This is a genomic window from Amycolatopsis melonis (assembly GCF_040064235.1).
GTDB classification, from domain to species: Bacteria; Actinomycetota; Actinomycetes; order Mycobacteriales; family Pseudonocardiaceae; genus Amycolatopsis; species Amycolatopsis melonis.
The window spans coordinates 54,997-165,721 of record NZ_JBDZYD010000004.1 but is presented as its reverse complement, the minus strand read 5'-3'; the positions used below and the strand labels follow the sequence as shown (position 1 = coordinate 165,721).

108 protein-coding genes (1 of these 108 cut by a window edge) are annotated in these 110,725 nt (G+C 72.4%); 47 read left to right on the top strand and 61 right to left on the bottom strand.

The features are described 5' to 3' along the window. From ABJI51_RS11770 to ABJI51_RS11750, 5 genes are all read right to left on the bottom strand, one after another. A protein-coding gene (locus tag ABJI51_RS11770; RefSeq protein WP_348950071.1) for a xanthine dehydrogenase family protein molybdopterin-binding subunit crosses the window boundary here: on the bottom strand, positions 1 to 1,680 show its 5' portion. 486 nt of this gene lie to the left of the window's left edge; the window shows 1,680 of its 2,166 coding nt (coding positions 1-1,680); the start codon lies at positions 1,678 to 1,680; the stop codon falls past the left edge of the window. Further along, positions 1,677 to 2,675: an FAD binding domain-containing protein gene (locus ABJI51_RS11765; protein ID WP_348950069.1), complete on the bottom strand. Its 999-nt coding sequence runs from the start codon at positions 2,673 to 2,675 to the stop codon at positions 1,677 to 1,679. Before ABJI51_RS11765 ends, ABJI51_RS11770 begins: the two co-directional genes overlap by 4 nt. Continuing rightward, positions 2,675 to 3,145, bottom strand: coding sequence for a (2Fe-2S)-binding protein (locus tag ABJI51_RS11760; RefSeq protein WP_348950067.1), 471 nt, complete (start codon positions 3,143 to 3,145; stop codon positions 2,675 to 2,677). The genes ABJI51_RS11765 and ABJI51_RS11760 overlap by 1 nt, the downstream gene beginning before the upstream one ends. Before the next feature lie 63 nt (positions 3,146 to 3,208). After that, complete coding sequence (locus ABJI51_RS11755; RefSeq protein ID WP_348950065.1) at positions 3,209 to 4,081, bottom strand: helix-turn-helix domain-containing protein; 873 nt, start codon at positions 4,079 to 4,081, stop codon at positions 3,209 to 3,211. A gap of 18 nt (positions 4,082 to 4,099) precedes the next feature. After that, on the bottom strand, positions 4,100 to 4,717 hold the full coding sequence (locus ABJI51_RS11750) for a GTP cyclohydrolase II (protein ID WP_348950063.1): 618 nt from the start codon (positions 4,715 to 4,717) through the stop codon (positions 4,100 to 4,102). Between the two features lie 88 nt (positions 4,718 to 4,805). Here ABJI51_RS11750 and ABJI51_RS11745 point away from each other — a divergent pair, with 88 nt between their 5' ends. The 4 genes from ABJI51_RS11745 (at position 4,806) to ABJI51_RS11730 (ending at position 8,490) form a co-directional block, all read left to right on the top strand. Beyond that, a complete protein-coding gene (locus ABJI51_RS11745; RefSeq protein WP_348950061.1) occupies positions 4,806 to 5,285 on the top strand; it encodes a MarR family winged helix-turn-helix transcriptional regulator in 480 nt (159 codons plus the stop codon). Between the two features lie 67 nt (positions 5,286 to 5,352). Further along, on the top strand, positions 5,353 to 6,579 hold the full coding sequence (locus ABJI51_RS11740; protein WP_348950059.1) for an HNH endonuclease signature motif containing protein: 1,227 nt from the start codon (positions 5,353 to 5,355) through the stop codon (positions 6,577 to 6,579). A gap of 446 nt (positions 6,580 to 7,025) precedes the next feature. Beyond that, on the top strand, positions 7,026 to 7,616 hold the full coding sequence (locus ABJI51_RS11735) for an RNA polymerase sigma factor (RefSeq protein ID WP_348950057.1): 591 nt from the start codon (positions 7,026 to 7,028) through the stop codon (positions 7,614 to 7,616). Continuing rightward, entirely contained in the window at positions 7,609 to 8,490 is an 882-nt protein-coding gene (locus ABJI51_RS11730) for a CU044_5270 family protein (RefSeq protein WP_348950055.1), read from the top strand. The genes ABJI51_RS11735 and ABJI51_RS11730 overlap by 8 nt, the downstream gene beginning before the upstream one ends. A gap of 9 nt (positions 8,491 to 8,499) precedes the next feature. On the opposite strand, the gene ABJI51_RS11725 is transcribed toward ABJI51_RS11730, so the two are convergent. Further along, positions 8,500 to 8,904 (bottom strand): MerR family transcriptional regulator, encoded by a 405-nt coding sequence (locus ABJI51_RS11725; RefSeq protein ID WP_348950053.1) that lies wholly within the window; start codon positions 8,902 to 8,904, stop codon positions 8,500 to 8,502. A 123-nt stretch (positions 8,905 to 9,027) separates the two neighbouring features. On the opposite strand from ABJI51_RS11725, the gene ABJI51_RS11720 reads away from it, so the two are divergent. The 3 genes from ABJI51_RS11720 to ABJI51_RS11710 are packed head-to-tail and all read left to right on the top strand — an operon-like array spanning position 9,028 to position 11,313. Beyond that, positions 9,028 to 9,288 (top strand): hypothetical protein, encoded by a 261-nt coding sequence (locus ABJI51_RS11720; RefSeq protein WP_348950051.1) that lies wholly within the window; start codon positions 9,028 to 9,030, stop codon positions 9,286 to 9,288. A 48-nt stretch (positions 9,289 to 9,336) separates the two neighbouring features. Beyond that, positions 9,337 to 10,350 (top strand): SDR family NAD(P)-dependent oxidoreductase, encoded by a 1,014-nt coding sequence (locus tag ABJI51_RS11715; protein WP_348950050.1) that lies wholly within the window; start codon positions 9,337 to 9,339, stop codon positions 10,348 to 10,350. A 51-nt stretch (positions 10,351 to 10,401) separates the two neighbouring features. Continuing rightward, a complete protein-coding gene (locus ABJI51_RS11710; protein WP_348950048.1) occupies positions 10,402 to 11,313 on the top strand; it encodes a S1 family peptidase in 912 nt (303 codons plus the stop codon). Positions 11,314 to 11,323: 10 nt separating this feature from the next. On the opposite strand, the gene ABJI51_RS11705 is transcribed toward ABJI51_RS11710, so the two are convergent. Beyond that, positions 11,324 to 12,079, bottom strand: coding sequence for a ZIP family metal transporter (locus tag ABJI51_RS11705; RefSeq protein WP_348950046.1), 756 nt, complete (start codon positions 12,077 to 12,079; stop codon positions 11,324 to 11,326). Positions 12,080 to 12,290: 211 nt separating this feature from the next. On the opposite strand from ABJI51_RS11705, the gene ABJI51_RS11700 reads away from it, so the two are divergent. Beyond that, positions 12,291 to 12,722: a hypothetical protein gene (locus tag ABJI51_RS11700; protein ID WP_348950044.1), complete on the top strand. Its 432-nt coding sequence runs from the start codon at positions 12,291 to 12,293 to the stop codon at positions 12,720 to 12,722. Positions 12,723 to 12,773: 51 nt separating this feature from the next. Here ABJI51_RS11700 and ABJI51_RS11695 read toward each other — a convergent pair whose 3' ends face one another. After that, positions 12,774 to 13,595, bottom strand: coding sequence for an NBR1-Ig-like domain-containing protein (locus ABJI51_RS11695; protein ID WP_348950042.1), 822 nt, complete (start codon positions 13,593 to 13,595; stop codon positions 12,774 to 12,776). A gap of 108 nt (positions 13,596 to 13,703) precedes the next feature. Continuing rightward, positions 13,704 to 14,165 carry a hypothetical protein gene (locus ABJI51_RS11690; RefSeq protein WP_348950040.1) on the bottom strand — a complete coding sequence of 154 codons (462 nt, stop codon included), beginning with the start codon at positions 14,163 to 14,165 and terminating at the stop codon, positions 13,704 to 13,706. A 103-nt stretch (positions 14,166 to 14,268) separates the two neighbouring features. On the opposite strand from ABJI51_RS11690, the gene ABJI51_RS11685 reads away from it, so the two are divergent. Beyond that, positions 14,269 to 15,408, top strand: a complete 1,140-nt coding sequence (locus tag ABJI51_RS11685; RefSeq protein ID WP_348950038.1) for a glycosyltransferase — start codon at positions 14,269 to 14,271, stop codon at positions 15,406 to 15,408. Between the two features lie 270 nt (positions 15,409 to 15,678). Here ABJI51_RS11685 and ABJI51_RS11680 read toward each other — a convergent pair whose 3' ends face one another. The 5 genes from ABJI51_RS11680 to ABJI51_RS11660 all read right to left on the bottom strand — a co-directional run bounded on the left by ABJI51_RS11680 (position 15,679) and on the right by ABJI51_RS11660 (position 19,827). Beyond that, complete coding sequence (locus ABJI51_RS11680) at positions 15,679 to 15,819, bottom strand: hypothetical protein (protein WP_348950036.1); 141 nt, start codon at positions 15,817 to 15,819, stop codon at positions 15,679 to 15,681. 68 nt (positions 15,820 to 15,887) lie between these two features. Then, complete coding sequence (locus ABJI51_RS11675) at positions 15,888 to 17,168, bottom strand: GGDEF domain-containing protein (RefSeq protein WP_348950034.1); 1,281 nt, start codon at positions 17,166 to 17,168, stop codon at positions 15,888 to 15,890. A 227-nt stretch (positions 17,169 to 17,395) separates the two neighbouring features. Continuing rightward, entirely contained in the window at positions 17,396 to 18,637 is a 1,242-nt protein-coding gene (locus ABJI51_RS11670) for an MFS transporter (RefSeq protein WP_431605606.1), read from the bottom strand. A gap of 78 nt (positions 18,638 to 18,715) precedes the next feature. Then, positions 18,716 to 18,925 carry a hypothetical protein gene (locus tag ABJI51_RS11665; protein ID WP_348950030.1) on the bottom strand — a complete coding sequence of 70 codons (210 nt, stop codon included), beginning with the start codon at positions 18,923 to 18,925 and terminating at the stop codon, positions 18,716 to 18,718. Positions 18,926 to 19,161: 236 nt separating this feature from the next. Continuing rightward, positions 19,162 to 19,827 carry a TetR/AcrR family transcriptional regulator gene (locus tag ABJI51_RS11660; RefSeq protein WP_348950028.1) on the bottom strand — a complete coding sequence of 222 codons (666 nt, stop codon included), beginning with the start codon at positions 19,825 to 19,827 and terminating at the stop codon, positions 19,162 to 19,164. A 136-nt stretch (positions 19,828 to 19,963) separates the two neighbouring features. Between ABJI51_RS11660 and ABJI51_RS11655 the strand changes: the two genes are divergently transcribed. After that, complete coding sequence (locus ABJI51_RS11655; protein WP_348950026.1) at positions 19,964 to 21,157, top strand: oxygenase MpaB family protein; 1,194 nt, start codon at positions 19,964 to 19,966, stop codon at positions 21,155 to 21,157. A 7-nt stretch (positions 21,158 to 21,164) separates the two neighbouring features. Here ABJI51_RS11655 and ABJI51_RS11650 read toward each other — a convergent pair whose 3' ends face one another. From ABJI51_RS11650 to sfnG, 7 genes are all read right to left on the bottom strand, one after another. Next, positions 21,165 to 21,824 (bottom strand): hypothetical protein, encoded by a 660-nt coding sequence (locus ABJI51_RS11650; protein WP_348950024.1) that lies wholly within the window; start codon positions 21,822 to 21,824, stop codon positions 21,165 to 21,167. Positions 21,825 to 21,976: 152 nt separating this feature from the next. Beyond that, on the bottom strand, positions 21,977 to 23,596 hold the full coding sequence (locus ABJI51_RS11645; RefSeq protein WP_348950022.1) for a hypothetical protein: 1,620 nt from the start codon (positions 23,594 to 23,596) through the stop codon (positions 21,977 to 21,979). Between the two features lie 53 nt (positions 23,597 to 23,649). After that, positions 23,650 to 24,891 (bottom strand): ABC transporter substrate-binding protein, encoded by a 1,242-nt coding sequence (locus ABJI51_RS11640; RefSeq protein WP_348950020.1) that lies wholly within the window; start codon positions 24,889 to 24,891, stop codon positions 23,650 to 23,652. A gap of 41 nt (positions 24,892 to 24,932) precedes the next feature. Then, complete coding sequence (locus ABJI51_RS11635; protein WP_348950018.1) at positions 24,933 to 25,457, bottom strand: RNA polymerase sigma factor; 525 nt, start codon at positions 25,455 to 25,457, stop codon at positions 24,933 to 24,935. A 163-nt stretch (positions 25,458 to 25,620) separates the two neighbouring features. Beyond that, complete coding sequence (locus ABJI51_RS11630; RefSeq protein ID WP_348950017.1) at positions 25,621 to 27,651, bottom strand: NB-ARC domain-containing protein; 2,031 nt, start codon at positions 27,649 to 27,651, stop codon at positions 25,621 to 25,623. A 99-nt stretch (positions 27,652 to 27,750) separates the two neighbouring features. After that, on the bottom strand, positions 27,751 to 28,926 hold the full coding sequence (locus ABJI51_RS11625; protein ID WP_348950015.1) for an acyl-CoA dehydrogenase family protein: 1,176 nt from the start codon (positions 28,924 to 28,926) through the stop codon (positions 27,751 to 27,753). Further along, on the bottom strand, positions 28,923 to 30,065 hold the full coding sequence (gene sfnG / locus ABJI51_RS11620) for a dimethylsulfone monooxygenase SfnG (protein ID WP_348950014.1): 1,143 nt from the start codon (positions 30,063 to 30,065) through the stop codon (positions 28,923 to 28,925). The genes ABJI51_RS11625 and sfnG overlap by 4 nt, the downstream gene beginning before the upstream one ends. A 98-nt stretch (positions 30,066 to 30,163) precedes the next feature. Here sfnG and ABJI51_RS11615 point away from each other — a divergent pair, with 98 nt between their 5' ends. Continuing rightward, positions 30,164 to 30,892 carry an arsenate reductase/protein-tyrosine-phosphatase family protein gene (locus tag ABJI51_RS11615; RefSeq protein ID WP_348950012.1) on the top strand — a complete coding sequence of 243 codons (729 nt, stop codon included), beginning with the start codon at positions 30,164 to 30,166 and terminating at the stop codon, positions 30,890 to 30,892. Beyond that, positions 30,889 to 31,263, top strand: coding sequence for a VOC family protein (locus ABJI51_RS11610; RefSeq protein WP_348950010.1), 375 nt, complete (start codon positions 30,889 to 30,891; stop codon positions 31,261 to 31,263). Before ABJI51_RS11615 ends, ABJI51_RS11610 begins: the two co-directional genes overlap by 4 nt. A 44-nt stretch (positions 31,264 to 31,307) precedes the next feature. Here ABJI51_RS11610 and ABJI51_RS11605 read toward each other — a convergent pair whose 3' ends face one another. From ABJI51_RS11605 to ABJI51_RS11580, 6 genes are all read right to left on the bottom strand, one after another. Beyond that, positions 31,308 to 32,153 carry a carboxymuconolactone decarboxylase family protein gene (locus tag ABJI51_RS11605; protein WP_348950009.1) on the bottom strand — a complete coding sequence of 282 codons (846 nt, stop codon included), beginning with the start codon at positions 32,151 to 32,153 and terminating at the stop codon, positions 31,308 to 31,310. Next, positions 32,153 to 33,382, bottom strand: coding sequence for an RNA polymerase sigma factor (locus ABJI51_RS11600; RefSeq protein ID WP_348950008.1), 1,230 nt, complete (start codon positions 33,380 to 33,382; stop codon positions 32,153 to 32,155). The genes ABJI51_RS11605 and ABJI51_RS11600 overlap by 1 nt, the downstream gene beginning before the upstream one ends. Further along, a complete protein-coding gene (locus tag ABJI51_RS11595; RefSeq protein WP_348950006.1) occupies positions 33,375 to 33,746 on the bottom strand; it encodes a YciI family protein in 372 nt (123 codons plus the stop codon). Before ABJI51_RS11595 ends, ABJI51_RS11600 begins: the two co-directional genes overlap by 8 nt. A 71-nt stretch (positions 33,747 to 33,817) precedes the next feature. Continuing rightward, a complete protein-coding gene (locus ABJI51_RS11590; protein ID WP_348950005.1) occupies positions 33,818 to 34,267 on the bottom strand; it encodes a DUF6098 family protein in 450 nt (149 codons plus the stop codon). 44 nt (positions 34,268 to 34,311) lie between these two features. Beyond that, entirely contained in the window at positions 34,312 to 34,791 is a 480-nt protein-coding gene (locus tag ABJI51_RS11585) for a hypothetical protein (RefSeq protein WP_348950003.1), read from the bottom strand. Beyond that, the gene (locus ABJI51_RS11580; protein WP_348950001.1) at positions 34,788 to 37,175 is read right to left on the bottom strand and encodes a molybdopterin oxidoreductase family protein; all 2,388 of its coding nucleotides are present in this window, start codon (positions 37,173 to 37,175) and stop codon (positions 34,788 to 34,790) included. Before ABJI51_RS11580 ends, ABJI51_RS11585 begins: the two co-directional genes overlap by 4 nt. Positions 37,176 to 37,327: 152 nt before the next feature. Between ABJI51_RS11580 and ABJI51_RS11575 the strand changes: the two genes are divergently transcribed. From ABJI51_RS11575 to ABJI51_RS11560, 4 genes are all read left to right on the top strand, one after another. Further along, positions 37,328 to 37,687 (top strand): DUF6292 family protein, encoded by a 360-nt coding sequence (locus ABJI51_RS11575; RefSeq protein ID WP_348949999.1) that lies wholly within the window; start codon positions 37,328 to 37,330, stop codon positions 37,685 to 37,687. Continuing rightward, the gene (locus ABJI51_RS11570; RefSeq protein WP_348949998.1) at positions 37,684 to 39,474 is read left to right on the top strand and encodes a thiamine pyrophosphate-requiring protein; all 1,791 of its coding nucleotides are present in this window, start codon (positions 37,684 to 37,686) and stop codon (positions 39,472 to 39,474) included. Before ABJI51_RS11575 ends, ABJI51_RS11570 begins: the two co-directional genes overlap by 4 nt. Beyond that, on the top strand, positions 39,471 to 40,475 hold the full coding sequence (locus tag ABJI51_RS11565) for an SDR family oxidoreductase (RefSeq protein ID WP_348949997.1): 1,005 nt from the start codon (positions 39,471 to 39,473) through the stop codon (positions 40,473 to 40,475). The genes ABJI51_RS11570 and ABJI51_RS11565 overlap by 4 nt, the downstream gene beginning before the upstream one ends. Before the next feature lie 84 nt (positions 40,476 to 40,559). After that, positions 40,560 to 41,483, top strand: a complete 924-nt coding sequence (locus ABJI51_RS11560) for an anti-sigma factor RsbA family regulatory protein (protein WP_348949995.1) — start codon at positions 40,560 to 40,562, stop codon at positions 41,481 to 41,483. Between the two features lie 157 nt (positions 41,484 to 41,640). Here ABJI51_RS11560 and ABJI51_RS11555 read toward each other — a convergent pair whose 3' ends face one another. Then, positions 41,641 to 42,093 (bottom strand): phosphatase PAP2 family protein, encoded by a 453-nt coding sequence (locus ABJI51_RS11555; RefSeq protein ID WP_348949994.1) that lies wholly within the window; start codon positions 42,091 to 42,093, stop codon positions 41,641 to 41,643. Between the two features lie 171 nt (positions 42,094 to 42,264). Here ABJI51_RS11555 and ABJI51_RS11550 point away from each other — a divergent pair, with 171 nt between their 5' ends. The 4 genes from ABJI51_RS11550 to ABJI51_RS11535 are packed head-to-tail and all read left to right on the top strand — an operon-like array spanning position 42,265 to position 44,621. Beyond that, a complete protein-coding gene (locus ABJI51_RS11550; RefSeq protein ID WP_348949992.1) occupies positions 42,265 to 42,690 on the top strand; it encodes a hypothetical protein in 426 nt (141 codons plus the stop codon). Next, positions 42,687 to 43,919: an NRAMP family divalent metal transporter gene (locus ABJI51_RS11545; RefSeq protein ID WP_348949990.1), complete on the top strand. Its 1,233-nt coding sequence runs from the start codon at positions 42,687 to 42,689 to the stop codon at positions 43,917 to 43,919. Before ABJI51_RS11550 ends, ABJI51_RS11545 begins: the two co-directional genes overlap by 4 nt. Next, positions 43,916 to 44,308 carry a PRC-barrel domain-containing protein gene (locus tag ABJI51_RS11540; protein WP_348949988.1) on the top strand — a complete coding sequence of 131 codons (393 nt, stop codon included), beginning with the start codon at positions 43,916 to 43,918 and terminating at the stop codon, positions 44,306 to 44,308. The genes ABJI51_RS11545 and ABJI51_RS11540 overlap by 4 nt, the downstream gene beginning before the upstream one ends. Next, positions 44,295 to 44,621, top strand: a complete 327-nt coding sequence (locus ABJI51_RS11535; protein ID WP_348949987.1) for a hypothetical protein — start codon at positions 44,295 to 44,297, stop codon at positions 44,619 to 44,621. The genes ABJI51_RS11540 and ABJI51_RS11535 overlap by 14 nt, the downstream gene beginning before the upstream one ends. Positions 44,622 to 44,626: 5 nt before the next feature. Here ABJI51_RS11535 and ABJI51_RS11530 read toward each other — a convergent pair whose 3' ends face one another. After that, positions 44,627 to 45,058, bottom strand: coding sequence for an STAS domain-containing protein (locus ABJI51_RS11530; RefSeq protein WP_348950828.1), 432 nt, complete (start codon positions 45,056 to 45,058; stop codon positions 44,627 to 44,629). A 217-nt stretch (positions 45,059 to 45,275) separates the two neighbouring features. Continuing rightward, entirely contained in the window at positions 45,276 to 45,998 is a 723-nt protein-coding gene (locus ABJI51_RS11525; protein WP_348949985.1) for a hypothetical protein, read from the bottom strand. Positions 45,999 to 46,247: 249 nt separating this feature from the next. Here ABJI51_RS11525 and ABJI51_RS11520 point away from each other — a divergent pair, with 249 nt between their 5' ends. The 8 genes from ABJI51_RS11520 to ABJI51_RS11485 all read left to right on the top strand — a co-directional run bounded on the left by ABJI51_RS11520 (position 46,248) and on the right by ABJI51_RS11485 (position 55,229). Beyond that, on the top strand, positions 46,248 to 47,726 hold the full coding sequence (locus ABJI51_RS11520) for an aldehyde dehydrogenase family protein (RefSeq protein WP_348949984.1): 1,479 nt from the start codon (positions 46,248 to 46,250) through the stop codon (positions 47,724 to 47,726). Positions 47,727 to 47,745: 19 nt separating this feature from the next. Then, positions 47,746 to 48,849 carry an NAD(P)-dependent alcohol dehydrogenase gene (locus tag ABJI51_RS11515; RefSeq protein ID WP_348949982.1) on the top strand — a complete coding sequence of 368 codons (1,104 nt, stop codon included), beginning with the start codon at positions 47,746 to 47,748 and terminating at the stop codon, positions 48,847 to 48,849. Positions 48,850 to 48,860: 11 nt separating this feature from the next. Further along, on the top strand, positions 48,861 to 50,387 hold the full coding sequence (locus ABJI51_RS11510; protein WP_348949980.1) for an acyl-CoA synthetase: 1,527 nt from the start codon (positions 48,861 to 48,863) through the stop codon (positions 50,385 to 50,387). Beyond that, on the top strand, positions 50,384 to 51,160 hold the full coding sequence (locus ABJI51_RS11505) for a crotonase/enoyl-CoA hydratase family protein (protein ID WP_348949978.1): 777 nt from the start codon (positions 50,384 to 50,386) through the stop codon (positions 51,158 to 51,160). Before ABJI51_RS11510 ends, ABJI51_RS11505 begins: the two co-directional genes overlap by 4 nt. Further along, positions 51,157 to 53,088, top strand: coding sequence for an acetoacetate--CoA ligase (locus tag ABJI51_RS11500; RefSeq protein ID WP_348949977.1), 1,932 nt, complete (start codon positions 51,157 to 51,159; stop codon positions 53,086 to 53,088). Before ABJI51_RS11505 ends, ABJI51_RS11500 begins: the two co-directional genes overlap by 4 nt. Further along, the gene (locus ABJI51_RS11495) at positions 53,085 to 54,071 is read left to right on the top strand and encodes a 3-hydroxyacyl-CoA dehydrogenase NAD-binding domain-containing protein (RefSeq protein WP_348949975.1); all 987 of its coding nucleotides are present in this window, start codon (positions 53,085 to 53,087) and stop codon (positions 54,069 to 54,071) included. Before ABJI51_RS11500 ends, ABJI51_RS11495 begins: the two co-directional genes overlap by 4 nt. Positions 54,072 to 54,085: 14 nt before the next feature. Beyond that, on the top strand, positions 54,086 to 54,952 hold the full coding sequence (gene couO / locus ABJI51_RS11490) for a 4-hydroxyphenyl-beta-ketoacyl-CoA hydrolase (RefSeq protein WP_348949974.1): 867 nt from the start codon (positions 54,086 to 54,088) through the stop codon (positions 54,950 to 54,952). A 64-nt stretch (positions 54,953 to 55,016) separates the two neighbouring features. Then, positions 55,017 to 55,229: a DUF2188 domain-containing protein gene (locus ABJI51_RS11485; protein ID WP_348949972.1), complete on the top strand. Its 213-nt coding sequence runs from the start codon at positions 55,017 to 55,019 to the stop codon at positions 55,227 to 55,229. A 170-nt stretch (positions 55,230 to 55,399) separates the two neighbouring features. Here ABJI51_RS11485 and ABJI51_RS11480 read toward each other — a convergent pair whose 3' ends face one another. The 3 genes from ABJI51_RS11480 to ABJI51_RS11470 all read right to left on the bottom strand — a co-directional run bounded on the left by ABJI51_RS11480 (position 55,400) and on the right by ABJI51_RS11470 (position 57,034). Then, the gene (locus ABJI51_RS11480; protein WP_348949970.1) at positions 55,400 to 56,146 is read right to left on the bottom strand and encodes an ATP-binding protein; all 747 of its coding nucleotides are present in this window, start codon (positions 56,144 to 56,146) and stop codon (positions 55,400 to 55,402) included. A gap of 85 nt (positions 56,147 to 56,231) precedes the next feature. After that, entirely contained in the window at positions 56,232 to 56,390 is a 159-nt protein-coding gene (locus tag ABJI51_RS11475; protein ID WP_348949968.1) for a hypothetical protein, read from the bottom strand. Beyond that, the gene (locus ABJI51_RS11470; protein WP_348949967.1) at positions 56,387 to 57,034 is read right to left on the bottom strand and encodes a hypothetical protein; all 648 of its coding nucleotides are present in this window, start codon (positions 57,032 to 57,034) and stop codon (positions 56,387 to 56,389) included. The genes ABJI51_RS11475 and ABJI51_RS11470 overlap by 4 nt, the downstream gene beginning before the upstream one ends. Here ABJI51_RS11470 and ABJI51_RS11465 point away from each other — a divergent pair. Continuing rightward, positions 56,995 to 57,765, top strand: a complete 771-nt coding sequence (locus tag ABJI51_RS11465) for an HAD family hydrolase (RefSeq protein ID WP_348949965.1) — start codon at positions 56,995 to 56,997, stop codon at positions 57,763 to 57,765. The two genes, ABJI51_RS11470 and ABJI51_RS11465, sit on opposite strands and share 40 nt — an antisense overlap. Here the strand turns inward: ABJI51_RS11465 and ABJI51_RS11460 are convergent. Both ABJI51_RS11460 and ABJI51_RS11455 read right to left on the bottom strand, forming a co-directional pair. Beyond that, positions 57,758 to 58,375, bottom strand: coding sequence for a class I SAM-dependent methyltransferase (locus tag ABJI51_RS11460; RefSeq protein ID WP_348949963.1), 618 nt, complete (start codon positions 58,373 to 58,375; stop codon positions 57,758 to 57,760). The genes ABJI51_RS11465 and ABJI51_RS11460 overlap by 8 nt on opposite strands. Positions 58,376 to 58,399: 24 nt before the next feature. Further along, positions 58,400 to 58,876: a carboxymuconolactone decarboxylase family protein gene (locus ABJI51_RS11455; RefSeq protein ID WP_348949961.1), complete on the bottom strand. Its 477-nt coding sequence runs from the start codon at positions 58,874 to 58,876 to the stop codon at positions 58,400 to 58,402. A gap of 168 nt (positions 58,877 to 59,044) precedes the next feature. On the opposite strand from ABJI51_RS11455, the gene ABJI51_RS11450 reads away from it, so the two are divergent. Continuing rightward, the gene (locus tag ABJI51_RS11450) at positions 59,045 to 59,923 is read left to right on the top strand and encodes an RNA polymerase sigma-70 factor (protein ID WP_348949959.1); all 879 of its coding nucleotides are present in this window, start codon (positions 59,045 to 59,047) and stop codon (positions 59,921 to 59,923) included. Positions 59,924 to 59,944: 21 nt separating this feature from the next. Here the strand turns inward: ABJI51_RS11450 and ABJI51_RS11445 are convergent, their stop codons facing one another. Then, positions 59,945 to 60,649: an alpha/beta fold hydrolase gene (locus ABJI51_RS11445; protein WP_348949957.1), complete on the bottom strand. Its 705-nt coding sequence runs from the start codon at positions 60,647 to 60,649 to the stop codon at positions 59,945 to 59,947. A gap of 121 nt (positions 60,650 to 60,770) precedes the next feature. Between ABJI51_RS11445 and ABJI51_RS11440 the strand changes: the two genes are divergently transcribed. From ABJI51_RS11440 to ABJI51_RS11420, 5 genes are all read left to right on the top strand, one after another. Next, the gene (locus ABJI51_RS11440) at positions 60,771 to 61,328 is read left to right on the top strand and encodes a TetR/AcrR family transcriptional regulator (protein WP_348949956.1); all 558 of its coding nucleotides are present in this window, start codon (positions 60,771 to 60,773) and stop codon (positions 61,326 to 61,328) included. A gap of 74 nt (positions 61,329 to 61,402) precedes the next feature. Further along, positions 61,403 to 63,352 carry a DNA ligase D gene (gene ligD / locus ABJI51_RS11435; RefSeq protein ID WP_348949954.1) on the top strand — a complete coding sequence of 650 codons (1,950 nt, stop codon included), beginning with the start codon at positions 61,403 to 61,405 and terminating at the stop codon, positions 63,350 to 63,352. Between the two features lie 141 nt (positions 63,353 to 63,493). Further along, a complete protein-coding gene (locus tag ABJI51_RS11430) occupies positions 63,494 to 64,831 on the top strand; it encodes an extracellular solute-binding protein (RefSeq protein ID WP_348949952.1) in 1,338 nt (445 codons plus the stop codon). Continuing rightward, positions 64,828 to 65,733: a carbohydrate ABC transporter permease gene (locus ABJI51_RS11425; RefSeq protein WP_348949951.1), complete on the top strand. Its 906-nt coding sequence runs from the start codon at positions 64,828 to 64,830 to the stop codon at positions 65,731 to 65,733. The genes ABJI51_RS11430 and ABJI51_RS11425 overlap by 4 nt, the downstream gene beginning before the upstream one ends. Further along, a complete protein-coding gene (locus ABJI51_RS11420) occupies positions 65,730 to 66,560 on the top strand; it encodes a carbohydrate ABC transporter permease (RefSeq protein WP_348949949.1) in 831 nt (276 codons plus the stop codon). Before ABJI51_RS11425 ends, ABJI51_RS11420 begins: the two co-directional genes overlap by 4 nt. On the opposite strand, the gene ABJI51_RS11415 is transcribed toward ABJI51_RS11420, so the two are convergent. Then, on the bottom strand, positions 66,529 to 67,410 hold the full coding sequence (locus ABJI51_RS11415) for a LysR family transcriptional regulator (protein ID WP_348949947.1): 882 nt from the start codon (positions 67,408 to 67,410) through the stop codon (positions 66,529 to 66,531). The genes ABJI51_RS11420 and ABJI51_RS11415 overlap by 32 nt on opposite strands. A gap of 77 nt (positions 67,411 to 67,487) precedes the next feature. Here ABJI51_RS11415 and ABJI51_RS11410 point away from each other — a divergent pair, with 77 nt between their 5' ends. Further along, the gene (locus ABJI51_RS11410) at positions 67,488 to 67,886 is read left to right on the top strand and encodes a hypothetical protein (protein WP_348949946.1); all 399 of its coding nucleotides are present in this window, start codon (positions 67,488 to 67,490) and stop codon (positions 67,884 to 67,886) included. After that, positions 67,879 to 69,426 carry a multicopper oxidase family protein gene (locus tag ABJI51_RS11405; RefSeq protein WP_348949944.1) on the top strand — a complete coding sequence of 516 codons (1,548 nt, stop codon included), beginning with the start codon at positions 67,879 to 67,881 and terminating at the stop codon, positions 69,424 to 69,426. Before ABJI51_RS11410 ends, ABJI51_RS11405 begins: the two co-directional genes overlap by 8 nt. A gap of 9 nt (positions 69,427 to 69,435) precedes the next feature. Here the strand turns inward: ABJI51_RS11405 and ABJI51_RS11400 are convergent, their stop codons facing one another. The 12 genes from ABJI51_RS11400 to ABJI51_RS11345 all read right to left on the bottom strand — a co-directional run bounded on the left by ABJI51_RS11400 (position 69,436) and on the right by ABJI51_RS11345 (position 84,109). Next, positions 69,436 to 69,894 (bottom strand): hypothetical protein, encoded by a 459-nt coding sequence (locus tag ABJI51_RS11400; RefSeq protein WP_348949942.1) that lies wholly within the window; start codon positions 69,892 to 69,894, stop codon positions 69,436 to 69,438. A gap of 141 nt (positions 69,895 to 70,035) precedes the next feature. Continuing rightward, the gene (locus ABJI51_RS11395; protein WP_348949940.1) at positions 70,036 to 70,437 is read right to left on the bottom strand and encodes a hypothetical protein; all 402 of its coding nucleotides are present in this window, start codon (positions 70,435 to 70,437) and stop codon (positions 70,036 to 70,038) included. Continuing rightward, positions 70,434 to 70,976: a hypothetical protein gene (locus tag ABJI51_RS11390; RefSeq protein WP_348949938.1), complete on the bottom strand. Its 543-nt coding sequence runs from the start codon at positions 70,974 to 70,976 to the stop codon at positions 70,434 to 70,436. Before ABJI51_RS11390 ends, ABJI51_RS11395 begins: the two co-directional genes overlap by 4 nt. A 23-nt stretch (positions 70,977 to 70,999) precedes the next feature. Next, positions 71,000 to 77,602, bottom strand: a complete 6,603-nt coding sequence (locus tag ABJI51_RS11385; RefSeq protein WP_348949937.1) for an RHS repeat-associated core domain-containing protein — start codon at positions 77,600 to 77,602, stop codon at positions 71,000 to 71,002. A gap of 417 nt (positions 77,603 to 78,019) precedes the next feature. After that, positions 78,020 to 79,021 (bottom strand): proline racemase family protein, encoded by a 1,002-nt coding sequence (locus tag ABJI51_RS11380; protein ID WP_348949935.1) that lies wholly within the window; start codon positions 79,019 to 79,021, stop codon positions 78,020 to 78,022. Then, on the bottom strand, positions 79,022 to 79,933 hold the full coding sequence (locus tag ABJI51_RS11375) for a dihydrodipicolinate synthase family protein (protein WP_348949933.1): 912 nt from the start codon (positions 79,931 to 79,933) through the stop codon (positions 79,022 to 79,024). A 4-nt stretch (positions 79,934 to 79,937) separates the two neighbouring features. Continuing rightward, complete coding sequence (locus ABJI51_RS11370; RefSeq protein ID WP_348949931.1) at positions 79,938 to 81,227, bottom strand: FAD/NAD(P)-dependent oxidoreductase; 1,290 nt, start codon at positions 81,225 to 81,227, stop codon at positions 79,938 to 79,940. Then, positions 81,224 to 81,415, bottom strand: a complete 192-nt coding sequence (locus tag ABJI51_RS11365; protein WP_348949929.1) for a hypothetical protein — start codon at positions 81,413 to 81,415, stop codon at positions 81,224 to 81,226. Before ABJI51_RS11365 ends, ABJI51_RS11370 begins: the two co-directional genes overlap by 4 nt. Further along, on the bottom strand, positions 81,412 to 81,702 hold the full coding sequence (locus tag ABJI51_RS11360; RefSeq protein ID WP_348949927.1) for a (2Fe-2S)-binding protein: 291 nt from the start codon (positions 81,700 to 81,702) through the stop codon (positions 81,412 to 81,414). Before ABJI51_RS11360 ends, ABJI51_RS11365 begins: the two co-directional genes overlap by 4 nt. Next, the gene (locus ABJI51_RS11355; RefSeq protein ID WP_348949925.1) at positions 81,699 to 82,865 is read right to left on the bottom strand and encodes an NAD(P)/FAD-dependent oxidoreductase; all 1,167 of its coding nucleotides are present in this window, start codon (positions 82,863 to 82,865) and stop codon (positions 81,699 to 81,701) included. The genes ABJI51_RS11360 and ABJI51_RS11355 overlap by 4 nt, the downstream gene beginning before the upstream one ends. A gap of 42 nt (positions 82,866 to 82,907) precedes the next feature. Further along, positions 82,908 to 83,477 (bottom strand): helix-turn-helix domain-containing protein, encoded by a 570-nt coding sequence (locus ABJI51_RS11350; protein WP_348949924.1) that lies wholly within the window; start codon positions 83,475 to 83,477, stop codon positions 82,908 to 82,910. Positions 83,478 to 83,569: 92 nt separating this feature from the next. Next, positions 83,570 to 84,109, bottom strand: coding sequence for a MarR family winged helix-turn-helix transcriptional regulator (locus ABJI51_RS11345; RefSeq protein WP_348949922.1), 540 nt, complete (start codon positions 84,107 to 84,109; stop codon positions 83,570 to 83,572). Positions 84,110 to 84,165: 56 nt separating this feature from the next. Between ABJI51_RS11345 and ABJI51_RS11340 the strand changes: the two genes are divergently transcribed. From ABJI51_RS11340 to ABJI51_RS11330, 3 genes are read left to right on the top strand one after another with little or no spacing between them, the layout of a single operon-like run. Continuing rightward, on the top strand, positions 84,166 to 84,888 hold the full coding sequence (locus ABJI51_RS11340) for an SDR family NAD(P)-dependent oxidoreductase (protein ID WP_348949920.1): 723 nt from the start codon (positions 84,166 to 84,168) through the stop codon (positions 84,886 to 84,888). Between the two features lie 30 nt (positions 84,889 to 84,918). Beyond that, positions 84,919 to 85,899 (top strand): methyltransferase, encoded by a 981-nt coding sequence (locus tag ABJI51_RS11335; protein ID WP_348949918.1) that lies wholly within the window; start codon positions 84,919 to 84,921, stop codon positions 85,897 to 85,899. A gap of 34 nt (positions 85,900 to 85,933) precedes the next feature. Continuing rightward, positions 85,934 to 86,818, top strand: a complete 885-nt coding sequence (locus ABJI51_RS11330) for a DUF2268 domain-containing putative Zn-dependent protease (RefSeq protein ID WP_348949916.1) — start codon at positions 85,934 to 85,936, stop codon at positions 86,816 to 86,818. 143 nt (positions 86,819 to 86,961) lie between these two features. Here ABJI51_RS11330 and ABJI51_RS11325 read toward each other — a convergent pair whose 3' ends face one another. Both ABJI51_RS11325 and ABJI51_RS11320 read right to left on the bottom strand, forming a co-directional pair. Beyond that, positions 86,962 to 87,258 carry a DUF1540 domain-containing protein gene (locus ABJI51_RS11325; RefSeq protein WP_348949914.1) on the bottom strand — a complete coding sequence of 99 codons (297 nt, stop codon included), beginning with the start codon at positions 87,256 to 87,258 and terminating at the stop codon, positions 86,962 to 86,964. Between the two features lie 140 nt (positions 87,259 to 87,398). Further along, positions 87,399 to 89,417: a phosphocholine-specific phospholipase C gene (locus ABJI51_RS11320; RefSeq protein WP_348949912.1), complete on the bottom strand. Its 2,019-nt coding sequence runs from the start codon at positions 89,415 to 89,417 to the stop codon at positions 87,399 to 87,401. A gap of 165 nt (positions 89,418 to 89,582) precedes the next feature. Here ABJI51_RS11320 and ABJI51_RS11315 point away from each other — a divergent pair, with 165 nt between their 5' ends. Both ABJI51_RS11315 and ABJI51_RS11310 read left to right on the top strand, forming a co-directional pair. Beyond that, positions 89,583 to 90,125: a MarR family winged helix-turn-helix transcriptional regulator gene (locus tag ABJI51_RS11315; RefSeq protein WP_348949911.1), complete on the top strand. Its 543-nt coding sequence runs from the start codon at positions 89,583 to 89,585 to the stop codon at positions 90,123 to 90,125. Next, positions 90,122 to 90,514 carry a nuclear transport factor 2-like protein gene (locus ABJI51_RS11310; protein WP_348949909.1) on the top strand — a complete coding sequence of 131 codons (393 nt, stop codon included), beginning with the start codon at positions 90,122 to 90,124 and terminating at the stop codon, positions 90,512 to 90,514. Before ABJI51_RS11315 ends, ABJI51_RS11310 begins: the two co-directional genes overlap by 4 nt. 252 nt (positions 90,515 to 90,766) lie before the next feature. Here ABJI51_RS11310 and ABJI51_RS11305 read toward each other — a convergent pair whose 3' ends face one another. Further along, complete coding sequence (locus ABJI51_RS11305) at positions 90,767 to 91,981, bottom strand: MFS transporter (RefSeq protein WP_348949908.1); 1,215 nt, start codon at positions 91,979 to 91,981, stop codon at positions 90,767 to 90,769. A gap of 110 nt (positions 91,982 to 92,091) precedes the next feature. On the opposite strand from ABJI51_RS11305, the gene ABJI51_RS11300 reads away from it, so the two are divergent. After that, the gene (locus tag ABJI51_RS11300; RefSeq protein WP_348949906.1) at positions 92,092 to 92,808 is read left to right on the top strand and encodes an ArsR/SmtB family transcription factor; all 717 of its coding nucleotides are present in this window, start codon (positions 92,092 to 92,094) and stop codon (positions 92,806 to 92,808) included. Here the strand turns inward: ABJI51_RS11300 and ABJI51_RS11295 are convergent. Continuing rightward, positions 92,795 to 93,724 carry an alpha/beta hydrolase gene (locus ABJI51_RS11295; protein ID WP_348949904.1) on the bottom strand — a complete coding sequence of 310 codons (930 nt, stop codon included), beginning with the start codon at positions 93,722 to 93,724 and terminating at the stop codon, positions 92,795 to 92,797. The two genes, ABJI51_RS11300 and ABJI51_RS11295, sit on opposite strands and share 14 nt — an antisense overlap. A 104-nt stretch (positions 93,725 to 93,828) precedes the next feature. On the opposite strand from ABJI51_RS11295, the gene ABJI51_RS11290 reads away from it, so the two are divergent. Next, positions 93,829 to 94,671 carry a helix-turn-helix domain-containing protein gene (locus ABJI51_RS11290; protein ID WP_348949902.1) on the top strand — a complete coding sequence of 281 codons (843 nt, stop codon included), beginning with the start codon at positions 93,829 to 93,831 and terminating at the stop codon, positions 94,669 to 94,671. A gap of 9 nt (positions 94,672 to 94,680) precedes the next feature. Here ABJI51_RS11290 and ABJI51_RS11285 read toward each other — a convergent pair whose 3' ends face one another. The 3 genes from ABJI51_RS11285 to ABJI51_RS11275 are packed head-to-tail and all read right to left on the bottom strand — an operon-like array spanning position 94,681 to position 98,065. Then, positions 94,681 to 95,421 (bottom strand): succinate dehydrogenase/fumarate reductase iron-sulfur subunit, encoded by a 741-nt coding sequence (locus ABJI51_RS11285; RefSeq protein ID WP_348949901.1) that lies wholly within the window; start codon positions 95,419 to 95,421, stop codon positions 94,681 to 94,683. Further along, the gene (locus tag ABJI51_RS11280) at positions 95,418 to 97,340 is read right to left on the bottom strand and encodes a fumarate reductase/succinate dehydrogenase flavoprotein subunit (RefSeq protein ID WP_348949899.1); all 1,923 of its coding nucleotides are present in this window, start codon (positions 97,338 to 97,340) and stop codon (positions 95,418 to 95,420) included. The genes ABJI51_RS11285 and ABJI51_RS11280 overlap by 4 nt, the downstream gene beginning before the upstream one ends. Beyond that, a complete protein-coding gene (locus ABJI51_RS11275; RefSeq protein WP_431605596.1) occupies positions 97,340 to 98,065 on the bottom strand; it encodes a succinate dehydrogenase cytochrome b subunit in 726 nt (241 codons plus the stop codon). Before ABJI51_RS11275 ends, ABJI51_RS11280 begins: the two co-directional genes overlap by 1 nt. 45 nt (positions 98,066 to 98,110) lie before the next feature. Here ABJI51_RS11275 and ABJI51_RS11270 point away from each other — a divergent pair, with 45 nt between their 5' ends. After that, a complete protein-coding gene (locus tag ABJI51_RS11270) occupies positions 98,111 to 99,031 on the top strand; it encodes a LysR family transcriptional regulator (protein WP_348949896.1) in 921 nt (306 codons plus the stop codon). 39 nt (positions 99,032 to 99,070) lie between these two features. Here ABJI51_RS11270 and ABJI51_RS11265 read toward each other — a convergent pair whose 3' ends face one another. Both ABJI51_RS11265 and ABJI51_RS11260 read right to left on the bottom strand, forming a co-directional pair. Further along, positions 99,071 to 100,627 carry an alpha-L-arabinofuranosidase B gene (locus ABJI51_RS11265; protein WP_348949895.1) on the bottom strand — a complete coding sequence of 519 codons (1,557 nt, stop codon included), beginning with the start codon at positions 100,625 to 100,627 and terminating at the stop codon, positions 99,071 to 99,073. 52 nt (positions 100,628 to 100,679) lie between these two features. Then, a complete protein-coding gene (locus ABJI51_RS11260; RefSeq protein WP_348949894.1) occupies positions 100,680 to 102,221 on the bottom strand; it encodes an alpha-L-arabinofuranosidase B in 1,542 nt (513 codons plus the stop codon). A 347-nt stretch (positions 102,222 to 102,568) separates the two neighbouring features. On the opposite strand from ABJI51_RS11260, the gene ABJI51_RS11255 reads away from it, so the two are divergent. Beyond that, positions 102,569 to 105,205, top strand: coding sequence for a DUF3376 domain-containing protein (locus ABJI51_RS11255; protein ID WP_348949892.1), 2,637 nt, complete (start codon positions 102,569 to 102,571; stop codon positions 105,203 to 105,205). A gap of 74 nt (positions 105,206 to 105,279) precedes the next feature. Here ABJI51_RS11255 and ABJI51_RS11250 read toward each other — a convergent pair whose 3' ends face one another. The 3 genes from ABJI51_RS11250 to ABJI51_RS11240 form a co-directional block, all read right to left on the bottom strand. Beyond that, complete coding sequence (locus ABJI51_RS11250; protein ID WP_348949890.1) at positions 105,280 to 106,947, bottom strand: FAD-binding dehydrogenase; 1,668 nt, start codon at positions 106,945 to 106,947, stop codon at positions 105,280 to 105,282. After that, complete coding sequence (locus ABJI51_RS11245; protein ID WP_348949888.1) at positions 106,947 to 107,582, bottom strand: TetR/AcrR family transcriptional regulator; 636 nt, start codon at positions 107,580 to 107,582, stop codon at positions 106,947 to 106,949. The genes ABJI51_RS11250 and ABJI51_RS11245 overlap by 1 nt, the downstream gene beginning before the upstream one ends. Before the next feature lie 73 nt (positions 107,583 to 107,655). Beyond that, positions 107,656 to 108,831, bottom strand: a complete 1,176-nt coding sequence (locus ABJI51_RS11240; protein ID WP_348949886.1) for a hypothetical protein — start codon at positions 108,829 to 108,831, stop codon at positions 107,656 to 107,658. A gap of 188 nt (positions 108,832 to 109,019) precedes the next feature. On the opposite strand from ABJI51_RS11240, the gene ABJI51_RS11235 reads away from it, so the two are divergent. Then, a complete protein-coding gene (locus ABJI51_RS11235; RefSeq protein WP_348949885.1) occupies positions 109,020 to 110,435 on the top strand; it encodes an SDR family oxidoreductase in 1,416 nt (471 codons plus the stop codon). Positions 110,436 to 110,725: the final 290 nt, after the last annotated feature.

Here is a 110,725-nt window from a genome sequence, read left to right as displayed (position 1 = left end):
CCCGGCCGCCTCGGGCGGCTGCCCCGGCCCGGTCGTCGTCACCTCGACCTCGACCGGATGCCCGAGCCGCGCGACGGCCGCGGCGACGTCGACCGCGCCGGTGGCCGCGGCGTCGAGGTGCTTGCGCAGCTCCCGCAGTCCCGCGTGGACGGCGGGCAGGGCGGTCGCGGTCCCCCACGAACCCGCCGTCAGGTGCTGCGGCGCGAACCGGGTGTCGCCGACGCGCACCTGCACGTCCCGGACGTCGAGCCCCAGGTCGCCGGCGACGAGCAGGGCGATCGACGAGCGGATGCCCTGACCCATCTCGTGGCCGTCGACGCCGACCGTCACGCGGCCGTCCGCGCTCGCGGTCAGGTGCGCGACGGCGGGTGCGGCGTGCCCCGGGTAGGCGCCGACGGCGACACCCCAGCCGATCCGCGAGCCGTCCGGCGCCCGCATCGATCCCGGCCGCGGGTCGCGGCTCGCCCAGCCGAACTTTTCCGCGCCGCGGCGGAGGCATTCGGCGAGGTAGCGGGTGGAGAACGGCCGTCCGCTCACCGGGTCGGTCCGCGTGTCGTTGGCCAGCCGCAGCGCGACCGGGTCCTGCCCGGTGACGCAGGCCAGCTCGTCGACCGCCGACTCGAACGCGAACATCGCCGAACTCTCGAACGGCGCCCGCATGTACCCGGGAGTCTGCACGTCGGTCTGCACCAGCCGGTGGCGGCCGCGGAACGCCGGGAAGCCGTAGAGCCGCGAGGTGACTTCGGTGTGCATGGCCGGGAAGAGGTCGTGGCGGGAGGTCTGCTGGTCGACCTCGTGCACGGCGGCGAGGATCCGGCCGGAGGCGTCCGCGCCCAGGCGCACGCGGTGGCGCGTGGCCGGGCGGAAGCTGCCGTTGTGGAACGTCTGCGGGCGCGAGAGCACCAGCTTGACCGGGCGGCCCAGCCGTTTCGCCACCAGCGCCAGCGGCGCCAGGTGCGGCTGCAGCGAGTTCTTCTGCCCGAAACCACCGCCGACGTACGGCGAGCGGACCTCGATGCGCGCCGGGTCGAGGCCGAGCTGCTGGGCGAGCCCGTGCCGGACCGCGGCGGCGTTCTGGGTGCCTTCGTGCACGACGAGCGTGCCGTCGCGCCACTCGACGACGGCGCCGTTGAGTTCCATCGGGACGGCGTGCTGGGCCGCGTGCTCGTAGCTGCCTTCGACCCGGACCGGGCTCGCGGCCACCGCCGCGTCGGCGTCGCCGACTTTGATGTCGGCGAGGAACGGCAGCGGGATCGCCTCCTCCTGCACCAGCGTGGTCGCGCCGTCGGCGGCGAGGCGCACGGCCGCCGGCTCGGGTTCGTACCCGGCGGTGACCAGCGACGCCGCCTCGGCCGCGGCGACCGGCGTCTCCGCCACGACCAGCGCGATCGGCTGGCCGCGGTAGGCGACGTGGTCGTCGAGCAGCGGCTGCAGGCTCTGGAAGGAGAACCCGCCGCCCATGATGAAGCCGGGTCCGCGCAGCTCCCCGGCGTCGAACCGGGTCACCACGAGCAGCACGCCGGGCACGGCTTCCGCCGCTGAAGTGTCCACATGCGACACGCGGCCGCGGCCGATCCGGGCCGGGACGAGTGCCGCGTGGGCGAGCCCGTCCGGGACGCGGTCGGTGCCGTAGGCGGCCCGGCCGGTGACTTTCTCGTGAGCGTCGACGCGGTATGTCATCGGGTGGCCCTCTCCCCGGAAAGGCGCACGGCGTCGGCGACCGTGCGGATGCCCAGCTCGACCCGGAATCCGTTGGTGGTGCCGCGCCGCGCGCCGTCGAAGGCGATTTCCCCGGCGTGGCGGGCATTCTCGGTGGTCAGGGGCGCGCCGCGCAGCGCGCGTTCGGCGTCCACCGCCCGCCACGGCCGGGTGGCGACCCCGCCGAGCGCGATCCGGCAGTCGCCGATGACACCGTCGGCCACGGTCAGCGCGACCGCGGCCGACGCGAGCGCGAAGGCGTAGGACTCGCGGTCACGGATCTTGAGGTAGACCGAGCCGCGGCCCGCGGGTGTCACCGGGACGCGGATGCGCAGGATCAGCTCGCCGGCGTCCAGGGTGTGCTCGCGGGACGGGTCGTCCCCCGGCTCGACGTGCAGCTGCGCGAGCGGCACGGTGCGTTCGCCGCGCGGGCCGGCGACGTCGACGACGGCGTCGAAGGCCAGCAGCGCGACCGCCCAGTCACCCGGATAGGTCGCGATGCAGGCGTCGCTGGTCCCGAGCAGCGCGTGCGTGCGGTCGTGGCCGCCGCGCGCCGCGCAGCCGCTGCCGGGTTCGCGCTTGTTGCACGGGAACTCCGGGCCGCCGCGGAAGTAGCTGCACCGCGTGCGCTGCAACAGGTTGCCGCCGACGGTCGCCATGTTCCGCAGCTGCTGCGACGCGGCCAGCGACAGCGATTCCGCCAGCGCGGGACAGCCCTCGCGGACGGCCGGGTGCTCGGCGACGTCGGCCATCCGCGCCCCGGCGCCGAAGACGAGTTCGCGCTCCCCCGCTTCGATCCCGGCCAGCTCGGGCAGCCGGTGCACGTCGACTACGGCGGGCGGGGTCTCGATGCCGAGCTTCATCAGGTCGCAGAGCGTGGTGCCGCCGGCGAGCACCTTGGTGCCGGGCACGGCGTTCCGCAGGGCTTCGACGGCCGAATCGACGCTGTCGGGCGCGTAATAGGCGAAGGGACGCATCAGGCCTCCCCGGCGGCTTGGCGGACGGCGGCGACGATGCCGGCGTAGGCGCCGCAGCGGCAGAGGTTGCCGCTGAGGTACTCGCGGATCTGGTCGTCGTCGGCCGTGTGGCCTTCGGCGATGCAGGCCAGGCCGGACATGATCTGGCCGGGCGTGCAGTAGCCGCACTGGAGGGCGTCGTGGTCGACGAAAGCCTGCTGCAGCGGGTGCAGGCCGCCGTCGGGCCCGGCGACGCCTTCGATGGTGGTGACGTCCTGCCCGGCGGCCTGGACGGCCGGGGTCAGGCACGACACGACGCGCCGCCCGCCGAGGTGGACCGTGCAGGCCCCGCAGTGGCCCTGGTCGCAGCCCTTCTTCGTACCGGTCAGGCCGAGCCGTTCGCGGAGCACGTCGAGCAGCGACTCCCGCGGGTCCAGCCGCAGCCGCACGGCTTCGCCGTTGACGGTCGTTTCGATTTCCGGAGTGGACACGCCCGCGACGCTAACCGCGCGCGACGCGGCAGCGCTTTCCCGTGATTGCTGCGGGACGGCCGTTTATTGCGCTCGGACCGCGGCCCGGTACGCGGAAGGCGACTGCCCGATCTGGGCACGGAAGGCCGACGCGAACCGCGAGGGCGTCGCGAATCCGCACACCTGCGCGATTTCCGTCACCGACAGGTCGCCGCGTTCGAGGTGGCGGCAGGCCCGCTCGACCCGGACCCGGGTGAGGTAGCGGTACGGCGTCTGCCCGGTCGCGGCCTTGAACACGCGCAGGAAGTGGAACGGGCTCAGGTCCGCCGCGGCGGCCATGTCCGCCAGGGTCAGCGGGAGGTGGTGGTTGTCCCGGATGAACCGGACGGCCCGGCGCGTCCGCAGCTCCTCGCGGCCCAGCTCGCGGGGCTGGGGCGCCGCCGCGTGCCGGGTCAGCAGGTGCACGGCCAGGAACGCCGCCGCCGACTCCGCGTACAGCTCGTCCGCCCCGGCCAGCGCCGCCGCGCCGAGGGCTTCGGCCACCGACGCGAGCACCGGGTCCTCGACGGCCAGTGCGTCCGGACGCCCGAGCCGCGTCGCGTCCTTGCCCCACAGCTCCAGCGCGGTGCGGTCGACCAGGGCGCCCGGCAGGTGGACATGCGTCGTCAGCGTGCGGGCGGGGCCGTGCCAGCGGATGCGGGTGGCGTGGCCGGGCGCGGTCAGGCCGATCGAGCCGGGGCCGTAGCCCGCCCGCCGCCAGCGGGCGCCCTGTCGCGACTCGATCGTCTTGGTCCCCGCGCTGACCAGCACGAGAACCTGCTCGTCGGCGGGCGGCAGGTCGACCTCGGCCTGCTCGGCGTTGTCCAGGACTCGCACGAGCAGCGCGGACCAGCCGTTGTCGCGGCGGCTGCACAGCCGCACCCGCGACCCGGCCGCCGGAACGAACGCCTCGGACACACCTCGACCCTAACCGGCTCAGCCCGCCAGCTCGGGCAGGGCCAGGGTGTGGCTGGTGTGCCGGACCTTGGCGTGCAGGTACCGGAGGTTGTCCGGGGTGGCGTGGACGCCGGTGGGCACGGTCGCGGCCACGCCGATGCCCCGCTCCCGCAGCTGCCGGACCTTGTCCGGGTTGTTGGTGAGCAGGTCGACCTCGGCAATGCCCAGCGCGGCGAGCATCTGGGCGGCGGCGGTGTAGTCGCGGGCGTCCTCGGGCAGGCCCAGCGCCGTGTTCGCCTGGTAGGTGTCGAGCCCGGCGTCCTGCAGGGCGTAGGCGTCCAGCTTGGCGTACAGGCCGATGCCCCGGCCCTCCTGACGCAGGTAGAGCAGGACGCCACCGGCGTCGTCGATGCGCTCGACGGCCTCGCGCAGCTGCGGCCCGCAGTCGCACCGCGCGGAGCCGAAGACGTCACCCGTGAGGCACTCGGAGTGCATGCGCACCAGCGGCCTGGCCGCGTCCCCGAAGACGAGAGCGAGGTGCTCGGCGCCGTCGGCCAGGCCGTCGAAGGTGACGACCTCGGCGGTGGCCGAGAAGCCGTCGGCGAAGTGCAGCGGAACCCGCACCCGGGTGCGGACGGTGGCAGCGGCGGGGATCATGGCGACTCCAGGCGTCTCGTTCAAATTTGAACTGTGATGCCGACCGTACTCCTTGAGTTCGAATTTGAACAAGAGGTACCGTTGTGACATGGGTCGTACGCGCTGGCTGAACGCCGAGGAGAAGCGGGCCTGGAACGCGTTCATCGGCACCTACGAGCTGCTCAACCGGCGGCTCGACCAGCAGCTGAAGCAGGATTCGGGGATATCCCACCTGCAGTACGTGATCCTGGCCCGGCTCTCCGCGGCCCCGGACCACGAGCTGCGGATGACGGAGCTGGCCTGCGCGGTGTCGAACTCGAAGAGCGGGCTGACCTACCAGATCGGCCAGCTGGAACGCGCAGGCCTGGTCCGGCGGCGCGCGTGCGAGAGCGACCCGCGCGCGGTCTACGCGGTGCTCACCGACGAGGGGATGGCCCTGCTGGAGCAAGCCGCGCCGGGCCATGTCGCGCTCGTGCGTGAGCTGCTGATCGACGTGCTCACCCCGGATCAGCTGACCGCACTGGCCGACGGACTCGGCGAAGTCAACCGGCGCATGCTCACCGACCGGGATCCTGGATGCAGCGACTGAATTTGTCCATTGTGGACTACCTGATCGTGTGATGATGTTCGAACGCGTGTTCGGCTAACGTGGGGGCATGGCCGACACCGGGCAGACCTCAGCAGCGTGGCAGCTCTCCGACGAGCAGCTCGCCACAGCACTGTGCGCTGCCGAGAAATCTCTCCGGGCCGCGTACGCCCGGCACCTGGACCTGGTGGCCGAGGCCGAGCGGCGTGGCCTGGGGCGTGCTTCCGGGTGCCGGGACACCGCAGGGTTCCTGGTCAGTGCTTCGCGTCTGTCCTGGGATGACGCCCGGACCCGGGTCGTGCTGGCCACCACCGAATTCACCGGAGTACGCGCCGCCCTGGCCGCTGGGGACATCAGCCCCGATCACGCGCTGGAGATCGTGAAGGTTCTGCGGCAGGCTCCCGCCACGCTTGAGGTGGGGCGGCTGGCCTCGGATGAGGTGACGTTGCTGGAGCTGGCGCGGCAGGCAATCCCGTCGACTGTGCGGAAAGCCGGGCAGCGTCTGCTGGCCTACTGGGACCTCGAAGGGAAAGAACCCGCGGCTCGGGAGCAGGAGCTGGCCCGGCCACGGCGGGAGTTCCGGTATTGCTGGACCCGCGACGGACGGATGAAGTTCTCCGGCGAGTTCGACGCCGAAACCGGCCACCTGGCCGAGGACTTGTTCGTGCCGTTGGCCAAACCGGATCCGGCGGATGAGCACGGCAACCCCGACCCCCGCACTCTGTCCCAGCGGCAGGGTGATGCGGTGGCGGCGATCTTCGACCTCGCCGCCCGTGCGGATGGGCTGCCGGTCAAGGCCGGGGAACGCGCCGTCGCCACCGTCACCATCGCCTACAAAGACCTCCTGCGCGACTCCGGGCTGGCCACCCTCGACGACGGCCGGGCTGTGCCGGTCTCGCAGCTACGCAGGTGGCTGTGCGATGCCAAGATCTACCCCGCCGTCCTCGGCGGCGAAGGCCAGGTCCTGGACCTCGGCAGATCTGCCCGCACCGCCACCCCGGCCCAGCGACGAGCCCTGGCGATCCGGGACCGGGGCTGCACCCGGCCGGGCTGCCCGCGCGGCCCGAAATGGACCACACCGCATCACGTGATCTTCTGGGCCACCCAAGGCGGCAAAACCAACATCAACGACCTCGCCCTCGTCTGCGAACGCTGCCACCAACTCATCCACCACGGCGGCTGGGACATCCAAATCCACCACGGCACCGTCTACTGGATACCCCCGGCCTGGGTCGACCCACAACGAAGACCCATCCGCAACACCGCCCACGACCCACCCCAACACCAAGCAGCCTGACCGGCCGGGACGGCCGAGACACCAACCGGTGCCTCGGCCACCCCGCCATGCCGCCTGCCCGGCAGCGCAGCCAACGGCCTGCCCACGCCGGCCGCCCGGCAGCGCAGCCCACGGTCTGCCCACGCCGGCCGCCAAGGCCACCCCGCAGCCGGCACCGGCATCCGCGCCCTTTCGATAACCGCGGCACAACTCCGGCTCCCAGGCAAACACGCACACCGCCGAACGACGTGGCCCGGACCCGAAGCCCGTGATCCGCCACCCAGCCGAGCTGGACTCCGCACCGGGCGCCACCCCCGACCGGGACACCGGAGGCCGTCATGGGCGCGGTCGCCGCGAGCCCCGGCCACCTCCTCCAGGGGCGTGACGCGCGTCACCCCGGAATTCCGGAACCCGGGGACCGCCGCCCGGCAAGAGCAGATGACACTGGCCGGAGCGAAAGGCGGGCGATGACCCCGGAAGACAAAGATGCCGACGACGACGCGAGCGTGATCGCGCGGTCGCGGCACGAGCCCAGCCTGTTCTCGGTGATCTTCGACCGGCATGCGCGGCACATTCACCGGTACCTGGTGCGGCGGCTCGGCCCGGCCGCCGCCGACGACGTGCTCGCCGACACCTTCCTGATCGCCTTCGACAAGCGGGGAAAGTTCGACACCGAGCGGCCGGATGCGCGGCCGTGGCTCTACGGCATCGCCACGAACCTCGTCTCGCGGCAGCGGCGGACCGAACTGCGGGAACTGAAACTGCGGCTGGCGCTCGGGCCGCCCGCCGCCGAAGCCGGGCATGCCGACCGGGTTGCCGACCAGGTCAGCGCGCAGGCCCTCGGCGGACGGCTCGACCAGGCGATCGCCGCGCTGCGGCCGCGGGAACGGGACGTCCTGCTGCTCGTCGCTGCCGAAGGGCTCGGCTACCAGGAGGTCGCCGAAGCGCTCGCGATTCCCGTCGGCACCGTCAAGTCCCGGCTCAACCGCGCCCGTGGCCACGTCCGCGCCGCTCTCGGCCCCCTCGACCTCGTGAAGGAGACCTCCGGTCATGGATGAACTGGACCTGATCCGCGAACGCGCGGAAACCGTCGGCTTCGCGTCGGCCGACGACCTCGCCCCCGCCCGCGAGCGGCTGCTGGCCGCGGCCCGCGGCGGACGGCCCCGCCGGACACGGCGCTGGTTCTGGGCCGCCGGCGCCACGACGATCGGGCTGGCCGCGGCGATCACCGCCGTGGTGGCCCTCGCCCCGGCCGACCGCATCGGGGTCGGGCCCGCCGTCGCGCACGCCGATCCGGTCAAGGTGCTGACCGCGGCGGCGAACGCGGCGCTCAAGGCACCGGCCAAGCCCCCGCGGCCCGACCAGTTCCTCTACGTGAAGACCGAGTACCGGGCCCACCACACCCGCGAGGTGTGGTTCTCGGTCGACGGCACCCGCGACGGCCTGATCGGCGACACGAAGATCCCCGGCTGCCGCGACGGCAAGGCCCCCATCTACGGCGCCAACGACCCGAGCAAGGAAGGAACACTCGAAGACTGCCAGCCGTCCCCGGCCTACCGGACAGACCTGCCGACGACCGCCGACGCGATGCTCGCCTACCTCTACAGCAGGCCCGGCGCGCAGCGGGACAACGTCAACGCCATGGGCAAGGACGTGCTCAGCCTGGCCGACGAGCAGTTCCTCCCGCCGGCGGCGTACGCGGCACTGTTCGCGGCCGCCGCGAAGGTGCCCGGCCTGACCGCCCTCGACCACGTCACCGACGGTGCGGGCCGCCCGGGTGTCGGGATCACGTGGCCGGTCGGGCCCGGCGCGTCCCCGAAGGCGAAGCCGGTCGTGCTGGTCTTCGACGCGACCACCTACCAGTTCCTCGGCACCGACGACAGCGCGGTGACCGTGAAGACGTTCGTGGACCGCGCGGGACAGCGTCCCTGACGGCCCGGGTCAGGTCGCGGCCGGGTGGCTCCACAGCCCGGCCGCGCTCCCCCGCGCCACGTGCTCGCTGTAGACGTCCACCTTGTTCGTGATCACGGCGAGGCATTCGGTCAGCTCGGCGATCCGCGCGACCACGCGTTCCTGGTGCTCCCGCAGCAGTTCCAGCCGTTCCGCCTCGGTGCCGGGGCCCTGGCGCACCAGGTCGGCGAACTTCCGGATCTCGGCCAGCGGCATGCCGGACGCGCGGAACTTCGTGCAGTAGTGCAGCCACTCGACGTCCCACTCGGTGTAGACGCGGCGCCCGCCCGCGTCCCGGCGGACCGGGCCCGCCATCAGTCCTTCCCGTTCGTACAGCCGCAAGGCGTGCACGCTCATCCCGGTGCGTTCGGCCACCTGCCCGATTCCCAGCTCCACAGGCCCCGATGCTAATCCCCGTGGCGGCCCGACCGGTTTCACTCCGGCCCGAAACGGATCGACACCGGCCCGCGCCTGCCCCGATTCTTGACGCCGACCGACCCCGACGAGAGGCCGACAGCAATGCACAAGACGGCAGTGAAGAAGACGGCACTGAAGAAACTGGGCGCGAGAGTCCTGATCGGCGGGCTGGTGGCGATCGCCGCCCTGCTCTCCACCGGGACCGCGGCCCAGGCGTCCTACTGGGATTTTGTCGAATGGCGCGGCAAGCTGTCGCAGTGCGACGCGGACGGGCAACTGGAGGTGCGCCAAAACGGCGCACTCGGGTACTACTGCGCCGAGGCGACCGACTTCGGCTGGGACCTGTACGTCCAGCGTCCCTGAGCGGCCGCTGTTGACCTAGACCGCGGTCAAGCTCCTAGCTTCGCCGTCATGAACACGCACCAGCACAAGATCGGCTCCGGTTTCGGCCACCGCACCACCGCCGCGGAAGTCCTGCACGGCATCGACCTCACCGGCCGGACCGCCCTCGTCACCGGCGGCTATTCGGGGCTGGGCGCCGAAACCACCCGGGCCCTCGCCGCCGCCGGGGCGCACGTGATCGTCCCGGCGCGGCGACCCGCCGAGGCCCGCGCCGCGCTCGCTGCCGAGGTCGCAGCTGCTCAGGCCGCCACTGCCGGAGCCACTGCCGAGGGCGCCACCGCCGCGGGCACTGCCGAGGTCGCCGCACTGGATCTCGGGGATCTCGGCAGCGTCCGACACTTCGCCGAGGACTTCCTCGCCTCGGGCCGCGGGCTCGACATCGTCATCGGCAACGCCGGGATCATGGCCTGCCCGGAAACCCGCGTCGGCGCCGGGTGGGAAGCTCACTTCGCGGTCAACCACCTCGGCCACCATGCCCTGGTCAACCTGCTGTGGCCGGCGATCAACCCCGGCGCGCGCGTCGTCATGGTGTCCTCGGCGGGGCACCAGCTCTCCGGGATGCGCTGGGACGACGTCCAGTTCGAGCGCGGCTACGACCGCTGGCTGGCCTACGCCCAGGCCAAGACCGCCAACGCCCTGTTCGCCGTCCACCTCGACGTGCTCGGCCGGGACCGCGGCGTCCGCGCGTTCTCGGTGCACCCCGGCGCCATCCTCACGCCGCTGCTGCGGCACCTCACCCGCGCGGAAATGGTCGAACGCGGCTGGGTCGACGAGGACGGCAGGCTCGCCGACCCCGAGTTCAAGACGCCGGAACAGGGCGCGGCGACGCAGGTCTGGGCGGCGACCTCCCCGCAGCTGGCCGGGCTGGGCGGGCTGTACTGCGAGGACTGCGACGTCGCCGAGCCGACGGACCGGTCCGACATGGTCGCCGGTGTCCGCGAGCATGCCGTCGACCCCGGCGAAGCCGAGCGGCTTTGGGCGCTTTCGGCCGAGCTGACCGGTGTGAACGCGTTCCGGATGTGAGAAAGAGCCGGACTCGCAACCTTTCCGGGCTCTCGTCCGTGCTTCAAGGGTGTGAGGACTTCTTCGGAACGACGACGGCGCTTCCGCGCGCGGGCGATGGCGGTCGCGGTGCTGGCGGGGGCCGGTGTCGCGTTCGCCCACACCGCCACGGGGCCGGCGACCGCGGGCCCGGGACCGGTGCTGGCCGCGGGGCCGGGCGGGCACAGCCTGCCCGACCCCGCGGCCCCGGCGGGCACGGCCACGAACCCAGCCACGAACCCGGCCGAGAACCCGACCGAGAACCCGGCCAAGAACACAGCGCCGAACCCGATCCTGCCGTTCAACGCGAAGCTCGTCTCCGACGACATCCCGGTCCCCGGCGGCGGGGTGCGCAGCGGCGCCTGCAGCGGGTCGCTGATCGCGCCGCGGTGGGTGATCACCGCCGGGCACTGCTTCCACGACGTCAACGAGGTCCGGGTCGGCGGGCGGCCGCAGTACACGATGACGGTGACCGTCGGCAAGCTCAAGGACAGCGATCCCGGCGGGCACACGGCCGAGGTCGTCGACGTCCGGCAGTCCCCGGTCAACGACCTGGCGCTGGCCGAGCTCAGCACGCCGGTCGAGGACGTCGTCCCGGTGCGGCTGCCCGGCACGCGGCCCACGGTCGGCGAGCAGCTGCAGTTCGCCGGCTGGGGGTCGCACTCGGCGACCGTGCTCGGGCCGTCCGACCACCTCAAGCGCGGGCGGTTCCGGGTCTCGGCCGTCGACGCCACCACGCTGGAGGCCCTGCCCGTCGGCACCCGCACAGTCGAGAACGGGCCGTGCCCGGAGGACTCCGGCGGCCCGTTCTTCGTCTCCGACGACGACCACACCGGGACACTGGTGGCGATCGTCAACACCGGACCGCCGTGCCCAGGGCCGGGCGCCGAGACGATCGCGCGGGTGGACGTCGTGGCAGGCTGGATCCGCGAGCAGATCGGCTGAGCCGCGGCGCTCAGCCGCCGGCGTGCCCGATGACGAACGCCGTCAGGAAGCCGAGTGTGGCGAGCAGGCCGGTGTAGAGCTCCGTGCGCTCGAACGCCTCCGGGATCATCGTGTCGGCGATCATCGCCAGGATCGCTCCCGCGGCCACCGCCGTGATCGCGGCGACCGTCGCGGGGGACGCCGTCCGCAGCAGGAGGTTGCCGAGCAGGGCCGCCAGCCCGCTGGCCAGCGCGATGCCGCCCCACACGCCGAAGACGTACCCGGCGCTGCGCCCGGCCGTCTTCATGCCCGCCGCGCTGGACAGTCCTTCCGGGACGTTCGAGATGAACACCGCCGCCAGCACCGTGATCCCGATCCCGCCGCCGCCGAGCAGGGACACGCCGAGCACGACCGACTCCGGGATCCCGTCGAGCAGCGCGCCGACGGCGATGGCGGCCCCGCTGCCCGCGGTGTCCTGTTCGGACGGCTGGTGGCCGCCGGAGCGCTTGCGGTGCCGGGCGCCGCGCCGGGCCAGGAGCACGTTGATCGCGACGTAGACGACGGCGCCGCCGAGGAAGCCGCCCGCGGTCGGCCCGAGCCCGCCCGCGTGCTGGGCCTCGTCGACCAGGTCGAAGGCCAGCGCGGAGATGAGGACACCCGCCCCGAAGGCCATGATCCCCGCGACGGCCCGCCGTGGCACGCGCACCCACCACGCGACCGCGGCGCCGAGGACCAGCGCCACCCCGCCGAGGAGTCCCCACAGTCCCGCCTCCGCCCATTGCGGCACGCACAGCCCCTTCCGCCGACGTCGTGACCGTCCGGGAACGGACTACCCGGATGCGCCGCCGGGCACACAAAAGCGAGCACAAAAGATTGTCCTGATGTGCACGGACATTCCCCGGACATTGCTCTTCTTGTCCCGGTCCGCACAGCGCTGCGAGGGTCGTCCGGGTACCGGCACGAGACCGCCGGTCGTCGAGAAAGGATCGGACATTCCCATGCGCACCAAGACCAGGAAGCCCGCCCGCGCCGCCGCCGTCGTCGGGACGGCCGTCGCACTCGCCGGCCTGTCGGCGGGCCTGACGGCCGCCCCGGCCCAGGCCGGCACCCTTTCCCTGTGCTCGGGCACGGCCTCCGGCGCGCTGGCCAAGTTCGGGCCGGTGTCCAAGCAGTGCTCCTACACCAGCCCGGCCAGCGGCTGGCGTGGCAAGCTGCGGGTCGAGTGGAACACCCAGTCGGGCACCAACCAGGCCGCGTGCGTGGAGGCCCGGATGGGCAAGGCGGTCCACCCGGACCCGTGGCAGGGCATCGGCTGCGGCAAGGCAGGCGTCGGGCTGGTCAAGTGGCCTGCCAACACGCTGTCGAACCTCGAGGTCCGGGTGAAGGGCAGCGGGACGAGCCTGATCGTCAACGTCGACTACTACATCTGAGCACTTATCTGAGCACCGAGCCCGGTCCCGTGAGACCTCGCGGGGCCGGGCTCAGCCCGCGTGCACCAGGAAGTAGATGCCGTTGGACTGCGGCAGGTAGAGCCGCCCGCCCGAGTCGACCATCTTCCAGTACACCTGGCACGGCCCGGGCGTGCCGCGCGCCTGGACCGGCACGCTGACGGTCACCTCGGCGCCGGGCTCGGTGTCCGGCAGCGGCACGCGTGCGTCGGTGTGGCAGACGTCCAGGCCGTCGAGCGGGGGCAGGCGCTGGAGGAACCGGCCGTGCCACGGGACCGTGCCGGCGTTGCGCAGCCGCCAGGTCTTGACGAACCGCTCGTTCAGCGCGACGCGGCTGCCGTCCGGGTAGGTGACGTCGGCGACCAGGCTGGAGGCGTCGCCCTCGATGGGCAGCGACGGTTCGCCGCCGCGGGTCCGCGGCGCGCTGACGGCGACGACGACGGCCGCGGCCACCACCACGACGACGAGCACGGCGACCAGTACCCAGCCGTGGCGGCCCGGCCGCGGCCCGCTTTCCGGTTCCGCGGGGCCGTCCTGGCGTGCGGCGCTCCAGCGGGCGCGCCATTCGAGCCGGGTCTGTTCCTCGTCGCGGCCGAGCACGGTGACGGCGAGCGGCCGCACGAACTCCCAGGTGGTTTCCCAGCTGGGCAGCTGCAGCCCGCGCGCGGCGGCCGCCAGCGCCGATTTCGACGCCACCGCCCCGAATTCGCTGCGCATCCGGTCGTAGGACGGGTCGCCCGCCTCCTCCTTGAGCGCCAGCAGCGCGTGCGCGAACCCCGCGACCGGCCCGGCATCCGGATCGGGACGGCACGCCCGGCGTCCCCGCTTGCGGCCGTCCACCTGCTCGATCGTCATGCACCGCCTTTCCCCCGACACACCCCCGGTCGCGACGGTAACGCAGCCGCGCCGCGCCCGCCGACGGCGGCCGGTGAAGATCACTCCGAGGTGGACGCCGGGGCTGGCTCAGGCGGATTCCGGGTACATGTAGTGATCGACGGCACCCCGGTCGAACAGGCGCCACTGCTCGACCGGGCCACCGCAGGCCGGAAGCACCTCGATCACGAGGGCGCCGGTGAGCAGCAGGGTCAGCGTGCCCGCCCGGCCCAGCTCCGCCGACTCGACGACGTGCTCGGCGGCGGCGAACCGTTCGGTGAACCGGCGGGCGTGCTTGTCGAACATCGTCGTGTTCGTCCGCCAGGCTTCGCCCGCGTCGGCGTCCGCACGGCCCGGGTAGGCCATGTCGACCGTGCCGAACAGGACGCGATCATCGAGGCTGACGCGGAACGGGCATTGGGCGTGCAGGCGTGTTTCGACCGCGCCGCGGGCGAATCCCGCCTCGGCGATGTCCAGTGTCCGGCCGAAGCCGGTGGCCCGGGTCCCGACCAGGGCAGCCACTCCGGCGCGCAGTTTTTCGATCGTCGACATCGGACACATCCTCGCAGCCAGCTTCGCCAAAGGGCAGCGAATTCCGCCCCACCGGCCCGCGCCGCCCCCGCTAGCCTGGACCGGAAACGATCGAGGGGGCGCGATGCGGGTGCTGCTGACGGGACTGCCGATCCGGTCCCACCTGCTGCCCGCGCTGGTGCCGCTGGCGCGGGCCGCGCAGGCCGCGGGGCACGAGGTCGCGATCGCCACCGGCGGCGCGGTCGCCGAGGACGTCGAACGCCTCGGGGTGCCGGTCGTCGTCCTGCCGGACGTGCTGACCCCCGGAGAACTCGGGCGGCGGCCGGAGCTGGTGGACCCGGAGCTGCCCGCGAAACTCCGGCGCTGGCGGCCGGAGCTGACCGGGCCGCTGGCGCTGCCGCTGTTCAACGACACGATGACCGCGGAGTTCGCCGCGAACGTCGTCGCCGCCGGGTGGCGCCCGGACGTGATCGTGCGGGAGACCAACGAGTACGGCGGGCTCCTGGCCGCCGAGGTGCTCGGCGTGCCGTCCGCGGTCGTGGACGTCGCCCCGCTGATCAGCAGGCTCGTGCCGGATCTGGCCGCACGGCTGGACGTCCTGCGCGGCGGCCTCGGGCTGCCGCCGTCCGGCGCGGCCGCCGACCGGCTGACCGCGGGCCTGCTCCCGCAGGCGTGGTACCCGCCGGAGCAGCGCACCCCGGGTCACCGCTACCACCGCGTGCCCGAACCGGCCGTGCCACCGGCCGGAGACGGGCCGGCGGTGTTCGCGGCCTTCGGCTCGAACGTCCAGGCGCTGCTGCCCGCGGAGTCCGCGCTGATGACGATCGTGGTGGAGGCGCTGGGGGCACTGGACGTCCCGGCCGTGGTCGCGCTGGGCAGTGAAGCGGCGGTGACGTCGTGGACGGGTCCGCGTCCGGCGAACGTCGAGCTGGCGGGATTCGTGCCGCAACGCGCGGTGCTCGCCAGCTGCCGCGTTTTCCTGACGCACGCCGGGTTCGCCAGTGTGCGCGAGGCGCTGACGGCCGGGGTGCCGATGGTGGCGCTGCCGCTGTTCGCCGACCAGCCGGCGAACGCCGCCCGCGTCGCGGAACTGGGCCTCGGTCTCCAGGTCGACCCGGCGGGCCTCACCCCGCAGACGCTGGCCGCAGCGGTCTCGCGCGTGCTGGCCGAGCCCGCTTTCCGGTCCGCCGCCGGGGAATTCCGGCGGCGCATCGCCGAGCTGCCGCCGCTCACGGACTTCGTCGCCGCACTGTCACCCGGGTGAGTGTGGCGGGCGTCACGGAATGCCTGTCGATCTTCGGCGCTACAGAGGGTTGGAACCCGAACGTCGGCAAAGGAGAAACCATGCCCGCCACGGAAGAAACCGCCACCGTCCCCGAGCTGGACGACTTCGACTTCCCGCTCACCGACGGTGCCGCCTGCCGCATCGACGACCCGGACTGCGAAGCCTGCCAGTGACGGCCTCGGCGCCGGCCGGAGCACCCGGCCGGCGCCGGCGGAGTTCCGGCTGGACGTGCCGGCTAGACGTGCCGGTTTAGATGTGCACTGCCAGCCACAGCGCCATCCAGCCGACGCACGCCAGTGCGCCGCCGACGCCGAACGCCAGCAGCACGCGGCGCAGCGCCGCGACGACTCCGGCCCGGCCCGTCATCTCGGTGATTCCCGCTTCAGCCATGGGCAGCAGATGCCCCGGCGCGGGCGCGGCAAACATCCGGTCCGCCGATTCGCCTGGCCGGGTGACGGTCACAACGCGGCCAGCGCCACCCGGTCGCGTCCGGCTTTCTTGCCCGCGTACAGCGCGTTGTCCGCCGCGCGGATGACCCCGTCGAGGCCCGCTTCGGGTACTTCGGGATCGAGGGCCGCGCCGATGGTCGCCGACAGCGTCACCGGCTCCCCGGAAGGCGTGGTGATCCGCAGCGAGCGGATGCGGAGCCGGATCCGCTCGGCGATCGCCCGTACCTCGGCCTCGTCGACGTCGGGCAGCAGGACGGCGAACTCCTCGCCGCCGTAGCGGCCGACCGTGTCCCCGCGCCGGACGGCCTTGGTGAGCGCGGTCGCCACCTCGGCGAGGACGTCGTCGCCGACCGGGTGGCCGTGGGTGTCGTTGATGCGCTTGAACCAGTCGAGGTCGATCATCAGCACGCCGATCCGGCCGCGGGCCGCGCGGGCGCGCTCGAGGGCGTGCTCGGCCTGCTCCTGCCAGGCGATCGCGTTGAGCAGCCCGGTGCGCGGATCGGTGCGCGCGGCGAGCTTGAACTGGTCGAGCTGGACGCACTGGTGCAGCGCGTAGGTCGGGACGATCATCAGCAGCGCGGCGGGCGGCCACCACAGCAGTGCGAGCGCCACGAACACGCCGAGCGCCAGCTGGCTGAGCTCCAGCAGGTTGTCCGAGGCGGTGCCGAGGAGCCGTCGCGGGTTCCCGGCGGGCACGGTCCAGGCGATCACCGTGCCGACGAGCGCGGTGTTGACGCCCCACTGCACGGCCCCCGCGGCGAGCACCGCGGCCAGGTCGGCCCAGCCGGGCCGGAAGCCGTCCCCGAGCCGGGCCAGGTGCTCGTGGGTGCCGCTCAGCCGCAGGACAGCGGACGCGGCGGTGGCGGCCAGTGCCAGGGTGGCGGCGGTGAACACCGTCCGGTGCGGCGGGCGGACCGCGTCGAACCGGTTGACCAGCACCCAGCGGTGGCCGTAGATGACCGCCACCAGCGCCAGTTCCAGCAGCAGCGGCAGCACGACCGCCCCGGCGAAGATCCAGACGCTGCAGAGGTCGACGTACGGCGAGCCCGAGCGGTCGCGGCGGCGTCGCTCGATCAGGTGCGAAGCGTGCAGGTGCAGCAGCGCCGCGGCGGCGAGCCAGCCCGCCGACGCCCATTCCGGCGGCGTGGGCGTCTCCCCCGCCGCCAGCACGAGCACGCCGAAGGCCAGCAGGTCGGCCCCCAGCACCAGCAACCGCACGCGGGCAGGCAGCGACCACAGCTTCCACCGCGGCGATGCCCGGTCCCCGGCGGTGACCCCGTCTCCCCTCATCGCAGCGCCTCCCCACGCGCCCGTGATCACCTGATTGCCCACAGTAGTCTGGCTGGGGCAGGATGTCAGCCGATTCCGGCAAGCACGACCCGACTGGGTGCGGTGGCCTGCCGCACCGGCCCACGGCACAGAAAGGCGAGCCCATGCGCAACAAGAGCTGGTGACCCGCGAAGGATCTCCCCACGCACCGGGAAGGAGCACGCGATGAGCGACAAGGGCTGGTGACCTCAGGCTTCGGCCGGCAACGCGGCCGAAACCGCGTCCGGACGGCGACGCGCCCAGGCCGCGGCCGCGGCGAGTGCGACCAGCGCTCCCGCGGTCCCGGCCGCGGCGATCGCCGTCGCCGGGCCGGCCAGCTGTGCCAGAAGCCCGCCGAGCACGATTCCCAGCCCCTGCCCGGCGACCATCCCGGTGCGCGCGAACCCCAGCGTCCGGCCCCGCACCTGCGGCGGGGACAGCTGGACGAACGTCGCGCCCGCGGTGACCTGGTAGGCCGAGCACATCCCGGAGACGAACAGCAGCGCCAGGGCCGCGCCCAGGCCGGGCTGGGCCCAGTAGGCCATCAGCGGCGCCGACGTCCCGACGGCGAGCACGCCGAGGGCCCGCACCCGCGCGGGCCGGGCGATCCGCCGCAGCAGCAGCGCCCCGGCGACCGCACCGGCCGGTTCGGCGGCGAGCAGCACGCCGACCCAGCCGCCGTCCGCGCCGACCTGCCGGGCGAACGGCACGGCCAGCCCCTCGGGCACGACGGTGAACAACGCCAGCCAGCCGAGCCACACCAGCGTCGTCAGCCGCCGGTCCCGGCGCACGGCCACCGCACCCGCGGCCACCTGGTGCCACGAGCGGCGCCACCAGGTCGCGCCGCCGACCACGCCGTCCGCCACGCCGTCCGACGGCGGCGGGTGGACGCCGAGGCCGGTGCGCAGCAGCACGGCGGAGACGGCGAAGGTGGCGGCGTCGATGGCGAGCGCGGCGTGCGCGCCGACGCCGGTGACCACGAACGCGGCGGCCGCGAAGCCCAGCACCAGGCACAGCTGCGTCGTCACCTGCTGCACCGCCTGGCCCGCCTCGTACCGGCCGCCCAGCAGTTCCGGCAGCACGGCGCCCTGCGCCGCGGAGAACGGCGCCTCGGCCAGCTGCACCAGCACCAGCAGGGCGGCCATCAGCGGCAGCGGCACGGCGGGCACGGCCATCACGGCGACCAGCAGCGCCCGGACGACGTCGCAGGCGACCAGCACGCGCCGGCGCGGAAACCGGTCGGCCAGCCAGGAAAGCAGCGCGCCCGACACGAGCGCGGGCAGCATCGACAGCGCGTAGGTCGCCGCGCTCAGCCCCGCCGAGCCGGTGCGCTCGAAGACGAGGATCGCCAGCGCGACCCGCGCCAGCTGGTCCCCGGCCACCGACAGCAGGCCCGCCAGCCACACGACCCGGAACCCGCGCACGGCGAACGCCGACCACGTCCCCTGCATCCCCCACCCCTCCAGGCCGTCACGGAGCGCGCCGTTCAAGGTGCTCAGCGTAGCGCCTGGGGCAACCGGCAGCGGTGATCAGGGCGCTTCCGGGCGGCGGCGAACCGGGAGCCGGGGTGTCACGACCGCGACGGCCAGCAGGAACAGCCCGATCGGCAGCCCGTACCGGTGCGGGGCGAGGATCCACACGACCGCCGCCACGGCCACCAGCACGAGGCCGGTGACCCAGGGCCACCACGGGCGTCCGGATGATCTCTGCGCGGCGACGGGGTCCTCGGTGTCGGGCATGGCTCAGCCTCCAGGGAACCGGGCCACCGCCGGGTGCGGCGGTGCAGCGGAGCGCCCGAGACGGATCATCCGGTGCGACCCCCCTCGTGCACGGGGCGGCACCGGACGGCACCTCCCCGTGATCGACGGTACGAGCAGCAGGCCGGTCCGGGCTGCGTCCATTCGGGTGGCGGTTCCCGCGGCGGGCGACCGCGCGCACCGATGCGTCCACAGTGGACTCAGGGGACTCGGCGGACTCAGCGGCCCGGCGGTTCCAGCATCGGCACGAGGAACTTGCGGGCCAGGTCCCGCACCTGGTCCTCGTCGTCGAGGTCGACGACGAAGCTCGGAGTGACCAAAAAGGACGCCGACACCCTGGCCATCAGCTCGGCCACCAGCTCCACGTCCACCGCGGCGGAGACGGTGCCCGCCGCCTGCTCGCGGCGCAGCTGTCCCGCGACGAACCGCTGCACCGCGGCCAGCGTCCGGCCGCCGTCGCTGACCATCGACGGGACCAGCACCTCCGGTTCGATCGCCATCAGCCCGCCGATCAGGCGGTTGTGCCGGATCGCGCGCAACGCGCTGACGAAACCCAGCACAACCCGGTCGGCGGCGGTGGCCGCCTGCCCGATGTCGGCGCGGAACCGGGCGAAGTACCGGCGGAACTCGCGCCGCACCACGTGTTCGACCAGGGCGTCCTTCGTCGCGAACCGGCGGTAGACGGTGATCCGGGAAACACCGGCGCGCCGGGCGACGTCCTCCATCGTCGAGCGGCGGATGCCCATCAGGCAGAACTGCTCGTAGGCGCCGTCGAGGACGCGGCCGGTCAGCTCGTCGTGGTCGTCGGCGCCGTCGACGGCTTCGGCGAGTGCGCGTTCCAGCAGGGAATCCGGCGTCATCGCGCCGAATCGTACAGGTTCCACCGGCTGCCCCTCCTTGAACCGATACAGCGCCGCGGGCCTCTGGCCAGGCGGCCCGGCCTGTGCTCCCCTGGATGAGATACGCAATTACGCCACGCGTATCACCGTATCATCGGAGACTCGAAGAGGAGCCCGGCGCATGAACGGATTCAGCAGGCGGAAGATGTTGATCGCGGGCGGCGGCGCCCTCGGCGCGCTGGCCTGGACGTGGTCGCCGAGCGGCTCGGTCGCGCGGGCGGGGACGGGCACCGATCCCCGCTGGGTGTGGGACGCCGAAGCCGATCCGCTCGTCGCCGCCCTCCTCGACCGCGGCGACGTGCCCCGCGTCAACGAGCTGCTGCGGACCTGGACCCGCAACGACCAGCCGCTGCCGGCGGGGCTGCCGGACGACCTGCACGCGTTCATCGAACGGGCGCGACGGCTGCCCGCCTGGGCCGATCCCGCGAAGCTCGAGCGGGCGGCGGCGTTCACCCAGGTCAAGGGCCCGTACCTGCTGCTGGGCTACGGGCTGGGCAGCGGCATGATGAGCACGGCCATCCCCGGCGAGGCCCGCGCGGTCTACTACTCCAAGGGCGGCGCGGACATCAGGGACCGCATCGCGAAGACGACCAAGCTCGGCATCGACCTGCACGAGCTCAACGCCTTCCACCCCGACGGCCACATCATCGTGACGGCGGTCAAGACGCGGCTGGTGCACGCCGCGGTCCGGCACCTGCTGCCGCAGTCACCGGGCTGGGCGCGCACCGGCGGCGGGCGGATCCCGATCAGCCAGCACGAAATCCTCGTCACCTGGCACAGCCTGCCGACGTTCGTCATGCGCAGGCTGGCCGAGTGGCGGGTCCCGGTCAGCGCCGCCGAATCCGCCGCGTTCCTGCACCTGTGGCAGGTGAACGCGCACCTGCTCGGCGTCCCGGACGAGTACATCCCGGCCACGTGGGAGGCGGCGCAGGCGCAGTCCCGGCAGATCCTCGACCCGGTCATGGGACCGACGCCCGAGGGCGTCTCCCTGGCCGACACCCTGCTGACGATGGCGAGCCAGGCCGCGGGCCCGGGTCAGCCGATCGCCCGCGACCTGCTCAACGCGCTCACCCGGTACGTCGCGGGCGACCGGGTCGCCGACTGGGTGCAGGTCCCCCGCGAGCCGGTCTGGGACCCGCTGATCCGCACCGGTTTCCCGCAGTTCGTGGCGCTGCGCGAAAAGCTGGTCCCGCTGCCGCTGCTCCCGCCGATCGCCTGGACGCTCGACGAGGTCGTCCGGCGGCTCATGATGTTCTACCTGTCCGAGGGGAAACCGGTGGACATCGTGATCCCGGAGACGAACCGTCCCGGGTGAGCGCGGGTCAGTACGGCTGCTGACCGGGCGCGGCGCGGCCGCACCAGAGCGCGGTCGGCTTCACGATCGCCAGCGTCAGCGTCGCCCCGGCCGGGATCAGCACCAGCAGCAGGCCGAGGAACGCCCCGCCGACCCGCATCCCGCCGACGCCGAAGTAGCCCACGCCCACCGCACTCAGCACCACCGACACGACCGACAGCAGGATCGCCAGCGAGCTGCCGACGATCGTGAGGATCCGGCCGACGGGCTTGCGCACGAACAGCAGGATGCCGCCGGGGAGCAGGGTTCCGGTCAGCACCAGGTTCTGGATGCTGAGGAGGATGAAGAGCCCGGGCGTGTAGCCGCTGGCGATCCCGACGACGCCGCCGACCAGCCCGATGAGGTAGAGCAGCCCGCCGAGCACCGCGAGCACGCCGGCGATGATCGCCGTGACCCCGCTCGGCTTCGGCGGCTGCATCCCGTACCCGCCCGGATACGGCGGCTGGGCGGGATACGGCTGGCCCGGGTACGGCTGGCCGGGATAGGGCTGGGCCGGGTAGGGCTGCTGGGCGGGGAAGCCGCCCGACGGCGCGGGCTGCTGAGCCGGGAAACCACCCGAGGGCGCGGGGTAGGGCTGCTGGCCGGGATAGGGCTGTCCCGGCGGCCCGGGCTGCTGCGGATACGTCATGACGTCCTCGGTCTCACCTCGACCGCCCCCACGGTTCGCCACCTCGCCTGCGGCAGCTACGGCCTGCTCGAAGTGTCTCACGGGCGGCCCGCGCGGCCGCCGCCGACACTACTGCCGCCGGCTCGCCTGCGAACGCCGCAGCGCCCGCGGCGTCACCGGTCCGGGGTGCCCGCCGCGGACCCGCGGACGCTGCGCACGATGTCGCGCCACACCGAGCAGGGCCGCCAGGGCGCCTGGATCTTCTCCAGCGACCGGCGCCGCCGCTCCTCGACCGCCAGCAGCCGGACACGGACGTCGGGGCAGATGCGCTCCAGGACCGCCACGTCCCTGGCCCGGATGCCCGCCGAGCGCGGATCCAGCGTGAGGAGGAACCACCTGCTGCAGTCCGCGGCACGGGACAGCCCAGCCTCGTCGAAGATCTTCAGTGCCTTCTCGACGCTCTTGCCCGCACGGGCCGGGCAGGTCCGCCGGTGGATCCAGGCGAACACCATGTGCGCGCGCCCGACGAGGCTGGCCGACGTCGCCGTGTGGTTCACCGTGGCGGTCAGTGCCCGCACCGCCCGGTCGACCAGCTGCTCGGCCCGGGCGAAGTCGCCTGCCCGCACGCTGATCTCGGCCCGCAGGAGGATCAGCTCCGGGTGCTCGGTCATCCGCTGCGCGAGGTGCCCGGCCGCCCGCTCGGCCAGCGCGTGCGCCCGGTTCAGCGACCGCCGCCCGCCGAGCAGCAGGTACCGGGTGAACCAGACGTGGGCGTACACGTGCTCGCACACCCCGATCTCGCGGGTGCGGTCGCCGACCTCCTCCAGCAGCTTGACGGCCTCCCCGGCCTCGGCGAGCGCGGTGCGCAGGTGGTCGGTGCGCGCCCGGCCGGTGGTGTCCTCGGCGAGCCCGCGGTGCACGTGGGCGAGGCAGGCGAGCCCGAGCGCGGCGATCGTCGGCTCCCCCAGTTGCCTGGCCAGCTCGACGCCCTCGGTCACGACGGCCTCGGCGAGCCGGAACTCGCGCCGCCGCCGCAGGAGCCAGCCCAGCCCGCCGATCAGGACCAGTGCCTTGGCCCGCCGGTCGCCGCCGGGTCCTGCCCGGGTGTTCAGCCCGGCCAGGACCCGGTAGGTCACCTCCTCCAGCAGCTGCGCGCCACCGCCGCCGGCCGCGGCGTCCTCGACCACCGGCAGGGCGGCGACGATGTGCTCGTGGTCGACCACGCCGCGTTCGACCAGCCGCAGCCATTCGCGCATCAGCTCCGGCACGGCGTCGGCGCCGGCGGACGCCGAGCGCAGGTCCCGCAGCACGTCGTCCGGGTCCCGCCCGGGCGCCGGAGCTTCGCAGGCCCCGAGCCGGCGCAGCCGGACGGCGATCTCCTCCGCGCCCTCGCCGGTGTCCGGGTCGTACCGGCTGATCGTCATGCTGCGCAGCAGTTCGGGCGCGTCCTCGGCCGCGAAGCCCGGCGCGGCGACCGGGACGATCGGGCAGTTCGTGGCCTCGCACTGGTTGTAGAACTTCTCGATCACCAGGTGGCTCTCGAACTGCACGCCCCGGCGGCCACCGGCAGGCGACTTCACCCCGAAGTTCCGGGCGTAGTCCGGCGAAAGGACGCAGACGACCAGGTTGTCCCGGATGCTCGCGATCATCCAGGCCGGCTGGGACGAGACGTTCTCGACCTTCAGATCCCCGTCCCAGAGCACCACCAGCCCGCGCGCCCGCAGGACCGCCACCAGGGATCCCGCGAGGCGTTTGCCTTCCTCGTCGTGCGCGTAGGTGACCACGACCGCCATGTCGAGACCTCCGGAGACCGGGCTTGCTGGGAGAGAGATCCGGTGTGCTCCCTTCAGCCGCCGGGCGGTGCCAGCAGCATGTCGCGGACATCCAGGCGCTCCTTGACGAATCCGAGGTCCTTCATGGTGTCGGCGACCTTCTGCATGCCGTCGACGTCGATCACCGGCGGGTAGGTCGCGATGCGCACGTCGTCGACGTCCCCCGGCGCGACGCCGAGGCTTTCGACCAGGACGGAGTTGAGCACCGCACGGTTCTGGACGTCGGCGACCCCGCGGGCGAGCGCCCGCTGGAACGCGGCGATGACGGTGGGCTCCCGCCCGGTCTCCTCGGCGGTCGAGAACCAGCCGGACAGGGGCAGGTGCGCGTTGCGGCCCACCGTCACGTCGAAGATCGGAACGGCACCGGCCTTTTCCGCCTTGGTGACGAACGGCTCGGCAAGCACCGCCCCGTCGATCTCGCCCCGCATCAGCGCGCCGATCATGGCGTCCATCGACATCGGGACCCAGCGGATCGTCGCCGGGTCCACGTGGTAGCCGCGGAGCGCTTCGGTCGTGCCGATGTCGGAGATCGACCCGGTGGAAACGACGCCGATCCGCTTGCCCGCGATCTGGTTGCCCTCGGTGAACCCCCCGCCGGGCGCGCCCATCATCATCAGGTGGCCGTTGCGCGCCACGTAGGCCGCCGCGACGATCTTGACCTGCGCGATTCCCCTCGCCTGTGCGGTGAACGCGCCGGGGTAGCTCGTGAAGGCGATGTCCAGCCGCCCGCTCGCGAGCTGGGCGATGGCGTCCGGGCCGCCGCGGAACTTCTCGATCTCCAGGTGGATCTTTTCCTCGGCGAAGTAACCCCGTTGCAGGGCGCGGTAGAGCGGGGCGGTGTCGACGACGTCGAGCAGGCCGATCCTGACCGTGACGAACGGCGGGTCGGCCACCGGGACGGAGTCGCGGCCCCGCTGGAAGAAGTAGAGACAGCCGGCGACCAGGATCGCGACGGCCGCGACGGCGGCGGCGACGGCAGGCCAGTGGCGGCGGGTCCGGAAGACCCCGCCGCCCGCCTGATCGGGCGGGCGGTCGCGGTCGTGGCCCAGCTCGCGCGCCTCGACGACCGACGCGAAGGTGTCGGCAGGCAGCTCGTCCCCGAACAGGCGGGCCAGAAACCTCTCCTGCCGCCCGGGATCGTTCCGGCGCAACGAAGATTCGTACATCGCATGGCGGAGGTCGGCGAGGCGAGCTTCGAGATCGTTGTGGTCGATCCTCTCCTCGCCTGCATCGGACGGTTCTCGTCGATTACGCATCGCAGACACACTCCAGTCTGGTTTCCACTGCTGTCGAAGATCTACGCCGAACCCGGCAACCGGTCGATGTCCAGCAGGCGTCTCAGCTCCTCGAGTGCCACCGCGAGCCGGCGGGCGACCTTTCCCCGGCTGATGCCGAGAATGCCGACCGTTTCGGCTTCGGACAGGTCGTCGAGGTACCGCAGCTCCACCACTTCGCGCAGGTCCGGGGCCAGCCGCATGATCGCGGCGAACAGGTCGAGCCTGCCGCACCGGTCCTCGGCGAGATCGAAGTTCGCGGCGATTTCGTCGACCTCGCTCGTGGGCACGGCGTGTTTCTTCCGGAACTCGTCGCAGATCATGTTGCGGGCGATCCGGATGGCCAGCCCGATGTGCGACGACACCGGTCCCCCTTTCACCAGCCTGCGCCACAATCGGTGGAAGACCTCGTCGATGATTTCCTCGCAGTCCAGCCCGCGCCCCTGCGCCAGCACGTACCGGCGCACCCGCGCCCGCAAATCCGGGTAGACCTCCTCGATCTGCTTTTTGAGGTCGGCGAATTCCTTGGAATGCCGGTCGATGCTCACTCGGGATCGCCCTTCGGTGTGCTGTCGGGTTTTCACCGGCGGGTTGCGCGCGCAGCCACAACGGGGTAGCCGGACGAGATACCCCCGAGGCACGCCGCCGCGCCCGATGTCACCCGAAAGGGCTAGTATTTGTCCAGGAATTGTCAGCCGGCCGGTATTCCGGTCACCGGCCGAGAGACGTTTCCGGCCGCGTCACCACCGCCACCAGCTCCGCCCGGACCCGCTCGTGATCGTCCAGCCGGTGCTGCCCCGAGTACAACCGGCAGCAGGCCCGCAACGCCTCGGCCGCCTGCCCGGCCCGCCCCGCCGCGCGGTGCACCTGGGCCAGGCGCTCGGTGACTTCGGCTTCGAAGAACGCGTTCTGCTGTTCCTGGCTCAGTTCCAGGGCTTTTCCGTAGCAGCGTCCGGCTTCGCCGAGGTCGCCGGTGCGCAGCGCGACGAAGCCGAGGACGTCCCAGGTGACCGCCGCGCCGCTGGGATTCCGCTGCTCCTCGTGCAGTGCCAGTGCCTGCCGGGCAGTGCGGGCCGCGCGCTCGAAGTCGCCGAGTTCGGCGCACTGGCGGGCGGCCGAAGCCAGCGCGTGCGCCCGCCCGACGCTGTTGCCCGCCCGCTCGTACAGCCCGGCCGCCTCCTCCGCCGCCGCCAGTGCCGCCCGGTGGTCGCCCAGCAGGCCCAGCACCCTGGCCAGGTCGTGCCGGGTGTGCGCGCTTTCGCCGGGGTCCGTCCCGGCGGCCGCCAGTGCTTCCCGCAGGCACGCCGCCGCGCGGGCCGGCTCCCCCGCCCGGGTCAGCGCCCGGCCCAGCTGCCGCAGGGACAGCAGCCGCGCGGTGTCCGTGCCCAGCCGGCGCGCCGCACGGGCCCCCAGCTCGGCGGTCCGCAGATTGTCGAGCACGCGCCCGGTGCGGTACTGGTAGGTGTCCAGCGCCCGGCACAGCAGCCACGCCGTCCGCGGCCGGTCCTGGTAGGCGGCCACGCTCTGCACGATCGTCAGCTGGCGGTGTTCTTCGGCGAACCACCGCAGTGCCTCGTCCTCGTCGGCGAACCGCAGCCGCGCGGGTGTCTCGGCGTCCACCGGGCTCCGGTGGGGATACAGCCGCCGGTCCGCTTCGAGGGCCGCGGTGGCGTAGAAGTCGGCCAGCCGCGCGGTCGCGTCGTCCGCTTCGACGATCGCCCCCACCTCGAAGGCCAGCTTCCGCGCGTAGAGCCGCACCAGATCGTGGAACCGGTAGCGGCGCGGCCGGAACTGCGTCACCAGGTTCTTCAGCGCGAGTGTGCGCAGCAGCCCGGCGGCGGTCTCCCGCGGGACGTCGAGCAGGCACGCCGCGGCGGCGACGCCCAGCTCGTCCACGGGCGCGGCACCGAGCAGCCGGAACGCCCTCGCCTCGTCCTCGCCGAGCGCCCGGTACGACCAGGACAGGACGGCCTGCAGGCTGGCCGAGCCGTCACCGGCGTCGAAGGCCGCCAGCCCGCCGTCGCCCATCTCGCGGGCGAGCAGGGCGATCGGCACTTCGGGTTCGGCGGCCACCCGGGCCGCGAGCAGCGCGAGGGCCAGCGGCAGCCCGCCGCAGAGCTCGGCCAGCGCATTCACCGCCGAGGGATCGGCGGCGCTCACGTCCGGCCCGGCCAGCCGGGCGAACAGCTCGCGCGACCGGTCCGGCGGCAGCACGTCCAGCCGGACCGCGACCGCCCCGTACCGCCGGAGCCCGGGCAGCGCCGTCCGGCTGGTCACGAGCACCCGGCAGGACGGCGAGCCGGGCAGCAGCTGCTCCACCTGGGCCAGCTCCGCGGCGTTGTCGAGCACGATCAGCAGACGGCGGCCGGCGAGCACACTGCGGTAGAGCGCGGCGGCGGCCGCTTCGGCCGCGGGCACCGCCTGCTGCGGAACACCCAGCGCGCCCAGGAAGCCCTGCAGGATCGACAGCGGGCTGGCGACCACCCCCGCCCTGCCGAACCCGCCGAGGTCGGCGTACAGCTGGCCGTCGGGGAAGCGGGCGGCGTTGCGGTGGGCCCAGTGCAGCGCCAGCGCCGACTTGCCGATCCCGCCCGGCCCTTCGACGACCGCGACCGGAGCGGCCGCCAGCGCGTCCTGCAGCGCGGCGGACTCGGCGTCCCGCCCGATCAGCCAGGCGGGTGCCGCGGGCAGCTGACGCGGCAGCACCCGGTCCGCCGCCGCACCTGGCTCGTCCGTGCGCATGGATCCCCTCCCCGTGAGGCACCACGTCCCATGGTGGCGCGGTCACGGAGGCGGACACAGCGGCTGGTCAGGTGGTTCGGGGCTGCGGTCGCCTGCCGATCACGTGTACCAGGTCGGGGCCGGGTACTCGCCGAGGAGTGCGTACGCACCCACCTCGCGGCGCTTGTACGGCAGCGGGTCGTGCAGCGAGTGCGTCCGCAGGTTGCGCCAGAAGCGGTCGAGGCCGTACTTCGCCGCCGTCGCCCTGGCACCGGTCAGCTCGAAGATCTTCGTCGCGATCTCCAGGCCCGTGTCGACCGTGCGCTGCTTGGCCGCGGCGATCAGCACCGCCACCTCGCCCCGGGCTTCGGGGGTCAGCTCCTCGCGCGGGGCGTGCAGCAGGCGGGAGATCGCCGCCCCCGCCCGGTCGGTCAGTGCCTCCACCGCCCACAGCTTCGCCTGCAGGTCGCCGTAGCCGTCGAGGATGTACCACTCCTCCGCGGCGGTCTCCTTGTCGTCACCGCCGTAGGGCCACGCGCGGGTCCGGTCCTTGGTGTACGCCAAGGCCGTTTCCAGCGCACCCTGGGCGATGCCGAGGTAGAAGTTGGTGAACACGAGCTGGATCGCCGGCACGTTGAGCGTGTTGTACACCAGCGGCCGGAACTTCCGGTCGACGTAGCCTGCCGCCGACGCCCACGGCACGCGCACGTTCTCGATCGTCACGCTGCCGGATTCGGTGAGCCGCTGGCCGATGTTGTCCCAGTCGTCGTGGAAGGTGATCCCCTCCTGCTTCGACGGCACGATCGCGAAGATGTGGTCCTCGGTGCCCGCCAGTACGCCTTCCAGCACCGTCAGGTCGGACACCTTGCTGCCGGTCGAGAACGACTTGTGTCCGTTGTAGACGAGCGTGTCGCCGTCTTCGGTGATGGTCAGGTCGGAGTCGCGGGGGTTCACCGCGCCGCCGAAGAACAGGTTGTCCTTTGTGGCCAGTTCCTCGACGGCGGCGATCTGCTCGTCCGTCGCCACCAGCCGGGCCGCCCATGCCCACAGGTAGTGGTAACCCAGCAGCTGCCCGATCGAGCCGTCGGCCTTGGCGATCTCACGGATCACCCGGTACGCGGTCTCCCAGGTCTGCCCGCCACCGCCGTGCTCCGGCGGGCCGAGCAGGGTGACCAGCCCGGTGTCCTTGAGCAGCTGCACTTCCTGGTACGGGGTTTCGCCGCGGCGGTCGCGCTCGACGGCGTCCACGGCCAGCTTGGCGGCGACCTCGCGGGCGCGCTCGATCCAGTCGGTCATGCTCGGCTCCCCACCGGCTCGGGCGTCGCGGCGCTGCGGTCGATGTCCTTTTCCAGTTCCCTGACGATCGGCAGCACATGCTTGCCGAAGTACTCGATCTCCTCCCGGAAGTGCAGGAAGCCGAGCAGCAGCAGGCTCGCGCCCCGCCGCTTGTACTCGATCGCGCGCTGCGCGATCTGCTCGGGCGTGCCGATCAGCTGGGTGCGGAAGCCGTCGTTGTACTGCACGAGGTCGGCGAACTCCGAGTCCGACCACATGCCCTTCTTGTCCGCCGTGGAGTTGCCTGCCTGCTGCACGGCCGAGCGGAACCCTTCGACCGCCTCGACGTTGGCCTTCGCGACGATCTCCCGCAGCACCTCGCGGGCTTCCGCCTCGCTTTCGCGGGCGATCACGAAGCCGTTGAGGCCGAACCGGACGGCGTGGCCGTTCTCGGCGGCGTAGCCGCGCACTTCGGCCACCTGCTCGCTGAAGCCGTCGTAATCCTTGCCGTTGCTGAAATACCAGTCCGAGACCCGGCCCGCCAGTTTGCGGGCCGCCGTGGAGTTGCCGCCCTGGAAGATCTCGGGATGCGGACGGTCTTGACCGGAAACCGGTTTGGGCTTGATGTCGAAATCGTGGATGCGGTAGAAGTCGCCGGAGAATTCGGCGTGGTCGTCGGTCCACAGTGCCTTGAGCACCCGGATGAACTCCTCGGAACGGCGGTAGCGCTCGTCGTGTTCGAGCCAGGGCTCGCCGAGCCCGGTGAACTCGTCCTTGAACCAGCCGCTGACCACGTTCACCGCCGCGCGGCCGCCGGACAGGACGTCGGCACTGGCAATGAACTTGGCGAGCACACCGGGATGCCACAGTCCGGGGTGGATGGCCGCGATCACCTTCAGCCGCTGCGTCGCCAGCAGCAGCGCGAGGCTGAACCCGGTCGATTCGTGCTGGTATGCAGCGCCGTAGCTGGCGGTGTAGCGCACCTGCGTCAGCGCGTATTCGAACCCGTTGTTCTCGGCGGCGACCGCGAGATCCCGGTTGTATTCGTACCCCCAGTCGGTGCGTTGCTCGATATCACTGGTGACGAGCCCGCCACTGACGTTCGGTACCCAATAGGCGAATTTCAGCGGTTCATGGAGAGTGGATTCCGCGAAGGTCATGAGCGCAGCGTGGGCCACCGCGTCCCCCGGCGGCAACGGCATCCACGTCATGGGAAACAGGCCTGTTCCATCAAACGGGTTTGAGGTATTATCCGGTGATGGGAACCGAGCCGCCCGCGTTCGTCCGGCTGGCCGCGCACCCGCTGCGGTGGGCGCTGCTGACCGCGCTCGCCCGCGGCGACCTGCGGGTCCGGGAGCTGGCCGAGCACGTCGGCGAGCCGCAGAACCTGGTCTCCTACCACCTGCGGCTGCTGCGGGACGGCGGGCTGGTCACGGCCGGGCGCAGCAGCTTCGACGGCCGGGACAGCTACTACCACCTCGATCTCGGCCGCTGTTCGGCCGAGCTGGCCGGGACCGGCGCGGCACTGCACCCCGCGTTGCGTGCCGAACCCGCGCCGCCGCCCGGGCGGGTCGCGGTGCTGTTCCTCTGCACCGGCAACAGCGCCCGTTCCCCGATCGCCGAGGCCCTGCTGCGCCACCGAGCCGCGACGGCGACGGTGGCCAGCGCGGGCAGTCACCCCAAGCCCGCCCTGCACCCCGGAGCGGTCCGCGTGCTGCGCGAGGAGTTCGGCCTCGACATCGGCGGGCAGCGGCCGCAGCACCTGGATGCCGTCGCCCGCCGCCGGTTCGACCACGTGATCACCCTGTGCGACAAGGTCCGCGAAGTCTGCCCCGGTTTCCCCCACCGCCGCCACTGGAGCATCCCCGACCCGGCGACGGACGCCGATCCCGCCGCATTCTCCCGGACGGCGGCCGAGATCGACACGCGCATCCGGCACCTGCTGCCGGAACTCGGTGCAGCACAAGAGAAGGAGGTCCGGCCGTGACCGAAGAGCACGCCAGTGTCCGGTACATCGTGGACGACGTCCCTGCGGCCGTCGAGTTCTACACCACCCACCTCGGCTTCACGGTCCGGATGACGGCGGGCACAGCATTCGCCGACGTCGTCCGCGGACCGCTGAGGCTGTTGCTGTCCGGTCCGGCCAGCTCCGGCGCCCGGGCAACCCCCGCGGACGCGGCGGCGCCCGGACGCAACCGCATCCATCTGGTGGTGACCGACCTCGACGCGGAGATCGCCCGGTTGACGGGGGCGGGCGTGCGGTTCCGCGGGGAGGTGGTCGCGGGGCCGGGTGGACGGCAGATCCTCCTGGCGGATCCCGCGGGGAATCTGGTTGAGCTGTTTCAGCCTGGAGGCTGACGGTCGGCAACGAATGCGCGCCGAGCTGCCCCTTGGCCGCCGCCTCACTCCTCCCGCAGTGCCGCACGTCCGGCGTCGAAGGCCGCCAGGGCCGCCCCGACCGCGGCGGCCACCGTGATCTCGAAGATCTCGTCCTCCGTGCAGCCCGCGGCGGTCAGGCGCCGGACGTCGTCGGTCGTGATCCGCTGCGAAGCATCCCGGACCAAGGCCGCATACTCGCGCCACGGCTCCGCCAATCCCTCGCCGGTCGCCGCCGAGCGGCGCAGCGCGGGGCTCGTGTGCGCCGGCTGGTTGAAGACGCTTGTCCTCAGATCCCCTCGGTTCTCGCCGAGCAGGAATCCCGGGAATCGGTAGCCGGAACGGTGCAAAGCCCGGGTTCCCGTCTTCAGCTGGCCGTCGAGCAGCTCGAAGCCGAACGCATTGGCCAGCCGGTTGACGATGTTCCACACCAGGTTGACGTGCAGTGCCTCCGCCACCGCCGCCGACGGTACCGCCCGCACCCGTGCCGGGTCCGGGTCGGCCGAACGTGACACCTGCTCCAGGAACCCTTGCACCGCCAGGAGTTCCGGGCGGGCACTGGCCGGGTGGTCCGGATCGATCTCGCCGTGGGCGGCGATCCGCGTCAGCTCCGCGTGCGTGTCCACACAGAACGGGCACTCGTGCACGCGGGCCGTGCTCATCGCGAGGTACTCGCGCTCGCCCGGCGTCCAGTACGAGTCGCCGCGCATCGCGGGCGCGGCCAGCTCCAGCAGCGGCCGGGTCAGGAACTCCGGGCGGTACAACAGCATCTTGACGATGTCCGGGCTCGGGACGCGGGACACCGCACTCGTCACCGCCAGGAACAGCCGGGCGCGGCGGCGGTGGCCTGCGTCCAGGATGGACAGTCGCATCAGGACTCCAGTTCGGTCAGGCGGGCGGTGAGGAAACGACGGTCGGCTGGTGCCTCGACCAGGTCGAGGGCCCGCCGGTAGGCGCGCGCCGCCTCGGCGGGGCGGCCGAGGCGGCGCAGCAGGTCGGCGCGGGCCGCGTGCGCGAGGTGGTAGCGGTCGAGCCCGTCGATCTCCTCGACCAGCGCGAGCCCGGCTTCCGGCCCTTCGGTCATCGCGACGGCGACGGCGTGGTTGAGCGCGACCACCGGCGACGGCGCGATCGTCCGCAGCTGCGCGTAGAGACCGGCGATGCGCGTCCAGTCGGTCTCGGCGGCCGTGCTGGCCTGGGCGTGCTGGGCCGCGATCGCCGCCTGCAGCTGGTACGGGCCGACCGTCCCGCGGCGCAGCGCCCGCGCCAGCACCCCGAGGCCCTCCTCGATCTCCGCCCGGTCCCAGCGGCCGCGGTCCTGGTCTTCGAGCAGGACGACGTCGCCCTCGGCGGTGAACCGCGCGGCCGAGCGCGAGTCCTGCAGCAGCAGGAGCGCGACCAGGCCGAGCGCCTCCGGCTCGTCCGGCATCAGCGTGGCGAGCAGCTTCGCCAGCCGGATCGCTTCACGCCGCAGCTGCGCCGGCTCGTCGCGGCCGGACGGCGACGCGTAGCCCTTGGTGAACACGAGGTACACCACGGCGAGGACGCCGGCGAGCCGGTCGGGCAGCAGGTGGTCCGGCGGCACCTTCAGGCCGATGCCCGCGTCGCGGATCTTGCGCTTGGCCCGCACCAGCCGCTGCGCCAGCGCCGGCTCGGCGACCAGGAACAGGCGGGCGATCTGCGCTGCGGTCAGGCCGGCCACCGCCTGCAGCGTCAGCGCCACCCGCGCGTCTTCGGCCAGCGCGGGATGGCAGCAGGTGAAGAGCAGGCTCAGCCGCTCGTCGCCCACCTCGGCGAGCCGGTCGTCCGGCGGCATCGGCGTCACCCCGCTCTCACCCGCCGCGAGCCGGGCGAGCTTGGCCTGGCCAACCCGGGCGCGGCGGATCCGGTCGACGGCGCTGTTGCGCGCCGCGGTCAGCAACCAGGCCGCGGGATCGTCCGGGACCGCCGGGCCCCACGACCGCAGGGCGTGCGCGACCGCGTCCTGCAGGGCGTCCTCGGCCAGCTCGAAGTCGCCGAGCACCCGCACGAGCGCGGCCAGCAGCCGGGCCCGCTCGCCGCGGTAGACGCGCTCGACGGCCGCGGCCGCCGGATCAGCCACCGGCGGGCCGGTGGTCGAGCCCGCGGACCCCGGCGACCGGGCGCACCTCGATCGTGCCCTGCGCCGCCATCGGGCACAGCGCGGCCAGCTCGAGTGCTTCGTCGAGGTCCCGGCAGTCCAGGACGTATGCCCCGCCGAGGTGCTCGTGGGTCTCGGTGAACGGGCCGTCGGTGACGATGGCCCGGCCGTCGCGCACCGACACGGTGGTCGCGGTGTGCTCGCCCTCCAGCGGGTGCCCGGCGACGAACACCCCGCGCCGCCGGCACTCGTCGGCGAAGGCGTTCACCGCGGCCAGCGCCTCTTCGAAGCCGGGATCGCCCGGTTCCGGCCGTTCGCAGTTGTAGATCAGCAGCATGTACTGCACGTGTCCTCCCACATCCGTCACCGAGAAGACGAACGGGACGACCGTAACTCGACAGCCGTGACGGCGGTCACTCAGCGCGTCGCGCGGCGGTCCATCGGGCCCCACTCGCGGGAGCCCTGCTCGTCGACCAGCCGGCGGGCCTCCTGGAGCACCTCGTCCGCGACCCACGCGAGCGGCTCCGCGTCCACCACCAGGGGCTCGTTGTCCGGGCCGCGGGCGATCTCGCGGCCACGCAGCACCCACGGCCGCACGCCCGGGCCGCGCAGGTCGCGCAGGTGCTCGTAGTCGTACAGGCGGCGGGCCAGCCACAGCCGCACCGAGCGGTCCTCCCACCACGGCTCGCGGCGCAGCGAGTTCGCCGACAGCCCGGGCAGCGTGATGCCCGTCAGGCCGTCGCGGCTGGACTCCTCGTCGCCGAGGTCGGTGTCCGGGCCGCGGGACCAGCGGACGTACAGGTCGCCGTCGTCCTCGGCCTCGAAGAGGCGGGTCAGCTCGGCGAGGTCCTTCACCGTCGGCAGCATGATCAGCCGGTACCCCGGGCCCGGCGGGCTAAACGGCGGTGCGGCTAGCTGGTCAGGATCTGGGGCGAGAGCACCTTCAGCGTCGCGTTGGTCCACTTGAGCTGCCGCAGCGTCTGCGGGTGGCAGCGGCTTGCCAGCTCCAGCAGCTTCGTGTCCTTCGCCGCCTGCGCGCCCTGGGCGAGCAGCTCCCAGTCCAGGGAGACGCCCGCCGCGCGGCGGTGGAGGCGGCGGAGGTCGGCCAGCAGGAGCAGGCCCGGCTCCGGGCGGCGGCCGCTCAGCTCCGCCAGTGCCGTGCGCAGCGGGACCAGCGGGCCCGGGCCGGGGACGTCCTCGCCGAGGTCCAGGTCGTGGTCGCGGCCCGCGCGGGCCAGCTCGCGCAGGTGTGCCGCCGACCAGCCTGCCAGGTCGCGGGCCACGTGGTGGACCTCGTGCTCGGCCTGGTGGCGGTCGGACGTCTTCAGCAGGTCCTTCGCCAGTGCCGTCTCCGCCCGGTGCAGTTCCCGCAGGACGAGGCCGAGTTTCATCGGACGACCTCCTCGTCGACGGCCGCGGGCACCGGCCCGGCCGGGCGCATCGCCACCGCGCCGACGCGCCGCAGGGCGGCCGCCGCCGTCTTGAACAGCGGCTGCTTGGACACCGGGTCCCAGTCGGTGAACGTCAGCTCGTTGGCGGCGCGGTCGCCGTCCTTGCCCGCCGGGTGCTCGACGTCCCAGTAGCCGTAGTGGAACGGCAGGAACAGCACGCCGTCGCGGATGCCGCCGACGCGGACCCGGGCGCGGACGCTGCCCCGCGGGGTCGAGACCTCGGCCAGGTCGCCTTCGGCGAGCCCGGCGGCGGCCGCGTCCGCTTCGGACACCTCCAGCCACACCTCGGGTGCGGCCGCCCGCAGCTGCGGGACCCGGCCGGTCTTCGTGCGGGTGTGAAAGTGGGCGAGCGTGCGGCCGGTGATCAGGTGGTACGGGTGCTCTTCGTCCGGTTTCTCGTGCGCCTCGACGTACCCGGCCGCCTTGAGCATGGCCTTGCCGTCCGGGTTGAGTGCCCGGTACTCGACCGGTTCCATCGGCGCCCCGGTGACCAGGTCGCGGCCGTAGCTTTCGCAGTAATCGGGGTCGGCGAAGAACTTCCCGTCGGCATAGAGCCGCTCTGTCCCTTCCGGACTGTCCTCTGTGCACGGCCACTGGATGCCGCCGGTCTCGCGCAGCTTGGCGTAGCTCAGTCCACTGTAGTCGCACGGGCGGCCCCGCGACGCGTCTTTCCAGGCGTCGAACGCGGTTTCGGCGTCGTGCCACTGCGGGAACGGCTCGCCGTCGTTGCCGCGGAAGTCCATCCGGCGGGCGTAGTCGAGGAAGATGTCCAGGTCGGCACGAGCGTGCCCGGGTGGCTCGACCGCCTTCTCCGACAGGTGCACCGTGCGGTCGGCGTTGGTGAACGTGCCGGTCTTCTCGCCCCACATCGCCGCGGGCAGCACGACGTCGGCGAACTCCGCGGTCTCGGTGCGGAAGACGTCCTGCACGACCAGGAACAGCCGCGAGGAGTCCAAAATGGACCGGATGCGGTGGAGCTCGGGCAGGGACACCGCCGGGTTGGTGGCCGACACCCACAGGAACCGCAGGGTGCCCGTCTCGGCGTAGCGCAGCATCTGCATCAGGTGCGTCGGCGGCCCGTAGTGCGGGATCTTCGCGACGTCGACGTTCCACAGCCTCGCCAGCTCGGCCACGTGGGCGTCGTTGGCCCAGTTGCGGAACCCGGTGAGGTCGCCGTCGGCACCGCATTCGCGCGTGTTCTCGGCGGTGGGCTGGCCGTTCATCTGCAGGACACCGGCGCCGGGCTTGCCGAGCATGCCGCGCAGCAGCACGAGGTTGTTGACGCCCACGGCGGCCGCGGTGGCCTGGTGCGACTGGTAGAAGCCCTGCAGGACCGTGCACAGCAGCCGCTCGGCGGTGCCGAGCAGCCGGGCGGCTTCGCGGATCTCGCCGGGGTCCAGCCCGCAGATCCCGGCGACGCGCTCGGGCGGGTAGGCCGCGACCGTCTCGGCGAGGTCGTCGTAGCCGACCGTGCAGCGCTCGACGTAGCCGCGGTCGACCCAGCCGTGCTCGATGATTTCGTGCAGCAGGCCGTTCATCAGGGCCAGGTTGGTCCCGGGCAGCGGCGCGAGGTGCAGCGTCGCCGCCCGGGCGACCGGGGTGTCGCGCGGGTCGACGCACAGCAGCGCCGGCGGGCGGGGGCCGGCGAGCCGGTCGAGCATGCGCGACCAGAGCACGGCCTGCGTTTCGGCCGCGTTGTGCCCGAAGAGGGCGATGACGTCGGCGTGGTCGACGTCGGTGTAGGAGGCGGGCTGGCCGTCGCAGCCGAAGGACTCCTTCAGCGCGGCCGCCGCGGTCGCCGTGCAGAGCCGGGTGTTGCCGTCGAGGTGGTTGGTGCCGATGCCGCCGCGCGCGATCGCGGCGAGGGTGTAGTACTCCTCGGCGAACAGCTGCCCGCTGGTGTAGAAGCCGAGCGCGCCGGGTCCCTGCTCGGCGAGCAGGTCCTTGCTGCGGCGGACGACCAGGTCCAGCGCCTCGTCCCAGCTCGCTTCGGTGAGTTCGCCGTCGCGGCGCACCAGCGGCGTGGTCAGCCGGTCCGGCGAGGCGTTGGCCTGCCAGCCGAACAGGTCCTTCGGGTCGAGCCGCCCGTGGTTGACGCGGTCGCCTGCCCGGCCGCGGACGCCGGCGATGCGGCCGTCCTTGACCGCGATGTCGAGCCCGTCGCCGTTGGAGTGCAGGACGGCGGCGCTGGGGACCCAGCGGTCGACGTCGGCGGGACGCAGGCCGTCGGCGAGGTGGGTGTCCACCCGGGCGGGCCATGGCTCGCCGGGTCCGTAGGGCGTCCTGGTGCCCCAGGGGTCGGTGATCCCGTCGCGTTGCGTCACCGCCGGACCTCCTCGCATGACTCGGCGGCGCGCGGGTACCCGCCGCCGCGGGCGGCAAACCCGTCCGTCCGGCAGGCATGGGCACCGCCGAAAGCGGGTACTGCGCCTGGAGTGGGTGCCAGAGGCGACCCCGGAAGGAGGCCTGCGCGCCGGTGAAACCGGATCCCGGGCACGCCGATGCGGCGGCGCTGCGCGACTACGTCGAAGCCGTCGCGGAGCTGCTGCGTGTCGAGCCGGCGGCGTCGTGGAGCGAGTACGGCAGCCCGTCGACCGCCTACGTCGCGCTGGCCGACCGGTCGGCGCGCCACCCCGGGCGGCTGCTGATGCTGCAGTGGTCGGACCGCACCGGGTGGAGCCTGGCGCTGGAACCGGCCGGGGCGGAGGAGCCGGTGGTCCTCCTGCAGTGGCCGGCACCGGCCCGGCCGCGGCCCGCGGTGGTGGCCCGGCGGGTCCGTGACGCGCTCACCGAACTGGCACAGCCCCTCGAAGACGGCAAGGGAGTTCTTTCATGACCCAGACTGTCGGTGACTACCTGCTGCAGCGGTTGCGTGAGTGGGGGGTGGAGCAGGTCTTCGCCTATCCCGGCGACGGGATCAACGGCATCGTCGCCGCGTTCGGCAAAGCCGACAACCAGCCCCGGTTCGTGCAGACCCGCCACGAGGAAATGGCCGCCTTCGCCGCCGTCGGCTACGCCAAGTTCACCGGCACCCCCGGCGTCTGTATGGCCACCTCCGGCCCCGGTGCCATCCACCTGCTCAACGGCCTCTACGACGCCAAGCTCGACCACGTCCCCGTCGTGGCCATCGTCGGCCAGACCGCCCGCACCGCCGTCGGCGGCAGCTACCAGCAGGAAGTCGACCTGCACAGCCTCTTCAAGGACGTCGCGAGCGAATACCTGGTCGAGGTCACCGTCGCCGAACAGCTGCCCAACGCCCTCGACCGCGCCCTGCGCACCGCCCAGGCCTCCCGCTGCCCGACCGCGCTGATCATCCCCGCGGACCTGCAGGAGGAGGAGTACTCGCCGCCGCAGCACGCGTTCAAGCACGTCCCCTCCAGCCTGCCCCACACCGCCTGGCCTCACCCCGTCCCGGCCGAGGCGGATCTCGACGCCGCCGCCGAGATCCTCAACACCGGCGAAAAGGTCGCCATCCTCGCCGGGCAGGGCGCCCGCGGCGCGGCCGAGGAACTCCGGCAGGTCGCCGAGGTCACCGGCGCCGGGATCGCGAAGGCCCTGCTGGGCAAGGACGTCCTGCCTGATGACCTGCCGTATGTCACCGGCGCTATCGGGCTTCTGGGCACCCGGCCGAGCTACGAACTCATGCGTGACTGCGACACCCTGCTCATCGTCGGCTCCAACTTCCCGTATTCGCAGTTCCTGCCGGACTTCGGGCAGGCGCGGGCGGTGCAGATCGATCTGGACGGCCGGTTCATCGGCATGCGTTACCCCACCGAGGTCAACCTCGTCGGCGACGCCGCCGCGACCCTGCGTGCCCTGATCCCCAAGCTCACGCCGAAGTCCGACCGGTCGTGGCGGGAGACGATCGAGAAGAACGTCACCGCCTGGTGGGATACTGTCGACCGCGAAGCCGCCCTCGACGCCGACCCGGTCAACCCCATGGCCGTCGTCTCCGAGCTGTCGCGGCAGATTCCGGACAACGCGATCGTCACCGCCGACTCCGGGTCGTCGACGAACTGGTACGCCCGCAACCTCCGCATCCGCGGCCAGATCCGCGGGTCCCTGTCCGGGACGCTCGCCACGATGGGACCGGGAGTGCCGTATGCGCTGGGGGCGAAGTTCGCCCACCCCGACCGGCCCGTCATCGCCCTCGTCGGCGACGGCGCCATGCAGATGAACGGGCTGGCCGAACTGATCACCCTCGCCCGCTACCAGCACCTGTGGACCGATCCCCGCTGCGTGATCTGCGTCTTCCACAACAACGACCTCAACCAGGTCACCTGGGAACTGCGCGCCATGGGCGGCGCCCCGAAGTTCGAGGAATCCCAGACTCTCCCGGACGTCGACTACGCCGGATTCGCGCTGTCGCTGGGGCTGACCGCGGTCACTGTGGACAAACCGGACCAGCTGGCTTCGGCCTGGGACACCGTGCTCACCGCTCAGAAACCCGCGGTGCTGGACGTCCGCTGTGACCCGGAGGTGCCGCCGATTCCACCGCACGCCACCTTCGAACAGGTCAAGTCCGCCGCCCAGGCCGTCCTCAAGGGCGACCCCAACGCCCTCCACCTCGTCACCCAGGGCGTCAAGACCAAGATCCAGGAATTCCTTCCGGGGCAACGATGACCGAGGTCGTGGTGGTCACCGGGGCCAGTGGCGGGATCGGGCGCGCCGTCGCGCGGGCCTTCGGTGCCCGGCAGGCGCGGGTCGCCCTGCTGGCGCGCGGGGAAGAAGGCCTGCGGTCCGCCGCCGGGGAGATCACCCGGGACGGCGGGACCGCGCTCGCGATTCCCACCGACGTCGCCGACTTCGCTCAGGTCGACGCGGCGGCCGAGCGGGCCGAGAAGGAACTCGGCCCGCTCGACGTGTGGGTGAACGTCGCGTTCACGTCGGTGTTCGCGCCGTTCGACGAGATCGAACCCGACGAGTACCGGCGCGTCACCGAGGTCAGCTACCTCGGGTACGTGCACGGCACGATGGCCGCCCTGCGGCGGATGAAACCCCGCGACCGCGGCACGATCGTGCAAGTCGGGTCGGCGCTCGCCTACCGCGGGATTCCGCTGCAGAGCGCGTACTGCGGCGCGAAGCACGCGATCCAGGGCTTCAACGAGGCGCTGCGGTGTGAGCTGCTGCACGACGGCAGCCACGTGCGGACCACGATGGTGCAGATGCCGGCGGTCAACACGCCGCAGTTCTCCTGGGTCCGGTCCAAGCTGCCGCGGCACGCGCAGCCGGTGCCGCCGATCTACCAGCCGGAGGTCGCCGCGCGCGCCGTGCTGCACGCCGCCGCCCACCCGCGCCGCCGCGAGTACTGGGTCGGCGGCAGCACCGTCGGCACGCTGGTCGCGAACGCCGTCGCGCCGGGACTCCTCGACCGCTACCTGGCCCGCACCGGCTACCGGTCCCAGCAGACCGGGTCGGCCGACCCGGCAGGCCGTCCGGAGAACCTGTGGGCCCCGGCCGACCGCGCCCGCGACTACGGCGCGCACGGCGAGTTCGACGGCCAGGCGACCCCGCGCAGCGTCCAGCTGTGGGCGAGCCGGCACCACGGGCTGCTGGCCGCGGGCGGCGGCGCCCTCGCCGCGGCGGCCGTGGCGGCCTGGCGCCGGATCCGGTCCGGTGCCTGACACACGGGCAGTCACCGGGGGGCACCCCATCCGGGGAGCCTCTTCCCGCATACTGGTGACGAGCCGGGTTGAAGGAGGAGCGGAGTGAGCACGACCGCGGACGACCCCTTCGTGCACCCCGCCTTGTTCTACCGCGGGGACGCGGAGTACCTGGCGGGCACCGTGCCGTTCGTCTGGGGCGGGCTCGCCGCGGACGAGCCGGTCGCGGTCGCGGTGCCCGGCGACAACCTCACCCTGCTGCGCCGCGAGCTCGGCGACGACGCCGGCCGGGTGCACCTGCTGGACATGACCGAGGCAGGCCGCAACCCGGGCCGGATCATCCCCGGGGTGCTGCGCGCGTTCGCCGACAGCCACCCGGACCGGCCGGTGCGGATCATCGGCGAGCCGATCTGGGCGGCGCGCTCCGCCGTCGAGTACCCGGCCTGCGTCCAGCACGAGGCCCTGATCAACCACGCGTTCACCGGCCGGGACGTCACGATCCTGTGCCCCTACGACGTCGACGCCCTCGCCGCGGAGATCGTCGCCGACGCCGAGGCCACCCACCCCGTCCTCATCGACGGCGCCGGCCGCCGCGCCAGCACCGCCTACGCCCCGGACAAGGTGATCGCCCGGTACAACGAGCCGCTGCCCGAGCTGCCGGGCGCGTTCGAGCTGAAGGACACGACGGACCTCGCGGCGGCCCGTGCGCTGGCCCACGTCCGGGCGGCGGCCACCGGCCTGTCCCCCGACCGGGTCGCCGACGTCGAGGTGGTCGTCACCGAGCTGCTGTCCAACAGCGTCGAGCACGGCAGCGGCACCGGCACCGTCCGCCTGTGGACCGGCGACGGCGAGTTCGCCTGCGAGGTCCACGACCGCGGCCGCCTCACCGACCCCCTCGCCGGCCGCCGCCCGGCCGGGCCGTACCAGACCCGCGGCCGCGGGCTCCTGCTCGTCAACCACCTCGCCGACCTGGTCCGCCTGCACACCGGCGACCACGGCACGACTTTCAGGGCTTACTTCCGCACCTGAGCGGGCGGGACATGCGCAGGGGCAGCTTCACGGCCTGAGCACACCCGCCGGGCACGGCAGCTTCACGACCCGCTTCCGCGCCTGAGCGGGCGGGGCATGCGCAGCGTGAGCTTCACGACTTGGTTCCGTTCCGTGCCTGGACGCACCCGCCGCACCCTCACGACCTGCTCCCGCGCCTGAACCGCCGGTGCACCCAGCCGCCCGTCACGGCACCGATAGCCACGCCGCCGTACACGTCCGTCGGCCAGTGTGCCCGGGTTCGCAGCCTGCTGTAACAGACCGCCGCCGCCAGTGGGGCGCACACCGTTGCCGTTTCCGGGGCCGTGAGCGCGGCCGCGACCGTGAACGCCGCCGCCGTCGTCGCGTGGGTGGACGGGAATGCCGGCGACTTCGGCTGGTCGAGCAGGGCACGGCGGGCCGGGAGCCGGTCGGCCGGGGGACGGCGGCGGCGGACCACCGCCTTGAGCACGTGCCCGAATGCCATTCCGGCCGCGCCCGCCGCGAGGCCGTGGCCCGCGGCGCGGCGGCGGTCACCCGGGCGGCGGGCCAGCCAGGCCGCCACGAAGAGCCAGAGCAGCCCGCCGCGCGCCGCGGCGCTCAGCGCCGTCACCGGCCAGGCCGGCCGTGTGACGGGAAGGTCGTTTTCGTCCGGTCCGTCTTCTTCACGGTGGGGCATGGCCACCAATTGCCCTGGCCCAGGCCGGTTCAATCACCCGATCCTGTCCATCGTGGAGGATCGCCGCGACGTTTACCCGCCCGCCGAACGGGTATCCCCGCTTTCGTGAACGTCCCGCGGCGAACCCGGTTCCGTGCAGCGGCCGCGCTGGCCGCGGTGGCGGCCCTCACCGCGGGCTGCGGTGCCGACCCGCAGGCCGACGTCGTGCACGCCGGCCGCGAGATCCGCGGCCAGCTGGAGCTGCTGCGGCTGGTGATCACCGCCGACCGGGACTCCGTCCCACCGGTGCCCAGCCTGTCGATCACCGTCCGCGACGCCGCCGACGAACTCGGCTCCGCCGGCCAGGACGTCGGCGACCTGACCGACGACCGGGCCCGCGCGGCACTCGCCTCGATCACCGACCGCGGGGTCGCGCTCGCCCACCGGCTCGACGCCGGGCTCGGCGACGGCACCGACGCGGGTCTCGACGAGATCGACGCCCAGCTGCAGGGCCTGATCGGCGAACTCGCCCGCTGGGGCGTGACGCGATGAGCAAGCGGCTGCTGGCAGTGACCCTCGGTGTCCTCACCGCTGTCGGCGGTTTCGTCGACATCGGCGACCTCGTCGAAAGCGGCGTCGTCGGCGCCCGCTACGGGATGGCCCTGGTCTGGGTGACCCTGCTCGGCGTCCTCGGGATCTGTGTCTACGCCGACATGTCCGGCCGCGTCGTCGCGGTGTCCGGGCGTCCTGTGTTCGACCTCATCCGCGAGCGCCTCGGCCCGCGCATGGCGCTGCTCAACCTCGCCGGGTCGTTCCTCATCACGCTGCTGACCGTCAGCGCGGAGATCGGCGGCGTCGCGCTCACGATCGAACTCGCCTCGGGCGTCGACCGGCTGATCTGGGTGCTGCCGATCGGCGTGCTCGTCTGGCTGGTGATCTGGCGGGTCGGCTTCGAGCGGATGGAGACCGGCTTCGGCCTCGGCGGCCTCGCGATCGGGGTGTTCGCCGTCGCGATCTTCTTCCTGCACCCCGACTGGTCCTCCCTCGGCGCGCAGATCGCCGGGTTCGGCCCGCCGCCCGACCAGGCACTGCCGACCTACGCCTACCACGCAGTCGCGCTGTTCGCGTCGGCGATGACGCCGTACGAGGTGTTCTTCTTCTCCTCCGGCGGTGTCGAAGAAGGCTGGAAGGTGAAGGACCTGCCGGTGCAGCGCGCCAACGTGCTGCTCGGCTTCCCCCTCGGCGGGCTGCTCGCCATCGCCGTGATGGCCTGCGCCGCGACGGTGCTGTTCCCGGCCGGTGTCGACGTCGGCCAGCTCAGCCAGATCGTGCTGCCGGTGACGCTCGCGCTGGGCACCGCCGGGCTGGTGATCGTGCTGATCGGGATCTTCGCCGCCACCTTCGGCGCGGCGCTGGAAACCGGGCTGTCGTCGGGATACATGCTGGCGCAGTACTTCGGCTGGGACTGGGGCAAGCGCCGCGCGCCGCGCAACGCCGCCCGGTTCCACGTCTCCGTCGCCGCCGGCCTGCTGGTCGCGGTGCTGGTGGTGCAGACCGGGATCGACCCGGTCGGCCTCACCGAGATCTCGCTGATCTTCTCCGCGGTGGCGCTGCCGCTGACCTACCTGCCCGTGCTCATCGTCGCCAACGACCGCGAGTACCTCGGCAAGCACGCCAACGGGCACTTCAGCAACATCGTCGGGTTCGCCATGCTCGTCGTCATCGCCGTCGCGGCGCTGGTGGCGATCCCCCTGATGATCTTCACCGGAGCGGGCCAATGAACCCCTGGACCGACCGCGGCCTCGTCGACCTGGCCGACGCACTCCTCGACCGGCAGATCACCGGCGAGGACGGCACCGTCGTCGGCAAGGTCGACGACCTCGAGCTGCGTGCCGAGGACAACGGCACCCACGTCGTCGACGCGCTGCTCGTCGGCCCCGAAGCCCTCGCCGACCGGCTCGACGGCGTCACCGGCAAGCTGCTGCGCCGGATCGGCCGCGGCTTCCGCACCCAGGCGCCGCAACGGATCCCGATGAACGCGATCCGCGACGTCGAGCCGACCGTCGTCGTCACGACCGCCGTCGCGCAGGCCACCACCAGCCCGTCGGAGGACTGGCTGCGGCGCAAGGTCGTCGACCGCATCCCGGGAGCGGGCCGTGCGAGCCAGTGAGCTGCTGGGCCGTCCGGTCCGCGACGCGGCGGGCCGGTCCGTCGGCGCGGTCCGCGAGATCCGCGCCGAGGCGGTCCCGCGCGGCGACGGGCTGCCGGACCTGGTGGTGCGGGGGCTGATCGTGAGCCGCACCCGCGTCCGGCTCTTCGGCTACCAGCGTCACGACCAGCGCGGGCCGGCGCCGCTCGTGGCGCTCATCCGGTGGCTGCACCGCCACACCCGCTACGTCGAGTGGGCGGACGTCGACCTGTCCGGCCCCGTGGTCCGCCTCCGGCGGCCGTTCGCGGAACTGACGCCGATCACCGGCGGCTGAGAGGATCAGCCGCGGCCCGGGATCTCCGTGCCCCGCTCCCAGCCGGACGGCAGCCTGCTGACGTTCAGCGCATGGTCGAGCCCGCTGGCGGACAGGGCCCGGCGCACGACGCGGTTGTCGCCGGTGACGATCCGCAGGGTGGCGTTCTCCCGCGCGGTCCGCGCCTGGATGCCACCGAGGGCGGCCAGCCCGGCGGAGTCGAGGAAGTCGACCTCGGACAGGTCGAGCACGAGCACCGGGAACCGCCGGTGCGCCCAGGTGCTCAGCACGGAGCGCAGCTGCGGAACGCTGTCCTCGTCGAGGGCACCGCGGATCCGCACCATGACGGCGCCGAAGTACGGCCGGATCACCTGGATGTCGAACGCACTGCTGCCGGGCACAGTGTGCTGCGACGGCGACACGGGGATGGCCGTCGCGGGGGGCTGGACGACTAACATCGTTGGCACGCCTTCATTCGGAGACGACGTGACGAGCGGGCCTCGGCGGTCCGCTCGAACGGGGAGGGCGAAGTCGGAGGGGACGGCTGATGCTGCTGGAACCGCACTTCGCAGCGTAGCCCTTGATCCAAACGGCGCAACCCCGCCAACGGCCGAACCCGGCGCCGCCGCACGCGGTGCGGTGGTCACGAATTCAAACCACCCATCCGGGTGAGGCTCAGGATTTCTTGCGTTTCTGCGGTGTCTTGAACCCGCGCAGCGCGCCGGCCAGCTTGCTGCCCCACTTCACCGCGGCCAGTACCGCCCCGGCGGCCGCGCCGGCGACCAGGGTGATGGCCGGCCAGTTGTCCTTCCACCAGTGTTCGACCTGTTTCGGCGTGGACGCGTGGACGTCCACCTGCGTGACGAACGTGCTCGTGTCCAGCGAGCCGACCGCCAGGAGGCGGCCCGCCGGGCCGGTGACGACGGCGGGCTCCAGTTCCAGCTGCAGCTGGTGGTTTCCGGGCTCCCGCGCGGTCACCCGCCACGACCAGTTGGCGACACCGACCGGGTTGAACTGCCGCGCGGTCCATTCTGCGGGCTCGACGGTGACCGCGTCGTCACCGACGACCCGGGCACTCAGTACGCACTGCACGGCGATCTGCGTGCCCGTCGGGCTTGGCCCGGGGACGACCTTGGCCGGCGGCAGCGGAACGTCGCGGATGTCGACCGCGGCGACGTACACCGCGGAGACGCCCAGCTCGAGCGGCAGGGTCTCCGGGTAGTCGATCTGGCCGAGCCGCCAGGGAGCATCGCCGGGCGGACCGTGCACGCAGTCGTCGATGAACCGGGCGATCGCCGACGTGGCGGGCTCGGGACTGACCGGCGGGGTCGGCCGGGTCTGCGGCATCGGCGGCGAGACGGTGCGGATCGTGGGAATCGGCGCGGTTTCCGAAGTCACGCACCGGTCAGGAGGGCAGTTCCGGGCAGGAGGTGAACAGGCGAAAGTCAGCATGCCGAGAGCAGCGACCACGAGCAGCAGCCCGCCGGGCGGTCGTCCGTCCACGTTCGGCATCATCCGCGCTCCCCTCCCTCACTGAAGGGACGGAATGCCCGAACTGCCTGTTACACGGCACTGCCCCTTGACAGCGGCGGCCGCTCAGGGTTCCTTATATCAGGAACCCTGACATCAGCTCGTCGAGGAGCCGCGATGACCGCAGTCGAAGAACGGCCGGCGATCCGGCCTGATGTGCCGCCCGGGCAGCTGTTCATCGGTGGGCGGCGGCAGGAGGCCGCCGACCGCTTCGACGCCGTCGATCCCGCCACCGGGCGGGTCCTCACTACGCTGGCCCGTGGTTCGGCCGCCGATGTGGATGCCGCCGTCGGGGCCGCGCGGGCGGCCTTCGAGGGCTGGGCCGCGACCTCCGGGCGGGAGCGGGCGCGGATCCTGCACCGCGTCGCCGATCTCGTGCGGGGGCACGCCGACGACCTCGTCGCCGTCGAAAGCGCCGATGTCGGCAAGCCCGTCTCGCTGTGCCGGACGGTCGATGTCGAAACCGTCGCCGAGCAGTACGAGTACTACTCCGCGCTCGCACAGGGCGTCGACGGTGCGACGCGGCAGATCCCGATCGCCTCCCACGCCTACACCCGCCGCGAGCCGCTCGGGGTCGTCGCCGCCGTCACGCCGTTCAACTTCCCGCTCGTGCTCTCCAGCTCGAAGATCGCGCCCGCGCTGGCCGCCGGGAACACCGTCGTGCACAAGCCCGCCGAGGACGCCTCGCTCAGCGCGCTGCTGATGGCCGAGATCCTCACCGAGGCCGGAGTGCCCGGCGGGGTGGTCAACGTCGTCACCGGGTTCGGGACCGAGATCGGCGACGCATTGGTCACCCACCCCGGCGTCGACAAGGTCGCCTTCACCGGCTCCACCGCCGTCGGCAGGCACGTCGCGCGCGTGGCCGGGGAGCGGCTCAAGCCGGTCACCCTCGAACTCGGCGGGAACGCCGCGCATCTCGTCTTCGACGACGCCGACGTCGAGCAGGCCGTCCACGCCGCGATCAAGGCGTTCGTCTTCAACACCGGCCAGTTCTGCATGGGCGGGCCGCGGCTGCTGGTCGCCGACGCGCTCCACGACACCATCCTGGACGCGCTCGCCGAAGCCGTCCCGCAGGTGCCGGTCGGCGATCCGTTCGATCCCGCGACCGTCGTCGGCCCGATGGCGGGCGAGCGGCACCGGGCGAAGGTGGAGCAGTACCTCGAGCAGGCGCGTGCCGACGGCGGCCGGATCGTCGCCGGGGGCGGGCGGCCCACGTTCGACGGCGATCTCGCGGGTGGCTTCTTCGTCCAGCCCACGGTGATCGCCGACCTGCCGTCCGGCTCGCGCGTGATCGGCGAGGAGATCTTCGGGCCCGTGCTGACCGTCCAGCGCTTCACCACCGAGGACGAAGCCGTCGCCCTGGCCAACAGCACGCCCTACGGCCTCGCCGCCGGGCTGCAGACCACCAACCTCGCCCGCGCGCACCGCGTCGCCGCGCGGCTGCAGGCCGGGATCGTCTGGGTCAACGACTGGGCGATGCTCGACCCCGCCATCCCCTTCGGCGGCGTCAAGGACTCCGGCTTCGGCCGCGAGTACGGCCCCGAATCGCTCGACGCCTACACGAAGACCAAGTCCGTCGTCGTCTCCCTCGCCTGACCCCGCCAGGAGAATCCCCATGCCCACCACCACCGCCGCCGTCGTGGAAGCCGCCGGTGCCGGGTTCACCCTCGGCGAAGTCGCGCTCGACGACCTGCGGGACGGCGAAGTCCGCGTCCGGATCGCCGCCACCGGCATCTGCCACACCGACCTCGGCGTCGCCGCCGGCGCCCTGCCGTTCCCGCTGCCGGGCGTGCTCGGCCACGAAGGCGCCGGGATCGTCGAGGAGGTCGGTGCCGCGGTCACCCGCGTCGCGCCCGGCGACCGCGTGCTGCTCAGCTACACCTCCTGCGGCGGCTGCGCGAACTGCCGCGACGGCCACCCCGCCTACTGCGCGACCTGGCTGCCCGCCAACCTGCTCGGCGGCAGGCGCCCGGACGGCACGTCCCCGATCTCCCGCGACGGCACCCCGCTCGGCGGGCACTTCTTCGGCCAGTCCAGCTTCGCCGGGCACGCGATCGCCGACGAACGCAGTGTCGTCAAGCTCGCCGCCGACGCGCCGCTGGACCTGCTCGCGCCGCTCGGCTGCGGCGTCATGACCGGCGCCGGTGCCGTGTGGAACGCCCTCGCCCCGCGGCCGGGCGCCACGCTGCTGGTCACCGGCGCGGGCGCGGTCGGGCTGTCCGCGGTCATGGCCGCCCGCCTGACGCCCGCGACGCGGATCGTCGCCGTCGACCGCGTCGCCGCGCGGCTCGGCCTCGCCCGGGAACTCGGCGCCACCGACACGATCGACACGACGACCCAGGATCTCGCCGGGACGATCGGCGAACTCACCGGCGGCCGGGGCGTCGACGGTGTCGTCGAGACCACCGGCAACGCCGAGGTCCTGCGGACGGCGATCGGCACGCTGGCCGCGCGCGGCACCGCGGTCGTCGTCGGCGCGCCGCCGTTCGGCACCGAGGTGCCCGTGGACGTCAACTTCCTGCTGCCCGGACGGCACGTCACCGGTCTCACCATGGGTGACGCGGAAATCCAGGCGCTGGTGCCGACGCTGGCCGGGCTCGTCGCCTCGGGCCGGTTCCCGCTGGCGAAACTGGTGACACACTACGAGTCCGGGCAGATCCAGCAGGCGGTCGACGACATGCTCGCCGGCCGGACGATCAAGCCGGTGCTGCGCTGGTGAAGGAGGCAACCGTGCCGCTCCCCGACTTCGGACTCGGCAGCTGGCCCGCGCGGCGGGCGCGGATCTCCCCGGACCGCACCGCGCTGGTCGAGCACGACCGCAGCCTCACCTACGCCGCGCTCGCCGCGCGGGTCGAGCGCCTCGCGGGCGCGCTGACCCGGCTCGGCGTGCGGCCGGGTGATCGGGTCGCCTACCTGGGCGTCAACGCCATCTCCGTGTTCGAGACGCTCTTCGCCACCGCCCGCTGCGGGGCGATCTTCGTGCCGCTCAACTACCGGCTCTCGGGCACGGAAATCCGGTACATGCTCGACGACAGCGGTGCCTCGGTCCTCGTGCACAGCCCGGACACCGAGGCCCTGGTGGCGGACCCGCTGCCCGAAAGCGTCCGGCACGTGCTTCGCACCGACGGCGCCTTCGAGACGGAGATCGCCGAAGCCGGGCCGTCGCCGGAAACCGAGGTGCGGCTGGAGGATCCGTGCCTGCTGCTCTACACCTCCGGCACCACCGGACGGCCGAAGGCGGCCGTGCTCACCCACGGCAACCTCACCTGGAACACCGTCAACCAGCTGGCGCACCTCGACGTCCTGGGCACCGACAAGGCGCTGTGCATCGCGCCGCTGTTCCACTGCGTCGGGCTCGGCCAGATCACGCTGCCGACGCTGTTCAAGGGCGGCAGCGTCGAGCCGGTGGCGAAGTTCGATCCGGGCACCATCCTCGCCCGGATCGGCGAAGCCGGGATCACCAGCTTCTCGGCCGTCCCGACGATGCTGGAAATGATGTGCCGCCACGAGTCCTGGGACCGCACCGACCTCAGCTCGCTGACGTGCGTGCTCTACGGCGGGTCGCCGGTGGCCGAGCGCGTCGCCCGCGCGTGGCTCGACCGCGGCGTGCAGCTGCTGCAGGGCTACGGCATGACCGAGGCCTCCCCGGGCGTGTCGATGGCGACTCACGAAGGCACGCCTGCCCACCCGGTGGCCGCCGGGGTGCCGCACTTCTTCACCGACGTCGCCGCCCTCGGCCCGGACCTGACACCGCAACCGCTCGGCGGCACGCCCGCCGAGCTGCTGGTGCGCGGGCCGAACGTCTTCGGCGGCTACTGGAACCGGCAGGCGGAGTCGGCGGCGAGTTTCGTCGACGGCGGCTGGTTCCGCACCGGCGACGTCGTGCGCGTCGACGAGGACGGCTGGGCGCACGTCGTCGACCGGGTCAAGGACATGATCATCTCCGGCGGGGAGAACGTCTACCCTGCCGAGATCGAGGCCGTCGCCGCCCGGCTCGACGAGGTCGACGCCTGTGCCGTGGTGGGCGTGCCCGACGAACGCTGGGGCGAGGTCGGCGCCGCGTTCGTCGTCCCGCGGCCCGGCGCGCGGCTGGACGCGGCCGCGTTCCGCGCGCACCTGGAGCAGCACCTGGCCCGCTACAAGATCCCGAAACACGTGCAGTTCACCGAGGCGCTGCCGCGCAACGCCACGGGCAAGATCCGGCGCGTCGAACTGCGCGCCCTGGCCGCCGAAACCTTCTCGAACGGACCCGCATGACCACCGCTTTCCTCCCCCATTCGCTGCGTCTGGAGCTGCAGGGCGACATCGCCGTGCTGCGGCTTTCGCGCCCGGAGAAGCGCAACGCGCTCGACGACGCCACCGTCCTCGGCCTCGAAGCGTTCTTCGGCTCGCCGCCGCCGGGGGTCAAGGCCGTCGTGCTCGCCGCGGACGGCGACCACTTCTCCGCCGGGCTCGACCTCAACGAGCTGACCGACCGCGACGCCTTCGAGGGCCTGGAGCACTCGATGATGTGGCACCGGGCGTTCGAGCGGATCGAACGCGGGAAGGTGCCGGTGGTCGCCGTGCTCAAGGGCGCGGTCGTCGGCGGCGGCCTGGAACTGGCGGCCGCCGCGCACATCCGCGTCGCCGAGTCCTCGGCGTTCTACGCCCTGCCGGAGGGCCAGCGCGGCCTGTTCGTCGGCGGTGGCGCGTCGGTGCGGGTGCCGCGGCTGATCGGCGCGCACCGGATGGCCGACATGATGCTCACCGGCCGAGTCCTCGACGCCGACGAGGGCCACGCGTTCGGGTTGTCGCACTACCGCGTCGAGAACGGCCTGGAGCACGCGCTCGGCCTGGCCCGCAAGATCGCGTCGAACTCGCCGGTCACCAACTTCGCCGTGCTGCAGGCGCTGCCGCGGATCGCCGAGGCCAACCCGGCCGAGGGCTACCTGCTGGAGGCGCTGATGGCCGCGGTCGCCGGCGGCAGCGCGGAGGCGAAGGAGCGGATGCAGGCGTTCCTGGAGAAGCGCGCGGGAAAGGTGGGCCGATGATCCTCTGGCCGGTCGCGCCCGACGCCCGCGAGACCACCGAGATCGGCCGGTACCTGGACTGGCTGGCCGCGCGCGGGCACGCCTTCGACGGCTATGCGGCGCTGCACCACTGGTCGGTGACCGACCTCGACGGCTTCTGGGCGTCGATCAAGGACTTCTTCGGCGTCCGCTTCCACACCCCGGCCACCGCGGTCGTGCCCGACCGGTCGATGCCCGGCACCCAGTGGTTTCCCGGCGCCACGCTCAACTACGCCGAGCACGCCCTCGGTGCCGGGCGCGACGACGACGTCGCCGTCATCGCCTACTCGCAGACCCGGGAGCGCACCGAGCTGACCTGGGCGCGGCTGCGCGACCAAGTCGCGCGGGCCCGCGCGGGACTGGCCCGGCTCGGTGTCGGGCGCGGCGACCGTGTGGTGGCCTACCTGCCGAACATCCCCGAGGCCGTGGTCGCCTACCTCGCGGCCGCGAGCCTCGGCGCGATCTGGGCGTCGTGCGCGCCCGAGTTCGGCGCCCGCTCGGTCGTCGACCGGTTCGGCCAGGTCGAGCCGCGCGTGCTGCTGACCGTCGCCGGGTACCGCTACGGCGCCAAGGACGTCGACCGCCGCGCCGAGGTCGCCGCGATCCGCGCGGGCCTGCCGACCGTCGAGCACGTCGTTCACGTTCCCTACGGCGGCCACGACCTGCCGCACACGCTCGCCTGGGACGACCTCCTCGCCGAGAGTGCACCGGGGTTCGAGCCGGTGCCCTTCGCGCATCCGCTGTGCGTGCTGTTCTCCTCCGGCACCACGGGCAAGCCGAAGGCGATCGTGCACGGCCACGGCGGCATCCTGCTGGAGCACCTCAAGAACCACGGCCTCAGCTGGGACCTGCGTGCCGGCGACCGGATCCTGTGGTTCTCCACCACCGCCTGGATGATGTGGAACGCGCTGGTGTCGGGGCTGCTGACCGGGGCGTCGATCGTGCTGGTCGACGGCAATCCGCTGCACCCGGACCTGGCGTGGCAGTGGCGCCTGGCCGCCGAGACCCGCGCGACGCTGATGGGCGCGAGCCCGGGTTTCCTGATGGCGTGCCGGAAGGCGGGGCTCGACCCGGCCGCCGAGCACGACCTGTCCGCGCTGCGCCAGCTCGGCGCCGCGGGCAGCCCGCTGCCCGCCGAGGGCTTCCACTGGGTGCGGGAGCGCTTTCCCGGCGTGCTGCTCAACGTCGGCAGCGGCGGCACCGACGTCTGCAGCGGGATCGTCCAGGGCAGCCCGCTGCAGCCGGTCCGCGCGGGCGAGATCTCCGGGCCCTGCCTCGGCGTGGACGCCAAGGCGTTCGACGAGCACGGCCGCGAGGTCGTCGGGGAACTGGGCGAGCTGGTGATCACCGCCCCGATGCCGTCGATGCCGGTCGGGTTCTGGGGCGACGAGGACGGGACGCGCTACCGCGAGACGTACTTCTCGACCTATCCCGGGGTGTGGCGGCACGGCGACTGGATCCGGTTCTCGCCCGACGGCAGCTGCGTCATCGCCGGGCGGTCGGACGCCACCCTCAACCGCGGTGGCGTGCGGCTGGGCACCGCCGAGTTCTACGCCGTGGTCGAGGAACTGCCGGAGATCGAGGACTCCCTCGTCGTGCACCTGGAGGACCCTGCGGGCGGCAACGGCGACCTGCGGCTGTTCGTGGTGCTGCGCGAAGGTGTCCAGCTCGACGACGCGCTGCGCGGCCGGATCGCTTCGGTGCTGCGCGGCGCGCTGTCGCCGCGGCACGTGCCGGACGTGATCACCGCCGTGCCGTCGATTCCCCGCAACCGCACCGGGAAGAAACTGGAGCTGCCGGTGAAGAAGCTGCTGCGCGGCGCCCGGCCGGACGACGTCGCCGCGCGCGACGTGCTGGCCGATCCGGCGTCGCTGGACCCGTTCGTCGCGCTCGCCGGGCGGACGGCATGACCGTCCGGATCACCTCGGCACCCGCGGCCCGCACGGCCGGGCCCGCCCGGATCACCACCGTCGCGGTCGTCGGCACCGGCGTCATCGGCGCGGGCTGGACGGCGTTGTTCCTCGCGCGCGGCCTCGACGTCGTCGCCACCGATCCCGCGCCCGGCGCCGAGGACCGGCTGCGCGCCGGCGTCGCCGCGCACTGGCCTGCGCTCGTCCGGCTCGGCCTCGCCGAAGGGGCTTCGCAGGACCGGCTGAGCTTCACCGCCGACGCCGGCGCGGCCGTGGCGGCGGCGGATTTCGTGCAGGAGAACGGGCCCGAGCGCGAAGACGTCAAGCACCGGCTGTTCGGGCTGCTCGACGAGGCCACCCGGCCCGAGGTGATCCTGGCCAGCAGTTCCTCCGGGCTGCTGCCGAGCGACATCGCCCGCGGCTGCCCGAAGCACCCCGAGCGCGTGGTGGTCGGGCACCCGTTCAACCCGCCGCACGTGATCCCGCTGGTGGAAGTCGTGCCGGGCCGGGAGACCTCGCCCGAGGTGGTCGACCGGGCAGTGGCGTTCTACACCGCCGTCGGCAAGCGGCCGATCCGGCTGCGCCACGAGGTGCCCGGCCACGTGGCGAACCGGCTGCAGGCGGCGCTGTGGCAGGAGGCGTACTCGCTCGTCGAACGCGGCATCGCCACGGTCGCCGACATCGACGCGGCGATCGCCAACGGGCCCGGCCTGCGCTGGGCCGTGCTCGGCCCGTTCGCCAACCAGCACCTCTCCGGCGGCGAAGGCGGGCTGGCGCACGTCCTGCGCCACCTCGGCCCGCCCACCGAGGCCTGGTGGCGCGACCTGCGCCGCGTCCACCTGACGCCGCACCTGGCCGAAACCCTCGTCGCCGGCGTCGACGCGGAGCTGGCCGGGACCGACCCGGCCAAGCTGGCCGCCGCGCGCGACGCCGTCCTCGACCGCCTGCTGGCCGCCAAGGCCGCCCAGCCCGACCTGCCCTGAGCACTGGAGTTTTCGTGGATCTCTCGTCACTGACCGCCATCGACGTCCACACCCACGTCGAACAGGACGGCCACGGCTGTTTCGCGCTCGACCAGGAACTGCTGGACGCGTCCGCGAAGTACTTCCGGGCCGGCCAGGACCGCACGCCGACGGTGACCGCGATCGCCGAGCACTACCGGGCCCGGAACATGGCCGCGGTCGTCTTCACCGTCGAGGCGCCTGCCGCGACCGGGCACCCGGCGCTGTCCAGCGAGGAGATCGCCGACGCGGCCGCGGAGCACGCGGACGTGCTGATCCCGTTCGGCTCGGTCGACCCGCACGCGGGCAAGGCCGCGGTGCTGCGCGCGCGGCGGCTGGTGACCGAGCACGGCGTGCGCGGCTTCAAGTTCCACCCGAGCCTGCAGGCGTTCGAGCCCAACGACGTCCGGTACTACCCGCTGTATGAGGCGATTGCCGAGCTGGGCGTGCCGGCGCTGTTCCACACCGGGCAGACCGGGATCGGCGCGGGCCTGCCCGGCGGGCACGGCATCAAGCTGCGGTACTCGAACCCGATGCTGCTCGACGACGTCGCCGCCGACTTCCCGGACCTGACGGTGATCCTGGCGCACCCGTCGGTGCCGTGGCAGGACGAGGCGATCTCGGTGGCCACGCACAAGGCGAACGTGTACATCGACCTGTCCGGCTGGTCGCCGAAGTACTTCCCGCCGCAGCTGGTCCGGGCGGCGAACACGCTGCTGAAGCGGAAAGTGCTGTTCGGCTCGGACTTCCCGGTGCTCACCCCGGACCGCTGGCTCGCCGACTTCGCCGAGCTGGACATCAAGGACGAGGTGCGCCCGCTGATCCTCAAGGACAACGCCGTCCGGGTACTCGGGCTGGCCTGACGTTTGTCCGGTCCGTCCCCGGGCATCCGCAGCCTTCGAGGACTCACGATCGGAGGGCCGTGTCGTGGCCGAGGGTGACGTGCACACCTATTTCGAGGACGGCTTGTGGAAGAACCGCGTCGAAGGCGGCAGCCGGGCGTCCAACACCTCCCCCCGCCGCGTGGACGCGGTGCTGGCCGGGCGGCAGATCGCGAAGAAACGCCACGGCGGCCACGTCGTCCACACCCCGGAGGGTGACATCGAGACCGAGCGGGACTACCGCCGCCCGGCGCGCTGAGGCCGCCGGGTGGGCCGAGCCTCTTCAGGGTGCCTTGGTGGGCTGAAAGGGACGTTCGTCTCATCCGGGGCAGCGAAAGGGCCTTTCCTTGCATCAGACGCCACGAATGGCCCTTTCAGCACACGCGATCGGGGCGCCCGGAAGTCCACCGAGTCCACTGTGGACCCGTCTCACCGGCGGCGGGACCGGCTCAGCACCGCCCAGACGGTCTTGCCGCCGGAGCGGGACCGGCTGCTCCCCCAGCGCTTCGCGACCTTGGTGACCATCCGCAGGCCGAGTCCCGCGTCGACCGGGTCGAGCCCTTCGCGCAGCACGGCCGAGCGCGGGCAGGCGTCGGCGACCTCGACCGTCAGCTTGCCGCCGCGGAGCTCCAGCCGCAGCCGGGGCGCCGAATCCGTGTGCCGCAACGCGTTTTCGACGAATTCGGTCGCGACCAGCTCGGCGTCCTCGGTCAGCTCGGGCACCATCCACTCGGCGCACATGCCGCGGACGAACCCGCGGGCCCGCGCCGAGGTGAGCGGCGACCGGTCGAGCACGCGCGACACGCGCTGCCGGGCCGGGCGGGCCAGCGCGGCTTCGGCCGTGTCGGGATCGGGGAACACCGGGACGCGGCGGTCCACCGCCTCCGCCGTCAGCACCGCCCGCTGCTCCGGACGCCCGGTCACCAGCGCGAACGGGATCGCCGGCCACTCGCCGACCCGCAGCGCGACCAGCGCGAACACCTTGGCCAGCGCGCGGTCGCGCAGTTCGAGGCGTTCGATGTCGACCAGCACACCGTCCTCGGAGTCGGCCGCGAACTCGAGCAGCCGGTCGCGCAGGTGCGGGTACGTCGTCCGGTCGAGCACGCCGACCACCGCCGCCCTCGCCGGCGCGCCGGGCCGCGGTACCAGGAGCACCGCATTGTGCCGGGCCAGCATCTCCGACCACCTCCTGGACTTCGATCACCGGTCGGATAGCCGGTCCCGAACCCGTCAAACACGGAGGTTTCCCCCGGACGGCGCCTCAGGCGGTCGGCATGCCGCCGCTGTCGGCGCCCTCCTCGTCGCTGTCGTCCGCGCGCGGTTCCTGGTCGTGGAAGGTCGGCTCGGTGTGCTCACCGCCGACGTCGGCGTCCTCCTGCTCGCTCGCCGCGGTCACCGGGTCGATTTCGGGCGTGCTCATCGCTTCCTCCGTTCGGGCGAAATCCGGGCGGACCGGCTGCCCGCGTAAGCCCGCTCCCGCAGGCCCGCCAGCCAGCCGGGGGCGAACTCCAGTCCGTCCGGGTGGTTCAGCATGGGATCGAACGACGGCGGGTCGCCGCCGATCTCCGTCAGCGTCAGGTCCGCGCTGTCGCACCACCGGCCGTCTTCGCGGCCGGTGCGCAGCACGAACCGCAGCGGGACACCCACCGCGTCGAGCGACGCCGGTGTCCGCGGTCCCGAAGCCCACGCCCCCAGCCAGACCAGCCGTCCGGCACGGCGGTAGGGCACGAGACTGCTGTACGCGCCGCTCGTCCACGACGCTGACGGCCGCGGCAGCATCCGGCCGAGGTGGCCGCTGCCCGCCGTCGTCAGCGTGAGGTCCCACGGCCCGCCGTCGCGGCCCGCGCCGGGGATCCGCACCGCCAGCCCGAGCGCGTCCGGCAGCCGCCCGGGTGTCCCGGCGCCCTTCGACAGCCGCGCGACGACGGAGACCGCCTCCGGCGGCCACGGCAGGTCGTCCGCGACGGCCCGGAGTTCGCCGCGCAGCACGACTCCGCCGGGGTGGAATGCCTTGGCGTGCCGCAATGCCGCCAGCCCGCGGAAACCCGCCGAGACCAGGCTCATGTGTACTTCCCTTCCGCCGGGGGTATTCCGGCGGTACCCGTCCGCAGCCCGGAGAAACCGAGGAGCCCGTCATCGCCACCGCGGTCCTGTTCGACGTCGACGGCACGCTCGTCGACTCCAACTACCTCCACGTCCACGCCTGGCGCCGGGCGTTCCACGAGCTGGGCCGGGACGTCGACTCCTGGCGCGTGCACCGGGCCATCGGGAAGGGGTCCGGCAAGCTGCTGGCCACCCTGCTCGGCGACGACGACGCCGAGCGCGTCGGCGACCGGGCCAAGGACCTGCACAGCCGCTTCTACCTGGAGGACGCCAAGCTGCTGCGGCCGTTCGACCGGGCCCCCGACCTGGTGCGCGAGCTGGCCGGGCGCGGCGTGCGTGTCGTGCTGGCGACCTCGGCCGGGCCGGACGAGCTGGACGTGCTGCGCAAGGTCCTCGACGTCGACGACGTCGTCGCGGGCATCGTGTCCGGCAAGGACGTCGAGGCCACGAAACCCGACCCGGAGCCGGTGTTCGCCGCGCTCGAGAAGGCGGGCACGGACCCGGAGGAGACGGTCTTCGTCGGCGACGCGGTCTGGGACGTCCACGCCGCCACGAAGGCCGGGGTGCGCACGGTCTCGGTGCTCTCCGGCGGGATCAGCGCTGGGGAACTGCGCGACGCGGGCGCCGTCGCGATCTACGACGACGCCGCGGCCCTGCTGGCCGGGCTGGACGGCAGCGTCCTGCTCAGCTGAGCTTGCGCGCGACCAGCCGTTCGACGACGCCGAGCTTGAACCGCTCGCGCCGCTCCACGCGCAGGCCGCGGGCCTCGACCAGCTTCAGCGGGCGGCGCCGGAAGTGCTCGCCGGCCAGCGGCACGCTGGCCAGTTCCAGCAGCCACTGCGCGCACCGCACCGGCCACGCCGACGACGCGACGTGGTCGACCAGGATCAGCCGCCCGCCGGGACGCAGCACCCGCACCATCTCCCCCACCGCCACCGCGGGATCCGGGATGGCACACAGGCCGAAGGTGCACACGACCGTGTCGAAGACGGCATCGGCGAACGGCAGCTCGTGCGCGCTGCCGCGGCACAGCGTCACCGGATGGCCGAGCCGCCGGGCCCGGTCGCGGGCGACGGCGAGCATCCCTTCGCTGAGGTCGAGGCCGGTGAGCGTCACCGCCGCGGGATACCACGGGAGGTTCAGCCCGGTCCCGGCCGCGACCTCCAGGACCTCGCCCGCCGCCTGCCCGCACGCCCACTCGCGCGAGTCGCCGAACAGGCGGCGGTCCCAGAAGCCCATCTCCGCGTCGTAGCCGGGGGACTTGCGGTCCCAGTACCGGCGCCACCGCTGCGCCTTCGTCATGTCCCCCAGCGAACCACGGACCGCTCAGCTCGCATACGTCCCGGCCTCGTACGCACCGCCCTTCTGGTGGACGATCACCGCGAGCCGGTTGGCCGAGTTCATCTGCGCGACCAGGGCGACGAGTGCGGCGGTCTGGTCGCCGTCGTAGTGCTTGCGGACCCGGGCCCAGGTGTCGTCGGAGACGCCGGGACGGCCGTCGGCGATCCGGGTGCCCTCCTCGGCCAGCGCCAGCGCCGCCTGCTCGGCCTCGGTGAACACCGTGGCCTCGCGCCACGCGGCGACCAGGTTGATGCGGACCGCCGGCTCGCCCGCGGCGGCCAGTTCCTTCGTGTGGACGTCGACACACCAGCCACAGCCGTTGATCTGGCTGACACGCAGCGAGACCTGTTCCCGGACGACCTTCGGCAGCGGCGACTGGACGATCGCCAGGCTCGCGGTGCCGAACCGCTTCGCGAACCGGGCGCCGATCTCGTTGTCGGTCAGGGTGAAACGGGGTTCCATGATCGGTTCCTCACTCGTGGTGTGCTCACTGACGACCACGAGATGCCGGGCGCCCCGCCGCCCGTGACACCGCCGGGCCGTGACGGCCGTCACCCCGCCGGCGGTGTCACGCGGCGGCCGTTTCCGGCATCTGGAGGGAAACTCCGCGCGACCCGGATTGGGACCACCATGGCCGACCCCGCCACCGAGGCGTTCCTCGCCCATCGCCCGCTGCTGTTCACCGTCGCCTACCAGCTGCTCGGCTCGGCCACCGACGCCGAGGACGTCCTGCAGGAGACGTGGCTGCGCTGGGCGGGCGTGGACCTGGCCGCCGTGCGGGACCAGCGCGCGTACCTGGTCCGGGTCACCACCAGCCAGGCCCTGATGCGGCTGCGGGCACTGGGCAGGCGCAAGGAGTCCTACGTCGGCCCGTGGCTGCCCGAGCCGCTGCTGACCACGCCCGACGTCGCCGAGGACGTCGAGCTGGCCGACAGCGTGTCGATGGCGATGCTGCTGGTGCTGGAAACGCTCACCCCGGCCGAGCGGGCGGTGTTCGTGCTGCGCGAGGTGTTCGACCTCGGCTACGGCGAGATCGCCGAGGCCGTCGGGAAGACCCCGCCCGCGGTCCGCCAGCTCGCCCACCGGGCCCGGTCCCACGTCGCGGCGCGCCGCCCGCGCGGGACGGCTTCGCCGTCGGCGGCCCGGGACGCCCTGGAGGCGTTCCGGCACGCCGTCGAGACCGGCGACCTGCAGGCACTCCTGGACGTCCTGGCCCCGGACGTCGTGTTCCTGGGCGACGGCGGCGGCGTCGTGCAGGCCCTGCCGCAGCCGGTCACCGGGGCGGCCGAGGTGGCGCACGTGCTGACCGCGGGCCTGGCCACGCTCGCCACCGGGTCGCTGCACGTGGCCGACGTGAACGGCCACCCGGCGCTGCTCTTCCGGCGTGACGGCGAGATCGACACGGTGCTGGCGGTCCGGCTCGACGACGGGCTCGTCACCGGCCTGTACGCCGTGCGCAATCCCGAGAAGCTGTCGCGGCTGGAGCGGGAGACGACGCTGCGGCGGTGAACGCCGTCTCCCCGCGGCGCGTCACTCGGTGGCGGCCGCCGCGGCGATGATCACCTCGGCCACGACCTCCGGCTGGGACACCGCTACCGCGTGCGAGGCGTCGATCCGCCGGACCGTCGACTTCGCGCGCTCGGCCATGAACTCCTGCGCCGCGGCCGGGATCGCGTTGTCCTGCGTGGCGACCAGCGTCCACGAGGGCAGCTTCGCCCACGCCGGGGTGCCTTCGAACGGCGCGGCCAGCGCCTGCTGCGCGACCGGCCGCTGGGTGACGGCCATGACCGCGGCGGTGGCGGCGGGCACGTCGGCGGCGAAGACCTCGGCGAAGTCGGCCGGCTTGATCGACAGCTCCGGCTCGCCGTCGTGCTCCAGGACGTTCGTGGTGTCCGGGCCGAGCTTCGCGCCCGGGTAGCGGCCGGACAGCTCGAACACGCTCTCCCCCGCTTCGGGCTGGAAGGCGGCGATGTAGACCAGGGCGCGGACGTTCGGCGTCTCGGTGGCGGCCCGGGTGATCAGGGCGCCGCCGTAAGAGTGGCCGGCCAGCACGACCGGGCCGGGGACGGCGTTGACGACGTCCGCGACGTAGGCCGCGTCGGACTCGACACCGCGCAGCGGGTTCGCCACCGCGACGACCGGATAGCCGTCCTGCTGCAGCTTCGTCACGACGCCGGTCCAGCTCGACGAGTCGGCGAATGCGCCGTGGACCAGGACGACGGTGGGCTTGCTCATGCTGGGCTCCTCAGGGAGAACGATCGGTCTTTCTGCCGACTACTCTGGACCTCCGGGCAGCCGTTGGCAATGTGACGAAGCCGATCTGGCAGAACGATCGGTCTTTCTCTAAGCTGGCGGGATGAGGACTGCCGAGATGCACCCGAAGGACCGGCTGCTCGCGACCGCTTCCCGGCTCTTCTACGCCGAAGGCATCCACGCGGTGGGGGTGGAACGCCTGGTCTCCGAGGCGGCCGTGACCCGCGCGACCTTCTACCGCCACTACCCCACCAAGGACGACCTGGTCGCGGCCTACCTGGCCGAGACGAGCCGCCTGATCCGCGCGGCCGTCGACGCGGCGCGGGCGGGCAAGCCCCCGCGGGAAGCGCTGATCGCGACCCTGGGCGTCGTCGGCGACGCGACCTGCGGCGAGGACTTCCGGGGCTGCCAGTTCCTCAACGCGGCCGCGGAGTTCCCGGACCCGCGGCACCCGGTCCGGAAGGTGATCGACGACCACCGCGAGTGGTTCTTCGGCGTGCTGCGCGAGCAGGCGGCCGCCCTCGGCCACCCGGATCCGGACCACGCGGCCCGCGTCCTGGTCCTGCTGCGCGACGGCGCCCTGCACGGCGGCGAACTCGACGACGCCGAGACGGTACGCGCGACGCTGCGCCAAGCCGTCGAAGATCTGCTGCCGTCCTGACTTTCACCTGCGCAAACCCGGCGAAACTAGGCCGTTCGGGTTACCTTGGGCACGGAAGGTCACGGAGGTCCGGCATGGCAGCACACGACGCGTCGCGCGTCCCGGCCTGGGTGGCGCCGATGCTCGCCAAGCCCGACGGCGGGCGGCTGCGCACCGGCCCGGAGTGGGCCTACGAGTACAAGCTCGACGGCTACCGCGCGGCCATGCGGATCGCCCCGGACGGCACCACGGTGCTCACCAGCCGCAACAACATCGATTTCACCGACGAGTTCGCCCAGCTGGCGGGCGTGCTCGCCCCCGCGCTCGACGGGCGGGCCGCCTACCTGGACGGCGAGGTCGTCGTCTACGGCGAGGACGGCCGGATCGACTTCGAGCTGATGCAGGAACGGCGGGGCCGCTACGTCCGGCACCAGAGCGGGCCGAAAGGGCTGGAGTTCAAGGACGTCCCGGTCCGGTTCCTCGCGTTCGACCTGCTGCAGCTGGGCGAGCGCAACCTGATGGGCGCGCCGTACGACGAGCGCCGCCGGCTGCTGGCCGAGCTGCCGATGCCCGATCCGTACCGGATTTCCGTGGTGCGCGCGGTGACGTTCGACGAGCTGGCCGCCGACCGCCGCACGCCCGGCGACTTCCTCGCCCACGCCGCGTCCTCGGGGTACGAGGGGGTCGTCGCGAAACTGCGTTCGTCGGCCTACGTGCCGGGCCAGCGGCCGGACTCGTGGCTGAAGCACCCGCTGGTCCGGACGCAGGAGGTGATCGTCTGCGGCTGGCGGCCCGGCCAGCGCAGCTTCACGGGCACCCTCGGCGGGCTGCTGCTCGGCGCGCACGACCCGGCGACCGGCGACCTGGTGTACATCGGCGACGTCGGCACCGGCTTCAGCCAGGCAATGCGGGCCGACCTGCAGCAGCAGCTGGAAGCGCTGGAGCGCCGCACGCACCCGTTCGCGGCGACGCCGCCGCGGGAGGACATCGTCCGCGCCCGCTGGGTCGAGCCGCGCCTCGTCGGCGAGATCGTCTACCGCCAGTTCACCCGCGCGGGCCGCGTCCGCCACACCGCCTGGCGCGGCCTGCGGCACGACAAGGCACCCGGCGAGGTCGTCGCGCCGCGCGCGGTGCCCCACGAGCCCGCACCCGCTGTGGAGCCGCCGGGCCAGCGGATCACCGTCCAGGCGGGCAACCGGCGGCTCACGCTGTCCAATTTGGACAAGGTGCTCTACCCGGCCGACGGCTTCACCAAGGGCGAGGTGATCAACTACTATTCGCGCATCGCGGCGGTCCTGCTGCCGCACCTGGCGGACCGGCCGATCACGTTCATCCGCTACCCCGACGGCGTCAACGGGGAGAAGTGGTTCGAGAAGAACGTCCCGAAGGGCGCCCCGTCCTGGCTGCGCACGGTCCGCGTGGCCGCGGTCGACCACCCGCTCCTGGACGACCTCCCGGGCCTGGTGTGGGCGGCCAACATGGCGGCACTGGAGCTGCACGTTCCACAGTGGACGGTGAAGGCGGGCGAGCAGCAACCCCCGGACCGCCTGGTGTTCGACCTGGACCCGGGCCCGGGCACGACGATCGTCGACTGCTGCCGCGTGGCCGAGCGCCTGCACGAGGTCCTGACCGCCGACGGGCTCACGCCGTACGCGAAGACGTCCGGTTCCAAGGGAATGCAGCTGTACTGCGCGATCAGTACGGAGGACCCGGCGGCACCATCGGCGTACGCGAAGCGCCTGGCCCAGCGCTTGGCGCGGGAGACACCGGACTCGGTGACGGCGGTGATGGCGAAGGCCCAGCGCACGGGCCGGGTGTTCATCGACTGGAGCCAGAACAATCCATCGAAGACCACGGTGGCCCCGTATTCCCTGCGGGGCCGCGACCACCCGACGGTGTCGGCCCCGGTGACGTGGGAGGAGGTCCGGGGGTGCCGCCGGGTGAGTGAGCTGACGTTCACCGCGGAGGACGTCCTGGACCGCGTGGAGGACCGGGGAGATCTGCTGGCGGGGATGGACGCGGACCGGGCGCCGCTGCCGAAGTAACCCTGGTATCGCACGCCGCCGAACCAGCGGATCATCGGCCGGGGTGGTCTCCCGCAAGTTGTCGTGAGCGGCCCGGCCCTGGTTTGGACCTCCGCCCAGCGGGTACCCGACGCAGCTCTGCTGCGGGGAAAGGGGTGGGCGATGGTGCGGAAACTGCTGGCCGGTGCGGGTGCGGTGCTGCTGCTCGCGGGGTGCGGCGGGGTGGGTTCCTCCGGCGACGACGGCGGCGACGCGGCGACGCTGACCGTCATGGGTTTCGGCCTCGGCGACGAGATCGCCACCACCCGGGCCGACCTGGCCGGGAAGGCGGTCGCGCCCGCCACGGTGAAGATTCCCGGTGGCGCCTTCGACGCCCAGCAGTTCCTCGCCGCCGTCGCCTCGCACACGCCACCGGATCTGGTCTACCTCGACCGGCAGCTCCTCGGCACCTACGCCGCCCGCGGCACCCTCGAACCCCTCACCGACTGTATTGCCAAGCAGCACGTCGACCTCGCGCAGTACCGGCCCGCCGCGCTGAAGGAAGTGACTCTCGACGGCAAGGTGTACGGCCTGCCCGAGTCCTACGACAACCGCATCCTGCTGATCAACGACGCCGCCGTCGAAGCGGGCGGGCTGCGGCCGGCGGACGTCTCGACGACCGACCGGGCGAAGCTCGCCGCCACCGCACGGACGCTGACCACGCGCACCGCGGCCGGGCTCTCGCGGATCGGTTTCGACCCGAAGATCCCGGAGTTCCTGCCGCTGTGGGCGAAGGCGAGCGGCGTGCAGATGCTCAGCGAGGACGGCCGCACCGCGCATCTGGACGACCCGCGCCTGGCCGACGTCCTCGCCTACACCAAGTCGCTGATCGACGCGCAGGGCGGCTGGGGCGCGGTGAAGGCGTTCCGCGACTCGTTCGACTTCTTCGGCGCCAAGAACCCCTTCAAGCAGAACCAGCTCGCCGCCACGCTGATGGACGACTGGTACCTCAACGTCCTGGCCAACTACTCGCCGGACGTGCGGCTGTCCTCGGCGCCGTTCACCGACCCGGCGGGCAGCCCGGTCGACTGGGTCACCGGCAGCGCCTGGGTGATCCCGGCCGGCAGCACCCACAAGGACCAGGCGTGCACCTGGATCAAGACGATGACCGAGGCGCCGTCGTGGATCGCCGCCGCGAAGGCACGCGCCGAGAAGCGCAAGGCCACCGGCAAGGCGTTCACCGGCGTCTACACCGGCAACCGCGTCGCCGACCAGGAAATCTTCGGCACCCTCGTGCAGCTGAAGGACCGGCCCGCGTTCGACGCCGCCGTGCAGACCGTGTTGCGTGCGCAGGACAACGCCTTCACCATGCCCGCGTCCCCGGCCGGATCCGAGTTCAAGACGGCCTGGCAGAACGCCGTCAACCGGGTCCTCTCGGGTGAGCAGCAGCCCGCCGAGGCGCTGCGCCAGGCCCAGCAGGAAGCCCAGCGGGCCCTGGACGCCGCGGCGGCGCACCGGTGAACCGGCGGCGCCGCGAAGCACTGGCCGCGTATGCGTTCCTGTCGCCGTGGATGATCGGTTTCCTGGTCTTCATGGCGATCCCGATGATCGCCAGTCTCGTCCTGTCCTTCACCGACTACGACGCGCTGCGCTCCCCCACCGCGGTCGGCTGGGCGAACTACCGGCAGCTGCTCGAGGACCCGGCGGTGGGCAAGAGCATGGTCAACACCCTGGTGTACGCGCTGATGTCGGTGCCCGCCACGATGGCCGTCTCGCTGGCGCTCGCGTCGCTGCTCAGCCGGGCCGGGCGCCGGTCCGCCGGCTTCTTCCGCACGGTGTTCTACCTGCCCGAGATCACCCCGAAGGTCGCCGTCGGCGTGCTGTTCCTGATCCTGTTCAACGGCCAGGCGGGCCTGGTCAACGCCGCGCTCGGGCTGGTCGGCATCGACGGTCCACAGTGGAGTACCGACCCGGTGTGGGTCAAACCCGGGCTGGTGCTCATGCACCTGTGGTCGGTCGGCAGCACGGTGGTGATCTACCTGGCCGCACTGCGCGGCGTGCCCACCGAGCTGTACGAGGCCGCCGAGCTCGACGGCGCGTCGGCGTGGCAGCGGTTCCGGCGGATCACCGTCCCGATGATCAGCGGCGCGCTGTTCTTCACCCTGATCGTGCAGACGATCGCCGCGCTGCAGTCGTTCGACGAGGCCTACACCGCCTTCTACGGCTCCGCGGCGTCGGCGACCTACAGCAGCGACGCGGCGTTGTTCTACCTGATCTACCTGTTCCAGCAGGCGTTCGAGTTCCTGCACCTCGGCTACGCCTCGGCGATGGCGTGGCTGCTGTTCCTGGTGATCCTGGCGATCACGCTGGTGCAGGTGCGGCTGAGCCGCCGGTTCGTCTACTACGAAGGCGGCACGCGATGACGGCCCGGCGCGTGCTCCGGTGGACCGGCCTGGCCGTGGCGACCGTGGTGTTCCTCTACCCGTTCGCCTGGCTGCTGAGCGCGTCGCTGAAACCGCGGGCGCAGGTCTTCGACAACGTCCTGATCCCGCGGGACTTCGCGTGGGGCAACTACGTCGAGATCTGGCAGGCGGCGCCGGTCGGGGCCTGGTTCCTCAACAGCGTCGTGGTGTCGCTGGCCGCGGCCGCCGCGGTGACGCTGACCAGCTCGCTGGTCGCGTTCGGCTTCGCCTACTTCCGCTTCCCCGGCCGCAACGCGCTGTTCGGCCTGGTGCTGGCCACGATGATGCTGCCCGGCGCGGTGACGATGATCCCGGTCTACCTGATCTGGAACAGCGTCGGCCTCGCGCACACGCAGGTGCCGCTGTGGGCGGGCAACCTCTTCGGCAGCGCGTTCTACATCTTCCTGCTGCGCCAGTTCTTCCTCGGCCTGCCGCGCGAGGTCTTCGAGGCCGCGCGCGTCGACGGCGCGAACCACTGGACGCTGTTCTGGCGGATCGCGGTGCCGCTGTGCCGCCCGGCGCTGATCGTCAGTTTCGTGTTCGAGCTCAAGGCCAGCTGGTCGGATCTGCTCAAGCCGCTGATCTACCTGCGCGACCGCGCGTTGTTCACGCTGCCGCGCGGGCTCAAGGCGCTGTCGGACCAGTTCGGCCAGGCGGGTGAGCAGCGCTGGGAGATCGTGCTGGCCGGCAGCGTGATCACGACCGTGCCGCTGCTGGTCGTGTTCTTCCTGGCACAGCGGCACTTCCTGGCGGGCATCACGACCGAGGGCCCCAAGTCCACTCCGTGAGCGTGGTGCGCATCAGCCGCGCCGCGGCCGAAAGCCGGCTGCTGGGATTCCAGAACAGGGTGATCGTGCGGCGGCAGTCGGGGCTGTCGACGGGCAGCCAGACGACCGGCACCTGCGCGGACACGTCGTGGGCCATCGCCGGGTTGAGGCCGATCCCCAAGCCCGCGCTGATGAGTTCCTGGATGGCGCCGGGTTCGTCGCCTTCGAAGACGATTTTCGGGGTGAGGTCGCGCGCGGCGAAGAGCCGGTCGAGCAGCCGCCGGTGCCAGTGTCCCGGCCGGGCGGTGACGAACGGCTCGTCGGCGAGGTCCTCGATGCGGACCGACGCGCGCCCGGCGAGCCGGTGCCCGAGCGGCGTGGCCACCAGCACGGGCTCGTCGAGCAGCTCCACCCCGGCCAGCCCGTCGGCCGCGATGACCTGCGACGCCACGCACAGGTCGATCTCCTGGTGGCGCAGCGCCCGCGCCATCGCGTCGGCGGGCAGCTGGTGCAGCTCGATCTCGACGGCCGGGTGGGCGCGCTTGAACGCCGCGAGCGGGCGGGTCAGGGTGAGGAACGTTTCCGACGCCAGGCGCACGGTGCCGAACCCCTCGCCGGTGGACTCGGTGACCGCGCGCCGCCCCGCGTCCAGCTCGCCGAGCGCGCGCTCGACGTAGCCGCGGAAGAGCTTTCCGGCGTCGTTGAGCCGCAGTCGGCCCGCCCGGTCGAACAACGGCGTGCCCAGCTCGGCCTCCAGCCGGGCGATGGTGCGGCTGAGCGACGGCTGGGCGACGCGCAGCTCCTCGGCCGCCCGGCTCAGGTGCTCCAGCCGGGCCACCACGAGGAACTGCCGCAGCATGCCCAGGTCCACGTCATGCCTCCCGCGTCATAACGGCATAGCAATACTGATCTTGGACAGGATAGCGGACCGGTCATAGCTTTCGAGGCGTGGAAAGCACAGCGAAAACGACGCCCGCCGGCTGGGTGCTGCGGGCCGTGACCGGCGCGCACGTCGTGGCGATCGCCGGCCAGCCGGTGTTCGCCGGCGTGTACCTCAGCGGCGACTACGACGCGCTGCGCCTGCACGCGACCGGCGCCGACGTCGTGACGTCGATCGCGTACGTGCAGGTCGTCGTCGCGATCGTCGTCTGGGCCCGGCTCAAGCGGGCGTGGCCGTTCCTGGCGGCCACGGCGATCGCGGCGGCCGAGACGGTTCAGTACTTCGCCGGGCTGGACGGCGCGCTGTGGCTGCACCTCCCGCTGGGCGTGCTGACCATCGCGGGACTGGTCGTGCTGGCCATCGCCGTGTGGCGGCGGCCCCTGGCGCGGGAGGCGGCCGGTGCGTGAGCTGACCCGGCGCCAGGTCCTCGGCCTCGGCGGGGCGTTCGGCCTGCTGGCCGCGACCGGCCTGGCCACCGCGGCGACGCTGGGGCGGCGTCCACCGGTCACCGGCGCAGAACTGCGCAGCGCGGTGCCGCTGCCGCCCGCGTTCGAGGTGCCGCTGCCGCTGCCCGCCGTGCTGAAGCCGGTCGCGCCCGGCCGGTACGAAATCACCCAGCGCGTCGCGGACGTCGAGATCCTGCCGGGCGTCCGGACTCCGATGTGGACTTATGGCGGCACGTTCCCCGGCCCGACGATCGAGTCGCGCCGCGGGCAGGCGATCACCGTGACCCACCGCAACGAGCTGCCGGTCCCGACCGTGGTGCACCTGCACGGCGGGCGCACGCCGGCGGAGTCCGACGGCTACCCGACCGACCTGGTACTGCCCGCGGGCTGGTCCGGCGGCCACGGCCACGCGATGCCCGACCCGCGTGCCGTGCAGAGCCGTGTCACCCGCACGTACACGTTCCCGCTGGACCAGCGGCCGGCCATGCTCTGGTACCACGACCACCGCATGGACTTCACCGCACCGGCGATCTGGCGCGGCCTCGCCGGGCTGCACTTCGTGCGCGACGACGCCGAGGAAGCGCTCGGCCTGCCGTCGGGACCGCGGGAGCTGCCGCTGATGATCACCGACCGGGCGTTCGCCGCCGACGGCAGCCTCGACTATCCGTCGCTCGACGCGACGCTGCGGGAACGGCCGGGGGTAAGGGAAAGCTTCCTCGGCGGGGTGCTGGGCGACGTCATTCTCGTCAACGGCGCACCGTGGCCGATCCACGAGGCCGACGCGGCCCGCTACCGGCTGCGGATCCTCAACGGCTCCAACGCCCGCCACTACGAGCTGGAGGCCGTGACCGACGACGGACGCCGGCTACCACTCGTCCAGGTCGGCGCGGACCAGGGCCTGCTCGCGGCGCCGGTCACGCACGCGTCGCTGCCGATCGGCCCGGCGGAGCGCTACGACGTGGTCGTGGACTTCGCGAGCGTCCCGGTCGGCGGCCGCGTCCGGCTGCTCAACCGGCTGGGCACGGGACGCACGGCGGAGGTGATGGCATTCCGGATCGCCCGTCCGGCCCGCGACGACAGCCGCGTCCCGGCGGTGCTGTCGCAGGACCTGCCGTCGTGGGACAGCCCGGCCCGGGTCCGCGAGTTCTCCTTCCGCGCCGGGCCGATGCCCGGCGGCCACGGCTGGCTCATCGACGGGCGCCCGTTCGACCCGTCCCGCACCGACGTCACGGTCGGCCTCGGCGACGTCGAGGTGTGGCGGCTGGTCGCGGACGTCCACCATCCGATCCACCTGCACCTTGCCGGGTTCCGCGTACTGTCCCGCGGCGGCCGCCCGCCGCTGCCGCACGACGCGGGGTTGAAGGACACGGTTTCCCTGCGCCCGGGCGAGGCGGCGGAGATCATCACCCGGTTCGACGGCTACCGCGGCCGGTACCTGTTTCACTGCCACAACGCCGAGCACGAGGACATGGGCATGATGGCCAACCTGGAGGTGCGCTGAGCCGAACCGTCAATCCCGGCCGGCGGCTTCCGGGTACACGAAGTGCTCCGCCCCTTCCTCGACGGCGAACAACCGCCAGCTCTCGACCTTGGGCCCCGAGCTCATCGGAATGACTTCGACCCGGATCGAGTCCGAGCCGTCGGCCTCCTCGGCGACCAGCAGTCCGCCGGGGCCGAGGTCGGCGGAGGTAACCCGGAAATCGCCCTCCGCGAAACTGGACGTGAGCGATTTCGCCCGGACGTCATACATCGTGGTGAAGTTCTCGAACGCCTCGTTGCTGTCCGCACCGCGCACTTTCGCGTGATGCATGTCGTACGAACCGATGAGAATCACGTCTCCGTGCATGACACGGACCGGGCAGGACGCGTGGATCGCGTACTCGACGCCGTCGTCACGCCGGAACACGACGACCACCATGTCGACAATCCGCCTGATCTCCACCAGGCGCATCCCGGCCAGCGATTCCATCCGAATCCCCTGTCAATCGCGACCCGCGGCTTCCGGATACACGAAGTGCTCCGTCAACAACCCCGCAGGGCCCAGCCTCGCACCGGTCACCCGGACACTGCGCGTGGACCGTCCACTCGGCACCGTCGGCAGCCATCGAGGTCATGCGAACCCCAGGCACCAGCGGTCCGGCCGCCGCTTCGGGGAACCGGGACGGCGGGAGAACGCCGTGCGGCAGCCCGCGACGAGCACCGCACCCGGATCCACCCGGAACTCGCGGCTGAACTCGGCGTCGGCGCCGGACCCGCTGACGACGAAACTGAGCCGGTGCACGCCCGGTGTGAGGTCGACCCACTTCCGTCCCTGCCGCAAACCGGGACCCGCGGCGAACAACGTCCGTCCGTTCTCCCGGACGAACACCAGCCGCCAGTTCCACGGCGACGGCGTACTCCCACCCGGGATGAGCGCGTAAGCCAGCAATCCGGTCCGCCCGTCCCGCCGGACCCGCTTCAACATCCGCCGCGCGAACCGGGGCAGTTCCCGGACGTCGGCCGCGTCGCTCACCGGGTCAGTGCCTCACGCAGATCCGCGGGATGCCGGATCCAGAGGTCCACCGCCGTGCCGTCGGGGTGGGTGAGCGTCAGGCATCCCTGGCTGCCCGGACCCCACAGCGGCACCACCTCCGCAGCCCACGTCCGGTCGAACACGACCGAGCCCACGCCACGCCGGCGGTCGCCTTCCCTCGGCTCCCACCGCAGTTCCCCGTCCTGCAAGGACAATCTCCCGAGCAACTCGCCGACCTCGTCCGTCCGCCGGGCGTGGCGTCCCCGCACCCCCAGCAGCTGGGCCGCCGCCACGGGAAGCTGGGCGGGCCACGACGGCGGGGCACCCGCCGCACGCCGGCGTCGCTCCGCCCGGCCGTCGCGCCACACGACGAGCGAGAAGACGCCGTACACCAGCGCTAGCAACCCGAGCAGGGTGATCACCGCGGCCACCCAGCCCGTCTTGAGCCCGAGCAGGGCCGACAACCCGGCCAGGTAACCGATGCCGAGCAGTGTGCGGGTGCGCCTCCGGCGTTCCCGGTCCCGGCCGTGTCCGGTCATGCGTGTGTCCGATCGTGGGGGCATCAGCAGACGGTCGCCCGTCCGCCATACGGAGAATACGTGCGCGGCGCGGGAGCCGCGGTTCCGCCGCCGCCACCACCGCCGCCTCCGGCGTTCTCGTTCAGCCCCCACACCGTTCCGGCGATGCCCGAGGTCAGCGAGTTCAGGTTGGCGTACATGCCCCACGAGCCGGGCGCGAAGCCCCAGTCGGCCCAGGTGCCGACCGCGCCGAGCCCGGTCGACAGGATGCCGAGGCCGCAGCCGATGCTGATCAGGTCCTGCGCGCAGGTGACGGCGGTGCTCACGGCGCCGAGCGCGGTGGCCGTGACGTCGGCGACGACACCGACCGTCACCGCGCCGCCGATCAGGACGTCGCCGACGCCGAACGTCGCCAGGCCGAGGCCGACCGCACCCACCGCGAGACCGGCATAACCCGCGTAGGTGCCGATGGTGCTCCACGTGTCCTTGGACCAGCTGAACGGGTTCCACCAGCTCACCCCGGTGAGGTCGGTCAGGTTGAGCGGATTGTCCGAAGTGTACGCATACGGCGCGTGCGTCTGGTCGACCTTCGGGTCCACGGTGAGGAACAGCGCCGTGACCGGGTCGTAGTAGCGCGCACGCAGGTACAGCAACCCGGACTCGGCATCCGAGAACTGCCCGGTGAACTGCAGCGGGGTCGCCGCGGTTCCGGAGTGAGCCGCCACCCCGTAAGGCGTGTAGGTGTAGGTGCCCGCGACCGCACCCGAGCCGTCGAGCAGGCACCGGGTCGATCCGACCTGATCATGCACGAACCAGGTGGCGCCGGCCGCCCCGATCTGCTCGATCGGCATGCCGTCCGGGCCGTACAGGTAGGCGTTCGTGCCGTCGGTGAGGATGTTCGGTGTCCGCTCCGCGTCCCAGACGAACGTCGCAGTGGTGCCGCCGACGGTCTTGGCGACGCGCAGGCCGTCCCCGTCGTACGAGTACGTCGCGGAGGCGGCACCGGTGAACGCCGTCAGCCGTTCCGCCTGGTCGTAGGCGAAGGTCGTCGAGCCCGCGGTCTTCCGTCCCCCTTGACTGTCCGATGTGTACGCCGTCGCGCCGCTGGGCACCGTGCCGCAGGCCGGGTTCGCGACCGAGCCCGCCGGCAGCGTCCAGCAGAGCCTGCCTGCCGGGTCGAACGCCTGCGTGGCCGCGCCGACCTTGGTCGGGTTGTCCGCCGCGTCGACCCCGTAGGTGGTCGATCCTTCGGCGGTCAGCTGGTTCTTCGCGTTGTAGCCGTACGTCTGCGACGAGGCCGGAGTCCGGCTCGAAGCCAGCTGGCCCACCGGATCGCGGCCGAAGGTCATCGAGAACACCGTCGTGGTGCCGGTGACGGCCACAGTGGACGCGAGCCGGGCGGCGTCGTCGTAGCCGTTGGTGACGGTGGTTCCGTTCGGGTAGGCCGTGGTCTTGACCGCGCTGTCGTTGTCGTAGCCGAACGTGGTCTTGGCGGCGTTCCAGTCCGTCACCGTCTTGAGCCGACCGGCGTCGTCGAACGTCCGGAGCACGGCGGTGCTCCGGCCCGGATACGTGATGGACGTCTGGTTGCCGTCGTCGTCGTAGCCGTACCCGACCGCCGCGCCGGATCCCTGCGTCTGGGCGACGACTTCGCCGAACGTGTCGTACGTCCAGGTCGAGGTACCGGTGCCGTCGGTCATCGTGGTCTTCCGGCCCATCGGGTCGTAGCCGAAGGTCGCCCCCGGCGTCGAACCGTCCGAATAGGACACGGATCTGGTCCGCCCTGCCGCGTCGTAGCCGAAGCTGGTGGTCCCGCCCGCGGGGTCGGTCGTGGTGAGGACGCGTCCGGCCGCGTCGAGGTGCGACGTCGTGGTGCGGTTGTCCGGATCGGTGCGCGAGTTCCGCCGTCCCTGGCCGTCGTAGCCATAGGTGGTCTTGGCGTTCAGGCCGTCGACGGTGTCGGCGACGGTGCCGTCGGCGTTGTAGTCGGTCACCTGCGTGGAGCCGTCCGCGTTGGTGGTCTTCACGAGCCGGTCGGCCGCGTCGTAGGACCACGTGGTGGTGTGGTTGTTCGCGTCGGTGACCGACTTCTTGTTCGCGTCGGCGTCGTAAGCCGTCGTGGTCACGTGCCCGAGCGGGTCCGTCGTCGACGTGACGTTCCCGTGTGCGTCGTGCCCATACGTCGTGCAGCCCTTGGCCGGCGGCACGCAACCCGGAGCCACGCCCGCAGCGGTCCCGTTACCGTCCACTTGGGACGTCAGGACACCGGTGGCAGTGTCGTAACCGTACTGGGTCTTGTCCCCGGCACCGTCGGTCTCGGCCACCTTGTCGCCGAGGGCGTCGAACGCCGTCGTGGCGGTCTTCCCGTCCGGGTCGGTCGCCCGGGTCCGATCGCCGGGGTGAGCCGCGTCGTCGTAGAAGTACTTCGCCGACCGGACCGGGGCCGGGCCGAAGTTCCCGGTGGTCGACTCGACGACGTTGTTCGCCTTGGTCCGGGTCGTGGTGGTGAGGTCGTGGACACCCGCGGCGCCCGCCGGGATCTGGCCTGCCTGGTCGTACTGGTTCACGGTCGCGACGCCGCCGGGATCGACGGTTTCCAGGAGGTTCCCCGCGTCGTCGTAGGTGTAGTCGGTGGTGAAGCCGAGCGCGTCGGACTCCGAGGTCTTGTTCCCGTGGTCGTCGTAGGTGTACGTCGTCAGGTCGCCGTCGGCGTCGGTCTTCGTGCTCACCCCGAGCGTCACCGGGTCGTAGGTGTAGGCCGTCGTCCCGGCGTCCGGCGTGCCGTAGCCCTTGGTTTCCGAGATCAGCAGCCCGTTCTGGTACGAGTCGAGGGTCCGGTGCCCGGCCGGGTCGGTCACCAGCGTCTGGCCGGCGGCCAGGCCGCCGTCCGGGCCGTAGGTGAACGTCGTCGTGTGGCCGTCGGGGCCGGTCTGCGTCTTCACTCGCTCGGCGCTGTCGTAGGTCATCGACGTCACCGCGGTCGCGGGCCCGGCGAAGTTGGCAGGAGACCGCATCGACGTCATCAGGTGGTTGCCGTCGTAGGTGTACTGCGTGTGGTCGTCGTCCTTCGGCGCGGGCGTCCGGGTGGTGCCCACGCCGTAGACGTCGGTGAGGTTGCCGGCGGCGTCGTAGGCATAGCCGACCTTGCGGCCGGCGGAGTCGGCCAGCCCGGTGATGTGGTTGCCGGTCCAGGTCACCGTGTAACTGCGGTTGCCGGGGTCGGTGATCGTCGCGAGGTGGCCGCTGCCGTCGTAGGTGAGCGTGGTCGCGTACGACGGGGACGCCTTGCTCCCGGCGAGGTCCGTCTCGGCCGTCAGGTGGCCACTCGCGACGTCGAACGTGAAGACCTGGCTACCCCGTCGCGTGTAGACATACGTGGAGCCGGACTTCACCAGTGCCGCATCGTATCTCGGCGCCGAGACCGCGTACGTGCCGTTCGTGTCGACGAAGGTCACCGCGGAGCCGTCTTCCTGCTTGACCGTGACGTTCCCGGTGGCGCCGTCCGTCGCGGCCGCGAGGTTGTAGGAGTGGGTCCAGCCCCAGCCGAAGGGCCCGTCGGCGGCCAGCGCCTTGTTGGGGCCGTTGGGGTCGGCCACGCTCTCGGCGTAGCTGCGGGCGAAGTTCAGGGGCATGCCGCGGCCGGGAGTGCTCAGGTCGGTGAAGTCGTCACCGAAGTAGCCGGTCGCCGTGTCGACCGGGTCGCCGGCGGTCCGCCTGCCACAGCCGCACTGCACCCACGACGGGTTGGAGCCCTTCGGTTCGTCCTGTACCGCCGGCGGGCCGCCGATCGGCTGGCCCGGGGTACCGCCCATGGGGACGAACGCGACCGCGTCGAAGGCGATGTCGAAGTCGGAGTAGCCGTAGCCGCCCTGGTCCACCGAGCTGCCGTTGTTGGTCAGGGTGACGTTGCCGCCGTTCTGCATGGCGAACGTGCCGATCGTGACCCACTGCTCGGAGTTCCAGGCCTGGTTGACGCGGATCTTCCACGGCGACACCCCGCCGCCGGGATTGATGGTGTAGACCACGTTCGTGGCCTGGGCGCCGAGGCCGGGCAGGTGCAGCTTGACCTTGTAGTACTGCAGGGACGGCAGGTTCGGCGTCCACACGCCCGTGTTGATCAGGGCCGGGTTGGAGCCGTCCTCGGTGTGGGTGAACAGGACGCGGCCGCCGAGGCCGGTGCCGAGCTGGTGGGTGTCGATCGCGCCGATCGGGTCGCCCGCGGAGTTCGCGCCGTAGGTGTAGGTGAACGTGCCGTTGCTCGACCAGTTCGCGCTGCCGCAGCCCTGCAGGTTCAGGCGGTTCGGCTCGTCGTCGACGATGATCGAGCCGCTCGGCACCTTCGACGTGTCCTGGCTGCACGTCGGCGGGTTCTGCGACGGGTTGGCCGGTTCCGCACCGCCGGTGACCGCGTACGGGCTGGTCGCGCATGTCGTGGCACACGACGGGATCCACGTCACCGGGTCGTGCCACCAGCACTGGAAGTCGTCGAGCATGCAGTGGCTCGCGCCCGGGTTGGACTGGTTGGTGTTGTTCGGGTCGCACTGGTTGGCGGACAGGGAGCACATCGCGGTGAACGGCGCGGGCTGCACCCAGCGCTGGCCACCGTTGTAGGTCGGCTTCGCGTACGCCTGGCTGCCGTAGCGGATCAGCGGGCTCGCCGTCCAGCCGAGCACGCGTTCCTGGTACGGCCAGCTCGCCGGGTGCGCCGCGTCGGCGTAGGTGTCCTGCAGGTACGGGTCGCGGTTGGGCGGGTAGTCCAGGTTGGCCGGGTTGTTGGTCCAGCCGAGGCCCCACGTGCCGTGCGGGCCGGTGCAGGACGGGCCGGGCGTGCAGCCGGTGGTGTTGCCGTTGGCCGCGTTCGGCTGGATGCCGGAGTTGTACGCCCACGCCGCGAAGTACCAGTTCTCCAGGTACCGCGGGTCGCCGTTGTTGGCGATGATGCCGTCGCCGTAGAGCTGGTTCCAGGTCGTCTCCAGGATCTGCAGGCCGGCGGCGATGTTCTCCTGGTAGTCGACCGCGACCTTCCACTGGCCGTGCGCGGACAGCGAGCCGTCGCCGATGTGCATGCCGTCGGTGACCTGGCTGATGCCGTACCCGCAGTCGGCGGCGGCGTAGTTGATCGAGACGATGTCGCCGCCCGCGCCGTAGTAGCTGGCGATGAGCGGGTCGCCCGCGGTGCCCGCGGGTGCGTGCCAGGACGCCTGCGACCAGTTCGACTCCTGGGCCATGATGCCCTCGAAGATCGACCGCGGCACCGTGTTCGTCCCGCCTGCCGGGTGCGACAGCGGGATCAGCGGGAAGTCGCTGTTCGGCGCGTACGCCGCCAGGCCAAGGTTCGCGAACCCGGCCGGGCGGGTGTACGCGCTGCCGGTCAGCAGGCCCTGCTCGGCCAGCTGCACGGCCCAGTTGACCTGGGCGGGATTCGGCTGCATCACCTGCCGGTTCGCGGTCAACGGCGGCACCGCGCACTTCGGCGTCTGCGTCGCGTCGGCCGTGTTCGGCGCGGCCTGTGCCGTGGCGGCGGCGTCGGCCTTGGGGCTCAGCCGGTTCTGCCGCGGCGGCGCGGGCGCGGCCTTCGGCGCCGCCGAGTACGCCGGCACCGCCGTCACGACATGCGCGGCGCCGGTCGGGGCGGCGGAGGCGAAGACCTTGCCCGTCTTCGTCGCCAGCACCGCGGGCGCGGGCTTCTGCGCGTCGGCGTCCGGGCCGACCAGCGCGTCACCGTCCAAAGAGGACGCTTCGGCGCCGTGCGCGAGGCCGCCGTCGCCGACGCTGCGGACGTTCGCGGCGGCGAGGACGTCCGCGCCGGCCGGGTTCGCGCCGGACAGCACGGCGTGCCCGCCGCGGCCCTGGAACAGCTGCACGCGGGTGAGAGCGCCGCTGCCGAGGGTGGTGACCACCCCGGCGTGCTCGTGGGCCGCGGTCGCGACCTTGCTCCCGGGCGCGGCGTGCAGGAAGCTGACACCGCCGTCGGCCGAGGCCCGCACGTCGTAGACCGACCCGGGCAGCGACGCGATCACGACCGGCTTTCCCATGGCGGGCACGGAAACCAGCCGGTTGCCCGCGACCGCGACGATCCCCGACCGCGTGGGCACGGCCGACGTGAGCTGTCCCGGCGCGGTGACCGAACCGGCGATCTTCCCCACGGCCAGGTCGGCGGTCAGCAGCCGCGTCGACTGGCCGTCGGCGACGGTGAACACCGCGTCGGCACCGGCCCCGCAGCCGGGCGAGTAGTACTTCAGGCCGACGCCGCCGGCGAGCGCGTGCACCGCGCCGGAGGCCAGGTCGACGGAGTAGGCGAACGCGCCATGGTCGCGTGCGGCCTGGATGTTGACGGCCGAGGCGGGCAGGATCGCGACCGCGGCGTACTTCCCGTCCCCGGAGACGCACTGGTAGCCGGTCCACGAGCCGTCGTCGAATCCGGCCGGGTGCAGCACCGCGATCTCGTGCCAGGCGAACCCGCCGTTCTCCCGGCCGAGTTCGACGTGGTAGCCCTGGGCGTCGCCGAAGCCGTCGACCGCGACGTCGGCGGACTTCGCCGCCTCCGGCCCGAAGTCGGCGGGCACCGGCGCGGCGGCGGGCCGCGGCGGCGCCGGCGGGCGCGGTGCGGCCTGGGCCACGGCCGTCCCGCCGGCGATGAGCGCCACGATCGTGAAGAAAACCGTCAGGAGCCGTGCCGGAAAAGCGACGGAAAGACGTCTGCGCGCGCGAGCGGACACACCGGACATGGCCAACCTTCCCCCAGGAAGCCGCAAAACCGGCTTCGCGTCAGCCACCCGGTGTTTCCGGGGCCGCAGAGGAAATCTAATGCCCGGCCGTCCGGCACCCATCACCCGTTGGAGTGATCTTGTCCCAAGTCTCCGCAATCGAATTCAGCGGCTCATTACCAGCGCTTTTCTTTTCGGGAGCGGATCACCGGCCGACGCGTGCTGAAGGGCACCTTCCTTACGTCACATGCGCTGAAAGGGACTTTCGTCTCATCCGGTGCAGCGAAAGGGACTTTCCTCGCATCAGACGCGAGGAAAGTCCCTTTCAACTCACCTGCGTCCTGTTCCGCATCCGGATCAAAGGACAAAACCGGCCGGAAACGGATCGGTGGGGTCGAGCAGGTAGGTCGCCGTGCCGGTGATCCACGCCCGGCCGGAGAACTCCGGGATCACCGCGGGCACCCCGCCGACCGTCGTCTCGGCCACCAGCTCGCCGGTGAACGTCGTGCCGATGAACGAGCTGTTCTCGAACGGCGTGTGCAGCGGCAGCTCGCCGCGCGCGTGCAGCTGGGCCATGCGGGCGGACGTGCCGGTGCCGCACGGCGACCGGTCGAACCAGCCAGGGTGGATGGCCATCGCGTTCCGCGACGCCCGCGCGTCCGAGCCCGGGGCGAGGAACTGGACGTGCTTGCAGCCGCCGATCAGCGGGTCGGCCGGGTGCTTCGGCGGCCGCTGCTCGTTGATCGCGCCCATGATCGCCAGCCCCGCGGCCAGTATCCGGTCCTTTTCGGACCGTTCGAACGGGATGTCCACTTCGGACAGGTCGAGGATGGCGTAGAAGTTGCCGCCGTAGGCCAGGTCGTAGCGAACCTCGCCGAGGCCGGGCACGTCCACCACCGCGTCGCGCTCGGCGAGGAACGAGGCCACGTTGCGCAGCTTGACGCGTTCGGCGCGGCCGTCGCGGACGGTCACCTCCGCGTGCACCAGCCCGGCCGGGGTGTCCAGGCGCACCACCGTGACTGGCTCGGTCACCTCGACCATGCCGGTCTCCACCAGCACCGTGGCGACCCCGATGGTGCCGTGGCCGCACATCGGCAGGCAGCCGGACACCTCGATGTAGACCACGCCCCAGTCGGCGTCGTCCCGGCACGGCGGCTGCAGGATCGCCCCGCTCATCGCGGAGTGACCGCGTGGCTCGTTCATCAGGAACTGCCGGAGGTGGTCCAGGTGCGCCATGAAGTGACGGCGGCGCTCGGCCATCGTGGCGCCGGGGATCGGGCCGACGCCGCCGGTCACCACCCGGGTCGGCATGCCCTCGGTGTGCGAGTCGACCGCGGTGATCGCGCGGGAGGAACGCATCTACGCCACCCCCAGCGCCGCGAGCGCGCGGCCCATGTCCGCGCGGACCTGCTCGCGCTGGGCGTCCGAGAGCGGGCCCCGCGGCGGACGGCACGGCCCGCCGTGGCGGCCCACCATGTCCATGCCGAGCTTGATGGCCTGGACGAACTCGGTGCGCGAGTCCCACCGGAACGCGGCGACCAGCGGTTCGTACAGTGCCTTGGCCTCGTCGAGCTTGCCGGTGGTGGCCAGTTCGTACAGCCGCGCCGACTCGGCGGGGAACACGTTGGGGAACCCGGCGAACCAGCCGGTGGCGCCCATCAGCAGGCTTTCCAGGACGACGTCGTCGGCGCCGCTGATCACGGCCAGTTCCGGGGCCCGCTCGCGGATCTCCAGGACGCGCCGGACGTCCCCGGAGAACTCCTTGACGGCCACGACGTTGCCGATCTGCGCGATCTCGGCCAGCAGGTCCGGGGTGAGGTCGACCTTGGTGTCGTAGGGGTTGTTGTAGACCATGACCGGCAGCCCGGCCGAGGCGACGGCCTCGAAGTGCGCGAGGACTTCGCCGCGGTTGGCGCGGTAGAGGGTCGGCGGCAGGCACAGGACCCCGTGCGCGCCGTCTTCGGCGGCGGCTTCGGCCCACTGCCGGGCCTGGTGCGCGCCGGGGGCGTGCACGCCGGCGACGACGATCCCGTCGTCACCGACGGCTTCGACGGCGGTGCGCACGACGCGGCGCCGTTCCTCGTCGGTGAGCGAGGAGTACTCGCCGAGGGAGCCGTTCGGGCCGACGCCGCGGCAGCCGTTGTCGACGAGCCACCGGCAGTGCTCGGCATAGGAGTCGTAGTCGACGGCCAGCCCGGCGGGCGCGGAATCGTCGGCCCGGTAGGGCAGCGCGGCGGCGACGACCACGCCGCCGAGGTCGCGGGTGCTCATGGGTTCAGGTCTCCTTCGGCTCGGCAAGCTCGCCCAGGCGGATCGGCTGGGCGATCGGACGATGGTGCCGCTCGGCGCCGCCGCACAGCTCGGCCACGGCGGGGCCGCACATCCGTCCCTGGCACGGCCCGAGCCCGGCGCGGGTCGCGAGCTTGAGCGCGTGCGGGCCCGGCGTGACCGGAGCACCGGCCGCGCGGGTGAGGTCGCCGTACGTCGTTTCCTCGCAGCGGCAGACGATCGTGTCCTCGCGCAGCCAGCCGCGCCACGCCGGGCCGATCGGGTGGGCGGCGGCCAGCCTGCGGGCGAACTCCCGGGCCCGGTCACGCTCGCGCAGCAGCCTCCGACCCGGCACTCCCCCGGCCGCGGCACAGCCGGCGACGGCCCCTTCCGCGGCCGCGGCGGCCGCGCCGCCGATGCCGGTGATCTCCCCGGCCGCGAACACCCCGGCGGCACTCGTGCGCTGGTCGTCGTCGACCCGCACGAACCCGCCGTCGAGAGCGCAGCCGGCCGCGACGGCGAGTTCCGGCTGGGGCACGAACCCGTGCCCGACGCAGACGGCGTCGACCTCGACGGTCCGTTCGGTGCCGGGCACCACCGACCAGTCGGCGCGCACCCGCGCGGTCACGACCTCGCGGACCCGGTCGTCCCCGCGGGCTTCGACGACCACGCAGCCCATGCGGTACGGCACCCGGTGCCGAGCGAGCGTGGCGGCGTACCGGGCCAGTTCGGCCAGTTTCCCGGCCGCGACCGGCCCGGACCATCCTTTGCGGACTGTCGCGAAAGGATTGGCCTCCAGGACGGCGGCCACCTCGGCGCCGACCGCGAGCAGCGATGTGGCAACCGGCAGCAGGAACGGCCCGGCCCCGGCGACGAGCACCCGCCGTCCGATCGCCACCCGCTCCCCCTTGGCCAGCGCCTGCGCGGCACCGGCGGTGCAGACGCCGGGCAGCTGCCAGCCGGGGAAGGGCAGGGTCCGGTCGTGCGCGCCGGTGGCCAGGATGAGTGCGTCCGGTTCGAGGGTGTGCCGCTGCCTTCGCGTGCCGTCGGCGGGGCCGCGCAGGACGTGGACCCGCGGCCCGGGTTCGACGGCCCAGACGGCGCTTTCCGGCCACCACGTGCAGCGGCCCAGGATCCGCTCGAAGGCGGGCCGCCGGACGCCGTGCTCCGCCCGGTGGTACTGCCCGCCGGGGGCATCGGCCTGGTCGAGGATGGTGACGTCGGCCCCGGCGCGCAGCGCGTGCTCGGCCGCCGCCAGCCCGGCGGGCCCGGCCCCGACCACCACGACGTGCGTCATACGCCCTCCCCGGCGCGCACCACCACGACGTGCGTCACGCGCCCCGCCCGCCGGTCGAAGACACGCACGCCCACCCGGGCACGCAGCGCTTGCCCGGCCGCCGCCAGCCCGGCAGGCCCGGCGCGCAATGCGTGCTCGGCCGCCGCCAGCCCCGCAGGCCCGGCACCCACCACCACAACTCCCATCACGCGCCCTCCCGCCGCGACTGGGTGCGGATCTCGTCGCCGTCGGTGGCGCGGCGGCGGCAGGCTCGGATGTCCGGGATGCCGTTGACCGTCAGCAGGCAGTCGAAGCACGCGCCGATTCCGCAGAACACCCCGCGCGGTGCGCCGGACCGGGTCGTGCGCCACGACATGCGCCCGGCCGCCAGCAGCACTCCCGCCACCGTCTGGCCCGCGATGCCGCGCACCGGCTCGCCGTCGACCGTGATCTCGATCGGCCGGTCCTGTCCGCCGTCCCGCCGGAAGCCGCTCATGCCAGCACCGCCGGACGGTCCACAGTGAACTCCGCCACCGGCATCGACAACGCCACGCCGGTCAGCATTTCGCGCAGCAGCCGGGCCGTTCCCACGCTCAGGCCGATGCCCGCGCCCTCGTGGCCGGTCGCGTGCCACAGGTTCGCCAGCCGCGGGTCCTCGCCGAGCACCGGGCGGTGATCGTCCACATAGGGCCGGAAGCCGCCGTACGCGCGCATGATCGTCGCGTCCGCCAGCGCCGGGAACAACCTCAGCGCCTTGGCCGCGATCGCGCCCAGGACGTCCGGCCGGATCGTGTCGTCGAACCCGACACGGCGGCGGGACGAGCCGATCAGGACCGTGCCGCCCCACGTCGACTCGACCACCGCCGACGTCTGCAGCTCGCCGCTGGCGGTCTCGACCGCTCCGACGTAGTCGGCGTCGTACACCTTGTGCCGCACCACGCCGGGCATCGACGTGGTCACCAGCACCTCGCCGCGCCGCGGCCGGACCGCGACCGGCGCGCCCAGGCGGGCCGACACGGGACCCGCCCACGGGCCTGCCGCGTTCACGACGACGTCCGCCTCGATCACCTCGCCCGGGGTGCGGACGCCGGTGATCCGGCCGCCGCGCACGACCGCGCCGGTCGCCTCCGTGTCCGTCCGCAGCCGGGCGCCTGCGGCGAGCGCCGCGCCCAGCAGGGCCAGCGCCGCACCGGCCGGCTGGACCTGCGCGTCCTCGGGGTAGCGGACGGCCGCGGTCACCTCGCGGGTGAGCCCCGGTTCGGCCGCCGCGACCTCGGCCGCGGTGAGCCGCTCGGTCCGCACCCCGGCCGCGGCCTGGGCGGCGGCGAACGCGGTCAGCGCGCGGGCCCCGGCTTCGGTCGTCGCGACGACGATGCCGCCCTTGGGGTCGAACTCCGTGGCGGCCGCCGCCCGCGGGTCGGTGACGGCGATTTCGGCGAGGATCTGCGGCCACAGCCGGGCGGACAGCTGCGCGAGCGCGAGTTCGGCGCCCGGGCCCTTGTCCGAGACGAGGACGTTGCCTTCGCCGTGCGACGTCGTGCCGCCCGCGGGACGGCCGCGGTCGAGGACCAGGACGTCGAAGCCGGACGACGCGAGTTCGCGCGCGCACGCCGCGCCGACGATCCCGGCGCCGATCACCACCACCCGCGTTCGGTCCATCAAACCTCCTGCGTTCGGTATAGCGAACGACAGAACCGAGTGTCAATCCGCCGGAACGGGGTGGGGGCGGCCGTCGAGCCGCTCGTCGGCGCGGTACTGCAGCAGCAGGACGGAGTGCACGGGCGCGGTGAGCGCGGTGTAGCTGTGGGGCTCGCGGGCGTCGAAGGCCACGTAGTCGCCGGGGCCGAGGTCGACGACCTGCCCGGCGACCTCCACGCGCAGCCGCCCGGTCTGCACGACGGTGTGCTCGACGCCGACGTGGCCCTGCGAACGCTGCGGCGCGTCGCCGCGGACGACCTGGTCGTAGACCTCGAAAACGCTGTTGTCGGCTTCGATCCGCCGCAGTGGCCGCAGGTCGACACCCTCCCCGCGGAGGACCTCGACCTCCGCGGCCCGCACGACGGTCAGCCCGCCGCGCGGCCGGTGGTCCAGCAGGTCGGAGATGGCCACTTCGAGGGCGCGCGACAGGCTGAAGACGGTCTCGATGGTCGGGTTGCCCGCCCCGGCCTCCAGCTGCGAGAGGGTCGCCTTGCCGATCCCGGACCGCCGCGACAGCTCGGACAGCGACAGGCCCCGTGCCCCGCGGGCGGCCCGCAGGTTCACCGCGAGCATGTCCCGGATCGAAGGACCGTTGTCCTCGGCAGCGTTCGGTAAAGCGTCCACCCGTCCTCGCTTCTCGTTCGGTTTGCCGATCGGTCAGGAGGTCATGATGCCACGTCACCGGGTCCGGTCAGGGTGTCCTCCAGCTTCGCGAGCAGGCCGGTGAGCGCGCCGCGCTCGGCGGGCGTCAGGCCGGCGACCAGCTCCGCCTCGTGCTCCAGCAGCTGCCGGACGGTGGACTCGATCAGCCGGTGCCCCTCCTCGGTGAGCCGCACCCCCACCGCGCGTCGCGACGCCGAAGAAGGGGACCGCTCGACCAGACCGGCCTGCTCGGCACGGGCGATCCGCTGGGACACCGCGCCCGCCGTGACCAGCGTGCGGCGGGTGATCTCGCGCGTCGTCAGCTCGTACGGCGGGCCCGACCGGCGGATCACGCTCAGCAGGTCCAAAGTGGACGCGTCGATGCCCAGTGCGGCGAGGGTGCGGCGCCGGTCGTCGGCGAGGAGCTTCGCGATGCGCCAGACCGGCGTGATGATCTCGATCGACTCGGTCCGCACGCCCGGCAGTTCACGTTGCCAGGACTCGGCGATGTCGGCCGCGGGCCACCGCAGGATCGCTTCGAGCGGGTAGCCGTCGTTCGACATCGGTGTCGCCTCCCTGTTACGTTTAGAGCTAAACATAGCAGACCGGAGGAGGAACTGTGGACCGAATCGTGCTGGTCACCGGCGGCAGCAGCGGGCTGGGCAAGGCCGTGGCCGCCCGGTTCCGCGCCGACGGCGACACCGTCTTCGTCACCGGGCGGGACGCCGGACGGCTCGGCCGGGCGGCCGCCGAGATCGACGCGCGGCCGATCGCCTGCGACGCCACCGATCCCGGGCAGGTCGCGCGCCTGGCCGACGAGCTGGGCCCGGACCTCGACGTGCTGGTCAACATGGCCGGACGCAACACCGACCTCGACGACGACAGCCCCGCCGAGGGCCTCGAAGGCGTGCTCGCCGCGTGGCGGGCCAACCTCGACGCGAACCTGCTCAGCGCGGTGCTCACCACCACCGCGGTACGCGGCAAGCTGCGTCCCGGCGGCACCATCGTCAACGTCGGCTCGATCGGCGCCGAGTACGCGAGTTCGTCCTACGGTGCCGCGAAGGCCGCGCTGGCGGCGTGGACCGCCGGGCTGTCGTCGGAAGTCGGCCCGAAGGGCGTCACCGCCAACCTGATCTCGCCCGGGTACATCGCCGACACCGACTTCTTCCACGGCAAGCTCAGCGAGCAGCGGCGCGAGGCGCTGATCGACGCCACCCACAACGGGCGCGCGGGACGGCCCGCCGACATCGCGGACACCACGTTCTTCCTGGCGTCCGCGGGCGCGCGGCACATCACCGGCCAGACCCTGCACGTCAACGGCGGCGCCCACACGACGCGGTAAACCACTGGACCGGCTGGCTAGCGTGGATCGGTGACCCCCTCGATCCTCGCCATGGCCGGCCTGGCCACCCCGATGGCCATCCGGGTGGCCGCCACCCTCGATCTCGTGGAACACGCGGGCAGCACCGGGAAAACCGCGGACGAACTCGCCGAAGCGAGCGGCACGTCCGCGCCCGCCCTGCAGGTCCTGCTCGGCCACCTCGTCGCGATCGGCGTCTTCGAGGAGGACTCCAGCCGCTACCGGCCCACCGGCCTCGGAGCCCAGCTGCACGAGGACGCCCCGCAGGGCGTCAAGCCGCTGCTCGACATCCGCTGCGCGGGCGGGCGCGCCGAACTCGCCTTCACCGACCTGCTGGAGACGATCACCACCGGCGCGCCCGCCTACGCGAAGCGGTACGGGCGTGGTTTCTGGGCCGACCTCGACGCCGATCCGGCGCTGCGCCGGTCGTTCGACGCCCAGATGCGCTGGCGGTTCCGGACCCACGCCCCCGAGATCGCCGCCCGCTTCGCCTGGCACCGCTTTCCGCGGATCCTCGACGTCGGCGGCGGCAACGGGACGCTGCTCGAAGCGATCCTGCTCGCCCACCCGGACGTCCGTGGCGAGGTGCTCGACCTGGCGCCGTCGGCGGCGGCCGCGGCCGAGCGGCTCGCCGCCGCCGGGCTCGCGGACCGGGCAGGCGCGGTGCCGGGCAGCTTCTTCGACCCGCTGCCCGGCGGCGCGGACGCCTACCTGCTGTCGGACATCCTGCACGACTGGGACGACGGGAACGCCCGCCGCATCCTGGCCCGCTGTCGCGAGGCGGCCGCGCCGGACGCCGCCGTCGTGGTGGTCGAGCCGGTGCGGCACCAGGGCGCCGACACGGCGATCGACCTGTTCATGCTGATGTGCTTCGGCGGCCGCGAACGGACCGTCGGGGAACTGACCGCGCTGGCCGCGGAAAGCGGGCTCGTCCTGCGTGGCACGATGGTGGTGTCGGAAGGTCGGACGGCGCTGGAGTTCGGCGTCGCTTGACTCTCCACCTACTGGAGACTTTACCGTCGTGACCATGACGATCACGGTCCTCGACACCTACCCGGCCATTCGCGAAATCCTCCAGGCGCCGGCGTCCGAACGGCCCGAGCTGCTGCGCGCGATGCTCCAGCCCGCCGCGGGGATGTACAAGTACTTCCCCGGCGAGGTCGACCTGGTCGCCATGCACGGGATGGGGTCCGGCTTCCCGCTCGACCGGGACGGCGAGCGCTGCCTCGAAGCACTCGAGGCCCTGCACGACGCCAAGGCGTGGACGCGGATCCAGGGTGCGCTCGAAGAGGGCGTCAGCGCGCAGCTCGCGGCGACGCCCGGCATCACCGTGCCGGACATCACCGTGCTGCTGGTCCTCGGCGACCCCGGCGACGAGCACTTCATGGGCCCCGCGCTGGGCATGGCGGCGAACGGCAGCGTCACCGGCTACCTGTACCTCAACGTCTGGCCGTACCCGGAGAACCTGGCGCGGCTGGAGGCGACCGCGGTGCACGAGCTGAACCACAACCTCCGCTACGCCCCGGGCGGGGTGGTGTGGAACCCGGCGACGGTCACCGTCGGCGAGCAGGTCGTGTCCGAAGGCCTGGCCGACGCGTTCGCGCGGCAGCTGTACGGCGACGAACTCGGCTACTCGCGATTGGCTGTGGCGCATCTGCACGACGACGAGGTCTACCGCAAGGTCCTTTCCGGACTCGAGGTGACCGGCATGCAGAACTTCACGGCCTGGGTACACGGCGACGAGTTCGCGGCCCGCTACGGCGCAACCCCGGTCGGCCTCCCGGCCGGGGCGGGGTACGTGGCGGGCAACCGGCTGGTCGACGCCTACCTGGCCGCCACCGGCAAGACCGCGGCCGAGGCACTGCACGTCCCCAGCCGGGAAGTGATCGACGTGGCGGGTCAGCGGGCGTAGGTCAGGCAGTTGGCCGCGTGGCCACCTCGCCCGGGCCCGACGCGGCCGATCAGCGGGTGTAGGTCAGGTAATTGGCCGCGTGCCCGCCCTGGCCCGGGCCGAGTTGGCGGCGTGGCCACCCTCCCCCGGGCCGACACGGCCGATCAGCGGGTGTAAGTCAGGCAATTAGCCGCGTGCCCGCCCTCACCCGGGCCGACGCGGACGCTGGGTGCCGTGCACTCGAGCGCCGAGTTGTGCCGGCAGTCGGCCCGGGAACACGCCCCTACCTGGGCGACCACGCGGTCCAGGCCGCCCTTGGTGTTCAACGGGACGAACGTGCCGCAGTCGGCGGAGCCGTTGTCGCCGCCGACCGTAATCGCGAACGCGTGGCACCCGTCGTGGTTGTACGAACAGCCGCTGACCGTGCACTCGTGCACGGCGGGCATCTCGGTGGTGGTCATGCTCGCTCCTGGTTCCGTGGTGGGAAACAGCCGGTCCCCCGACGCTCCCACCGCGGCGCGGGTCCCGCAATCCGGACGGCCGCTCACCGGGTGAACCTTCCCGCCCGGCCGGGTGAGAAACCCGGCCGGGCGAGGGAAGTTCAGTCCGTCAGGGTGGCCGGGTCGCTCGTGCCCGGCCGTCCCGTCTCGACGTGCCCGGCGAACCGGCGCAGGAACTTCGGGTCCTCATCGGACACCACCGTCACGTCGTACCAGTTCCCGCTGCGCCGCGTGTCCACGACCTCGACGGCCCGCGCGCCCGGGCGCAGGACCCGCGTGGCCGAACGGCGCCCGTACGCGTCGGTCAGCGTCAGGCGCACCGTGGTCTTCCCGCCGTTGGCCAGCGCCACCGAGACGTTCCCGCTGCGGCCGTCCCGGCGCACGGTCACCTCCGGACCCGCCGCGCCGCCCCGGAACTGGCGGACGAAACCGTTCGGGCCGTGCACGGTGTAGTCGTAACCCGCGGCCGCCGGGAGCGTGGCGGCCAGCGAACGCCCGGCGCCCACGGTGTACGTCCGCGGGGCGGCGCCCGGCGACGTCACGAGGAAGGCCGCGCCCGCGCGGCCGGAGCTGGTGAACGTCACCGTCAGGCCGTCCGCGCCCAGCTGGGCGTCGGCGGCCAGGTCGTAGGGCAGCGGCCGGGCCGGGCGCAGCCCGCGTTCCTGCTTCGGCAGCACGCCCTTGGCCGGGACCGCGGGCACGTAGTCGGGGTGCCGCTCGCGGTCCGGCGGGAGGTAGCCGGACGTGTCAGGCAGCGCCGGGACCGCCGTGTCGGTCCGCGCGAAGTCGAACGCCGACGTCAGGTCCCCGCACACCGAACGGCGCCACGCCGAGATGTTCGGCTCCGCCACGCCGAACCGGCGTTCGAGGAACCGGATGATCGAGGTGTGGTCGAAGGTTTCCGAGCACACCCAGCCGCCCTTGCTCCACGGCGAGACCACCAGCATCGGTACGCGCTGGCCGAGCCCGTACGGCCCGGCCGGGTTCGCCGCCGAGCCGGGGTAGATCTCCCCCGCGGTGTCCACTGTGGACTGCCCGGCCGTCGCGTACGGCGGGACGACGTGGTCGAAGAAGCCGTCGTTCTCGTCGTAGGTGATGAACAGCGCCGTCTTGCTCCACACCTCCGGGTTCGCCGTGAGCGCGTCGAGCACCTGCGCGATGTACCAGGCCCCGTAGTTCACCGGCCAGTTCGGGTGCTCGCAGAACGCCTCCGGCGCGGTGATCCAGGAAACCTGCGGCAGCTTCCCGGCTTTGACGTCGGCGCGCAGCTGGTCGAAGTACCCCTCGCCCGCCTTGACATTCGTGCCGGTGCGGGCCTTTTCGTAGAGGGGGTCGCCGGGCTTGGCGTTGCGGTAGGCGTTGAAGTACAGCAGGGAATTGTCGCCGTAGTTGCCGCGGTAGGCGTCCTGGATCCAGCCCCAGCCGCCCGCCGCGTCGAGGCCGTCGCCGACGTCCTGGTAGATCTTCCACGACACCCCGGCCTTCTCCAGGCGTTCGGGGTAGGTCGTCCAGGAATAGCCCTTTTCGTCGTTGCCGAGGACCGGGCCGCCGCCGGTGCCGTCGTTGCCCGTGTAGCCGGTCCACATGTAGTAGCGGTTCGGGTCGGTGGAGCCCATGAACGAGCAGTGGTAGGCGTCGCAGACGGTGAACGCGTCGGCCAGCGCGTAGTGGAACGGGATGTCCTCGCGCGTCAGGTACGCCATCGTGGTCGAGCCCTTGGCGGGCACCCACTTGTCGTAGCGGCCGCCGTTCCACGCCGCGTGCGTGTCCTTCCAGCCGTGCGGGAGGTCCTGGATGAACTGCAGGCCGAGGTCGTCGGCGTCGGGCCGGAACGGCAGGATGTCGCGCTTGCCGTCGGACTGGGCCCACACCGGCTTCCCGTCCGGCAGGGTCACCGGCCGCGGGTCGCCGAAGCCGCGGACGCCGCGCAGCGTGCCGAAGTAGTGGTCGAACGACCGGTTCTCCTGCATCAGGACGACGACGTGCTCGACGTCCTGGAGCGTGCCGGTGCCCCGGTGGGCGGGAATCTCCGCCGCGCGGGCGATGCTGGTGGAGAGTGCGGAAAGGGCGGCGGTGCCGCCGGCCAGCTGCAGGAAACGCCGTCGGTTGACGTCCGTCATGAGGACTCCGGGGGTGTCGTGGTGGAGAGCCGGGTCAGTATGGGTGGCTGATCGCGAACCTGTGCCGGGCCCGAGGCTAACGCCGCGCGAAAGCCTGGTTAACGGCTGCGATCGGACAGGACGTTGACAGAGATACGGAAGTACGTACTAAAGTAGTGCCTCACTATGAATGACGTACTCAATCTGGCCCGTGACCCGGGCGACCTCCTCTACTCCCCCGACGTCCGGGCCGCGCTGGCCGGCTTCACCCGCGGCGAAGACACCGGCCCGCTCGAAGCCGCCGCGGCCGTCCGCACGGCCGCACGCAGCCTCGAACAGCTGCGGGCGAACGGAACCGGAACCCGCGGCCTGAGCCCGGGCGCCCTCGACATCCTGATCCGGCTGGAGTCCGACGACGCCGGGGCGAACGTCAAGGACCTGGCCGCCTCGGCCGGGGTCAGCTCCCGCAACGTGACCGGGCTGGTGGACACGCTGGAACGCGCGGGGCTCGCGGAACGCTCCCCCGACCCGGCGGACCGGCGTTCGGTGCTGGTCCGGATCACCCCGGACGGCCGCACGTGGCTCGACGAGTTCCGGCGGCCGTCCCAGCTGGCCATGGCCGCCCTCTTCCGCGGGTTCACCGCCGCCGAAACGGCCCAGCTGCGGCACCTGTGCCTGCGCCTTGCCGAAAACCAGCACCAGCTCGCCCGCCACCTGGAGAACCGATGACCCGCGAGACCGTCCAGGCCTACCACCGCGCCCGCTTCGACGGCGACGTCCCCGCCGCGGCGGCCCAGCTCGCCGGCACGTTCTCGTTCGAGAGCCCGCTGATGAAGTCCGGCGACGCCCACGGCCACCTCGCGGGGCTCGCCGCGTTCGTCGGGGTGGTCACCGGCGTGGAGATGATCAGCGATCTGTACGGCGAGTCGGAGGCGACGCTGGTCTACGACGTCCACACGGCCACCCCGGTCGGCGTGCAGCGCACCGCGGAGCACTTCCGGTTGCGGGACGGGAAGATCGAGTCGATCACGCTGATCTTCGACGCGACGCGCCGGCATCCGGTGCCGGCCGCGGCGACGGCCCGCCCGGATGCCCGGGATGTGGAGACCGCGGGCTGAGCTCGAACACCGGGCGGGCCGCCGCCACGTCCCGCTTACCCGGCCGCGGTGGCCGCAAACCCGGGGCGAGTCCCGCTTCCGCCCAGCGGAGGCCTGAGGGGGGTGACCTGCGAGCGGAAGCGGGAGACTGAGGCCGGTACGGGGGTCGCCTCGCGGCGAACGGCGCTACACGGCTCCTGCGTGACCGGTATTCCGTGAAGGCAAGGGGTGAGGCCCGGGGACACCGCCGTACCGACACCCTGTACAACGTCCTTACGCGGCAGGTGTTCCGGCGGGCGTACGTGACGTGCGTCGCTCCATGGTCTGGACCGCCCAGCGGGTCAGCGCGGGGATCGGCGCGACCGCCGCGAGGAACACCCCCGCGACCACCAGCCACCCCAGCGGACCGAGGCCGCCGACCGTCAGGGTGAACACGCTGGGGCCGACCATCTGGACCGTGGCCGTCGCGGCTTCGCTCACGCCCTGGTAGGCGCCCTTGGCGTCCTCGCGCATGAGCCGCACCGAAAGTCCCCAGCCCGCGGCGACGTAACCCAGCTCGCCCGCGACGTGCAGCAGGGCAGCCAGCACCACCGCGGTGACGGCTCCCGCGCCCGCGCCGCCGGAGGTCGTCGCGAGCAGCACGCAGCTCGCCGCGAGCGCCACGCCGGACGCCACCGCCGTGCGCGCGGCCCGCGCCGCCGTGTGGCCGAACCGCGCGAACGGCACCTGGAACACCGCGATGCCCGCCGAACCGAGTGCGACGACGATGCCGCCGAGCCCGAGCGGCAGGTGCGTCCAGCCCGACAGCCACAGCGGCAGCCCGGTCGACAGCATGGCCCAGCACAGGGAAAGCACCGCCGTGGCCGCGGCGACGCACAGGTACGGCCGGTCGCCCAGCACCAGCCGGATTCCCGGGCGCCGCGGCGGTTGCGCGGCCGGGGCGGGCACCAGCAGCGTCGTCCCGGCGAGGACGAGGAAGCTGACGGCGTTGACGGCGATCGCCAGGGTGTAGGCCCACCGGGCGTCGGCGGTGAGCACCAGCGCGCCCAGGCCCGCGCCGGCGGCGTACCCGACGTGCTGGGCCACCCGCTGCTGGGCCAGCACGCGCATCCGCTCGCCAGCACCGTCGACCAGCCCGGTGACGAGGGCCGTGCGGACCGCGGTGCCGCCGGTCGCCAGCGCGGTGAACGGCACGGTCACGGCCAGGAACGACCACGTGCCGTCCACCGCCAGGTAACCGGCCATCGCGGCGGCGCGCACCAGCGTGAGCGTGACCAGGACCGGCCGCGCGCCCACCCGGTCGGCGAGGGCGCCCAGCGGGACGGCGGCGGCCATGCCCGCAGCGCTCGCCACCGCCAGTCCCGCGCCCACGGTGACCGCGGGCAGTCCGGCGATGCGGGTCAGGTAGAGCGCCCAGATCGTGAACCACAGGCCGTCGCCGAGCGCGGACACGCCCCGGCCCCACAGCAGGCTGCGCAGTCCGTTCATACGACCACCCTTCACAAGTCCGTGAATGGTAAGCACAGCGACGGCAGGGCCGCAACGACCATTCAGCAAGCCGTGAAGCGTGTTAGGATCGCGCGCGGAAGGGAACGGTGATGGGCGGACTGGTCGATCCCGGCAACGCCGTCCAGGGCGCGATCGTCGAGCTGACCCGCGAACTGGCCGATCCGGTGCGGCTCACCGCCCTGCAGGTGCTGGCCGCCGAGGGGCCGCACACGATGGTGCAGCTGGCCGACGCGCTGGGCGTGTCCGCCCCGCGCCTGGGCAACCACCTGGCCCGGCTGCGCGCCGCGGGACTGGTGACCGTCGAGCACACCGGGCGTCACGCCCTGTACCGCGTCGGCCGCGACGACCTCCTGCCGGTGCTGACGGCACTCGCCCGCTACGCCGGCAACGACGCCATCACCCCGCCGGGCCGGACCGCGGCGGGCGCGGACATCGCGCACACGTGTTACGACCACGCGGCGGGACGGCTCGGCGTGGCGGTGTTCGCGATGCTCGTCGACCGCGGCGCCCTGCGGCCGCCCGATGGCTCGTCCTCCGACGTCGCCCTCGGCCGCGACCTCGCGGCGTTCACCGACCTCGGCGTCACACCGGAGGCGGTGGACCCCGGCAGGCGGCGGCTCGCCACCGCCTGCCTGGACCGGACCAATCGCGTCCCGCACCTCGGCGGCGTCCTCGGGAAGGAGGTCCTGGACGCCCTGCTCGCGGCCGGGGTCGTCGTGCGCGGCCCGGGAGACCGCGAGCTGCGGATCACGCCCCGCGGCCGGCGGCGGCTGGCCACCCTGCTGCCCGGCTTCACGCCGTCGTGAGCGCTCCGAGGTGGGCGGCGTAGAAGGCCGCCAGCTCGTCGACCGCCGGGCCCACGTACTGCTCGCGGTCGTAGAGGTCGACGTGGCTCGCGCCCTCGATCCAGTGCAGGCGCTTCGCTTCGCGCGCGAGGGCGAACGCGTCGGTCGTCATGTGGCGGGTGACCGCTTCGGTGCCCGCGATCATGAGCAGCGGGCGGGGTGCGATGAGACCGGCGAATCGGGCCGCGTCGAAGGCGACGATGCGGTCGATGCTGTCCCAGGTGAACACGCCCGTCGAGCGCGGGTGGCTCGCCCGCCCGGTGCGGTAGTACTCGAAGCCCTCGAACCCGTGCTGGCCGCCCGCGGCGCGGGCCTCCTCGGCGGTCGGCGGGAAGATCGGGAACGTCGTCATGGGCTCGCCGTGTGCCTCGGCGGTGCGGGCCGCGGCCGCGGCGTCGAGCATCGCCTGGACGACCGCGGGATCCTGGGTGCCGTCGGCGCCTTCGCGGAACATCCGGCCGACGTCAGCGGCGCTGACCGTCGCGACCGCCTTGATGCGGTGATCGGTCGCCGCGGCGGGCAGGACGTACCCGCCCGACGCGCAGATGCCGAGCGCGCCGATCCGCTCGGAGTCGGCTTCGGGGCGGGTGGTCAGGAAGGACACGGCGGCCTTCAGGTCCTCGACGCGCTGGGCGGGGTCTTCCCGGTCGCGTGGCAGGCCGCCGCTTTCGCCCTGGTAGGCGGCGTCGAAGGCGAGGGCGACGAAGCCGCGTTCGGCGAGCAGGCGGGCGTAGAGGCCGGCGGCCTGCTCCTTGACACCGCTCGCGGGGTGGCCGACGACGACCGCGGCGCGTGGCCGTCCGTCGAAGTCCGCCGGGAGGTGGAGGTGGCCGGAAACCGTGATGCCGGCGCTGGGGAAAGTGACGTTCTCAGGCATGACTCCAGGCTGGCCCCGGTCGCGCGATGCCGTAAGAGGCGGGTTTCTTCGGGGGAAGAATCCTGCCCACCCTCGCCCACGCCGTCCGGGGCACAATCGGCGTCATGGAACCGACGCGCGAACTCGGCGACTTCCTCAAGGCACGCCGGGCCCGGCTGAGCCCGCGCGACGTCGGCCTGCCCGAGCCGGGGACGCCCCGGCGCGTCGCCGGGCTGCGCCGCGAAGAGGTGGCGCAGCTCGCGGCCATCAGCGTCGACTACCTGACGCGGCTGGAGCAGGGCCGGGTGGCGGCGTCGGCGGCGGTGCTCGCGACGCTGGGCCGGGCACTGCGGCTCAGCGAGGACGAACAGTCCTATGTGCACCAGCTGGCGGGCAAGCCGTACCGCCGCCGTCGCCGCGCGGCGGAGAAGGTCCGCCCCGCGATGCGGCGCCTGCTGGACCAGCTGGCCGAGACCCCGGCGATGGTGCTGGGCCGGCGGATGGACATCGTGGCCTGGAACCCCGCCGCGGCGGCGTTGTTCACCGACTTCGCGCGGTATCCGCCGAACCGCCGCAACTACGTGTACCTGCTGTTCGCCGACCCGCAGGTGCGGGCGTTGCACGCGGAGTGGGAGGAGGCGGCCCGCACGGCGGTGGCGGCCCTGCACCTGGAGGCGGCCCGCGACCCGGACGCCCCGGAGCTGGCGGACCTGGTCGGCGAGCTGGCGGTGCGCCACCCGGAGTTCCGCACATGGTGGGCGGCCCACCACGTGACGTCGGCGAGCTACGGCGTCAAGCGCTACCGCCACCCGGTGGCCGGCGAGCTGACGCTGGACTGCGACGTCTGGGACAGCCCGGACGGCAGCGGCCAGCGGCTGATGGTGCTCACCGCCGAAGCAGGGTCGCCCGCCCACGAGGCGTTGCGGATCCTGACGTCGTGGACCGCCGAGGCCCTGCCGCGCGGCTGAGCCTCCCCATCAGCCGCGCCGGGACGCGGACAGGAACTCCCGGTTCAGGGCGGCAATGCTGGCGAACGGAATCCCCTTCGGACACGACGCCACGCACTCGCCGGTGTTGGTGCAGCCGCCGAAGCCCTCGGCGTCCATGGTCTCGACCATGTCCAGCACCCGCCGTGCCCGCTCGGGCCTGCCCTGCGGCAGCAGCGAAAGGTGCGTCACCTTGGCCGCGGTGAACAGCATCGCCGAGCCGTTGGGGCACGCCGCGACGCAGGCTCCGCAGCCGATGCACGTCGCGTTGTCGAACGCCAGGTCCGCGTCCGGCTTCGGCACCGGTGTCGCGTGGGCGTCCGGGGCGCTGCCCGTCGGCGCCGTCACGTAGCCGCCCGCCTGGACGATGCGGTCCAGCGCCGACCGGTCGACGACCAGGTCCTTGATCACCGGAAATCCCTTGGCTCGCCAGGGTTCCACGTCGATGACGTCGCCGTCGGCGAACGAGCGCAGGTGCAGCTGGCACGACGTCGTGCGCTCGGGCCCGTGCGCCTCGCCGTTGATCACCACGCCGCACGAGCCGCAGATGCCTTCGCGGCAGTCGTGGTCGAACGCCACCGGGTCCTCGCCTGCCGCGATCAGCTGCTGGTTCAGCACGTCCAGCAGTTCCAGAAAGGACATGTCGGGGCTGACGTCCTCGACCGGGTAGGACACCAGCCTGCCCTCGGCGGCCGGGCCGGGCTGGCGCCAGATGCGGACGGTGAGGTTCATGTGTAGCTCCGCTGGGTGGGATGGACGTGCTCGAAGACCAGCTGCTCGCGGTGCAGCACCGGCGGCGTGCCGTACTCCCACGCCGCCACGTGGGCGAAGTTCTCGTCGTCGCGTTGCGCTTCCCCGGACGGCGTCTGGTGTTCCTCGCGGAAGTGGCCGCCGCAGGATTCCTCGCGGACCAGTGCGTCGAGCAGCATCAGCTCGGCCAGTTCCAGGAAGTCCGCGACGCGGCCGGCCTTCTCCAGTTCCTGGTTCAGCTCCGCCGCGCCACCCGGGATGCGCACGTCCCGCCAGAACTCCGCACGCAGCGACGGGACGCGGTCCAGTGCCTTGCGCAGGCCTTCGCGCGTGCGGGACATTCCACAGTGGTCCCACATCAGCAGGCCCAGCTCACGGTGGAACGAGTCCACCGACCGCGTGCCACGCACGGCCAGCAGCCGCGTAATCCGTTGGCGTGCCTCGGTTTCCGCCTGCGCGACCGCGTCCGGGTCGACGTCGTCGAGCCGCGTGCTGCCCAAGTAGTCGTTCAGTGTGGCCGGGAGGACGAAGTAGCCGTCCGCGAGCCCCTGCATGAGCGCCGACGCGCCGAGGCGGTTGGCACCGTGGTCGGAGAAGTTCGCCTCGCCGATCACGAACAGCCCCGGGATCGTGCTCTGCAGGTCGTAGTCCACCCACAGCCCGCCCATCGTGTAGTGGATGGCCGGGTAGATCCGCATCGGCACCGCATACGGGTCCTCCGCGGTGATCCGCTGGTACATGTCGAAGAGGTTGCCGTACCGGGCTTCGATCGCCGGGCGGCCCAGCCGCCCGATCGCGTCGGCGAAGTCCAGGTAGACGCCGAGGCCGCCGGGGCCGACGCCGAAACCCGCGTCACAGACGTTCTTGGCCGCCCGCGACGCGATGTCGCGCGGGACGAGGTTGCCGAAGCTGGGATACAGCCGTTCGAGGTAGTAGTCGCGCTCCTCCTCGGGAATCTCCCCCGGCGGCCGCGGATCTCCCGCCCGCTTCGGGACCCAGATCCGGCCGTCGTTGCGCAGCGACTCGCTCATCAGCGTCAGCTTCGACTGGTGCTCCCCCGACCGCGGGATGCACGTCGGGTGGATCTGCGTGAAGCACGGGTTCGCGAAGTACGCGCCACGCTTGTGCGCACGCCAGATCGCGGTGGCGTTGGAGCCCTTGGCGTTGGTGGACAGGTAGAAGACGTTGCCGTAGCCGCCGGTGGCGAGCACGACGGCGTCCGCCAGGTGCGTGGTGATCTCCCCGGTGACCAGGTCACGCGCGACGATGCCGCGAGCCCGGCCGCCGGAGACGACCAGGTCGAGCATCTCGGTGCGGGCGTGCAGCTCGACGTTGCCCGCGTCGATCTGCCGCGACAGCGCCTGGTACGCGCCGATCAGCAGCTGCTGGCCGGTCTGGCCGCGCGCGTAGAACGTCCGCTGCACCTGCACCCCGCCGAAGGAGCGGGTGTCGAGCAGGCCGCCGTACTCGCGGGCGAACGGGACGCCCTGGGCCACGGCCTGGTCGATGATCTGCGCCGATACCTGCGCCAGGCGGTACACATTGGACTCCCGCGCGCGGAAGTCGCCGCCCTTGACCGTGTCGTGGAACAGCCGGTACACCGAATCGCCGTCGTTGCGGTAGTTCTTGGCGGCGTTGATTCCCCCTTGCGCGGCAACGGAATGCGCGCGCCGCGGCGAGTCCTGGAAGCAGAACTGCACGACGTGGTAGCCCTGCTCGGCGAGTGTCGCGCCGGCCGAGCCACCGGCCAGCCCGGTGCCCACCACGATGACGCGGTGCCGTCGCCGGTTGGCCGGGTTCACCAGCTTCGCCGCGAACTTCCGTTCGTCCCACCGGCTTTCCAGCGGGACATGGGGTGCCTTGGTGTCGGCGATCGCTTCGCCGACGACGTAGTCCGTCATCAGTGCACCAGTCCTGTCATGATCGCGACCGGGACGAGGGCGTAGCCGCCCGCGACCACGACCGCCGTCGTGCTGCCGAGGATCCTGATCGCCCGCTCCCGTCTCGCGGTGGCGACGCCCAGCGTGCGCGCGGCACTGGCGAAGCCGTGGTGGATGTGCAGGCCGAGCATGGCCAGCGCGGCCAGGTAGATCAGGTTGACCCACCAGACCTGGAAGTCCGCGACGAGGTTGTGGTACGGGTCACCGGGCACGAAGTCCCGGTGCACCGCGCCGACGGTGAAGTCGAGGATGTGCCAGACGACGAACAGCGCCAGCGCGGCCCCGCCCCACCGCATGGTGTGCACGGCGAAGCCGGCGCGCACCGGCCGCCGGTGGACGTAGCGGACCGGCCGCGCGCGCCGGTCCCGCCGGGTCAGCTGCACCGCCGCGGTGACGTGCAGCACCAGCGCGGCGAACAGGACCGCGCGCTGGATCCAGAGGAACCAGCCCTGGCCCAGGACGGGCGCGCCGATGGTGCGCAGCCAGTGGGCGTAGTGGTTGAGCTCGTCCGCGCCGAGGAAGGTCTTGAGGTTGCCGGCCATGTGCGCGAGCACGAAGGCGAGCAGGAGTGCCCCGCTCGCCGCCATGACGATCTTCTTGCCGATCGTCGAAGCCCAGAAGTGCCGGACGCGCCGCCGCGCCGCCAGATCGCTTGCCACCCGACCGACGGTAGGAGCCGCCCGCATCAGAGGTCAAAGACATGAAATCTCTGCACTCGATAGGCTGTGGCTATGCAGTTCCATCAGCTCGCGTACTTCGTCGCCGTCGCCGAAGAGCGCCACTTCACCCGGGCGGCCGAGCGGATGCGGGTCGCGCAGCCGTCGCTGTCCCAGCAGATCCGTGCGCTGGAACACGATCTGGGCGCCCCGCTGTTCCACCGCATCCGCGGCAACGTCTCCCTCACCGAGGCGGGCGAGACGCTGCTGCCGATCGCCCGGCGCATCCTCGCGGACACCGAAAGCGCGCAGCGCGCGATCCGCGAGCTGGACGAGCTGGACCGCGGCCGCGTCCGGCTGGGTGCACCGCCGAGCCTGTGCACCGGCCTGCTGCCGCCGATGCTCGCGGCGTTCCGCCGCCGCTATCCGGGAATCCAGCTGGAGCTGCACGAAAGCGGGTCACGGGACCTCCGGCAGCGGCTGTCGGAAGGCGCACTGGACCTGGCCCTGCTGGCCGGTGCCCGCACGACGCCCGACCCGGGACTGGCGGCGACGCCGTTGCTACTGGAGGAACTGGTGCTGATCGCCGCGGCCGGGACACCGGTCCCGGCCACCCGCCTCGCCATTGCAGACCTGGCCGAGGTCCCGCTGGTGATGTTCCGCCGCGGCTACGACGTCCGCGAGGCCACGGTGAACGCCTGCCGGGCCGCGGGCTTCGAGCCGTCGTTCGCGATCGAAGGCGGCGAGATGGACGCGGTCCTGGAGCTGGTCCACGCCGGTGTGGGAGCGGCGGTGGTCCCGAGCACGGTGGCGGGCCACCGGTTCGCCACGACCCGGTTCGCCCCGGAGACGGGCATGACCCGGGTGGTCCAGCTGGCCGTCCGCACGGACGTTGACCCGACCCGGGCGGTGCGTGCTCTCCGCGACGCGATCACCGAATCGGTGGTCGATCCGGCGCACCTGCCTGCCGGTGTCCGGTCTCTTGTGGACGGTTGACGCCCGGCTTCCCCGCGGGTGCAGGGAAGCCGGGTTCCGTCAGCTCCAGGGTGAGGCGACGAGCCAGCTGGTGTCCTGTGCCCACGACGTCGTCGCGTCCCAGGCGTTGCTCCCGCCGTTGCTCGCCACGTAACCCGTGAAGTTGTAGTGGCGGATGTACTTCCCGGGGTAGTTGACCGACTGGAACGACTTCCCGGTGCCACTGTTGCCCGCGGCGGGGCAGAACGTCGCGTCCTGGGCGAAGGCACTGCCGCCGTCGTCGGCGTTCAGGTGGAGCTGGAACGCGTAGTGGCGCAGGAACCGGCCCGGCTGGTCGGCCGACTCGAAGGTCAGGCAGGAGGAGTTGGCCAGGCCCGCCCGCACGATCCAGGTCGCGTCCGCCTTGAGGGCGGCCGAGCTGGTGGAGTCGACGGCGGAGATGACGACTTTGTCGTCGGTGTCGTTGTGGCGCAGGTAGTCGGACGTGCAGCACGCCGTCGTCGCCTGGAGGGAGACCTTGGCACCGGGGGTGAGCGTTCCGGCGCCGGCCGGGGCGCTGCTGTAGCCTACCGCGGTGATGTTGGCCTGGACCGCGTTCTCGGTGGCGTCCGAGGGATAGCCCGCGGTCATCACGCCTTCGTAGAAGGTGCCGCGTCCGCCGACACTGTTGTCACCGCCGATGCCGAGGATGATCGCACCCTGCTTCTTCATCGGGTTGTAGCCGGCGACGTTCGGACGCACGCCACTGTAGTAAGTGGACAGACCACCCGACTGCGCGTTGGCGCCGCGGATGGCCCACTGGTTCGGGCCACCCTTGACGATCGCGGTCTGGAACCGGTTGGTGACCGTGGGGTCGCCCGCGTTGAAGTGCTGGTTCACGCCGGAGAACAGGCCGTTCTCCAGATCGGCCATGATCCACGGGCCGGCGCCGCTGCCGTAGCCCCAGCCCTTGTTGTTGCCGAAGTAGATGGCCTCCATGGTGCCGTTGCCGTCGTCGTTGCCGCTCGTCTCGGCGTTGCCGTAGTCGAAGCAGCAGCCGCCGTTGTAGTTGGTGCCGTCGAAGATCGCGTACATCCCCTCCGGCTGGTCACCGGTCGCGATGCCGTTGGTGTGGTTGTTGCGGTAGCCGGTGCCGGGTGCCACGGCGACGCCGTACGCCTTGTGGCCGCCGACCGTGACCGGTGCCTCGAAGGCGTTGGCGAGGTTGTCGTTCCCGCCCGCGGCCGGGCCGGGCCAGTAGCCCTTGAGCGCCTGGGTGAGATGGTTGCCCTTGCCGGACTCGTCGTAGATGACCGAGATGACGCAACTGGTGTTGGCACAGAAGGAATCCTGCGCGGCAGCGTCGGCGTACCCGCCGGCGGTCAGCACGCCGATGTCCTTGGTCGCGTTGTCGGACGCGCGCCGCACCTGGTACAGCGGGCCGTTGTAGGCCGCGTACAGGGCACGGGTGGTGCTGTGCGCGGCAACGCACGGTGTGCCGCCCGCGGCGTAGATGTCGCACGGTCCCTGTGCGGCGGCCTGCGAGGTGGTGGCCGTCGCCGCAAGCAGGCCCGCGGCGAGACTGGTGGTGGTACCGGCCGCCAGGAGGGCGCGGCGGATCCACGGTCGACGGGTCATCGATTCTCCTTCACACGGTGGGGAAACGCGGCACCGGACGTCCGGCGCGCGGTCAGTTCCAGGGGGCCGCGGCGAGCCAGGAGGTGTCCTCACGCCACAGCGAGGTGGTGTCCCAGGCGTTGGTGCCGCCGTTGCTCGCGATATAGGCGGTGGAGGCGTAGTGGCGGAGGTACTTGGCCGGGAAGTTGAACGACGGGAACGAATACCCCGTGCCGCTGTTGCCGGGCTTCGGGCAGAAAGTGGCGTCGGCGGCGAACTGCGCGGTCGTGTCCTTGGGCTGCAGGTGCAGCTGGAAGGCGTAGTGCCGCAGATAGCTGCCCGCCGCGTCGGCCGACTCGAAGGAGACGCAGCTGCCGTCGGCCAGCCCGGGCCGCACGATCCAGGTGGCGGCGGCTTTGTCGGCCGGCGCACTGCCGGTGGTCACCGGCGCGATCACGACCTTGTCGTCGCCGGCGTCGTGCCGCAGGTATTCGCCGGTGCAGCAGGAAGTGGTGGCCTGCAGCGAAATCTTCGCCCCCGGCGTGAACGGGCTGGTGCCGGTCGCGTACCCGGCCGCCGCGATGTCGGCCTGGACCGCGGCGTCGGTGGCGTCGGAGGGATACCCCTTGACCATGGCGCCCTCGTAGAAGGTGCCCGCGCTGGCGTTCCGGTTGGTCTGGCAGCAGTCGCCGCCGCTGCCGAGGATGATCGCGCCCTGCTTGTGCATCGGGTTGTAGCCGCTGGGCAGCGCGCCGCCGTAGAACTTGGTCAGGCTGCCGGACTGGGCGTTGGCGCCCTGCAGCGCCATCTGCGTGGTGCCGTTGTTCTTCAGCATCGCGGTGACGAACCGGCTGGTCTGGGCGACCTGGCCGGGGTTCCACGTCTTGCTGCCGCCGGAGAACAGGCCGTTCTCCAGGTCCGCCTGCACCCACGGCCCGGTGCCGCTGCAGCCGCCGAACCAGCATTCGGTACCGAAGTTGATCGCGTCCATGGCACCGTTGCCGTCCGCGCGGTGGTCGGTTTCGGTGTTGCCGTAGTCGAAACAGCAGCCGTTGTTGACGTGCGTCCCGCTGGTGACCAGGTATTCGCCTTCGGGCGAACTGCCGGTCGGCACACCGGACCCGGCGGCGAAGTAGCTGTTGCCGGGATTGATGTACAAGGCGTACGCCTTGCGCCCGCCGACGGTCAGGGCCTCGGTGGTGGCGACGGCCGCGGTGTCCGCGCCGCCGGTGCCCCCGGGGCCCTGGTAGACCAGGGTGTTGGCGCTGGTGCCGGTCTGGTCGTAGAGGCGGGTGATGGTGCAGGTGGTGCCCGCGCAGAAGGCGTCCTGCGCGGCGGCGTCGGCGACACCGCCGGTGGACAGGAGCCCGATGTCCTTGGTCGCGTTGTCCGAGGCCCGCTGCACCTGGTAGAGGGAGCCGTTGTAGGAAGCGAACAAGGCCCGGGTGGTGCTGTGCGCGGCAACGCACGGCGTACCGCCGGCGGCGTAGATGTCGCACGGTCTTTGCTCGGCGGCCTGGGAAGTTCCAGTGGAGACGGGCAAAACGAGCGCCGCGACAGCTACGGAGACGGTCACTCCATGACACAGTCGGCGGAACACGGGCAGCGCGGACATCTTGAACTCCCTTGTTCAATGTTAGCGCTAACAGTTCAGGCGGCGGGCGGATCCCGGTCGAAGTCAGGATGGGAGTCACCACTATCGACGACGACCGGGGGCACGTCAAGACGTCAGGTGGGTGTGGCGGTATATGTCCCTTTTGGACGGATTCGGTGCCGGACGCCGGGATGGTCTGCCGGCGGCGGGCAGGTCACCGGCCACCACCTGCACTCGATAAGCGCCGACGTTTTTGATTGATAATGCGCCGAATCGTGCCCGTAACGTTACTCCATCTGTTTTAACGAACGCGGTCCTTTCTCGACTCAATGAGGACACGGCAGCTTTCTTCCGCCGAGGAGGACCTCATGGGCACAAATCACGTGACCGAGCAACGCATCGCGCTCGTCCTCAATGGCGGAGTGAGCCTGGCGGTATGGATGGCCGGCGTGGTCTACGAGATCGACCTCTTGCGACGGTCCTCGCAGGCGGCGCCCAACGGACAGCCGCCGTGCATCCTTGCGGACCCGGACGCCGCCGTCATGCGGAGCTGGCGCCGGCTGTGTTCCGCCGGTACCGGCCAGGCTCGCCGCGTTGTGGTCGACGTCATCGCCGGGACCAGCGCAGGCGGTCTCAACGGCACGCTGCTGGCGACGGCGATAGCCCGGGGAAACACCTTGAACCCGACCCGGGACAACCGGCCATGGCTCAGCAGGATGTGGATCGAACAGGCTGCGCTGACGGCGAGAAAATTGCTCTCGAAGGGCACCGGTCCCGCTTCCCTGCTCAGCGGTCCGTACTTCAGCGAAACCATCGAGAAGGCACTGGAAGGACTCGCCGACTGTGACAGCGGCACGCCGGTTTCACTGTTCGTGACCGCCACCGCGGTCGACCCGAGTAACCAGACCTATGTCGACGGATACGGTGGAGAATTCACCGTTCCCGATCACCGCCGGATCTACCGGTTCGAGCGAAGCAAGGAACGGCTCGCCTACCACGCGCCCGAAGAATGGAACGCCGCCGAGGCGGGTGCTTGTTTCAGCGAGGTCGAAACCGACCACTTCTGCGAACGGCAGTCGCGCACCCTCGGGCTCGCGGCCCGCGGGTCGGCCTCGTTCCCGGTGGCGTTTCCGGCAGTGCAGGAAAACCTGGAGCTCAACGGGACCCACCGCATCGTCCCGCAGGAACCGGCCGGCCGCAGCTGGCTCATCGACGGGGGCATTCTCGACAACGCACCCTTCGGGCCGGTCCTGGACGCCATCGCGCGACGCCCGCTCACCGGGGACACCCGGCGGACCCTGGTCTACGTCGTGCCGTCGAACGGCCGGGACGCGCCCGGCGCGGACATCGCCGCGGACGGGCCGAGCTGGCAGCAGATCGCCGTCGCCGGAGTGTCCTTCCCGCGCGAGGTCGACTTCAGGGCGGACATCGAACAGCTGGAAACCCTGATGCGCGAAGGCGAGGCCGTGTGGGCGGACGCCGACCAGCTCTTCACCCGGCTGCTGGCCTCGCCGGCACAGCGCGACCAGCACGTTTCCGCCGCCACCAACCTCGTCTCGACGTACCGCACCGCGCGAGCGGCAGGCGGGATCCGGGAAGCCCGGCTGATCGCCAAGACGCGGCAGAGCACCTCCGAAGTGCCCAGTGCCCCCACGTCCCTCAGTGCGCATCCGACGTTGTCCGCCGACGACGTGGCCGCCGTCCTCGGCACCAGCCCCGGCTGGCTGCCTCCGGAGAACGCGGCGCTCACCGACTTCACCGTCGGCAGCCCATGGCAGTGGGGTTTCTCGACCGCACACAACTCGGTCAGGCTGATGCTGCAACACCTGCGCAACCAGCTTGCCGGCACCCCGGGCGACGAACGCCTCACCACCGCGATCACCGAGGTCGACCGGAGCCTGCGACGGATCGTCGCGGTCCGCGAGGCTTTCGAGAAGCTCATCATCGGCTTGGACAGCGAAGTAGCCGACGACGACACGCTTCTCGCGCAGCACGTGTCCGGCGCGATGGCCGGAATTCACACTTCCGAGGTGCTGTCCACCCTGGTCGGGGACGCCGTCGAAGCGTTCACCGCGGTGCCGGGGCTGGTCACCGGCCCAGGTCCCCGGCAGCAGGCACTGCTCCGGACGCTCCTGGCCGTCGAGGTGATCGGCAAGGCGCTGCACGCCCGGTTGCCCCAGCAGCGGCACGCTGCTTTCGACCTGCTCCGGCTGGGCCCCGACACCCAGGCGCCGGCGCTCGAAGGCGCCTACAGCGCGATGGCGGTCGCACTCGGCGGCGGCAAGCTCTACGGCACCCAAGCCGGTCACTTCGGGGCGTTCGGCCGGGTCAAGTGGCGCCGGTGGGACTGGATGTGGGGCAGGCTGGACGCGGCAGCGCAGCTCGGCCGGGCCATCGGCAGCGACCAGGGCATGACCGAAGCCCAGATCGAGTCCTGGATCGCGAACATGCAGCACCGGATCCTCCGCAGCGAAGGCCGGTCGGCGCGCCAGGTGGAGGCCGGGCTCACGAGGGTGGCGCAGCTCAACCTCCCGAACGTGCTCAACGCGATGCGCAGCAGGTCGAGCCGGGACAGCCTCAGGCTCCTCGGTGACCGGGCACTGCGCCTCCTCACGAACGGGCACAGCGGGGGCCTGGCCACCGTCGCGCTCTGGCTCGCCTGCCTGACCCAGCGCCACGACATGACGAACCTCTCGACGTACCAGAGGGTCGCGCGCTGGTTCACCCATCCCCTCCGTGCCGCCGCCTGGTACTGGCTTGCCCAGGCGGAGGTCCCCGAACCCGCGACGCCGTGGCTCCTCCGCCGGTGGCTGTACTGGGTGGGCTTCACCGTGCTGCTCGCGTCTGCCGCGCTCCTCGGCTGGCAGTTCAGGGACCGGCCGGTCGCGATGGGCCTGCTGACGCTCGCCGCCGTCCTGCTGGGGCTCGTCAGCGGTGCCCTCGTGCTCCTGGCCTGGCTCGGCCGACGACGTCGCAAGCTCGGCGGTTTCCTCCCCGGAGGCTGATCATCTGGCCTACGCCGCTGCGGGCGCAGCGCTCAGGCGGACTTCGCCTCGTGGATGATCGCGGCCGCGACGTGTCAGCGCAACTCCCGGCCCAGGGCGATTCCCGCGGCCCGGCCCGAGAAAATGCAGCCGCCGAGGAAGGTTCCCTCCAGTGCGTTGTAGCCGTGGACGCCGCCGCCGCCGAAGCCGGCTACTTCGCCTGCCGCGTACAGGCCGGGGAACGGGGTGCCGTCGGGGCGCATCACCTGGCTGTCCAGGTTCGTCTGGACGCCGCCGAGGGTTTTGCGGGTCAGGATGTTGAGCCGGACCGCGATCAGCGGGCCGTGTGCCGGGTCGAGGATGCGGTGCGGCTTCGCGACCCGGGCCAGCTTGTCGGCGACGGCGCGGCGGGCGTTCGCGATGGCCATGAGCTGCAGGTCCTTCGAGAACGCGTTGCCGAGTTCGCGGTCGCGGGCGACGATCTGCCGCTCGATCTCGGCCGGCTCGACCTGCGCGCCGCCGCGGGCGAGCTTGTTCATGCCGGCGACGAGTTCGTCGAGCGTGTCGGCGACGACGAAGTCCTCCCCGTGTTCCTTGAAGGCCTCGACCGGGCCCGGTGCGCCCTTCGCGATGCGGCTCCGCAGCATCAGCTTGACGTCCTTGCCGGTGACGTCCGGGTTCTGCTCCGAACCCGACAGCGCGAACTCCCGCTCGATGATCGACTGTGTCAGGACGAACCAGGAGTAGTCGTAGCCGGTCGAGAGGATCGCCTTCAGGGCGGCGTTCGTGTCGAATCCCGGGAAATTGGGCGGTGGCAACCGTTTCCCGGTCGCGTCGAACCACAGCGACGACGGGCCGGGGATGATCCGGATGGCGTGGTCGGGCCAGATCGGGTCCCAGTTGTGCAGCCCCTCGGGGTAGTGCCACATCCGGTCGCGGTTGACGATCGCGCCGCCCGCCTGCTCGGTGATCGCGATCATCCGGCCGTCGACGTGCGCGGGGACGCCCGCGATCATCGTCTCCGGTGCCGGGCCGAGCCGGTCGGCGGGCCAGTTCTGCCGGATCAGGTCGAAGTTGTGGCCGATCCCGCCGGTGGTGACGACGACGGCCTTCGCCCGGAACTCGAAGGTGCCCACCGGCGTCCGGGAAGACGCCTTGCCCCGCGGCAGGTCGGTGGGCTCCAACACGGTGCCGCGGACGCCCGTCACGGCGTCCTTTTCGACGATCAGCTCGTCGACCTGGTGCCGGAAGGCGAACCGCACCAGCCCGCGCCGTTCGCCGTCGAGCACCGGGTCACGGAAGATGCGCACGACCTCCGGCCCGGTGCCCCAGGTCAGGTGGAAGCGGGGCACCGAGTTGCCGTGCCCGTCGGCGCGCCCGCCGCCGCGCTCGGCCCAGCCGACGACCGGGGTGAACCGCAGCCCCAGGTCGTGCAGATAGGCGCGCTTCTCCGTCGCGGCGAACCGGACGTAGGCCTCGGCCCACTGCCGCGCCCACTTGTCCTCCTCGTCCCGGTCGAAGCCGGCCGAGCCCAGCCAGTCCTGCCGGGCCAGCTCGTAGGAGTCCTTGATCCCGGTGCGGCGCTGCTCCGGGCTGTCGACGAGGAAGATCCCGCCCAGCGACCAGAACGCCTGGCCACCCAGGTTGTTCCGGTTCTCCTGGTCGAGGACGAGCACCCCGCGGCCCGCCTTGACCAGCTCGTGGGTGGCGACCAGGCCGGCGAGGCCCGCTCCGACGACGATGACGTCCGGTTCGGTGTCCATCACTGATGCGTGTCCTTCGTGCTGTAGGCGCTGACGACGTGGACGAAGAGGTCGGTGCGCTGCCGCCACACCTCGGGATTGCCGGGTTCCAGCGCGCACTGGGCGGCGGTGCCGTCGTGCACGGCCACGAGCGCGCGGCCGAGCGCGCCGGGATCGGGGACGACACGGCCGAGGCGGGCGAGGACCCCGAGCAGCGGCGGCACCATGGCGGCGACAATCGCCTCTTCCCGCGCCGCGATGACCCGGCGCAATTCGGGATGACGCAGGGCGTGCAGCGTGAACTCGGCGCTCACCCGATACCAGCGCTCGTCGACGGGCAGGGCGCCGGCCAGCCGCGCCACCACCGTGCCGACGGGCTCGTCGGCCCGCACGACCGCCTCGGCGATCTCCCGCATCCGGGCGAGCTGCGCCTGGGAACGCTGCTCCCACATCTCGAGGAACAACTCGTCCAGCGACGCGAAGTTCGAATAGAACGCACCGCGCGTGTACCCGGCCCGCTCGCACACCTGCTCGACGGTCGACCGGCCGAAGCCCTCCTCGGCGAAGACCTCCAGCGCGGCGTCGAGCAGCCGGGTTCGGGTCTCCGCTCGCCGCTTCGTCACTCGCCGGGCCGGCGCGCCCTGCTGCGTCGCCATCGGCACCACTCCTTCCGATACGATCTTGTATCGGATACGTTCGTGTATGCAACCCGGCGCAGCGTGCCGTCCGTCACGAGACCCGCGGCAGCCGGGCGAGATAGAGGTCCCTGGCGACCAGGCTGACCGCCAGGTGATCGGCGAGCGGGTCGAAGAAGGCGGTGCGGTACTGGGCGTCGGTCACCGTCGACGCGGCGAAGTACAGCCCGGAGAACGCGGCGATGAACAGCGAGACGTGCAGCAGCTCCTGCGGGATCGGCAGCTGGATGCCGAACAGGGTGCCGCCGGCGGGGTCGCGGCCGATCCAGGCCTTGATCACCGAGTGCTGGACCGCGATGATCCCGAAGACCACGAAGAAGACGAACATCACGGTGGCGAGCACGAACGTCTGCAGCACCTGGGTCAGCACCAGGACGAGGGTCATGTTCGCCCGCTCCAGCTTCGTGAGCGGGGGCCGTCCGGCGGGGACGCCGTCCGCGAGGAACGGTGCCAGCGGGGTTTCGCGCAGCTTGTCGAGGCCGACCGGGACGGTGGGCGACTGGGTCAGCCGCGTGACTTCGGCCTTGAGCATCGCGAGCAGGAACACCACGGCGACCACGGCGAAGAGCCCGGCGACCACCCACATCCGCTGCCGCGGCAGCGCGGCGCCGACCTGCCAGATCTCGGTGGTGAAGAACCCGAAGACGGTGAACAGCAGCAGGAGGGGCAGGACCCGGCTGGTCAGCTCGCCCAGCAGGCGGATCTGGCGGAACGCGGCCCGCAGCGCCCAGCCGACGATCGAGCCCACCCCGACGAACGCGGCCGCGAAGAACCCGGCCAGGATCGCGAGCTGGGCGCCGAAGCCGAGCAGGATCGACTCGCCGTCGACCACCCCGTCGACGATCGGCACGACGACCACGAACACGGCCGCCACGACCGCCGCCGTCCCGGTTCCGCCGCGGTCGACCAGCTTGCGCCGTACCCAGCGCGCGGTGAGCCAGGAGCCGAGGCCCGGCACGACGACCAGGCCCAGCAGCAGGCCGCCGTATCCCAGCGCGAAGAGGTCGTTGTCCATCAGCCGGTCGAAGTCGGCGTCCGTTTCACCGTCCACTGCGGACAGCACGGCGGTCAGCAGCTGCCAGGCCGCGGCGAACACGACCGCCGGGGCGGTGCGGACCAGGAGCCGGGCGGGACGGCCGCGCACGACGGCAGGCAGCCCGCGCCGCCGGAACCACTGTTCGACGGCTTCGATCTCGCGTTCGCCGGTCATCTCCACCCTCCCGCCGATCCGGCCGACGCCGCGATCACGGCGATCCTAGCGACGCCACGACGTCCGCCGGCCGCGTGCCCGCCGGTGTCTCGCCGGCAAGACACCGGCGAATCCTCGACCGGCGCGATCTCCCCCGCCTAGGGTTCGCCAGGAGGCATCTTCGCCGGTGCGGCAAGGGAGGACGACGAGTGCCGGAACCGGAAGCGGTCATCAGGGCCTTGTTCGCGGACGTCCTGGGCGTCTCCGACGTCGGGCCCGGCACGCACCTTCTCGAAGCCGGCGGTGATCTCGCGGCGGCGACCCGGCTGGCCGGCCGGATCCGGGCCGAACTCGGGGTGGCGCTGCCCCTGCGGGAGTTCCTCAAGGAGCCGACACCGGAAGGGGTCGCCGCCCGGTTCGGGGTCCCGCGTCGGTCCAGCGGACCGGTGGCTCCCCCGCTGCCTGCCGCGGACGCGGCGATCCACGCCGAGATCACCGACCGGCTCCGGCGGATCACCCCGACGTTCTCCGCGGACTCCACCGCCGAGCCGGTCCTCCTCACCGGGGCGACCGGCTTCGTCGGCGCGTTCGTCCTGGCCCACCTGCTCGCCCGCGGCCGCACCGTCACGGCTCTGGTCCGGGGTGGCGAACCACGGCGCGGCGAACTCGTCCGGCACCTGGAGAACCTCGGCCTGTGGCAGGACGGGTACGCCGCCCGGCTGACCGTCGTGGACGGCGACCTCGCCGCGCCTGCCCTCGGCCTCGACCGCGCCACCCACGACGAGCTGGCCGGGACCATCGGCCGGATCATCCACTGTGCCGCGTGGGTGAACCACGTCCTGCCCTATCCCCTGCTCGCAGCCGCGAACGCCCACAGTGCCGCGTCGATCCTCGAACTCGCCGTGACCCGCCGCCGCAAACCGGTCACCTACGTCTCCACCCGCGGCGTGCTCACGCCGGAGAACTACCCGCCGGAAGCCGAGATCGCCGCCGGTCCCGTGGTGGCCCTCCCCCCGGAAGCCGACGGCTACGGCCGGTCGAAGGCCGTCGCCGAGGCCTACTTCGCGCGCGCCGCCGAACTCGGCGCCGCGGTCACGGTCGTGCGGATCCCCGGCGTCTTCGGCGACCGCGACCGGCACCAGATCCAGCCCGGCGACGCCTGGTGGAGCTGGACCAAGGCCACCGTCCTCACCGGACGCTACCCGAGCAGCTACGACCTGCCCGGCAACGAACTGACCCAGGCGGTGCCCGCCGACGTGATCGCGCACGTCATCGTCGATCTCGCCCGGCCTTCCGGCGAGCCGGGATGCCGTTTCGTCAACGCCGTCCCGAACCGGGTGTGCAGCACCCGCGACTTCGTCGCCGGCCTGCGCGAGGCGGGTCTCGCGGTCGAGCCGATGGACGACCGCGAGTGGCACCTGGCGGTGGGCCGTCTCGACGTCGACGACGTGTGGGTCGCCGCCGTCGCGGGCCAGGTCGCGACGCAGCCGGGGATCGACCTCCCGCAGCGGCTCCCCCGGTTCTCCGCCGACGACGATCCGGCGGTGTCCCGGGCCGTCGACGCGGCGGCGATCTCGACGCCCCAGGACCTGGCCGGATACGTCCGGACACTGGCGGGCAGCTGAAGGCCGAACTCGCGGCGCGTGGCCTGCCGCGGCTTGTCGTGAGTGGTAATTGGCGTTCTATTGAGGGGTAAGTCAAAGGTGGCGTGACGGCGTGGTCCTCGCTCGCAGCCGCACCCCAAGTGTCCACAAGGGACAATTACGAGCAGCCGAATGTCCAATTCTTGCCCATGTGTCCGGTTAGCGCCGAGGTCGTGAGTGGCAATTAGGGTTCTAACCCCTCATTGCCACTCACGACGACCGCCCGCCGTTGTGGCAAGTTCTCAAAATGGGCATTTATTTGGGGCTTTTGG

Coding starts and splice junctions, on each gene's coding strand:
- ABJI51_RS11670 (WP_431605606.1), bottom strand. CDS start 18,637: ATGCAGGGGACGTGGTCGGCGTTCGCCGTGCGCGGGTTCCGGGTCGTG.
- ABJI51_RS11455 (WP_348949961.1), bottom strand. CDS start 58,876: ATGGAACCCCGTTTCACCCTGACCGACAACGAGATCGGCGCCCGGTTC.
- ABJI51_RS11430 (WP_348949952.1), top strand. CDS start 63,494: ATGGTGCGGAAACTGCTGGCCGGTGCGGGTGCGGTGCTGCTGCTCGCG.
- ABJI51_RS11740 (WP_348950059.1), top strand. CDS start 5,353: ATGGCCGACACCGGGCAGACCTCAGCAGCGTGGCAGCTCTCCGACGAG.
- ABJI51_RS11565 (WP_348949997.1), top strand. CDS start 39,471: ATGACCGAGGTCGTGGTGGTCACCGGGGCCAGTGGCGGGATCGGGCGC.
- ABJI51_RS11295 (WP_348949904.1), bottom strand. CDS start 93,724: ATGCCTGAGAACGTCACTTTCCCCAGCGCCGGCATCACGGTTTCCGGC.
- ABJI51_RS11280 (WP_348949899.1), bottom strand. CDS start 97,340: ATGACGGACTACGTCGTCGGCGAAGCGATCGCCGACACCAAGGCACCC.
- ABJI51_RS11320 (WP_348949912.1), bottom strand. CDS start 89,417: ATGACGGACGTCAACCGACGGCGTTTCCTGCAGCTGGCCGGCGGCACC.
- ABJI51_RS11745 (WP_348950061.1), top strand. CDS start 4,806: ATGGGTCGTACGCGCTGGCTGAACGCCGAGGAGAAGCGGGCCTGGAAC.
- ABJI51_RS11255 (WP_348949892.1), top strand. CDS start 102,569: ATGGGCACAAATCACGTGACCGAGCAACGCATCGCGCTCGTCCTCAAT.
- ABJI51_RS11480 (WP_348949970.1), bottom strand. CDS start 56,146: ATGCTGGCCCGGCACAATGCGGTGCTCCTGGTACCGCGGCCCGGCGCG.
- ABJI51_RS11540 (WP_348949988.1), top strand. CDS start 43,916: ATGAACCCCTGGACCGACCGCGGCCTCGTCGACCTGGCCGACGCACTC.
- ABJI51_RS11570 (WP_348949998.1), top strand. CDS start 37,684: ATGACCCAGACTGTCGGTGACTACCTGCTGCAGCGGTTGCGTGAGTGG.
- ABJI51_RS11290 (WP_348949902.1), top strand. CDS start 93,829: ATGGAACCGACGCGCGAACTCGGCGACTTCCTCAAGGCACGCCGGGCC.
- ABJI51_RS11590 (WP_348950005.1), bottom strand. CDS start 34,267: ATGCTGCCGACGGTGAAGGACCTCGCCGAGCTGACCCGCCTCTTCGAG.
- ABJI51_RS11715 (WP_348950050.1), top strand. CDS start 9,337: ATGAACACGCACCAGCACAAGATCGGCTCCGGTTTCGGCCACCGCACC.
- ABJI51_RS11270 (WP_348949896.1), top strand. CDS start 98,111: ATGCAGTTCCATCAGCTCGCGTACTTCGTCGCCGTCGCCGAAGAGCGC.
- ABJI51_RS11310 (WP_348949909.1), top strand. CDS start 90,122: ATGACCCGCGAGACCGTCCAGGCCTACCACCGCGCCCGCTTCGACGGC.
- ABJI51_RS11730 (WP_348950055.1), top strand. CDS start 7,609: ATGGATGAACTGGACCTGATCCGCGAACGCGCGGAAACCGTCGGCTTC.
- ABJI51_RS11720 (WP_348950051.1), top strand. CDS start 9,028: ATGCACAAGACGGCAGTGAAGAAGACGGCACTGAAGAAACTGGGCGCG.
- ABJI51_RS11750 (WP_348950063.1), bottom strand. CDS start 4,717: ATGATCCCCGCCGCTGCCACCGTCCGCACCCGGGTGCGGGTTCCGCTG.
- ABJI51_RS11370 (WP_348949931.1), bottom strand. CDS start 81,227: ATGACGCACGTCGTGGTGGTCGGGGCCGGGCCCGCCGGGCTGGCGGCG.
- ABJI51_RS11285 (WP_348949901.1), bottom strand. CDS start 95,421: ATGAACCTCACCGTCCGCATCTGGCGCCAGCCCGGCCCGGCCGCCGAG.
- ABJI51_RS11420 (WP_348949949.1), top strand. CDS start 65,730: ATGACGGCCCGGCGCGTGCTCCGGTGGACCGGCCTGGCCGTGGCGACC.
- ABJI51_RS11375 (WP_348949933.1), bottom strand. CDS start 79,933: ATGAGCACCCGCGACCTCGGCGGCGTGGTCGTCGCCGCCGCGCTGCCC.
- ABJI51_RS11645 (WP_348950022.1), bottom strand. CDS start 23,596: ATGGCGGTCGTGGTCACCTACGCGCACGACGAGGAAGGCAAACGCCTC.
- ABJI51_RS11355 (WP_348949925.1), bottom strand. CDS start 82,865: ATGGACCGAACGCGGGTGGTGGTGATCGGCGCCGGGATCGTCGGCGCG.
- ABJI51_RS11315 (WP_348949911.1), top strand. CDS start 89,583: ATGAATGACGTACTCAATCTGGCCCGTGACCCGGGCGACCTCCTCTAC.
- ABJI51_RS11615 (WP_348950012.1), top strand. CDS start 30,164: ATGGGAACCGAGCCGCCCGCGTTCGTCCGGCTGGCCGCGCACCCGCTG.
- ABJI51_RS11630 (WP_348950017.1), bottom strand. CDS start 27,651: ATGCGCACGGACGAGCCAGGTGCGGCGGCGGACCGGGTGCTGCCGCGT.
- ABJI51_RS11265 (WP_348949895.1), bottom strand. CDS start 100,627: ATGACCCGTCGACCGTGGATCCGCCGCGCCCTCCTGGCGGCCGGTACC.
- ABJI51_RS11700 (WP_348950044.1), top strand. CDS start 12,291: ATGCGCACCAAGACCAGGAAGCCCGCCCGCGCCGCCGCCGTCGTCGGG.
- ABJI51_RS11520 (WP_348949984.1), top strand. CDS start 46,248: ATGACCGCAGTCGAAGAACGGCCGGCGATCCGGCCTGATGTGCCGCCC.
- ABJI51_RS11440 (WP_348949956.1), top strand. CDS start 60,771: ATGAGGACTGCCGAGATGCACCCGAAGGACCGGCTGCTCGCGACCGCT.
- ABJI51_RS11690 (WP_348950040.1), bottom strand. CDS start 14,165: ATGTCGACGATCGAAAAACTGCGCGCCGGAGTGGCTGCCCTGGTCGGG.
- ABJI51_RS11400 (WP_348949942.1), bottom strand. CDS start 69,894: ATGGAATCGCTGGCCGGGATGCGCCTGGTGGAGATCAGGCGGATTGTC.
- ABJI51_RS11380 (WP_348949935.1), bottom strand. CDS start 79,021: ATGCGTTCCTCCCGCGCGATCACCGCGGTCGACTCGCACACCGAGGGC.
- ABJI51_RS11665 (WP_348950030.1), bottom strand. CDS start 18,925: ATGCCCGACACCGAGGACCCCGTCGCCGCGCAGAGATCATCCGGACGC.
- ABJI51_RS11305 (WP_348949908.1), bottom strand. CDS start 91,981: ATGAACGGACTGCGCAGCCTGCTGTGGGGCCGGGGCGTGTCCGCGCTC.
- ABJI51_RS11260 (WP_348949894.1), bottom strand. CDS start 102,221: ATGTCCGCGCTGCCCGTGTTCCGCCGACTGTGTCATGGAGTGACCGTC.
- ABJI51_RS11495 (WP_348949975.1), top strand. CDS start 53,085: ATGACCGTCCGGATCACCTCGGCACCCGCGGCCCGCACGGCCGGGCCC.
- ligD (WP_348949954.1), top strand. CDS start 61,403: ATGGCAGCACACGACGCGTCGCGCGTCCCGGCCTGGGTGGCGCCGATG.
- ABJI51_RS11325 (WP_348949914.1), bottom strand. CDS start 87,258: ATGACCACCACCGAGATGCCCGCCGTGCACGAGTGCACGGTCAGCGGC.
- ABJI51_RS11345 (WP_348949922.1), bottom strand. CDS start 84,109: ATGTCGAACGACGGCTACCCGCTCGAAGCGATCCTGCGGTGGCCCGCG.
- ABJI51_RS11530 (WP_348950828.1), bottom strand. CDS start 45,058: ATGTTAGTCGTCCAGCCCCCCGCGACGGCCATCCCCGTGTCGCCGTCG.
- ABJI51_RS11330 (WP_348949916.1), top strand. CDS start 85,934: ATGACGATCACGGTCCTCGACACCTACCCGGCCATTCGCGAAATCCTC.
- ABJI51_RS11655 (WP_348950026.1), top strand. CDS start 19,964: ATGAACGGATTCAGCAGGCGGAAGATGTTGATCGCGGGCGGCGGCGCC.
- ABJI51_RS11350 (WP_348949924.1), bottom strand. CDS start 83,477: ATGCTCGCGGTGAACCTGCGGGCCGCCCGCGGGGCACGGGGCCTGTCG.
- sfnG (WP_348950014.1), bottom strand. CDS start 30,065: ATGACCTTCGCGGAATCCACTCTCCATGAACCGCTGAAATTCGCCTAT.
- ABJI51_RS11545 (WP_348949990.1), top strand. CDS start 42,687: ATGAGCAAGCGGCTGCTGGCAGTGACCCTCGGTGTCCTCACCGCTGTC.
- ABJI51_RS11765 (WP_348950069.1), bottom strand. CDS start 2,675: ATGCGTCCCTTCGCCTATTACGCGCCCGACAGCGTCGATTCGGCCGTC.
- ABJI51_RS11735 (WP_348950057.1), top strand. CDS start 7,026: ATGACCCCGGAAGACAAAGATGCCGACGACGACGCGAGCGTGATCGCG.
- ABJI51_RS11300 (WP_348949906.1), top strand. CDS start 92,092: ATGGGCGGACTGGTCGATCCCGGCAACGCCGTCCAGGGCGCGATCGTC.
- ABJI51_RS11470 (WP_348949967.1), bottom strand. CDS start 57,034: ATGAGCCTGGTCTCGGCGGGTTTCCGCGGGCTGGCGGCATTGCGGCAC.
- ABJI51_RS11515 (WP_348949982.1), top strand. CDS start 47,746: ATGCCCACCACCACCGCCGCCGTCGTGGAAGCCGCCGGTGCCGGGTTC.
- ABJI51_RS11275 (WP_431605596.1), bottom strand. CDS start 98,065: ATGCGGGCGGCTCCTACCGTCGGTCGGGTGGCAAGCGATCTGGCGGCG.
- ABJI51_RS11445 (WP_348949957.1), bottom strand. CDS start 60,649: ATGAGCAAGCCCACCGTCGTCCTGGTCCACGGCGCATTCGCCGACTCG.
- ABJI51_RS11685 (WP_348950038.1), top strand. CDS start 14,269: ATGCGGGTGCTGCTGACGGGACTGCCGATCCGGTCCCACCTGCTGCCC.
- ABJI51_RS11680 (WP_348950036.1), bottom strand. CDS start 15,819: ATGGCTGAAGCGGGAATCACCGAGATGACGGGCCGGGCCGGAGTCGTC.
- ABJI51_RS11250 (WP_348949890.1), bottom strand. CDS start 106,947: ATGGACACCGAACCGGACGTCATCGTCGTCGGAGCGGGCCTCGCCGGC.
- ABJI51_RS11390 (WP_348949938.1), bottom strand. CDS start 70,976: ATGACCGGACACGGCCGGGACCGGGAACGCCGGAGGCGCACCCGCACA.
- ABJI51_RS11625 (WP_348950015.1), bottom strand. CDS start 28,926: ATGACCGACTGGATCGAGCGCGCCCGCGAGGTCGCCGCCAAGCTGGCC.
- ABJI51_RS11460 (WP_348949963.1), bottom strand. CDS start 58,375: ATGACGAAGGCGCAGCGGTGGCGCCGGTACTGGGACCGCAAGTCCCCC.
- ABJI51_RS11605 (WP_348950009.1), bottom strand. CDS start 32,153: ATGCGACTGTCCATCCTGGACGCAGGCCACCGCCGCCGCGCCCGGCTG.
- ABJI51_RS11650 (WP_348950024.1), bottom strand. CDS start 21,824: ATGACGTATCCGCAGCAGCCCGGGCCGCCGGGACAGCCCTATCCCGGC.
- ABJI51_RS11240 (WP_348949886.1), bottom strand. CDS start 108,831: ATGACCGGCGAACGCGAGATCGAAGCCGTCGAACAGTGGTTCCGGCGG.
- ABJI51_RS11585 (WP_348950003.1), bottom strand. CDS start 34,791: ATGAAACTCGGCCTCGTCCTGCGGGAACTGCACCGGGCGGAGACGGCA.
- ABJI51_RS11450 (WP_348949959.1), top strand. CDS start 59,045: ATGGCCGACCCCGCCACCGAGGCGTTCCTCGCCCATCGCCCGCTGCTG.
- ABJI51_RS11465 (WP_348949965.1), top strand. CDS start 56,995: ATGCCGCCAGCCCGCGGAAACCCGCCGAGACCAGGCTCATGTGTACTT.
- ABJI51_RS11245 (WP_348949888.1), bottom strand. CDS start 107,582: ATGGCGACGCAGCAGGGCGCGCCGGCCCGGCGAGTGACGAAGCGGCGA.
- ABJI51_RS11505 (WP_348949978.1), top strand. CDS start 50,384: ATGACCACCGCTTTCCTCCCCCATTCGCTGCGTCTGGAGCTGCAGGGC.
- ABJI51_RS11695 (WP_348950042.1), bottom strand. CDS start 13,595: ATGACGATCGAGCAGGTGGACGGCCGCAAGCGGGGACGCCGGGCGTGC.
- ABJI51_RS11475 (WP_348949968.1), bottom strand. CDS start 56,390: ATGAGCACGCCCGAAATCGACCCGGTGACCGCGGCGAGCGAGCAGGAG.
- ABJI51_RS11360 (WP_348949927.1), bottom strand. CDS start 81,702: ATGAGCGGCTTCCGGCGGGACGGCGGACAGGACCGGCCGATCGAGATC.
- ABJI51_RS11640 (WP_348950020.1), bottom strand. CDS start 24,891: ATGCGTAATCGACGAGAACCGTCCGATGCAGGCGAGGAGAGGATCGAC.
- ABJI51_RS11500 (WP_348949977.1), top strand. CDS start 51,157: ATGATCCTCTGGCCGGTCGCGCCCGACGCCCGCGAGACCACCGAGATC.
- ABJI51_RS11675 (WP_348950034.1), bottom strand. CDS start 17,168: ATGAGGGGAGACGGGGTCACCGCCGGGGACCGGGCATCGCCGCGGTGG.